The sequence below is a fragment of the [Empedobacter] haloabium genome (assembly GCA_008011715.2).
In the GTDB taxonomy this organism is placed as follows: Bacteria; Pseudomonadota; Gammaproteobacteria; order Burkholderiales; family Burkholderiaceae_D; genus Rugamonas; species Rugamonas haloabia.
In genome coordinates, this window is sequence record CP136508.1 from 115344 (window position 1) to 229474 (window position 114131).

At 66.7% G+C, this 114131-nt stretch carries 105 protein-coding genes and 2 pseudogenes (2 of these 107 cut by a window edge); 63 read left to right on the forward strand and 44 right to left on the reverse strand.

The window, feature by feature from the left end:
• The 6 genes in view from E7V67_000450 to E7V67_000475 are tightly spaced (at most 10 nt apart) and all read right to left on the reverse strand, a layout consistent with a single transcriptional unit that may run on beyond the window.
• Positions 1-1791, reverse strand: the 5' portion of a protein-coding gene (locus tag E7V67_000450; protein WUR13609.1) for an MFS transporter. 6 nt of this gene lie to the left of the window's left edge; only the first 1791 of its 1797 coding nucleotides appear in the window; it begins with the start codon at positions 1789-1791; its stop codon lies beyond the left edge, outside the window.
• 10 nt (positions 1792-1801) lie between these two features.
• Positions 1802-2881 (reverse strand): N-acetylglucosamine-6-phosphate deacetylase, encoded by a 1080-nt coding sequence (locus tag E7V67_000455; GenBank protein WUR13610.1) that lies wholly within the window; start codon positions 2879-2881, stop codon positions 1802-1804.
• A gap of 9 nt (positions 2882-2890) precedes the next feature.
• Positions 2891-3745, reverse strand: a complete 855-nt coding sequence (locus E7V67_000460; protein WUR13611.1) for a DeoR family transcriptional regulator — start codon at positions 3743-3745, stop codon at positions 2891-2893.
• The gene (locus E7V67_000465; protein WUR13612.1) at positions 3693-5009 is read right to left on the reverse strand and encodes a D-tagatose-bisphosphate aldolase, class II, non-catalytic subunit; all 1317 of its coding nucleotides are present in this window, start codon (positions 5007-5009) and stop codon (positions 3693-3695) included. Before E7V67_000465 ends, E7V67_000460 begins: the two co-directional genes overlap by 53 nt.
• A complete protein-coding gene (locus E7V67_000470; protein WUR13613.1) occupies positions 5006-5956 on the reverse strand; it encodes an ROK family protein in 951 nt (316 codons plus the stop codon). The genes E7V67_000465 and E7V67_000470 overlap by 4 nt, the downstream gene beginning before the upstream one ends.
• Positions 5953-7095 carry an SIS domain-containing protein gene (locus tag E7V67_000475; GenBank protein WUR13614.1) on the reverse strand — a complete coding sequence of 381 codons (1143 nt, stop codon included), beginning with the start codon at positions 7093-7095 and terminating at the stop codon, positions 5953-5955. The genes E7V67_000470 and E7V67_000475 overlap by 4 nt, the downstream gene beginning before the upstream one ends.
• 299 nt (positions 7096-7394) lie before the next feature.
• Here E7V67_000475 and E7V67_000480 point away from each other — a divergent pair, with 299 nt between their 5' ends.
• The 3 genes from E7V67_000480 to E7V67_000490 all read left to right on the forward strand — a co-directional run bounded on the left by E7V67_000480 (position 7395) and on the right by E7V67_000490 (position 15125).
• On the forward strand, positions 7395-10691 hold the full coding sequence (locus E7V67_000480; protein WUR13615.1) for a glycoside hydrolase family 31 protein: 3297 nt from the start codon (positions 7395-7397) through the stop codon (positions 10689-10691).
• Between the two features lie 76 nt (positions 10692-10767).
• A complete protein-coding gene (locus tag E7V67_000485) occupies positions 10768-13725 on the forward strand; it encodes a TonB-dependent receptor (protein WUR13616.1) in 2958 nt (985 codons plus the stop codon).
• A gap of 35 nt (positions 13726-13760) precedes the next feature.
• Positions 13761-15125 carry a Gfo/Idh/MocA family oxidoreductase gene (locus E7V67_000490; protein WUR13617.1) on the forward strand — a complete coding sequence of 455 codons (1365 nt, stop codon included), beginning with the start codon at positions 13761-13763 and terminating at the stop codon, positions 15123-15125.
• Between the two features lie 126 nt (positions 15126-15251).
• Here E7V67_000490 and E7V67_000495 read toward each other — a convergent pair whose 3' ends face one another.
• Both E7V67_000495 and E7V67_000500 read right to left on the reverse strand, forming a co-directional pair.
• Positions 15252-15497: a hypothetical protein gene (locus E7V67_000495; protein WUR13618.1), complete on the reverse strand. Its 246-nt coding sequence runs from the start codon at positions 15495-15497 to the stop codon at positions 15252-15254.
• A 201-nt stretch (positions 15498-15698) separates the two neighbouring features.
• Complete coding sequence (locus tag E7V67_000500) at positions 15699-16031, reverse strand: YkgJ family cysteine cluster protein (GenBank protein WUR13619.1); 333 nt, start codon at positions 16029-16031, stop codon at positions 15699-15701.
• A gap of 71 nt (positions 16032-16102) precedes the next feature.
• Between E7V67_000500 and E7V67_000505 the strand changes: the two genes are divergently transcribed.
• Entirely contained in the window at positions 16103-16339 is a 237-nt protein-coding gene (locus E7V67_000505) for a hypothetical protein (protein ID WUR13620.1), read from the forward strand.
• Positions 16340-16351: 12 nt separating this feature from the next.
• Here the strand turns inward: E7V67_000505 and E7V67_000510 are convergent, their stop codons facing one another.
• On the reverse strand, positions 16352-18517 hold the full coding sequence (locus tag E7V67_000510; GenBank protein ID WUR13621.1) for an FUSC family membrane protein: 2166 nt from the start codon (positions 18515-18517) through the stop codon (positions 16352-16354).
• A 34-nt stretch (positions 18518-18551) separates the two neighbouring features.
• Positions 18552-20228, reverse strand: coding sequence for a M14 family zinc carboxypeptidase (locus E7V67_000515; protein WUR13622.1), 1677 nt, complete (start codon positions 20226-20228; stop codon positions 18552-18554).
• Positions 20229-20435: 207 nt separating this feature from the next.
• On the opposite strand from E7V67_000515, the gene E7V67_000520 reads away from it, so the two are divergent.
• Positions 20436-21359 (forward strand): MBL fold metallo-hydrolase, encoded by a 924-nt coding sequence (locus E7V67_000520; GenBank protein WUR13623.1) that lies wholly within the window; start codon positions 20436-20438, stop codon positions 21357-21359.
• Positions 21360-21426: 67 nt separating this feature from the next.
• Positions 21427-21975: a glutathione peroxidase gene (locus tag E7V67_000525; protein WUR13624.1), complete on the forward strand. Its 549-nt coding sequence runs from the start codon at positions 21427-21429 to the stop codon at positions 21973-21975.
• Positions 21976-21980: 5 nt separating this feature from the next.
• On the opposite strand, the gene E7V67_000530 is transcribed toward E7V67_000525, so the two are convergent.
• Together E7V67_000530 and E7V67_000535 are read right to left on the reverse strand one after the other, a co-directional pair.
• Positions 21981-22550, reverse strand: a complete 570-nt coding sequence (locus E7V67_000530; GenBank protein ID WUR16199.1) for an NADPH-dependent FMN reductase — start codon at positions 22548-22550, stop codon at positions 21981-21983.
• Between the two features lie 81 nt (positions 22551-22631).
• A complete protein-coding gene (locus E7V67_000535; GenBank protein WUR13625.1) occupies positions 22632-23408 on the reverse strand; it encodes an NAD(P)H-dependent oxidoreductase in 777 nt (258 codons plus the stop codon).
• A 95-nt stretch (positions 23409-23503) separates the two neighbouring features.
• Here E7V67_000535 and E7V67_000540 point away from each other — a divergent pair, with 95 nt between their 5' ends.
• On the forward strand, positions 23504-24400 hold the full coding sequence (locus E7V67_000540; GenBank protein ID WUR13626.1) for a LysR family transcriptional regulator: 897 nt from the start codon (positions 23504-23506) through the stop codon (positions 24398-24400).
• 73 nt (positions 24401-24473) lie between these two features.
• Here the strand turns inward: E7V67_000540 and E7V67_000545 are convergent, their stop codons facing one another.
• Together E7V67_000545 and E7V67_000550 are read right to left on the reverse strand one after the other, a co-directional pair.
• Positions 24474-26630, reverse strand: a complete 2157-nt coding sequence (locus E7V67_000545; protein ID WUR13627.1) for a S46 family peptidase — start codon at positions 26628-26630, stop codon at positions 24474-24476.
• Between the two features lie 211 nt (positions 26631-26841).
• Positions 26842-27111, reverse strand: a complete 270-nt coding sequence (locus E7V67_000550) for a GlsB/YeaQ/YmgE family stress response membrane protein (GenBank protein WUR13628.1) — start codon at positions 27109-27111, stop codon at positions 26842-26844.
• Between the two features lie 272 nt (positions 27112-27383).
• On the opposite strand from E7V67_000550, the gene E7V67_000555 reads away from it, so the two are divergent.
• Positions 27384-28517, forward strand: a complete 1134-nt coding sequence (locus E7V67_000555) for a hypothetical protein (protein WUR13629.1) — start codon at positions 27384-27386, stop codon at positions 28515-28517.
• A 66-nt stretch (positions 28518-28583) separates the two neighbouring features.
• A complete protein-coding gene (locus E7V67_000560) occupies positions 28584-29333 on the forward strand; it encodes an SDR family NAD(P)-dependent oxidoreductase (protein WUR13630.1) in 750 nt (249 codons plus the stop codon).
• Here E7V67_000560 and E7V67_000565 read toward each other — a convergent pair.
• The 6 genes from E7V67_000565 to purB form a co-directional block, all read right to left on the reverse strand.
• Positions 29318-29830: a Clp protease N-terminal domain-containing protein gene (locus tag E7V67_000565; GenBank protein ID WUR13631.1), complete on the reverse strand. Its 513-nt coding sequence runs from the start codon at positions 29828-29830 to the stop codon at positions 29318-29320. The genes E7V67_000560 and E7V67_000565 overlap by 16 nt on opposite strands.
• A 10-nt stretch (positions 29831-29840) precedes the next feature.
• Positions 29841-30050 (reverse strand): helix-turn-helix domain-containing protein, encoded by a 210-nt coding sequence (locus tag E7V67_000570; protein WUR13632.1) that lies wholly within the window; start codon positions 30048-30050, stop codon positions 29841-29843.
• Positions 30051-30188: 138 nt separating this feature from the next.
• The gene (locus tag E7V67_000575) at positions 30189-30749 is read right to left on the reverse strand and encodes a YceI family protein (GenBank protein ID WUR13633.1); all 561 of its coding nucleotides are present in this window, start codon (positions 30747-30749) and stop codon (positions 30189-30191) included.
• A 10-nt stretch (positions 30750-30759) separates the two neighbouring features.
• A complete protein-coding gene (locus tag E7V67_000580) occupies positions 30760-31311 on the reverse strand; it encodes a YceI family protein (GenBank protein WUR13634.1) in 552 nt (183 codons plus the stop codon).
• Between the two features lie 28 nt (positions 31312-31339).
• Positions 31340-31879, reverse strand: a complete 540-nt coding sequence (locus E7V67_000585) for a cytochrome b (GenBank protein ID WUR13635.1) — start codon at positions 31877-31879, stop codon at positions 31340-31342.
• Positions 31880-32036: 157 nt separating this feature from the next.
• Positions 32037-33410, reverse strand: a complete 1374-nt coding sequence (gene purB / locus E7V67_000590; protein WUR13636.1) for an adenylosuccinate lyase — start codon at positions 33408-33410, stop codon at positions 32037-32039.
• A 162-nt stretch (positions 33411-33572) separates the two neighbouring features.
• On the opposite strand from purB, the gene E7V67_000595 reads away from it, so the two are divergent.
• Together E7V67_000595 and E7V67_000600 are read left to right on the forward strand one after the other, a co-directional pair.
• On the forward strand, positions 33573-34184 hold the full coding sequence (locus tag E7V67_000595) for a glutathione S-transferase N-terminal domain-containing protein (protein ID WUR13637.1): 612 nt from the start codon (positions 33573-33575) through the stop codon (positions 34182-34184).
• A gap of 135 nt (positions 34185-34319) precedes the next feature.
• Complete coding sequence (locus E7V67_000600; GenBank protein WUR13638.1) at positions 34320-35285, forward strand: PfkB family carbohydrate kinase; 966 nt, start codon at positions 34320-34322, stop codon at positions 35283-35285.
• Between the two features lie 34 nt (positions 35286-35319).
• Here E7V67_000600 and bfr read toward each other — a convergent pair whose 3' ends face one another.
• The gene (gene bfr, locus E7V67_000605) at positions 35320-35799 is read right to left on the reverse strand and encodes a bacterioferritin (protein ID WUR13639.1); all 480 of its coding nucleotides are present in this window, start codon (positions 35797-35799) and stop codon (positions 35320-35322) included.
• 140 nt (positions 35800-35939) lie between these two features.
• On the opposite strand from bfr, the gene E7V67_000610 reads away from it, so the two are divergent.
• Positions 35940-36620 carry a Fe2+-dependent dioxygenase gene (locus tag E7V67_000610; GenBank protein ID WUR13640.1) on the forward strand — a complete coding sequence of 227 codons (681 nt, stop codon included), beginning with the start codon at positions 35940-35942 and terminating at the stop codon, positions 36618-36620.
• A gap of 84 nt (positions 36621-36704) precedes the next feature.
• On the opposite strand, the gene E7V67_000615 is transcribed toward E7V67_000610, so the two are convergent.
• Entirely contained in the window at positions 36705-36926 is a 222-nt protein-coding gene (locus E7V67_000615; GenBank protein ID WUR13641.1) for a (2Fe-2S)-binding protein, read from the reverse strand.
• A gap of 213 nt (positions 36927-37139) precedes the next feature.
• Here E7V67_000615 and E7V67_000620 point away from each other — a divergent pair, with 213 nt between their 5' ends.
• Genes E7V67_000620 through E7V67_000630 form a run of 3 tightly spaced genes read left to right on the forward strand, consistent with a single transcriptional unit; the run spans position 37140 to position 39586 of the window.
• Positions 37140-37409: a FeoA domain-containing protein gene (locus E7V67_000620; protein ID WUR13642.1), complete on the forward strand. Its 270-nt coding sequence runs from the start codon at positions 37140-37142 to the stop codon at positions 37407-37409.
• 4 nt (positions 37410-37413) lie between these two features.
• Entirely contained in the window at positions 37414-39300 is a 1887-nt protein-coding gene (locus E7V67_000625) for a ferrous iron transporter B (GenBank protein ID WUR13643.1), read from the forward strand.
• A 10-nt stretch (positions 39301-39310) separates the two neighbouring features.
• A complete protein-coding gene (locus E7V67_000630; protein WUR13644.1) occupies positions 39311-39586 on the forward strand; it encodes a DUF6587 family protein in 276 nt (91 codons plus the stop codon).
• Positions 39587-39691: 105 nt separating this feature from the next.
• Here the strand turns inward: E7V67_000630 and E7V67_000635 are convergent, their stop codons facing one another.
• Both E7V67_000635 and E7V67_000640 read right to left on the reverse strand, forming a co-directional pair.
• A complete protein-coding gene (locus tag E7V67_000635) occupies positions 39692-40042 on the reverse strand; it encodes a hypothetical protein (protein ID WUR13645.1) in 351 nt (116 codons plus the stop codon).
• A gap of 85 nt (positions 40043-40127) precedes the next feature.
• A complete protein-coding gene (locus tag E7V67_000640) occupies positions 40128-42443 on the reverse strand; it encodes a catecholate siderophore receptor Fiu (GenBank protein WUR13646.1) in 2316 nt (771 codons plus the stop codon).
• Between the two features lie 172 nt (positions 42444-42615).
• Here E7V67_000640 and E7V67_000645 point away from each other — a divergent pair, with 172 nt between their 5' ends.
• The 3 genes from E7V67_000645 to E7V67_000655 are packed head-to-tail and all read left to right on the forward strand — an operon-like array spanning position 42616 to position 44600.
• On the forward strand, positions 42616-43299 hold the full coding sequence (locus E7V67_000645) for a glutathione S-transferase (protein WUR13647.1): 684 nt from the start codon (positions 42616-42618) through the stop codon (positions 43297-43299).
• A 58-nt stretch (positions 43300-43357) separates the two neighbouring features.
• Complete coding sequence (locus E7V67_000650; GenBank protein WUR13648.1) at positions 43358-44134, forward strand: 5'-3' exonuclease H3TH domain-containing protein; 777 nt, start codon at positions 43358-43360, stop codon at positions 44132-44134.
• 22 nt (positions 44135-44156) lie between these two features.
• A complete protein-coding gene (locus E7V67_000655) occupies positions 44157-44600 on the forward strand; it encodes a response regulator (GenBank protein WUR13649.1) in 444 nt (147 codons plus the stop codon).
• Here the strand turns inward: E7V67_000655 and mnmA are convergent.
• On the reverse strand, positions 44580-45695 hold the full coding sequence (mnmA, locus tag E7V67_000660; protein WUR13650.1) for a tRNA 2-thiouridine(34) synthase MnmA: 1116 nt from the start codon (positions 45693-45695) through the stop codon (positions 44580-44582). The genes E7V67_000655 and mnmA overlap by 21 nt on opposite strands.
• Positions 45696-45712: 17 nt before the next feature.
• Entirely contained in the window at positions 45713-46192 is a 480-nt protein-coding gene (locus tag E7V67_000665; protein WUR13651.1) for an NUDIX hydrolase, read from the reverse strand.
• A 254-nt stretch (positions 46193-46446) separates the two neighbouring features.
• Between E7V67_000665 and E7V67_000670 the strand changes: the two genes are divergently transcribed.
• From E7V67_000670 to E7V67_000725, 12 genes are all read left to right on the forward strand, one after another.
• The gene (locus tag E7V67_000670) at positions 46447-47559 is read left to right on the forward strand and encodes a Re/Si-specific NAD(P)(+) transhydrogenase subunit alpha (protein WUR13652.1); all 1113 of its coding nucleotides are present in this window, start codon (positions 46447-46449) and stop codon (positions 47557-47559) included.
• Between the two features lie 14 nt (positions 47560-47573).
• Positions 47574-47879, forward strand: coding sequence for a proton-translocating transhydrogenase family protein (locus E7V67_000675; protein WUR13653.1), 306 nt, complete (start codon positions 47574-47576; stop codon positions 47877-47879).
• Positions 47879-49333, forward strand: coding sequence for an NAD(P)(+) transhydrogenase (Re/Si-specific) subunit beta (locus E7V67_000680; protein WUR13654.1), 1455 nt, complete (start codon positions 47879-47881; stop codon positions 49331-49333). Before E7V67_000675 ends, E7V67_000680 begins: the two co-directional genes overlap by 1 nt.
• A gap of 115 nt (positions 49334-49448) precedes the next feature.
• The gene (locus E7V67_000685) at positions 49449-49916 is read left to right on the forward strand and encodes a helix-turn-helix domain-containing protein (protein WUR13655.1); all 468 of its coding nucleotides are present in this window, start codon (positions 49449-49451) and stop codon (positions 49914-49916) included.
• Entirely contained in the window at positions 49913-50488 is a 576-nt protein-coding gene (locus E7V67_000690) for a PIN domain-containing protein (GenBank protein WUR13656.1), read from the forward strand. The genes E7V67_000685 and E7V67_000690 overlap by 4 nt, the downstream gene beginning before the upstream one ends.
• A 195-nt stretch (positions 50489-50683) precedes the next feature.
• Positions 50684-51718 (forward strand): LacI family DNA-binding transcriptional regulator, encoded by a 1035-nt coding sequence (locus E7V67_000695; protein ID WUR13657.1) that lies wholly within the window; start codon positions 50684-50686, stop codon positions 51716-51718.
• Positions 51719-51803: 85 nt separating this feature from the next.
• Positions 51804-53099: a cellulase family glycosylhydrolase gene (locus E7V67_000700; GenBank protein WUR13658.1), complete on the forward strand. Its 1296-nt coding sequence runs from the start codon at positions 51804-51806 to the stop codon at positions 53097-53099.
• Entirely contained in the window at positions 53086-54450 is a 1365-nt protein-coding gene (locus tag E7V67_000705; protein WUR13659.1) for a GH1 family beta-glucosidase, read from the forward strand. Before E7V67_000700 ends, E7V67_000705 begins: the two co-directional genes overlap by 14 nt.
• A 47-nt stretch (positions 54451-54497) precedes the next feature.
• Positions 54498-56969: a glycoside hydrolase family 3 N-terminal domain-containing protein gene (locus tag E7V67_000710; GenBank protein WUR13660.1), complete on the forward strand. Its 2472-nt coding sequence runs from the start codon at positions 54498-54500 to the stop codon at positions 56967-56969.
• 12 nt (positions 56970-56981) lie between these two features.
• The gene (locus E7V67_000715) at positions 56982-58271 is read left to right on the forward strand and encodes a sugar MFS transporter (protein WUR13661.1); all 1290 of its coding nucleotides are present in this window, start codon (positions 56982-56984) and stop codon (positions 58269-58271) included.
• Between the two features lie 123 nt (positions 58272-58394).
• A complete protein-coding gene (locus E7V67_000720; protein ID WUR13662.1) occupies positions 58395-59294 on the forward strand; it encodes a sugar kinase in 900 nt (299 codons plus the stop codon).
• The gene (locus E7V67_000725; GenBank protein WUR13663.1) at positions 59291-61315 is read left to right on the forward strand and encodes a phospholipase C, phosphocholine-specific; all 2025 of its coding nucleotides are present in this window, start codon (positions 59291-59293) and stop codon (positions 61313-61315) included. The genes E7V67_000720 and E7V67_000725 overlap by 4 nt, the downstream gene beginning before the upstream one ends.
• An 85-nt stretch (positions 61316-61400) precedes the next feature.
• On the opposite strand, the gene E7V67_000730 is transcribed toward E7V67_000725, so the two are convergent.
• The 5 genes from E7V67_000730 to E7V67_000750 are packed head-to-tail and all read right to left on the reverse strand — an operon-like array spanning position 61401 to position 66114.
• A complete protein-coding gene (locus E7V67_000730) occupies positions 61401-61817 on the reverse strand; it encodes a secondary thiamine-phosphate synthase enzyme YjbQ (GenBank protein ID WUR13664.1) in 417 nt (138 codons plus the stop codon).
• An 11-nt stretch (positions 61818-61828) separates the two neighbouring features.
• Positions 61829-62953: an FAD-dependent monooxygenase gene (locus E7V67_000735; protein ID WUR13665.1), complete on the reverse strand. Its 1125-nt coding sequence runs from the start codon at positions 62951-62953 to the stop codon at positions 61829-61831.
• Positions 62950-64305, reverse strand: a complete 1356-nt coding sequence (pepP, locus tag E7V67_000740) for a Xaa-Pro aminopeptidase (protein ID WUR13666.1) — start codon at positions 64303-64305, stop codon at positions 62950-62952. Before pepP ends, E7V67_000735 begins: the two co-directional genes overlap by 4 nt.
• Positions 64302-65006: a nucleotidyltransferase family protein gene (locus tag E7V67_000745; protein WUR13667.1), complete on the reverse strand. Its 705-nt coding sequence runs from the start codon at positions 65004-65006 to the stop codon at positions 64302-64304. Before E7V67_000745 ends, pepP begins: the two co-directional genes overlap by 4 nt.
• A 10-nt stretch (positions 65007-65016) precedes the next feature.
• Complete coding sequence (locus E7V67_000750) at positions 65017-66114, reverse strand: phosphotransferase (protein ID WUR13668.1); 1098 nt, start codon at positions 66112-66114, stop codon at positions 65017-65019.
• Between the two features lie 102 nt (positions 66115-66216).
• On the opposite strand from E7V67_000750, the gene E7V67_000755 reads away from it, so the two are divergent.
• The 4 genes from E7V67_000755 to rsmA all read left to right on the forward strand — a co-directional run bounded on the left by E7V67_000755 (position 66217) and on the right by rsmA (position 71827).
• Positions 66217-68460 (forward strand): LPS-assembly protein LptD, encoded by a 2244-nt coding sequence (locus E7V67_000755; protein WUR13669.1) that lies wholly within the window; start codon positions 66217-66219, stop codon positions 68458-68460.
• 102 nt (positions 68461-68562) lie between these two features.
• Entirely contained in the window at positions 68563-69963 is a 1401-nt protein-coding gene (locus tag E7V67_000760; GenBank protein ID WUR13670.1) for a peptidylprolyl isomerase, read from the forward strand.
• A gap of 4 nt (positions 69964-69967) precedes the next feature.
• Positions 69968-71008, forward strand: a complete 1041-nt coding sequence (gene pdxA, locus E7V67_000765; GenBank protein WUR13671.1) for a 4-hydroxythreonine-4-phosphate dehydrogenase PdxA — start codon at positions 69968-69970, stop codon at positions 71006-71008.
• A gap of 45 nt (positions 71009-71053) precedes the next feature.
• On the forward strand, positions 71054-71827 hold the full coding sequence (rsmA, locus tag E7V67_000770) for a 16S rRNA (adenine(1518)-N(6)/adenine(1519)-N(6))-dimethyltransferase RsmA (GenBank protein WUR13672.1): 774 nt from the start codon (positions 71054-71056) through the stop codon (positions 71825-71827).
• A gap of 268 nt (positions 71828-72095) precedes the next feature.
• Here rsmA and E7V67_000775 read toward each other — a convergent pair whose 3' ends face one another.
• The 3 genes from E7V67_000775 to E7V67_000785 form a co-directional block, all read right to left on the reverse strand.
• Positions 72096-72686, reverse strand: a complete 591-nt coding sequence (locus E7V67_000775) for a hypothetical protein (GenBank protein ID WUR13673.1) — start codon at positions 72684-72686, stop codon at positions 72096-72098.
• Between the two features lie 56 nt (positions 72687-72742).
• A complete protein-coding gene (locus E7V67_000780; GenBank protein ID WUR13674.1) occupies positions 72743-73339 on the reverse strand; it encodes a hypothetical protein in 597 nt (198 codons plus the stop codon).
• Positions 73340-73478: 139 nt separating this feature from the next.
• Positions 73479-74876 (reverse strand): metallophosphoesterase, encoded by a 1398-nt coding sequence (locus tag E7V67_000785; protein WUR13675.1) that lies wholly within the window; start codon positions 74874-74876, stop codon positions 73479-73481.
• Between the two features lie 91 nt (positions 74877-74967).
• On the opposite strand from E7V67_000785, the gene E7V67_000790 reads away from it, so the two are divergent.
• A complete protein-coding gene (locus tag E7V67_000790) occupies positions 74968-75678 on the forward strand; it encodes an HAD family hydrolase (GenBank protein WUR13676.1) in 711 nt (236 codons plus the stop codon).
• A gap of 56 nt (positions 75679-75734) precedes the next feature.
• Positions 75735-76752, forward strand: a pseudogene (gene hrcA, locus E7V67_000795) (heat-inducible transcriptional repressor HrcA).
• Between the two features lie 117 nt (positions 76753-76869).
• Here hrcA and fur read toward each other — a convergent pair.
• Positions 76870-77298, reverse strand: a complete 429-nt coding sequence (gene fur / locus E7V67_000800; protein ID WUR13677.1) for a ferric iron uptake transcriptional regulator — start codon at positions 77296-77298, stop codon at positions 76870-76872.
• Between the two features lie 121 nt (positions 77299-77419).
• Here fur and E7V67_000805 point away from each other — a divergent pair, with 121 nt between their 5' ends.
• The 5 genes and pseudogenes from E7V67_000805 to E7V67_000825 all read left to right on the forward strand — a co-directional run bounded on the left by E7V67_000805 (position 77420) and on the right by E7V67_000825 (position 80302).
• Positions 77420-78043 (forward strand): outer membrane protein assembly factor BamE, encoded by a 624-nt coding sequence (locus E7V67_000805; protein WUR13678.1) that lies wholly within the window; start codon positions 77420-77422, stop codon positions 78041-78043.
• A 19-nt stretch (positions 78044-78062) separates the two neighbouring features.
• Positions 78063-78873: pseudogene (gene dapB / locus E7V67_000810) on the forward strand (4-hydroxy-tetrahydrodipicolinate reductase).
• Between the two features lie 320 nt (positions 78874-79193).
• Positions 79194-79535, forward strand: coding sequence for a MotA/TolQ/ExbB proton channel family protein (locus E7V67_000815; protein WUR16200.1), 342 nt, complete (start codon positions 79194-79196; stop codon positions 79533-79535).
• Positions 79536-79553: 18 nt separating this feature from the next.
• Positions 79554-79976, forward strand: coding sequence for a biopolymer transporter ExbD (locus E7V67_000820; protein WUR13679.1), 423 nt, complete (start codon positions 79554-79556; stop codon positions 79974-79976).
• Positions 79976-80302 carry a barstar family protein gene (locus tag E7V67_000825; GenBank protein WUR13680.1) on the forward strand — a complete coding sequence of 109 codons (327 nt, stop codon included), beginning with the start codon at positions 79976-79978 and terminating at the stop codon, positions 80300-80302. Before E7V67_000820 ends, E7V67_000825 begins: the two co-directional genes overlap by 1 nt.
• Positions 80303-80359: 57 nt before the next feature.
• On the opposite strand, the gene E7V67_000830 is transcribed toward E7V67_000825, so the two are convergent.
• The 6 genes from E7V67_000830 to E7V67_000855 all read right to left on the reverse strand — a co-directional run bounded on the left by E7V67_000830 (position 80360) and on the right by E7V67_000855 (position 84220).
• Positions 80360-80674: a hypothetical protein gene (locus E7V67_000830; GenBank protein WUR13681.1), complete on the reverse strand. Its 315-nt coding sequence runs from the start codon at positions 80672-80674 to the stop codon at positions 80360-80362.
• A 7-nt stretch (positions 80675-80681) separates the two neighbouring features.
• The gene (locus E7V67_000835; GenBank protein WUR13682.1) at positions 80682-81572 is read right to left on the reverse strand and encodes a hypothetical protein; all 891 of its coding nucleotides are present in this window, start codon (positions 81570-81572) and stop codon (positions 80682-80684) included.
• Between the two features lie 135 nt (positions 81573-81707).
• On the reverse strand, positions 81708-82496 hold the full coding sequence (gene map, locus E7V67_000840) for a type I methionyl aminopeptidase (GenBank protein WUR13683.1): 789 nt from the start codon (positions 82494-82496) through the stop codon (positions 81708-81710).
• Complete coding sequence (locus E7V67_000845; protein WUR13684.1) at positions 82489-82719, reverse strand: ParD-like family protein; 231 nt, start codon at positions 82717-82719, stop codon at positions 82489-82491. The genes map and E7V67_000845 overlap by 8 nt, the downstream gene beginning before the upstream one ends.
• 324 nt (positions 82720-83043) lie before the next feature.
• A complete protein-coding gene (locus tag E7V67_000850; GenBank protein WUR13685.1) occupies positions 83044-83409 on the reverse strand; it encodes a VOC family protein in 366 nt (121 codons plus the stop codon).
• 70 nt (positions 83410-83479) lie between these two features.
• Positions 83480-84220: a helix-turn-helix transcriptional regulator gene (locus tag E7V67_000855; protein WUR13686.1), complete on the reverse strand. Its 741-nt coding sequence runs from the start codon at positions 84218-84220 to the stop codon at positions 83480-83482.
• 66 nt (positions 84221-84286) lie between these two features.
• Here E7V67_000855 and leuS point away from each other — a divergent pair, with 66 nt between their 5' ends.
• The 11 genes from leuS to E7V67_000910 all read left to right on the forward strand — a co-directional run bounded on the left by leuS (position 84287) and on the right by E7V67_000910 (position 99720).
• Complete coding sequence (gene leuS / locus E7V67_000860; protein ID WUR13687.1) at positions 84287-86929, forward strand: leucine--tRNA ligase; 2643 nt, start codon at positions 84287-84289, stop codon at positions 86927-86929.
• A gap of 2 nt (positions 86930-86931) precedes the next feature.
• Entirely contained in the window at positions 86932-87540 is a 609-nt protein-coding gene (lptE, locus tag E7V67_000865) for an LPS assembly lipoprotein LptE (protein ID WUR13688.1), read from the forward strand.
• Between the two features lie 8 nt (positions 87541-87548).
• The gene (gene holA / locus E7V67_000870; GenBank protein ID WUR13689.1) at positions 87549-88565 is read left to right on the forward strand and encodes a DNA polymerase III subunit delta; all 1017 of its coding nucleotides are present in this window, start codon (positions 87549-87551) and stop codon (positions 88563-88565) included.
• Between the two features lie 14 nt (positions 88566-88579).
• Positions 88580-89857 (forward strand): glutamate-5-semialdehyde dehydrogenase, encoded by a 1278-nt coding sequence (locus E7V67_000875; protein WUR13690.1) that lies wholly within the window; start codon positions 88580-88582, stop codon positions 89855-89857.
• A gap of 9 nt (positions 89858-89866) precedes the next feature.
• Positions 89867-90295, forward strand: a complete 429-nt coding sequence (locus E7V67_000880; GenBank protein WUR13691.1) for a CopD family protein — start codon at positions 89867-89869, stop codon at positions 90293-90295.
• 10 nt (positions 90296-90305) lie between these two features.
• Positions 90306-90908 (forward strand): 2-hydroxychromene-2-carboxylate isomerase, encoded by a 603-nt coding sequence (locus E7V67_000885; protein ID WUR13692.1) that lies wholly within the window; start codon positions 90306-90308, stop codon positions 90906-90908.
• Positions 90909-91054: 146 nt separating this feature from the next.
• Positions 91055-92245, forward strand: coding sequence for a class I SAM-dependent RNA methyltransferase (locus E7V67_000890; protein ID WUR16201.1), 1191 nt, complete (start codon positions 91055-91057; stop codon positions 92243-92245).
• Between the two features lie 139 nt (positions 92246-92384).
• Positions 92385-93599 (forward strand): multidrug effflux MFS transporter, encoded by a 1215-nt coding sequence (locus E7V67_000895; GenBank protein WUR16202.1) that lies wholly within the window; start codon positions 92385-92387, stop codon positions 93597-93599.
• A gap of 198 nt (positions 93600-93797) precedes the next feature.
• Positions 93798-95936: an HDOD domain-containing protein gene (locus E7V67_000900; GenBank protein WUR13693.1), complete on the forward strand. Its 2139-nt coding sequence runs from the start codon at positions 93798-93800 to the stop codon at positions 95934-95936.
• Positions 95937-95950: 14 nt separating this feature from the next.
• Entirely contained in the window at positions 95951-98173 is a 2223-nt protein-coding gene (locus E7V67_000905) for an EAL domain-containing protein (protein WUR13694.1), read from the forward strand.
• Positions 98170-99720 (forward strand): tetratricopeptide repeat protein, encoded by a 1551-nt coding sequence (locus E7V67_000910; protein WUR13695.1) that lies wholly within the window; start codon positions 98170-98172, stop codon positions 99718-99720. Before E7V67_000905 ends, E7V67_000910 begins: the two co-directional genes overlap by 4 nt.
• A 1-nt stretch (position 99721) precedes the next feature.
• Here E7V67_000910 and E7V67_000915 read toward each other — a convergent pair whose 3' ends face one another.
• From E7V67_000915 to E7V67_000925, 3 genes are read right to left on the reverse strand one after another with little or no spacing between them, the layout of a single operon-like run.
• On the reverse strand, positions 99722-100396 hold the full coding sequence (locus E7V67_000915) for an ABC transporter ATP-binding protein (GenBank protein ID WUR13696.1): 675 nt from the start codon (positions 100394-100396) through the stop codon (positions 99722-99724).
• 24 nt (positions 100397-100420) lie between these two features.
• Entirely contained in the window at positions 100421-101698 is a 1278-nt protein-coding gene (locus tag E7V67_000920; GenBank protein WUR13697.1) for an efflux RND transporter periplasmic adaptor subunit, read from the reverse strand.
• Between the two features lie 12 nt (positions 101699-101710).
• Entirely contained in the window at positions 101711-102391 is a 681-nt protein-coding gene (locus tag E7V67_000925) for a thiol:disulfide interchange protein DsbA/DsbL (GenBank protein ID WUR13698.1), read from the reverse strand.
• Positions 102392-102647: 256 nt separating this feature from the next.
• Here E7V67_000925 and E7V67_000930 point away from each other — a divergent pair, with 256 nt between their 5' ends.
• From E7V67_000930 to E7V67_000980, 11 genes are all read left to right on the forward strand, one after another.
• Complete coding sequence (locus E7V67_000930; GenBank protein ID WUR13699.1) at positions 102648-102809, forward strand: thiopeptide-type bacteriocin; 162 nt, start codon at positions 102648-102650, stop codon at positions 102807-102809.
• 487 nt (positions 102810-103296) lie between these two features.
• Positions 103297-103458 (forward strand): thiopeptide-type bacteriocin, encoded by a 162-nt coding sequence (locus E7V67_000935; protein ID WUR13700.1) that lies wholly within the window; start codon positions 103297-103299, stop codon positions 103456-103458.
• Positions 103459-103776: 318 nt separating this feature from the next.
• The gene (locus tag E7V67_000940; protein WUR13701.1) at positions 103777-105144 is read left to right on the forward strand and encodes a hypothetical protein; all 1368 of its coding nucleotides are present in this window, start codon (positions 103777-103779) and stop codon (positions 105142-105144) included.
• Complete coding sequence (locus E7V67_000945; GenBank protein WUR13702.1) at positions 105141-106751, forward strand: YcaO-like family protein; 1611 nt, start codon at positions 105141-105143, stop codon at positions 106749-106751. The genes E7V67_000940 and E7V67_000945 overlap by 4 nt, the downstream gene beginning before the upstream one ends.
• Before the next feature lies 1 nt (position 106752).
• A complete protein-coding gene (locus tag E7V67_000950; protein ID WUR13703.1) occupies positions 106753-107961 on the forward strand; it encodes a hypothetical protein in 1209 nt (402 codons plus the stop codon).
• A complete protein-coding gene (locus E7V67_000955) occupies positions 107961-110414 on the forward strand; it encodes a lantibiotic dehydratase (GenBank protein ID WUR16203.1) in 2454 nt (817 codons plus the stop codon). Before E7V67_000950 ends, E7V67_000955 begins: the two co-directional genes overlap by 1 nt.
• Entirely contained in the window at positions 110411-111832 is a 1422-nt protein-coding gene (locus tag E7V67_000960) for an MATE family efflux transporter (protein WUR13704.1), read from the forward strand. The genes E7V67_000955 and E7V67_000960 overlap by 4 nt, the downstream gene beginning before the upstream one ends.
• Positions 111832-112950 carry a zinc-binding alcohol dehydrogenase family protein gene (locus tag E7V67_000965; protein WUR13705.1) on the forward strand — a complete coding sequence of 373 codons (1119 nt, stop codon included), beginning with the start codon at positions 111832-111834 and terminating at the stop codon, positions 112948-112950. The genes E7V67_000960 and E7V67_000965 overlap by 1 nt, the downstream gene beginning before the upstream one ends.
• Complete coding sequence (locus tag E7V67_000970) at positions 112947-113492, forward strand: hypothetical protein (GenBank protein ID WUR13706.1); 546 nt, start codon at positions 112947-112949, stop codon at positions 113490-113492. The genes E7V67_000965 and E7V67_000970 overlap by 4 nt, the downstream gene beginning before the upstream one ends.
• Positions 113489-114010 (forward strand): hypothetical protein, encoded by a 522-nt coding sequence (locus E7V67_000975; GenBank protein WUR13707.1) that lies wholly within the window; start codon positions 113489-113491, stop codon positions 114008-114010. Before E7V67_000970 ends, E7V67_000975 begins: the two co-directional genes overlap by 4 nt.
• 11 nt (positions 114011-114021) lie before the next feature.
• On the forward strand, positions 114022-114131 hold the 5' portion of the coding sequence (locus tag E7V67_000980; protein ID WUR13708.1) for an ABC transporter permease. It continues 2302 nt past the right edge of the window; only the first 110 of its 2412 coding nucleotides appear in the window; its start codon is at positions 114022-114024; its stop codon lies beyond the right edge, outside the window.

A 114131-nucleotide genomic window follows, 5' to 3' on the forward strand; every position in this document is an offset into this window, starting at 1 on the left:
GAAATGCCCCTCGATCTCCTCCAAGGTCTTCCCTTTCGTCTCCGGCAGCAGGAACGCCGCCGTCAGGAAGTACAGGACCGTACACCCCGCCCAGAAGAAGAACATGACCGCATAGCCATGCTGCCCCACCGTCGGCAGGAACACGGCGGCGATCACGGTCGAGACGAACTGGTTGACCAGCAGCGCCACGCTCATGCCGTTGGACCGGATGCGCGTCGGCATCAGCTCGGATAGCGCCAGCCACACGCACACGCCCGGCCCCACCGCGAAGCTGGCCACGAACAGGCAGATCGCCGCCGTCATGCGCCAGCCGTGCGAAGGCGGCGGCACCGCGCCCAGCTGGGCGCGTTCGATCCGCAGCGGCGCCGTGCGCGCGTCCGCCGGGTCGGCGAACGGATTCAGGTGCAGCTGGCGGAAGAAGGCGCCGATCACGCTGTCTTCCTGCACCGCGTCGGCGCGGCGGATGTGCAGCACCGGCAGGCCGGCGTCGTCGCTGCGGCGCGTCGCCACATTGGTGAACGGGCCGTAGCGATAAGCGACCGTCAGCAACTGCGGCGCTTCGCCGGCCTCGGCGCCGAGCGCCCGCAGCGTCGCATCGTCCAGGCGCAGCGTGACGCTGTCGTCCCGCACCTGGGCCGCGATGGCGGCACGCACGTCGCGTTGCCCGCTTTCGGCGTGGTGGAACAGCAGTCCTGCCGCCAGCAGCGCCAGCACGATGCCGCCGCTGCCCAGCATCAGCAGGAATTTGCGGCCCTTGCGGTCCACCAGCACGACGGCGACGACCGTCATCACGGCATTCAGTACCTTCAGCCCGACGTCGGCCGCATTGGCCGTGGCGCCTGGCAGGCCGGCCTGGTTCAGGATATTGACGACGTAGGCCAGCACCGAGTTGATGCCGGTGGCCTGGGTCAGCGCGAGGATCAGGCAGGCCAGCAGGAACGGCAGCACGTAGCGGCGGCTCAGCAGGCGATCGCTCGCGGCTGCCCCGCCGGTTGGGCCGGAACGCGCGGCAGCCTGCATGTCACGCAGCTCGGCGTCCGCCTCGGCCGGCGCGCGCGTGCGCAGCAGCGCACGGTGCGCAGCATCGGTGCGGCCGCGCCGCATCAGCCAGCGCGGCGACTCGGCCAGCAGCGCGCTGCCGAAGGTGAACACGAGACCGGGCGTGAGGCACATCCAGAAGATGCTGCGCCAGGCATGGTCGCGCGCCGCGAACAGCGCTTCCACCCGCGCCGCTTCCGACAGCGCCTGCGCCGCTGCGGCCGCCGCGTCCACCGTACGCGCCTGCAGCAGGCCGATCACGGCCGCCGCCACCAGGCCGATCGTCAGCAGCAGCTGGAACAGCGCAGCGCCGCGGCCGCGCTGGTCGGCGCGCAGGCACTCGGCCAGGTAGAGCGGCACGATGACGCCGATCAGCCCCCCACTGACGCCTTGCAGCAGACGCCCGAGCAGCAGCGGCAGGTAGCCGTCGGCCAGCGCGATCAAGGGAATGCTGGCGGTGAACAGCGCGCCGGACAGCACCATGGCCCAGCGTCGCCCGATGGCATCGGCGATGGCGCCGGCGAACAGCGAAGACAGCACGGAGCCGAGCAGCACGGCCGCGACGATAAAGCTCAGCTGCTGCGCGCTCAGGCGCCAGGCTTCCTTGGCGGTCGCTTCCAGGTAGGGCAGGGCGCCGGCGATGATGCCGACGTCGATCCCGTACAGCAGGCCGCCCATGCCGGCAATGAACAGCAGGTAGCGGATCGGCCAGGCGGGCGCGCTGACGGCGCCGGGCAGGGTAGCAGCATGCATCGACACTCCTTCACAGAATGGCTTCGCCTTCCACATGGACGGCGACCGGTTGCAGGTCCTGGTCGAGGACCACGATATCGGCCCAGGCGCCGGGCACCAGGCGACCGCGCTCGGTCTCGCCCAGGTAGTCGGCGGGGTACAGCGACAAGCGGTGCGACGCGTCGGCCAGGTCCAGGCCCATGCCGACCAGGTTGCGCAGCGCCTGGTCCATCGTCAGCACGCTGCCGGCCAGCGAGCCGGTCGCCAACCGCACGCAGCCCAGGCATTTGTAGACGCGCTGCGAGCCCAGTGCATATTCGCCGTCCGGCATGCCGGTGGCCGCGGTGGCGTCGGTGATGCCATAGGCGCGCGGGATCGCGCGCAGCGCGGCCAGGATGGCGCCCGGGTGCACATGCTGCAGGTCGGGAATGATCTCGGCATATTCGGCGTGGGCCAGCGCCGCGTCGACGATGCCGGGCTGGTAATGGTCCATGCCCGTCATGCCGTTGAACAGGTGGGTGAAGCCGGCCGCGCCGGCCCGCAGCGCCGCCACGCCGTCGTCGTAGCTGCCGTTCGAGTGGCCGACCTGCACGCGCATGCCCAGCGCCGCCAGCTGCGGGATCAGGGCCAGGTGGCCGGGCACCTCCGGCGCCATCGTCAGCACGCGGATCGGCGCGATGGCATCCAGGCTTTGCACCAGCTCCAGCGTGGCCGGCATCACGTGCGGCGGTTGCGCGCCCAGCCGGTGCGCGCTGATGAACGGGCCTTCCAGGTGCACGCCCAGCATGCGCGCGCCGCGCTCGGGGCGCTGCGCGATCACGCCGGCCAGCCCCGCCAGCGCATGCCGGATCGCCGGCTCGTGCGCCGTCATGGTGGTGCCCAGCAGGGAGGTGGTGCCATGGCGCGCATGTTCGCGCGCCACGACGGCGCCGGCATCGCCGCCGCGCATGATGTCCACGCCGGCGGCGCCGTGCACGTGCAGGTCGATGAAGCCAGGCAGGATGGTCAGTCCGGTATCGGCCGGCGCCGCCGCGATGCGGTCGATACGCTGGCCGAATTCGATGGTGCCGGTGACCCAGCCTTCCGGTGTAAGAATCCTGCCTGCCAGCATGGTGCCTCGCTAGTCGGTGATGATCAACTCGATACCAAGCTTCTGCAGGCCCTCGCGGTATTCCTGGCTGATGCCGGCATCGGTGATGATGGTGTGGACGCGTTCCAGCTGCACGATGCGGTGCAGGCTGACGCGGCCGAATTTGGACGCGTCGGTGACGACGATGATCTTCTTGGCCCGCTCCGCCATCTTGTGGTTCAGGCTGGCCTCGGCCTCATGGTGCGTGGTCACGCCGAACTGCAGGTCGAGGCCATCGACGCCGAGGAACAGCTTGTCGAAGTTGTAGGCCTGCAGGCAGGCTTCGGCCTGGGTGCCCTGGATCGACAGCGACTGCTTGCGCAGCAGGCCGCCCGTCAGGATCAGGTCCACGCCCGGCGCGTCGGCCAGCTCCCAGGCGATGTTCAGGCCATTGGTCATGACGGTGACGCCTTCGGCTTCGCGCAGGTGGCGCGCCAGCGAGATCGTCGTGGTGCCCGAATCGATGATGATGTTGTCGCCTGGCTGCACCAGCTGCGCCGCACGTGCGCCGATGCGTTCCTTCTGTTCCTGGTTGATGGCGTCCTTCTGGCGGATCGTCTGCTCGGTCGGCGGCGTGCGCGTCAGCGTGGCGCCGCCATGGCTGCGCGTGGCCAGGCCCTGCGCTTCCAGGGCACTGAGGTCGCTGCGGATCGTCACCGCCGACACGCCGAATGCCTCGACCAGGTCGGTAACCTGGACGGCGCCGTCGCGGACGAGCAGTTGCAGGATGGATTCGCGGCGTTGGCTGGTATTGCGCATGGTGGTTTCGCTGACGGTCAAAATCCACAGCTTATCAGAGCGCCGGCACCGGCAGCTCGGCCCGGTTGCGGCTGCAGGCCCGGGCATACTGGGCCAGCACGCGGCCGATCTTGTGCTGCACCAGCGCCTGTGCGCGCGTGCTCAACTGGCCCTGCAGCACGTCCAGGTACTGGTCCGGCAGGTGCTGGGACAGCAGTGGCAGCGGGATCTCGCGCGCATCGAGATTGAGGAACAGGCGCTGCACGGCGGCGGCCACCTCCGGCTCACCCCAGTAGTAGCGGCACCGGTCGGAGAGGCCATAGCGGCGCAGCACGCGCTGCTCGTCGCTGCTGCCGGCGTAGTGCGCGCGCCAGTGCTGCGGTTTGGCGAGCATGACATCCTCGAGCACCTGCATCAGGCGCGAGCGCTGCGCCGGCACCACCAGTTCGTCCTCGATCTGGCACAGCGCCAGCAGGGCCTCGCGCAGCGCGAACGTGGCCGCGGGCCCCACCTTCAGGATGGCAAAGTGGTCGCGCACCATCGCATGCAGGCTGGCCTCGCGCTGGTAGTCGGTGGAATGCGCTTCGAATACCAGGCCGGGATGGCCCGCCAGCCATTCCGACAGCGCCGCCGCCTGGCGTGGATCGTAATGCTGGATATGGCTGGCGTCGAAGTCCACGCCCGGCTGCACCACCAGCGCGACCACGCGGCGCCACGCGTCGCGCAGACCCGCTGCCGCGAAGGCCTGGCGGTGCACTTCCAGTGTGCGCGCGGCGGCACTCGGTGCCGTCGGCGCGCCGGCATCGGCCAGGGCCGCCTCGCCGCCGGGCACTGGCACTTCGGTGCCGATCACGTACACGGGCGGTGGCAGGCCGGCAGCGGCGGCCGCGGCTTCGGCGGCCTCGCACAGGCGGGCGGAGCGCAGGGCTACCGTCTCGTCGCTCAGGCGCTCCGGGTCGTCGGCGCAGCGCATGCTGCAGTCCAGGTGAATCTTGTGGAAGCCCGCGCCGGCATAGGCCGCGACCAGGGTTTCCGCATGGGCCATTGCCGTTGCCGCGTCCTGGCGCTGCCACGCGTTCGGACCGAGATGGTCGCCGCCCAGGATAAGGCGCTCGGCCGGGAAGGCCTGTTCGCGCGCCAGTTGCAGCAAGTGTTCGCGGAACTGTGCCGGCGTCATGCCCGTGTAGCCGCCGAACTGGTCGACCTGGTTCGACGTGGCCTCCACCAGCAGGGGCGTATCGTAGGCGAGCGCCACGCGCATCGCGGCGCGCAGCACCAAAGGGTGGCTGCAGCAGACGCTGTACAGGCCGACGGCCGCGCCGCGGCGATGCTGCTGCACGATGCGCTGGACGGGGGAGAAGGTCTGGTTCATGGCTGGGATCCGGCGGTTGAAGTGGCTTGACGGGCCAGCAGCGCGGCGCCGCGCGCACCGCCGGCGGCGCCGAAGCGCGGCGGCAGGATCGGCGGCACGCGCACGCCACGGAACAGGTGGCGCTGCACGGCGGCCGGCAGTTGCTGGTACAGGTGGGAGAGATTCGACAGCCCGCCGCCCAGCACGATGGCATGCGGATCGCAAGCGAGCACGATGCCGGCCAGCGCATGGCCCAGCAGGTCGAGGTGGACGCCCAGGGCCCGGGTCGCGGCCGCGTCGCCGGTGGCGTCGCGCGCCACGATAGCCAGCGGCTCGGCGCCGCTGCCGCCGTAGTGGGCATGCAGGCTGCTCATGCCAGGCCCGGACACGTAGCGCTCCAGGCAGCCCTGCTTGCCGCACGGGCACTCCAGCAGCGGCAGCGCATGGCGCGCCAGCAGCGGTGCCGGTATCGTCCAGTGGCCCCATTCGCCGGCAATGCCGTTGAAGCCGCGCTGCAGCCGCCCCTCGGCGCAATAGCCGCCGCCCGCGCCGGTGCCGACGATGGCGCCGAACATCGTCGGCAGGCCGTCAGCCGCGCCGCCTTGCGCTTCGGAGAGCGCGAAGCACTGGCAATCGTTGCCGATCGCGACCGGTCGCTCGAGCGCCTGCTGCAGCGTCGCCGCCACCTCGCGGCCGTTCAGCGCCGGCACGTTCGAGCTGACCTGGCGGCCGGTGGCCGTATCGATGATGCCCGGCAGGCCGATCCCGACCGGGGCGCGGCCACGCAGTGCCGCATCGCCGCGTGTCACCAGGCCGACGATGGCGGCGACAAACGCGGCAAAGTCGACGCCGGGCGTGGCGATCCGTTCGCGGAAGACTTCGGCAAAGGCGCCGTCGTACGCCACCAGTTCGATCTTGGTGCCGCCGATGTCGATGCCGTGCCAGCCGTGGCGCTCAGCGCTGCTCATGGTTGATCGTGACGGTGGATGGTCACGCCCTGGACGACGCGGTTGACGGTGCCGTCGGCGAAGGGATTGTCCGGCGTCAGCCCCAGCGCGGCCGACTGGTGCAGCGCATACTGCTGCGCCATCAGCAGCCACAGAGGCGCCAACCAGGCATCGGCCCAAGCCGGGACATCGGCGGCGAAATCGCCGTCGCGGCCGACCGTCACGCAGCCGCCGGCCACGCCATCGCGGCGCAGCTCGTCGAGCAGGTCCTGCTCATAGCGCTGCGCCAGCGTGGCGCTGCCGCGGAGCAGCACTACCAGCGTTTGCGCGTTCAGGGCCGACTTGGGACCATGGCGGAAACCCAGCGGCGTTTCGGCCAGGGCCAGCACGCGGCCGCCCGTCAGTTCCAGGATCTTCAGCGCCGACTCCTTCGCCAGCGCTTCCAGCGGGCCGCTGCCCAGGTAGACCACCCGCTGCACCGGCCGCGCGGCCAGCGCCGCTACCGGCGCGGCCCAGTCCCGCAGCGCCTGTTCGGCCAGCGCGGCCAGTTGCGGCAGCCGCTCCGCATACCGTTCCTTGCCCAGCACGGCCAATGCCGCCAGCAGCATGCAGGTAAAGCTGCTGGTCATCGCGAAGCCGCGGTCGCAGCTGGCCGGCGGCATCAGGAGGTTCAATACACGACCGCCTGGATGGTCCGCATGCTGCCGTGCCAGCGCGCCCTCGGCGTTGCAGGTGATGTTCAGGAAGCGCGCGTCGCGGACCACGTCGCGCACCAGCTCCACGGCGGCCAGGCTTTCCGGGCTGTTGCCGCTGCGGGCGAACGACACCAGCAATGTCGGCACGTCATGGCGCAGGTACAGGTCCGGGTGCGTCAGCAGGCTGGTGGTCGCCACCGCGCGCACCTGGGCAGGCCAGCAGCGATCCAGTTCGTCGGCCACGATGGCGCCCACGTAAGCCGAACTGCCGGCGCCGGTCAGGATCACGCGCTGGGCCGGATTGTTCAGGCGCTCGCCCAGGAAGGCCGCGATCGCCGGCTGTGCCGCACACAAGTCGTCGCGCAGCGCGCGCCAGACTGCCGGCTGCTGGGCGATCTCTTCGGCGGTGGCGAGGCCGTCGATGTCGCGCCAGGCTTGAGGATCGCGGTTCAGGAGATGGGTCATCGAAAATAAAAGAAAGTAGAAGTTTCATGAAGCGTAGTCTCGTCATTTCGAAAAGTCAATTAAGAAAGTGAAACGAAAGAAAATCCGCCATCATGTTTCGCGCTGGCGGTCATTCCCCTGCGTTGCCCGCGCTGAAATGTGGTCAAATCGCCACGATAAAGAAAGTTTGCGGCGCAGCATTGGGCTAAACCGAAAGATAAATCGGCCTAAAGAACAAAATTACTTTTCTTTTTATTGACGCTTACGTTTTTCGTTTCTAAAGTAGGCCTGTCAAAACCGCAATGCTTTCGGATCGTTCGATGAAAACACGTCTCGCAGCTGTCCTGTTCCTGGCCACAATGGCCGCCCACGCGGCGCCGGTTGGCAACCTGCGTACCCTGACGGCCGATGGCCCGCAGGGCTGGCGCATCGTTACCGACACGGGCGCCCGCCTGCGCGTCAGCCTGCCGCGCGTGGACGTGCTGCATGTGGAAGCCGCCGCGCCGGGGCTGGAGTTCACGGGGCCGGGCGACAAGGCGGCGGCCATCGTCGTCGGCCAGCCCGCGTCCGATGTGGCGCCGGTCCTGCGCGACGCGGGCGACCACGTGCTGATCGAGACCGCCGCCCTGGCGCTGCGCATCGATCGCAAGCCGCTGCGCTTGTCGCTGTACCGCGCCGGGAATCGCGACGCGCTGTGGCGCGAGGTGGAGCCGCTGGAACTGACCAAGGGCCAGAGTGTGCAAGTGCTGTCCAGCGACAAGGACGAGCGCTTCTTCGGCGGCGGCCAGCAGAACGGCCGTTTCGAATTCAAGGGGCGCCAGCTGGAGGTATCGTATTCGGGCGGCTGGGAGGAGGGCGACCGTCCCAGCCCGGCGCCATTTCTCATGAGCTCGCGCGGCTGGGGCATGCTGCGCAATACCTGGGCGGACGGCAGCTATGACCTGCGCGACGCCAACCAGGCGACCTTGCAGCACGCCGAGAGCCGCTTCGACGCGTACTACTTCGTCGGCAGGGATGTGCGCGACGTGCTGGCGCGGTACACCGAGTGGACCGGGCGTCCGCCCCTGCTGCCGCGCTGGGCGCTGGAATACGGCGATGCGGACTGCTACAACGACGGCGACAACGTGAAAAAGCCCGGCACCGTGCCGCCGGGGTGGAGCGACGGCCCCACCGGCACCACGCCGGACGTGGTCGAGAGCGTGGCAAAGCGCTACCGCGAGCACGACATGCCGGGCGGCTGGATCCTGCCGAACGACGGCTATGGCTGTGGCTACAAGGCGCTGCCGGAAACCGTGCAGGGCCTGGCGAAATACGGTTTCCGCACCGGCCTGTGGACCGAGAACGGCGTCGACAAGATCGCCTGGGAAGTGGGCCAGGCCGGCAGCCGCGTGCAGAAGCTGGACGTGGCATGGACCGGAAAAGGTTATCAATTCTCGCTGGACGCCAACAAGTCGGCCTATGACGGCATCGTGCACAACTCCGACAGCCGCCCCTTCATCTGGACCGTGATGGGCTGGGCCGGCACCCAGCGCTACGCCGTGGCGTGGACGGGCGACCAGAGCGCCAGCTGGGACTACATCCGCTGGCACGTGCCGACCTTGATCGGCTCCGGCCTGTCCGGCCAGGCCTATGCCACCGGCGACGTCGATGCCATCTTCGGCGGCAGCCCGGAAACCTACACGCGCGACCTGCAGTGGAAAGCCTTTACGCCGGTGTTGATGGGCATGTCCGGCTGGGCCGCCGCGGAGCGCAAGCATCCGTGGTGGTTCGATGAACCCTATCGCTCGATCAACCGGCGCTACCTGAAGCTCAAGATGCGCCTCACGCCCTACATGTACGGCCTGGCGCGCGAGGCCGAGACGACGGGGGCGCCGCTGGTGCGCGGCCTGATGTGGGACTACCCGGCCGATCCGGCCGCGTGGACCGAAGCCTACAAATACCAGTTCCTGCTGGGACGCGACCTGCTGGTGGCGCCGGTGTACCGCAGCCAGGCCGTGTCGCAGGGCTGGCGCAAGGGCATCCACCTGCCGCAGGGCCGCTGGATCGATTACTGGGACGGCCGCCAAGCCACGGCGGGTGCGGCGGGGCGCGACCTCGACGTGCAGGTCACGCTGGACAAGCTGCCGGTATTCGTGCGCGCCGGCGCGATCCTGCCGATGTATCCCGATATGCTATACGACGGCCACAAGCCGAAGGACGTGCTGACGCTCGACCTGTATCCGGAAGGCGACTCGAGCTACACCTTGTACGAGGACGACGGCAACACGCGCCAGTACCGGCAGGGCGCGTTCAGCACCCAACAACTTCGCATGCGCGCCGAGGGCGCGGACGTGCGCGTCGATATCGATCCGGTCGACGGCAGCTATGCCGGTCAGCTGGCGCAGCGCGGCTATGCCTTGCGCATGCTGGCGATGCGCCGTCCCGCGACCGTCGCGGCCAACGGTGTCGCGCTGACGGCGCATGCCAGCCGCGTCGACTTCGACGCCGCCATCACCGGCTGGTGGTTCGACGCGGCCGAGCGCCAGGGCACACTGCACGTCAAGACCGCCAGCCAGGACATCCGCCAGCCGCTGGCGTTCGACATCAAAGGCGCCCTCGGCCTGCGCGACGACGACCCGTTCCCGGCAGCGCCCGTGCCCGGCCGGGCGCTGCCGGCCGACGCGATGGTGGTGGTAAACCGTCCCGCCGAGGAAGCGGGGCACCCTCTGGAGAAGGCATTCGACGCCGATCCCGCCACCTGGTTCCGCACCGTGCGCAGCCAGGCCGTGCGCAGCGGCCCCCACGAATGGGTGATCGGTTTCACGGAGCGGCGCCTGATCGACGGGATCGAGCTGGCACCGCGCACCGACCAGCACTGGCGCCATGGCCAGATTCGCGACTACGAAATCTATGTGGCCGACAACAACGGCGACTGGGGCGGCCCGGTCCAGCGTGGCCGGCTGGTGCTGCGCGAAGGCACGCAGGCAATCGCCTTCCCGCCCACTGCGGGCCGTCTGCTGCGCTTCCGCGTGCTGAGCACGCAGAACCCGGAAGGCGACGGCGCGGCAGCAACCGATCCGATGGTCACGGCCGCGCAGGGCGATGCAGCGCGTGCCCACAACGCCACATTGCCGCAGGAGGTAGGGCCGATCACCTTGTCCACGTTCCGCGTCCTGGAACATCGCGCGCCAGAGACGGCGGAGCGCCAACTGTACCTGTCCGATCTGGCGCTGCCGCGCGGCGTGGCGCGCGACAAGCCGGCCGGCAAGGCGGGTGCCGAGGCGATGCGCATGAACGGCCTGCGCTTTCGCAAGGGCCTCGGCGTAGGCGCGAACAGCCGCATCGACGTGGCCCTGGCCGGCAACTGGACTTTGCTGCGCGCCGACCTGGGCGTGGACGACAGCTGCCGCGCCGCCGGGGGCCTGCAGTTCCAGGTATGGAGCGGCACACGCCTGCTGTACGACAGCGGCTTGGTCACGGCGCCGGCCGTCGTCAAGCCGGAAATCGACGTGCGCGGGCTCTCGAGCCTCAGCCTGCGCACGCTGGGCGCGCGTGGCGCCCGTCCGGCCCAGGTCTGCGCCAACTGGGCCAATGCCGTGTTGACCGGCAGCGCGGCTGCCTCGGCCACGCTGCGCTGAACCACGATCCTGTTACACCTCGAGTCCCCTCCTTGAGCGGGGAGGGACGCCTGCAACCTGAATGAAGGAGATGCACATGAAAATGACAACAATGGTGGCCGCGCTGGCGGCCGCGGGGCTCGCTTCCGGGGCACTGGCCGCTGGCCAGCAGGATGGCGCGGAAAAACTGGTCCGGGTCGAGGTGACCGGGTCGAGCCTGAAACGGATCAATGCCGAGACGGCGTCGCCGGTGCAGGTCATCGACGCCAAGCAGATCGAGAACATGGGCGCCCGCACGCTGCTGCAAGTGCTGGACAACCTGCCGGCCGCGCGCCCCGCCCAACAGGACTTCCGCTCGATGTTTACCGGCTCCGACGGCGGCTCCCAGGCCAACCTGCGCGGCCTTGGTGCCCAGGGCACGCTGGTGCTGCTGAACGGCCGGCGCCTGTCGTTCTACGGCGCACCGTCCGGCTTCCAGACCATGTTCGTCAATATCGATTCGATCCCGGCGGCGGCGATCGAACGCATGGAGGTGCTGACCGATGGCGCCTCCGCCGTCTACGGGTCGGACGCCGTGGCCGGCGTCATCAACGTCATCACGAAGAAGAACTACCAGGGCCTGGAGGCGCGCGCCAACGTGGACAAGTCGGCCGAAGTGTCGGCCTACGGCGAGCGCCAGGCCAGCGTGTTGTACGGCGCGGGCGACCTGGAAAGCGACGGGTGGAACGTCTACGGCTCCGTCAATGTCTACCAGCGCGACCGCATCGCCCTGGCCGATACCTACGACAAGCGGCCCGAGTACTTCTACGTCAACAATCCCAACTTCATTCCGAATTTTCGCATCGGCACCGGCAGCGAGCCGGGCGTGCCGAATCCCGGCACCTTCTTCGTGTTCGACCCGGCCCGCAACAATGCCCGCGTCCAGCGCGCCGTGGCAGGCTGCCCGACGGCCATCACCGAGGCCTCCGGCACGCGCTGCGTCTGGAACAACCTGCCGTACGCGCTCGATACCGGACCGACGTCCGACCGCGCCACCGCCTACCTGGCCGGCCGCGTCAAGCTGGGCGGCGAACTGGAAGGCTTTGCCGAGGCAGCCTACACCCGCATCAAGATGCGCGGCGAGAACGGCCCGCGCAGCTTCAACAGCGGCACCACCGCCAACTGGTTCTCGCGCAATACCGGCACCAAGCTCAATACCTTCGTCAATCCCTACCTGGGGCCGAACAACCTCTACCTGCGCGGCCGGCTCGATGCCGACATGGCGGCGAAAATGGGCGGCGCCGCGGGGCTGAACTACATCCTGCAGGACGCCGTCGGCCACTTCGGCCAGACCAACCGCGACGACAGCTATCGCGCCCTGGCCGGGCTGCGCGGCAGCCTGGCCGGCGGCTGGGACTTCGAGACGGCGCTGGCAGTGGCGGGCAGTCATTCGACCCTGTTCCAGACGACGAACATCAACACGCGCGGCTTCGAAAAAGCGTTCGGTCCCACCACCGTCGATCCGGTCACAGGACGCCCCTACATCGCCGACAACCCGGCCTACCGTTTCGGTGAGATCAGCGAAGCCAATGCCGCGCTGCTGCGCGAAGCCTTCCCGACCTTCGACATCCAGTCGTGGACGAAATTGATCACGTGGGACGGCAAGGTCGAGGGCACACTGGCGAAACTGGGCGAACGCGAGGTGCGCGCCGCCTTCGGCGCCAGCCTGATGCGCGAAAGTTTCGAGACGCCCGGCAACGCCGACGCGGCCAATGGGCTCATCACGCAGCAGGGCGGCTCCTGGTTCGACGGCCGCCGCACGATCGGTGCCCTGTTCGGCGAAGTGATCGTGCCCGTCACGGACACGCTGGAGCTGAACGCGGCCGCGCGGCTGGACAAGTACCCGCACTTCTCGGCCAACCTGGCGCCGAAGATCGGCGTGCAGTGGCGCGCGCGCCCCGACGTCATGGTGCGCGGCACCTACTCGGAAGGCTTCCGCGCGCCCAACCTGGCCGAGTCGGGCAGCGGCGGCGTGTTCGCCCAGGTGGGCGGCATCCGCGATACGGTGCGCTGCGACGAAACCAATGCCATCGCGCGCCTGCTGCAGAAGTCCGTCAGCGCCACCGACGTCGACCTGGGCAAGAACCTGCTGAACTCGAACTGCTCGACGACAGTGGGCGGGCTGACGCCGCCCAATCCCGACCTGCGCCCCGAGAAAGCCAAGATCTCGACCTTGGGACTGGTGCTGCAGCCGATGCGCAACGTCAGCGTCTCGCTCGATTACTGGTTCGTCTATCGCAAGAACGAGATCGTGCGGCAGGACTTCAACCAGCTGTTCACCCAGCTGGTCGAGCAGTACGGCCCCACCCTGGCCGGCACCGACCGCGCCATCCGCAACGCGCTGACCGATGCCGACCGCGCCAACATGGCGGCGGTGGCCACGATGTGCGCCAACGCTGCCAATGCCGCCGCCTGCGCGGGCGGCTTGCCGCGCTACTCGGTCGGCAACCTGGGAGGACTGATCAATTCGTACACCAACCGCGGCCGCACGCTGGTCGATGGCTTCGACATCGACGCGCGCGTGCGCGTTCCGCTGGGTGAATGGGGCAAGCTCAATACCGGCCTGGCGACGACGATCCGCAAGCGCGAGACCTACAACTATGAAGACGGCGGCGACCTCTCCGGCGACTATGTCGGCTACTACGACTCGCCGCGTGTGCGCGCCACGTTCAATGCCGACTGGTCCTGGCGCGATTTCGTCACCAGCGTCTTCGTCAACTACGCGGCCGGCACCAAGTGGGCCTACGGCCCGTACGACAAGGACAACACGCCGGAGAACTGCACGGCCGCGTCGCTGCCGCTGCCGGCGCACCAGTGCGACGGCACGCCGTCGTACACCACGGTCAACCTGGGCTTTACCTGGAAGCCGGTGCGGAATCTGGACGTGGGCCTGAACATCAAGAACGTGCTGGACAAGCGGCCCTACTACGATCCGAACGGCTGGGAGGGCTATAACCACGCGCAGAACCTGTTCGGGCGCCAGTTCGCCCTCTCTGTCGGCTACAAGTTCAAGTGAACCGCTACAATCAACCGCTATCCATTCGAGACACTATGAAACAGGCATTCAATCGACGTGGTTTCCTCCAGGCCGGCGCCGCGCTGGCCGGCAGCCTGCTGCTGCCGCAGGCACACGGCGCGGCCTCACGCCGGCGGCTGCGCATCGGCATGATCGGCACCGGCATGCGCGGCCAGGTACTGCTGCGCGAACTGCTCCGGCGCGACGACGTGGAGGTCGCGGCGCTGTGCGATATCGACCCCATCATGCTGGGCCGCGCGCTGGCGCTGGCCGACAAGCTGGGCAAACCGCGGCCACGCACCTTCGGCGACGATCGCGATCCGCAAGCCTATCAACGCATGCTGGACAGCCGCGCGCTCGACGGCGTCATCATCGCCACGCCGTGGGAATGGCACGCGCCGATGGCCATCGCGGCGATGCGGGCCAAGGTGGCGGTGGGCTGCGAAGTCGTGGCCGGTATCTCGCTGCAGGACCATTGGGATGTGCTGGACACGCAACTGGCCACCGGTACGCCGTACATGCTGCTGGAGAACGTGTGCTACCGGCGCGACGTGCTGGCGGTGCTGCGCATGGTGCGCGCCGGCGTGTTCGGCGAACTGGTGCACCTGCAGGGCGGCTACCAGCATGACCTGCGCGCCGTGAAGTTCAACAGCGGCGATCCGGCCAAGCCGTATGGCGGCGGCGTCGAATTCGGCGCCAAGGGCTTTTCCGAGGCGCGCTGGCGCACCGAGCACTCGGTGCGGCGCAACGGCGAGCTGTATCCCAGCCACGGCATCGGGCCGTGCGCGATGTACACCAATATCAATCGGGGTAACCGCTTCACCCGCATCAACAGCTTCGCCACCAAGGCGCGCGGGCTGCACGAATACATCGTCAAGGAAGGGGGGGCCGATCATCCGAACGCCAAGGCGCGCTTCAGCCTGGGCGATGTCGTCACGACCACCTTGGCGACGGCGAACGGCGAAACGATCCTGCTGCAGCACGACACGTCGCTGCCGCGGCCATATTCGCTGGGCTTCCGGGTGCAGGGCACGAAGGGGCTGTGGATGGATGTGAACCATGGCATCCACGTGGAAGGGCAGAGCAAGCCGCACCAGTGGGACGCGTTCCAGGCCTGGCAGGACAAATACGAGCATCCGCTGTGGCGCAAGTACGGGGCGCAGGCCGAGGGGGCCGGCCATGGCGGCATGGATTTCTTCGTCATCCACGCCTTTATCGAGGCACTGAAGGCCGAGGCGCCGATGCCGATCGATATCTACGATGCGGTGACGTGGAGCGCGATCACGCCGCTGTCGGAGGCGTCCATCGCGCAGGGCTACCAGACCTTGGACTTCCCTGATTTTACGCGCGGGGCTTGGCAGGGGCGCAAGCCGATCTTTGGGTTCGACGAGCGGTATTGAGGCTGCGCGCCGCTGGCCGTTTCCAGGGTCTGTCCCCCTGGGGACTGACCCTGAAGTTTACTGCGCACGCAGACGAAATCCCGTCCAAACTTCGGGGTCAGTCCCCGAGGGGACAGACCCCAGTAATCAGTCGCGGCCGGCGAGGTTGCGCAGCTCGGCAGCCTGGCTCGGCTGGAACTCCTCGAACTGCTGGGCGAAGCGCAGCAGGCCGGCGCGGTCGCGCGCCAGGCTGGCTTGCGACGTGCTGCCGTGCGAGGCGGCGGCGGTGACTGGCGCGGCGGCGAACAGGGCGCGCAGGAAATTCAGGGCGGCGCGGCCGACGTTGTCGAGATAGCCGCCGGTGGCTTGGGTGGTGACGATGGCGGTGGACATGGCTGACTCCTTATGAGACCCGATCCCGGGCGATTTCACGTTTTGACCTTTGATGCAGTGCAGTATAGGCCGGGGTCAGTCATAAAGAAAATTTTGATTTCTGATGTTCGGCATACACAAATCGCATTTCTCTGCGTTGCCTGGAAATTTCTAATAGGAAATTCCCATATCTGTCCATAAGCGAACGATATAAGACGGGCGTCAGGCCGGCACGCCGGCATCCAGCGGCGCCAGGCCATGGGCGGCACGCGCCTTGTCACACTCGGGCGTGCCCATCTCGAACTCCCGGCAGGTGGTCGAGCGCAACGGGTAAATGGTGCAGCCGACGCGACGGCCGATGTGGCCGTCGAGCGCGACGCAGCGCGCCGGGGCGCGTTCCGTGCCGCGCATGGCGCTGTGGTAGGGTGTGATGGGAATCGTCAGGTGCTGCGGCACGCTGCCGCCGGGGTGCGCATCGCTTTCGCCCCAGTAGAAGGAAACACGGAAATGCGCGCAGCAAGCGCCGCACGCCTGGCAGTGATCGGTCGCGGACACTTCTGGCCTCGGTACGTGGAAGCCCATTATGATAGCAGCGCGATAACGATTTGAGGAGCAGGATGGCGCCAATGACCCGTATCGGCCGCGTGCCGCGCGCGGCGGACTTCCCGCCCGGGACACGCTTCGTCATCAAGGACTTCGACGTGCCGCTGGCCTGCGTGCCGGGGCCGGGCGGGGTCGCGTGGGTCAACTGGTTCGGCGGCGTGGCGCGGCCCTACGACGCCGGCCGGCTCAGGGTGGACAACAACTGGCCGGCCGGCTCCTTCGACGAGTGGGCCGCGCTGGTCGCGGACTCGCTGGCGTAAGGCGCGGCCGCTCTACGCCTGCACCACGTTGCGCTCGATCGCCTCGCTATGCACGATGATCTTCTCGGCGTCGGCCTGCAGCAGGCGGATGCGCCGCTGCACGACGGGCCAGCCTGGCCAGGCTACGGAGCCCGCATCCGCTACGTGCGCCGGCGTGGCGCTGGCGGTCTCCGGCAGCGCGACCTTGACGCCATGCCGCGCCAGCGCGGCCGTCAGCGTGCGGCTGACCTGGGCATGGCTGGTTGCCAGCATCGCGTTGACCTCGCGTGCGGGAATATCCTTCACGTGGCGGCGCAGGATCGCCCGCAACGCCGCCACGTGCGCCACCAGCAGGTAGTTCTGCACGATGAACAGGTTGATGTCCTCCACCGCACGCTGCTTGCTGGTCGGCTCGTCCAGCATGCGCACCAGCGCGGCCGAGAGGCCGGCCAGGCTGTCCATCAGGCCCTTGCGCTGGATGCGGTAGGGGAAGTCGTTGCGGCACTTGCCCTGCAGCAGATCGAAGCTGGCCTCCATGTAGCGCAGGTTCGCGGCCAGCACCTGCTGGATCAGTTTCGGTAACGTCTGGTACTCCCAGCTGGCCAGCACGAAGCTGAACACCGTGGCGATAGCCGCGCCGATGAAAGTGTCGATCAGGCGCTCCGTGATGACGTTGTCGCTACCGCCGGCCGCCATGTGCATCTGCAGGAGGATCATGATCGACACCGCAATGGCCGTGTAGCGGTAGCGCAGGTAGACGAAGGTCGGCGTGGCGACCGTGGCGATGATCAGCGCCGTCAGGGTCACGGCCGGGTGATCGAACCATTTCAGAATGACGGCCGTGATGACGCAGCCGATCACGGTGCCGATGATGCGGTCGCCGCGGCGCTGCTTCGTCATCGAGAAGCTGGGCCGCAGGATGATCACGATCGTCAGGATGATCCAGTAACTGTGCGCCGCGTAAGGCAGCAGGGTGCCGATCGCCAGGCCCACGGCGATCGCCATCGCCACGCGCAGCGAGAAGCGGAAGATCGGCGAGTCCATGCGGAAGTGCGACAGCATCACCTGCAGCTCGTACTTCTGCTGCGACAGGAAGGGCTGCATGTCGGCGTCGATCCAGAACGGTGTGCTGTCGTAGGCCTTCTGGCTGGCCACGTGCAGCTCGCCAATCATGTTGATGATGGCGCGTACCTTGTTGCGCTGGGCGCGCAGCACGGCCAGCGCTTCCTGCCGCGGCTTGCCGGCGTCGATCTGACGCTGCAGGTTGACCAGCTCCGCCTCGATGGCCTCCAGCTCGGGCGCGTAGCTGATGGCGGCGTACGAGGGACGCTTGCGGTTGACGTCGAAGCCCACCGACTCGATGTCGCGCGCCGCCTTGAACGCCAGGTCGTGCAGCGACTTCAGGGCGGGCGAGTCGACCAGGTGCACGCGCAGCTGCGCATAGTCCGTGTGGGTGGAGAGGATCAATTCGTACAGGTCCAGCATGCACACGTGCACCTGCACGACGATGGCGTCCTTGCGGTTCTGGTGGGCGCGCAGGATCAGGTCGCGCGACGCCTGCTGGCGGTCCGCCAGCAGCGCCTGGTGGCGCACCAGCTTGTTGAACTGCTCCGTCAGGTTGTAGCGGGTGTCGTAGAAGTCGGCCTTGATGTCGATATACGCGGCCAGTTCGAACAGCGCCTCGGCCAGCACCTGCTGCTTGATGCGGTGGCGCAGCAGGTACGAGACGCCCATCGCATAGGCCAGGTAGGCCAGGCCGCCCAAGGTGAACAGCCCCACGTGCGTGAGCGCCTGCCAGGGCGTCAGGTGGTGTTCCATCGACATCGTCATGATGAACAGCGTCGCCAGCTGCAGCGGCATCGACTTCTTGCCGTAGACGACCATCATGCTGGCAAAAAAACTGAGCAGCACCAGCACCACGATCAGCAGCGGGAAGTAGGGCGCGCACAGGCTGACCAGCAAGGTGACGAAGCTGCACAGCAGCACCGAGGCCAGCATCTCGTTGAACTTGTGGCGCAGTGGGCTGGGCAAGTCCATCAGCGCGGTGCACAGCGCGCCGATGCCGACCGACATGGCCGTGGCCATGTCGGACACGGCCAGGGTCAGCCAGATGATGCCGATCAGGCCCGCGCCGAAGCGCAGGCCCAGGTGGAAGTAATGACTGTAAAAGAACGTGCGCGGGTTTAAGGCATAGTGCATCGGCTGATGCAGGTTGTCGCGTGACCCGGTCATCTCACGCGATCGCCAGGACCGGATAACGGCGCCACTCCGGCTCGGCGTGGCGGGCGCAGTGGTGCAGGATGAAGTGCAGCACGGCGTCCTGGTTGGACAGCTGGTCCGGGTTGGCGTCCTTCCAGGCGTCGAACTGTTCCTGCAGGCCCGGCTCGCTGCGCAGCAGCTCGACCGCCAGGTCCTCGAAGACATAATCGGAGATGGCTTCTTTCCGTTCCAGCACCGAATTGAAGAAGCCCCAGCGGAAGAAGCTGTCGTGGCCCTGCGGCTCCAAGGTCTCGATGGCGTAGCGGGCGTTGTCCTGGTCCAGCGGGATGTACCAGTCGCCGGCCGCCAGCGTGAACGTGCCGCTGCGCTTCTCGACCTGCACGTCGTCATGGAACATATGGCCTTCGTAGGCCGTGGCGCGCGTGGACAGCTCGCCGATCTGGTAGTACTGCGCCGTCACGGTGGTCGGCGCCTCGATGCGCGTCATCGCCACGCCGTTCCATTGCAGCCGCTCGACCACTTCGCGCCAGGCCTGCGGCACCACGTACGCCTTCGGCACGGTGACGACCGTATCGGCCATGAAGTTGCTGTAGTACGGGATGTCCTTTTCGTACGGCTGGCTGCGGTCGTACGACAGGCGCGTGTAGTTCCCCAGCACGCTCGGGTGGCGGCACGCCGCGTAGCCCTTGAAGCGGAACGTGGTGGGATTGGCTTCGTCCAGCTTCCAGGTGACGGCCCACTGCTTCTGGCGGCGCTGCTCGGCCTTGGCCTGGGCGCGCAGCGCGCGGATCTGCGCGCCGTGCGCGATCGTGAACTCGCGCGTCACGTCCAGCAGGGTGCGCATCGATTCGTAGCGGTCGCGGTAGGGCTTCAGCATGTGCGTCTCCGGCATGAAGCCGATGATGTTGTGCAGGGCCGTGAAGCCGGTCGAGAAGCGCGGCACTTCCAGGAACTCGACGATGCCGTCGTCCGGCGTCTCCTGGATCGGATTGACGTACGGGCAGGTCGGCCAGCCGCGCGCCGCCATCTCCTTGAAGATGTGCGGCAGCATGGTCGAGCGCAGGAAGGGGCCCAGGCCGCTGCCCAGCTTGTCCGCCTGCGTGTGGATCAGGGTCATCGTGTACGTGTAGTCGGCGCCGTTGGACGTGTGCGTGTCGACCATCACGTCCGGGTCCCAGGCCGTGATCAGCTGGTTGAAGAAGCGCGCGTTGAGGGTGTCGCACTTGACGAAGTCGCGGTTCAGGTCCAGGTGCCGGCTGTTGCCGCGGAAGCCGAACAGCTCGGGGCCATCCTGGTTCGGGCGCGACGTGCTGGCGCGGTTCAGGCAGCCGTCCACGTTGTAGACCGGGACGAACAGCAGCACCGTGTCGCCCAGCGCCGCCAGCCTGGCCGGGTCGAAGCACAGGTCGCGCACGATGGCCATGCAGGCGTCAATGCCTTCCGGCTCGCCCGGGTGGATGCCGTTGTTGTTGAAGAAGACCGTGCGGCCCGCGCGCTTGATCGCTTCGCGGTCGAACACACCGTCCGCGCTGACGATGCCCACGTGCAGAGGAATGCCGCCATCCGAGACACCGGCCTGCTCGAACTTCAATACGCTGGGGAAGCGCCGTGCCAGCGTTTCGTAAAAGGCGATGCAATCGGCCCACAGCGTGGTCTGGTTCTGGTTGCCCTGTTCATAGGGCGTGAGCATTGTTGGGTGCGCGTTTGGGTGCGAGTCTGGGTACATGAGCTGGATCTCAGGATCAAGGAAGGGGGACATCTCGCCGGGTAGGCGGTCAGGGCACGATTGTAGCATTGGAGCATCACCGGCCCGCGGGCCGAACCGTCCGGAAACGTGCTGCCGGCCGCGGCCGGCACGTGGTATTAGTGACGCTTTCCACGGTACGCGGGAGGCCAGATGAAACGCTTGATTTTCGTGATCAACACCGTGCTGGCGCTGGTCGTGGCGCCCTTGGCGCTGGCCCAGGCAGAGCAGGCGCCGCCGCGTCACACCCTGGCGCTGCCCACCGCGATCGCTCCGGCCACGGCGGAGGACTCGGTCCAGTTCATCGGCACCGCGACGGTGCTGATCCGCTGGCAGGGCCTGACCATCATGACGGACCCGAATTTCCTGCACAAGGGCGACCACGCGCACCTGGGCTATGGGCTGACATCGGAACGGCTGACCAATCCCGCCATCGAATTCGGCGCGCTGCCGCCGATCGACCTGGTGCTGCTGTCGCACCTGCACGACGACCATTTCGACCGCACCGTGCAGGAAAAGCTGAACCGCGACATCCCCATCGTCACCACCCCGACGGCGGCGCGCCAGCTGCGCAATATGGGCTTTCGCAAGGCGCTCGGCCTGGAAACGTGGGAAGCGCTGCAGGTGACAAAGGGCGCGGCCACGTTACGCGTGACGGCCATGCCGGGCCGGCATGGACCGCTGGCCGTGGTGCCGTTCCTGCCCACCGTGATGGGCACGATGCTCGACTTCGGCGGCAACGGGGCGCGCTACCGCATGTACGTCAGCGGCGACACGATGGTGTACGACGACATCGAGGACATCCCGCGCCGCTACCCGGGCATCGACCTGGCGCTGCTGCACCTGGGTGGCACGCGCCTGCTGGGCCTCGTGACCGTGACGATGGATGCGAGGGAAGGCGTGAAAATGCTGCGCCTGATCGCGCCGCAGCGCGCCATTCCCATCCACTACAACGACTACACGGTATTCAAGTCGCCGCTGTCGGACTTCCAGCAGGCCGTCGAGGAGGCGGGGTTGGCGGACAAGGTCAGTTACCTCAAGCATGGTGAGTCGTACCGCATCGAGCCGCGCAAGTAGCCGGCCTGCACGCGGCGGCAAAGGGGACTAAGATGGGCATCGTTATCATCCAACGCAAGGAGCCCTCATGAGCAATTCCATCCTCGACATCCCGCTGCAGCGCATCGACGGCAGTGCCGACACGCTGGCCAGTCACCGCGGCAAGGTGCTGCTGGTCGTCAACGTGGCGTCGAAGTGCGGCCTGACGCCGCAGTACGAAGGCCTGGAAAAACTGTACCGCGACAAGCGCGCGCAGGGCCTGGAAGTGCTGGGCTTCCCCGCCAATAACTTCAAGCAGCAGGAGCCGGGCACGGATGCGGAGATCAGCTCGTTCTGCTCGCTCAACTACGACGTCACGTTCCCGCTGTACTCGAAGATCTCGGTGGTGGGCGCGGACCAGCATCCGCTCTACACGGCGCTGACGGCCGCGCGTCCGGTGGCCGAAGGCGACGGCCCGTTCCGCGAGAAGCTGACGCAATACGGCATCCAGGCCGCCAAGCCGGACGACGTGCTGTGGAACTTCGAAAAATTCCTGATCGGGCGCGACGGCACCATCGCGGCCCGCTTCGCCCCGGACGTCACGGCGGACGATCCGCGGCTGGTTGCGGCGATCGACGCCGAGCTGGCCAAGCCGTAAAGGCTTCAGGTCGGTTTCGCGTTCGCCTGCACCCAGCGCTCGAAGGCGGCGCCAAAGGTCGTCAGCAGTTCCCTGGTCTGGTCGTTGTTGACGGTGCCGTCGTCGGCCAGCAGCTTGGCGGCGCCGCCGATGTACATTTCCGGTCCGGCCATCACGGGCGAGTTCAAGGCGACCATCGTCTGGCGCACGTGGTGGTTGGCGCCGAAGCCGCCGATGGCGCCGGGCGATTGCGACACGACAGCGGACGGTTTCTTGTCCCAGACGCTGTGGCCCCACGGGCGCGAGCCGACGTCGATGGCGTTCTTCAGCGCGCCGGGAATCGAGCGGTTGTATTCGGGCGTGACGAACAGCACGGCGTCGGCCGCGCGCAGCGTGTCGCGAAATGCCGTCCAGGCGGCGGGCGGGGTGCCGGCGTCGTCCAGGTCCTGGTTGTACAGCGGCAGCTCGCCCAGCTCGACGAATTCGCACTGCAGCGATGGCGGCAGCACCGCCGCGATGGCGTGGGCATATTTACGGGTCAGCGATTCCTTGCGCAGGCTGCCGATCAGGACAGCGACTTTCTTGGTCATGGAGATGCCTTTCAACGTGATTACAATGAAAAGCGCAATGTACTCCGTGCCGCCAAAGCATGCCGCACGCGGCGGCGCGGCATGCCGTTACCTGCGGTGGGCCGCGAACCCGGTCACGCCGGGCGCCACCGCTTCTTTCAGGGTCAGCGCCGGAATCGCGTAGTCGCCGCCGTTCTGGCGGCGAAACGGAATCGGCGGCGTGGTCCACAGCTGGTCGAGGCGACCGCCCAGCTCGGCGCAGATGGCGCCGTAGCGCGCCTCGTCGACGCGGCCGGTGCGGTGCACCACGAAGGGCGGCAGCACGTCGAAGCCGGGGTAGAACAGGATGCCGTGCTGGATCGGGAACAGCAGGTCGTCCAGCGGGCCATTGATGCCGCGCTCGCTGTAGTGCGATGCCCAGCCGCCGGTAGTCACCATCAGCATGGCACGCTTGCCGGCCAGCGTGCCCTCGCCATAGCGCTCGCCCCAGCGCTGGTCCGAGTGCTCGCCCACGCCATAGGCAAAGCCGTAGGCGTAGACCCGCTCGACCCAGCCTTTCAGGATGGCCGGCAGCGAGAACCACCACAGCGGGAACTGCAGGATGACGGCGTCGGCCCAGCGCAGCTTGTCCTGCTCGCGCGCGATGTCCGGGCTCTGGCGGCCGCCCTGGTAGGCGCGTCGCGAGTCGTCGGACGGGTCGAAACGAGCGCCGGCCGCGCCATCGAGGCTGTCGGCCGCGTCCAGCTGGGCTTTCCAACCCATCGCGTACAGGTCGGAGACCTGCACGGCATGGCCGGCCGCCTGCAAGTGGCGCACGGCGAAGTTTTTCAAAGAGCCGTTCAGCGAACGGGGCTCGGGGTGGGCGTAGACGATCAATACGTTCATGGTGGACTCCCGGTTGAGATGTCCACACGATAGGTGCAGATGGACTATATTGGAAATGAATAGTCCACATACAAGCCATTAGGATTCGCAATGCCATGACCGACCTGCGCCGTCTCGACCTGAACCTCCTGCTGACCTTGGACGTGCTGCTGGACGAGCTGAACGTGACGCGCGCCGCCGGGCGCCTGCACTATTCGCAGCCCGCCGTCAGCATTCACCTGGCGCGCCTGCGCGAGACCTTCGGCGATCCCCTGCTGCTGCCCGGGCCGCGCGGCATGCGGCCGACGGCGCGCGCCGAGGCCCTGCGCGAGCCCTTGCGCCTGGCGCTGGCGGCGTTGCAGCAGGCGGTGGCGCCGTCGGCACCGTTCGATCCTGCCGCCGCCAGCAATGCCTGGACGGTGGCGGCCACGGACTACAGCGAAACGACGGTACTGTTGCCGGCGCTGGCGGCATTGCGCGCCCAGGCGCCCGGCACGCGACTGGCCGTCGTCGAACTCAATCCCGGCCGCATCGCCCGGCAGGCCGAAGAGGGCACCATCGACCTGGCTTTTCACACGACCGAAGGCGCGCCGCCCGGCATGCGCCGGCGTGCGTTGTTCACGGAGCGCTACGTGCTGGCCGGCCGCGGCGGTCATCCGCGCCTGCGCCGCAAGCCGTCCCTGGCGCAGTTCTGCGCGCTGGAACACGTGATCGTGTCGCCCGACGGCGGCGGTTTTCATGGCGTGACGGACGAGGTGCTGGGGCAGGCCGGGCTGACGCGGCGTGTGGTGCTGTCGGTGCCGCATTTCCTGTTCGTGCGGGGCGTGTTGGAGACGACCGACCTGGTTGCGATGCTGCCCGAGCGGCTGCTGCGCGGCAGCGGTTTGCACACGGTGGCGCCACCGGTGGCAGTGCCGGGCTACGAGATGTCGATGCTGTGGGACGAGCGGGTGCACCGGGAGCCGGCGCATGCTTGGTTGCGGGAAGTGGTGGTGCGAGCCTTGAGCCAGTAGAACCCCGCAGGGACGGGCACCGACCGTCGCGTCGACGACGCCAAGGTCGGTGCCCGTCCCCGGGAGGGCTGCCTTATTCGGCGCCCATTTCCTTCAGCAGGTTGTCAGCCTTGTCGATGTGCTTCATGTTCCACAGGATGTAACGCAGGTCGACCTGGATGTCGCGCGTGTTGGCCTTGTTGAAGTCCCAGTCGGAGATGATCGAATCGAGCGTGCCGTCGAAGGCCAGGCCGATCAGTTCACCCTTGGCGTTCAGCGCGGCCGAACCCGAGTTGCCGCCGGTGATGTCCAGCGTGGCCAGGAAGTTGACCGGCACGGTCTTCAGCTTCGGATCGACGAACTTGCCGAAGTCCTTCGACTTGATGGCGGCCAGTTGCGCTTGCGGCGCGTTGAACTCGCCCTTGCCGGTGGCCTTGGCGGCGATGCCGTTGACGGTCGTGAAGGCAGTCCAGGTGGTGCCGTCGGCACCGGTCGGGCGGCCGGCGACATTGCCGTAGGTGACGCGCAGCGTGCTGTTGGCGTCCGGGTAGACGGCCTGGCCACGGCTCTTCATGAAGGCGATCTTGGCTTTCATGTAGCTGCCGTAGGCTTGCTGCAGCTTGCCGCCCAGTTCTTCCTCTTCCGCCTCGTCCTTCATGAAGCTGTCGAAGGTGGCGACGGCGGCCTTGATGAAGGCGTCGTTGCTGGCCTGGAAGTCGGCCGGCTTCTTGTCCAGCCATGCGTTGCGGTCGGCGTCGTTACCCAGCTTGCTGCCGGCGTACAGCTTGTCCAGCGCGGCGGACAGTTCGGCGTCGCTCATGCCCGACTTGATGCCCAGCGCGGCGTTGAAGGCCGGCTTCTGCTCGGCCGCTGGCTGCGCCAGGTAGTTCTTCAGGTGGTGCATGACGAGCGCCTTGTCCACCTTGGCGTCGTAGGTGCGTACCAGCGAGGCCACCCGCGCCTTGATGCGCGGCAGGTCGCGGGTCTGGTAGCCGGCCTTGCGCTCGGCGTCCGGCTTCTGCGACTCGACGGACAGGCGGTACAGCATGGCGGCGGTCGACAGCAGCTTCGGCTGGGCATAGCCGAAGTTGAAGTTGGCCTTGGTGGCGGTGTCGCGCTCGGCGATCAGGTGCTCGACCTTGGCGATGTCGGCGGCGTATTCAGCCTTGCGTTTGGCGTCGCCGTTGACCCAGGCCTTCAGCTCTTCATGCTGGGCCGTCTTGCGGGCCAGGAAGTCGCTGCCGGCATACGAGTCCAGCATGCCCTGGCGGTTCTTGTAGTAGTTGTTGATGCTGGCGACCTGGCCGGCGTACTTCAGTGCCGTGTCCTTGTTGTCCTTGGTTTCGCGGTCGATGATGGCCAGCGTTTCGCCCGAAGCCTTGACGAAGGCCGGGTACAGCCAGTCGAACGTGAACTGCACTTCCGATGGCAGGCGGTGGCGGTTGGTGCGGCCGGGATAGCCCATGGCCATGACGAAGTCGCCGTCCTTGACGCCTTCCTTGGCCAGCTTCAGGAAGTGCTGCGGCACGTAGGGTACGTTGTCCTTGCTGAAATCGGCGGCCTTGCCGTCCTTGCTGACGTAGGCACGATAGAAGCCATAGTCGCCGGTGTGGCGCGGCCACATCCAGTTGTCGGTGTCGCCACCGAACTTGCCCACGCCCGATGGCGGCGCGTGTACCAGGCGCACGTCGCGGATTTCCAGCTGCTTGATCTGGTAGAACTCCAGGCCGCCGTAGAACGACGGCACGGTGCAGCGGTGGCCGGCATCCTTCTCGCATGCGGCGATCAGCGCTTTCTGGTTCTTCTCGATGGCGTCGCTGCGGGCCTTGCCGGACAGCTTGGCCACTTCCGGCGTGACCACCTTGTCCGTCACATTCAGCACTTCCTTGGTGACGAAGATGCGCGAGCCCGGCGCGGCCGGCAGTTCCTCGCCCAGCGCGTGCGCCACGAAGCCGTTGGCCAGCAGGTCGCGCTCCGGCGTGGAGTTCTGCGCCACGCTGTCGTACACGCAGTGGTGGTTCGTCACGACCAGGCCTTGCGGCGACACGAACGAGGCCGAGCAGCCGCCCAGGCTGACGATGGCGCCGGCGGGGAATTCGGTCAGCTTCGTCAGGCTGGCCGGGTCCAGCTTCAGGCCGGCGGCCTTGAGTTGCTTGGCGATCTGGGGCAATTGCTGGGGCATCCACATGCCTTCGTCCGCGTAGGCGGAAGTGGCGGAGAGGACGGCGAGCGCGAGAAGTGATTTTTTCATGCGGTTGTCATAGTAGTGGAGTAGGCGGCCGACGCGGACGCGGGCGCTCCGAAGTATCCGCACGACGTGCCACTTCGTCAATCTCAAAATAGTGGCTGGAAACAGAAGGAAATTCGGTGGCGGCATGATGCACCGCACCATCGGCAGGCATGAAAAAAGCCAACGCCGCAGCGCTGGCTTTTTTGATAAAGCTGGGTCGCAGGGTAATTGCTTAGCGCGCTCGTCCGCGGAACACCAGATTGACGATGGCCAGCAGGATCACCGCGCCAAGGAAGGAAACGAGCAATGACATCGGGCTGAAGTCATCGCTATTGATGGTGCCCGTGCCGAACAGAGGCGAGAGCAACCAGCCGCCGAGCAGTGCGCCGACGATACCGACAACCACATTCAGGAACATCCCTTGTTGGGCGTCCGTTTTCATCACCAGGCTGGCCAGCCAGCCAATAATGCCACCGATCACAATCCAGATAATAAAGTTCATGCTCATTCCCCTTATATCGTTGACTAGAAAGACCGGGCATTCAGCCCTGCCGTACGAAAAAGTGTAGGCGTCGTGACAAGGCCGGTCCGTGCGCCAGCGAACGAACCGGCGAAGTTGCGCCGGCGTTGTAAAAACGCACGTATGTGCTTGATTCCACAGGTAAATGATGCCGAGTTGGAAGAGCTGCGCCTGGGTGCGCAAACGAACAGAAGGACCGTGTTGCAGGGGGTATCGTGGCGTTGCATTTACAGCCACCTAGAAAGGAACACCATATGAATAACGAGACGAAGAATTCCCGCCTGGTTACCGGCCTGTTCAACGATCGCGAAAGCGCCGAGCGTGCATACCAGCACGTCACCTCGCGCGGCTACGGTAAAGACGACGTCAACGTGCTGATGTCGGACGAAACGCGCAAACGCCACTTCGCCAGCGATGGCACGGAAACTGAACTGGGCAGCAAGGCTGCCGAAGGCGCTGGCATCGGTGCCGGCGTGGGCGGGGCGATCGGCGCCGCGCTGGCCGCCGTGGCGGCCGTGGGCACGACGCTGGTCCTGCCGGGCCTGGGCGTCGTGGTGGCCGGTCCCCTGGCGGCGGCACTGGCCGGCGCCGGTGCCGGCGGCGTGACGGGCGGACTGCTGGGCGCCCTGATCGGTGCGGGCATTCCGGAAGAGCGTGTCAAGCACTACGAGGAAGGCCTGAAAAACGGCGGCATCGTGATGGGCGTGAACGCCCGTTCCGACGAAGACGCGGCCCATATCGAATCGAGCTGGAAGGACAGCGCCGGCCAGCACGTGATCGGCACCGGTGTCGGCGCGGCCGGTGGTGCGATGGCGGGCATGGCGGCTGGTACGCCAGGCGGTCCGGTGGGGATGGCGGCCGGTGCGGTCGTGGGCGGCATCGCCGGCGGCCTGGCCGGCAAGGGCGCGGCCGAAGTGGTCAACCCGAAGAGCGGTGACGACCTGTCCGACCACCACATGGCGACTGGCGTCGGTGCCGGCGGCGGCGCGATGGCCGGCATGGCATTGGGCGCGGCTGGCGGCCCTGTTGGCATGGCGGCGGGCGGCGCGATCGGCGCGCTGGCTGGCGGCATGGCCGGCAAGGGCGTCGGTGGCCTGATCAACCCGGCCGACGAAAAAGTCTACTGGGAGAACAACTTCCGCAACGAGTCGTATTACAACCCTGCCTATCAGTACGACGACTACGACCCAGCCTACTCGCTGGGCTACAACAGCCGCGCCACCTACCGCGGCAATTGGGATGCCAACGAGTCGTCCCTGCGCAACGACTGGGAACGCACCAAGGGCAATTCCCGCTTGAGCTGGGAAGAAGCCAAGCACGCCTCCCGTTCCGCCTGGGACAAGGTGGAGCGCGCGCTGCCAGGTGACTGGGACCGCGACGGCAAGTAATCAGGTTTCGTTCTTCTTTATCTGCCTTGAGCCCGCGAATGCGGGCTCTTTTTTCTGGAGGCCGGCATGGATTTCGATCGACAAGTCGCCCTGGTCACGGGCGCGGCAGCGGGTATCGGTGAACAGATCGCACGGCGCCTGTACGCCGGCGGCGCTGCGGTAACGTTGGTGGGGCACGACAGGGCGGCGCTGGAGCGACTGTGCCGCGAACTGGATCCGGACGCCAGCCGGACCCTCGCCGTGGAGGCGGACGTGCGCGACGAGGCAGCGATGCGCGATGCGGTCGGGCGCGCGGTCGACAAGTTCGGCGCGCTGCACCTGGCCGTCAACAACGCCGGCCTGACCGGCCCGCACGACACGCCGCTGGAAGCCCTGTCGCTGGAGGACTGGAACACCGTCATCGGCACCGACCTGACCGGCATGTTCCTCAGCCTGAAGGCCGAGCTGCCGGCCATCGTGGCGGCCGGTGGCGGCGCCATCGTCAACCTGTCGTCCGGGAACGGCATCGTCGGCGTGGCCGGCATCGCCGCCTACACGGCGGCCAAGCACGGCGTGCTGGGGCTGACCCGCGCGGTGGCGCTGGAGTATGCGGACAAGAAGGTGCGCGTCAACGCGATCGGGCCGGGCTACGTGGCCACGCCGCGCATGCTGGAGATGCCCCAGGACGCGCTCGATGCGCTGGCCCAGGCGCATCCGCTGGGCCGCCTGGCCACGCGCGAAGAAGTGGCGGAGTTCGCCGCGTTCCTGCTGTCGTCGCGCGCCTCGTTCTGTACTGGCGGCTTCTATCCCATCGACGGCGGCTATACGGCGCGGTAGCCGGCAATCTCGGCGCGCGCCGCCGCGCCGACCCGCTCACCGTCCAGGCCCAGCGCGCGCAGGGTGCGCGCGGCAGTGCCCTGGGCGGACGACGCAATCACCGCCAGCACATGCGCGCCCGTCAGCGGTTCGGTGGGCGTGGCACGCGGCCATGCGGCCAGCTGCTGCATCACGCCTTGCATCGAGCCCTTGGCGCGATACACGCCGCTGGCCGGCGGCAATGGTGCGGCGTCCGTCAGCAAGGCCGGGTCGGCACCGGCGGACGCCAGCGCCGCGCCGTGCTGCGCCGCGATGGCTTTCCCGATGCCGGCCGGATCGACGCCCAGCCGGGCAAAGGCGCGCCGCGCCAGCCCGTCGGGCAGGTCGAAGGCGGCCAGCAGAAAATGTTCCGGTCCCGGCTCACGCTCGCCGGCCGCGTTGGCGTGGCGCTCGGCTGCTTCCGCCAGCGCCTTGATAGTGCGCATATCGTCCAGTTTACGTTTGATTTGCTGCAGCATGGGGTCTCCTTCAAGGGTTGATGAGGGGGGCCAGGCGCTTGTGGGCGGCCTGCTTCGACACGCCCAGCGCGTCGGCCACCTGGCTCCAGGACCAGCCTTGCGCGATGGCCGCGGCCACCGCCTTGCGTTCGAGCTGGTCGGCGGCCAGGCGCAGCGCGACCACGGCGGCCAGGGCCTCGGCCGGGTCGTCGGGATGGGGGAGGGAGTGGAGTTCGAGCATGCGTCAATCTTAGTTGACGATGCGAGGTTCGTCAACCAAAGATGACGCTAAAAGCACCGGGGTCAGGCACCTTTCTCTGGGCCTTGACGGCCCTGAGAAAGGTGCCTGACCCCTCGGGTCTTGCCAGCGGGGCGCAAACTACTGCGCCGCGATCGCCTCGACCTGGATCGCCAGCTTGACCTCCGGCGCGAAGGCCGGGATGCCGTAGTTCAGGCCGAAGTCGGTGCGCTTGAATTCGGCGCTGGCGTCGGCACCGCAGACCTCGCGTTTCAGGCGCGCGTCCTGCACGCATTTGAAGCGGTTGACCTTCAGTTGCAGCGGCTTCGTCACGCCCAGCAGGGTCAGTTCGCCATCGACGGCCACCAGCTTGTCGCCGTCGAACGTGAACGACTTGCCGCGGTAGATCGCGGTGGGGTATTTGGCGACGTTGAAGATGTCCTCGCCCATCGCATGCGCGTTCATCTTGTCGTGGCCGAAGTCGATCGACGCCGTGTCGATGATGATTTCCATGCTGCCCGACTTGCCGGCACGGTCCATCGAGATGTTGCCGCTGGTCTTGTTGAACTTGCCGCGCCACAGCGACAGGCCCTTGTGGTCGGCCTCGAAGCTGGGATAGGTGTGGCTCGGATCGATGTTGTAGCCGGTGGCATTGGCGGCGCCGGCCAGGGCCAGCAGGGCGATCAGCAGAGTGGATTTCATGGATTCTCCTTTACTGGCTCACGACGTGGAACTTGATGGTGACTTCGTCGGCCACCATGCCCGTGTCCTTCCATTCGCCTTCGCCGATATTGAAGGCCAGGCGCTTGATCGGCAGGGCGCCGTCGAATACCTGCTTGCCGCCTTCGGTCTTGACGGTGACGGGGAAGGCCACGTCGGCGGCCTTGCCCTTGATGGTCAGCTTGCCGGCGACCGTCAGCTTGCCCGCGCCGGCGCTCTTGATCGAGGACGACACGAACGTCGCTTTCGGGAACTGGGCGGAATTGAACCACTCCTTCTTAGCCACTTCCTTGTTGTACTCCGGGTCGCCCATGTCCAGGCTGGCCGTGTCCACTTCCACGCTGGCCTTCGAGCTGTCGATGGCCTGGGCGTTGTAGTCGATGGTGACGCGGTACTTGGTGAACTTCGATTCGACCGGCACGTTCATCTGCTTGAACACGGCCGAGACGCTGGTCTTGGCGGGATCGGTCTTGAGCACGGCGGCGCCGGCGGCGAGGGATGCGCCCAGCAGGGAGGCAAGTAAGACGCGTTGCGTGATTTTCATGTGGCGACGAACTCCAGTGGAAAGTGAATCAAAGGCGGGGAAGCATGCGTTTCAGGACATCGTCGCGGTCGACGAAGTGGTGTTTCAAGGCGCCGGCCACGTGCAGCAGCACCAGCGCGGCCAGCACCATGTTGAGCCAGTAGTGCACGGGTTTCAGCAGCGCCTTCAGGGCCGGGTCGGCGGCAAAGGCCGCGGGAATCTGGAACAGGCCGAAGTAGACGACCGGCACGCCGGCGGCCGTCGTGTACAGGTAGCCGGACAGCGGCACGGCGAACATCAGCACGTACAGCAGCACGTGGGTGACGTCGGCGGCGCGCACCTGCCAGGCGGGCATGCCGGCCGGATGCGGCGGCGGGCGGTTGGCACGGCGCCATAGCAGGCGCAGCGCGGCCAGCAGCAGCACGGTCACGCCGGCCCACTTGTGCCACGAGTAGTATTTGAGTTTGGTGGGCGTGAAGCCGGGGATGTCCGTCATCACCAGGCCCATCGTGAAGGCGCCGATGATCAGCACGGCGATCAACCAGTGCAGCAGCATGGCCGTGCGGGTGTAGCGGGGCGATGTCGACATCGGCGTCCTCTTGAAAATTAGTACGTGTTAGGACTAAATATAGCAAAGAAACGCAATGCACGCAGACAAGGCCCAAATGCATTACGGCAGCCCCTACCTTAAATGATATGAGGCTGCCGCAATAGTGCCCGAAGTTAGAACGGGCTTAACTCGGGACTTAAATCGCCTTGGCCAGCTGGCTGGCGATACCCGTGTAGTTCGCCGGTGTCATGGCCAGCAGCAGGTCCTTGGCGTCCTGCGGGATGGCCAGCTTGCCGATGAACTCCTGCAGCGCTTCCTTGGTGATGCCCTTGCCGCGCGTCAGTTCCTTCAGCTGCTCGTACGGATTCTCGATGCCGTAGCGGCGCATCACCGTTTGCACCGGTTCGGCCAGCACTTCCCAGCTGGCGTCCAGGTCGGCGGCCAGGCGGGCCGGGTTCACTTCCAGCTTGTTCAGGCCGCGCAGGCAGCTGTCGTAGGCCAGCAGTGCATAGCCGAGGCCCACGCCGATATTGCGCAGCACGGTCGAATCGGTCAGGTCGCGCTGCATGCGCGAGACCGGCAGTTTTTCCGACAGGTGCTTGAGCACCGCGTTGGCCAGGCCCAGGTTGCCTTCCGAGTTTTCGAAGTCGATCGGGTTGACCTTGTGCGGCATCGTCGAGGAGCCGATCTCGCCGGCCTTCAGCTTCTGCTTGAAGTAGCCCAGCGAGACATAGGTCCAGATGTCGCGGTTCAGGTCGAGCAGGATCGTGTTGGCGCGGGCGAAGGCGTCGAACAGTTCGGCCATGTAGTCGTGCGGCTCGATCTGGATCGTGTACGGATTGAACACCAGGCCCAGGCGCTGCTCGATGACGGCCTTCGAGAAGGCCGGCCAGTCGAACGACGGGTAGGCCGACAGGTGCGCGTTGTAGTTGCCGACGGCGCCGTTCATCTTGCCCAGGATCTCGACCTGGCCGATGCGGGCGACGGCGCGCTGCAGGCGCGCGACGACGTTGGCGAATTCCTTGCCCAGGGTGGTCGGGCTGGCCGTCTGGCCGTGCGTGCGCGACAGCATCGGCACGTCCGCGTTGGCGTGGGCGATCTCGGTCAGCTTGGCGACCAGGCCCTGCAGGGCCGGCAGCATGACGCCGTCACGCGCGGCCTTGAGCATCATGCCGTGCGAGGTATTGTTGATGTCCTCGGACGTGCAGGCGAAGTGGATGAACTCCGAGGCGGCGACCAGCTCCGGCACGTCCTTCACCTTTTCCTTCAGCCAGTACTCGACGGCCTTGACGTCGTGGTTGGTGACGGCTTCGATTTCCTTGATGCGGGCGGCATCGCTTTCCGTGAAGTCGTTGGCCAGCTTGTCCAGCAGCGCGGTCGCGTCGGCGGAGAACGGCTTGATCTCGGCAAAGCCGGCCTGCGACAGCGCCTGCAGCCAGGCGATCTCGACTTTTACGCGGTGGTGCATGAAGCCGGCTTCGGACAGGATCGGGCGCAGCTTGTCGGTCTTGGCGGCATAACGGCCGTCCAGCGGGGACAGGGCCGACAACGTGGAGTAAGGAGTCGTCATAGTGGGAAAGGACCAGAAGGGAGGCAGGAAAAGGACAGATTTTACCATCGCGCGCAAGCGTCAAACGTGGCAGGGCGCGGGCGGGGGCCGTGGCCGCCCGCGCCCGCCTGCGCCGCGGTCCCGGATGCTATACTGGACCCCAATCCCTCACCGCCATTTCCTATGAAACTTATCGGTTCGCTTGCCAGTCCTTACGTGCGCAAGGTGCGTGTCGTGCTCGCGGAGAAGAAGCTCGATTACCAGATCGAGCTGGAGAACGTGTGGGTGCCGGAAACCACGATTCACGAACTCAATCCGCTGGGCAAGGTGCCGTGCCTCGTCATGGAGGACGGCTATGTGATGTATGACTCGCGCGTCATCGTCGAATACCTCGACACGCTGACGCCTGTCTGCAAGCTGCTGCCGCCGAACGGGCGCGAGCGTGTCGACATCAAGAATTGGGAGGCGCTGGCCGATGGCGTCATCGACGCGGCCGTGGTGGTGCGCCTGGAGCGCACCCAGCGCCCGCCCGAGCTGCAGAGCGATGCCGTGTGCGAGCGCCAGATGATGAAGGTGACGCGCGGGCTGGCCTCGATGTCGGCCCGGCTGGGTGAATCGAACTGGTGCGTGGGCAATCATTATTCGTTGGCGGACGTGGCCGCTGGCTGCGCGCTGGGCTGGCTGACGTTCCGCTTCCCCGAGATCGACTGGCGCGGCGCGCATCCCAACCTGGGCCGCCTGCTGGACAAGCTGATGGAGCGGCCGTCGTTCCGGGACAGCGTGCCGCAGGCGTGAAACCCATGGGGACGGGCACCGATCTCAAGGTCTGCGACCTTGAGATCGGTGCCCGTCCCCGGTGTTCGTCTACGGTGCCTGCGCCGTGAATTAGTTCGAGTACACTAATCCGTACCAACATCGAACGGGGCGGCCATGGAACACGCGGTAACGGTATTCGGCGAAGCACTGGTGGACGACTTCAGCACGCGCCAGGTCGTCGGCGGCGCGCCGTTCAACCTGGCCCGCCACCTGGCCGGCTTCGGCCTGCCGGTGACGATGATCACCCGCATCGGCGACGATGCCAACGGCCGCCTGATCCGCGACGAATTCGCCCGCTTCGGCGTGCGCGAAGGCGGCTTGCAGATCGGCGCCGGCGAGGCCACCGGCAGCGTCCACGTCGAGGTCGGCGCCGACGGCAGCCACCGTTTCACGATCGTGCCCGACCAGGCCTACGACCATATCGACGGCGCCCAGGCGCTGGCCGCCTGCCAGGCGACCCAACCGTCCATCTTCTGCTTCGGTACGCTGGCCCAGCGCGATCCCCGGTCGCGCGCCGCGCTGCACGCGCTGCTGGAGCAGACCCAGGCCGTACGCTTCCTCGACCTGAACCTGCGCGCCGGCTTCGTCGACGAGGCGATCGTGTTCGACTCGCTGCAGCAGGCCGATATCGTCAAGGTCAACGAGGACGAGCTGCAGCAGCTGTTCAAGTGGTACTGCCATACCTGTCCGGACACGGTCAACATGGAGTGCATCTCCGTCGACACGGAATGCCGCGCGATGATGCACAATTTTTCGCTGTCCGCGCTGGTGGTGACGATGGGCGCGCGCGGCGCGCTGTACCTGTCGGCCGACGGGGCGCACGTGGCCGATCACGGCACCGGCATGCAGGGTACGTTCGTCGATTCGGTAGGGGCGGGCGACGCGTTCAACGCCGTGTTCCTGCTGGGACGGCTGCGCGGCTGGACGATGGAGCAGACACTGGCGCGAGCCAACGCGTTTGCCGCGTCCACCTGCGCTCACGCGGGCGCGGTGCCGCAGGACTTGTCGTGCTATGGGCGCTGGCTGGAGACGTGGCGCCAGTCGGCCACGACCGACGAGTTGTTCGGCGCCCCCGGCTGAAACAAAAAAGGCCGCGCAGTGGCGGCCTTGGCGATCAGTCGTGATCGGTGGACATCTGCGATTGCAGGTAGTTCTGGATGCCGATCTTGCCGATCAGGTCCAGCTGGGTTTCCAGCCAGTCGATGTGTTCCTCGGTGTCCTCCAGGATTTCCAGCAGCAGGTCGCGCGACACGTAGTCGCCCACCTTTTCCGCCTGCGCGATGCCTTCCTTGATCGTCACGTGCGCGCCGCGCTCGAGCTTCAGGTCCGCTTCCAGCATTTCCGGCGTGTTCTCGCCGATCAGCAGCTTGTGCAGGGCCTGCAGGTTGGGCAGGCCGTCCAGCATCAGGATGCGGTCGATCAGCTTGTCGGCATGCTTCATCTCGCCGATCGATTCCTCGTATTCCTTCTTCGCGATCTTGTCGAAGCCCCAGTGGCGGTACATGCGCGCGTGCAGGAAATACTGGTTGATCGCGGTCAGTTCGTTCGTCAGCTGTGCATTCAGCAGACGGATGACGTCTTTATCGCCCTTCATGGCTTACCTTTTTGTTCGTTGTGGTGAGAAGTTCCGCCATTCTGCCACGTCATGTCCCGCAGCAGAAGGGACGCACTGTCGATTGATACTACGAATGAATACCATTATCATTTGTGTCCTTCTTAAAGCAGGTTACGACCATGATGCTGCATATTCCCGGCGTGTTGACGCCAGACCAGGTTCGCCAACTGCGCTCCCGCATGACACCGGAGGCGTGGATCGACGGTCGTGCCAGCGTCGGCACGCAAGGCGCGCAGGTCAAGCGCAACCGCCAGCTGGCCGAAGGCACGCCGCTGGCGCAGGAGCTGGGCAGCGTCATCGTGCGCGCGCTGACGGCCAATCCGCTGTTCTTCGCCGCCGCACTGCCGCTGCGCATCCTGCCGCCGTACTTCAACAGCTATGCCGGCGGTGAGCACTACGGCCTGCACATCGACGGTGCCATCCGCACACCGGCCAACGGTGGTCAGACCCTGCGTGCGGATGTGTCGACCACGGTGTTCCTGAGCGATCCGGAAGAGTACGAGGGCGGCGAGCTGGTGGTGATGGACGCGTACGGCGCGCACGAGGTGAAGCTGCCGGCCGGCGATGCGATCGTGTATCCGTCGTCCAGCGTACACCGTGTCAATCCGGTGACGGCTGGCGAGCGGGTCGCGTCGTTCCTGTGGACCCAGAGCATGGTGCGCGACGACGGACAACGCACGATGTTGTTCGACCTGGACCAGAACATCCAGAAGTTGCGTGCCCAGGTGGGCGACAACGAGGCCACCGTCGGCCTGACGGGGCATTATCACAACCTGCTGCGGATGTGGGCGGAAACGTAAAACGTAAAAAATCCGGGATTGTCCCGGATTTTTCTTACGCAGGCGCATAAAAAAAACCGGTGACTGTCACCGGTTTTTATTTGTTCAGTTCGTCATGGTAGGGCGCCTCAGCACCGTTTCGGTGAGTGGCGCGTCGGCCTTGGCAGCAACGTGCTCGTCCAGCACTTCTACTGCATAGCTCAGGCAATTGCCACAGCAGGTGGCAACGCCCAGCGCTTCGCGCAGCTCGTCCATGGAGCCGATGCCCAGGTCGATGGCCTGGCGGATTTCGCGGTCGGAGATGTTGTTGCAAACGCAAACGATCATGGTGCCATCCTCTGGACAGAAGCGATCTCATCAAGACAGCCGCGTTATCCCGACTGGCCATTCTGCCAATCTTAACGCTTTCTTAATGAGAATCATTATCATTACGGTTCCTATTCTGCCCCAACAAGGCGTACAATGCAAGCGTCTCATGCAAATACAAACCATTCGCATTGCCTTTATAATGAACAGATTGATTTTCCTCAGAGAACTGCCATGACCATCGCCCCTTCCCTGATCAATCTCGACGCACTGGCGGCCGGGAAAAGCGGCACGGTGGTGCATGTGGCACCCGCAGGCGGTGACGGGTCGGACAGCGCCGACCTGGCGCGCCGGCTGATGGAGCTGGGCTTCGTGCCGGGCGAGAAGATTCGCATGCTCAAGCGCGGCATGCCGGGCGGAGAGCCGCTTGCCATCAAGGTCGGCAACGCCACCTTCGCGCTGCGCCGCTATGAGGCGGCGCTGGTCGCGGTCCAGCCGGAATAACGTCATGGGAGTTACGGAAAAAGTGGCGCAGGCCGTCGCGCATGCGCCCATGATCGCCCTGCTGGGCAATCCCAATTGCGGCAAGACCGCGCTGTTCAACCGCCTGACGGGTTCGCGCCAGAAGGTCGCCAACTACGCCGGCGTCACCATCGAGCGCAAGGAAGGCCATTTCACGTCGCCGCAGGGGCACCCGTACCGGGTGCTGGACCTGCCGGGCGCGTACAGCCTGTCGGCGCACACGCCGGACGAGGCGATCACGCGCGATGTCGTCGGCGGCCTGCGCGCCAACGACGGCTCGCCGGACGTCGTCGTCTGCGTGGTCGACGCCACCAACCTGCGCCTGAACCTGCGCCTGGTGCTGGAAATCCAGCGCCTGGGCCTGCCGATGGTGCTGTGCCTGAACATGGTCGACGTGGCGAAAAAGCGCGGCATCGAGATCGACACGGCCAAGCTGGCGCAGGAGCTGCACATGACCGTTGTCGAGACGGTGGCCGTGCAATCGGGCGGTGAGAAGGGCCTGCTGCGCGCGCTGGACGAGATGTGGCCGATCGTGCCGGTCAAGCCGCAACCGCTGGCGGCCATCGACACCGTCTCCGTCGAGGACACGCAGCGCGAAGTGCGCCGCATCCTGGCGGCTGTGACGAAGAATTACCACAACACCGACGAGCTGACGGAGAAGATCGACAACGTCGTGCTGCATCCGGTCGTGGGTCCGGTGATCCTGGCCGTGCTGATGTTCCTGATCTTCCAGGCCGTGTTTACGTGGGCCGCGGTACCGATGGACATGATCTCGGCCGGGGTCGAGGGCGTGGGCCAGATGCTCAGCACCCATATGGCCGAAGGCGTTCTGCGCAGCCTGCTGGTGGAAGGCATCATCGGCGGTGTCGGCATGGTGCTGGTGTTCCTGCCGCAGATCCTGATCCTGTTCTTCTTCATCCTGATCCTGGAAGACTGCGGCTACCTGCCGCGCGCGGCCTTCCTGCTCGACCGGCTGATGGGCGGTGTCGGCTTGTCCGGCCGCGCCTTCATTCCGCTGCTGTCCAGCTTTGCCTGCGCGATTCCCGGCGTGATGGCCGCGCGCACGATCCAGAACCCGCGCGACCGCCTGGTGACGATCATGATCGCGCCGCTGATGACGTGCTCGGCGCGCCTGCCCGTGTATGCGCTGGTGATCGCCGCCTTCATTCCGGAGCGCGAGGTGTGGGGTGTCAGCCTGCAGGGTCTGATCCTGTTCTGCCTGTACTTTGCCGGCATCATCTCGGCGATGGGCGTGGCATGGTTCATGAAGCGCACCACGGGCTCGAAAGCCAAGCAGGCGCTGATGATGGAGCTGCCCAGCTATCACTTCCCGAACCTGCGCAACCTGGCCATCGGCCTGTGGGAGCGCGCCAAGATCTTCCTGATGCGGGTCGGTACGCTGATCCTGACGTTGATGGTGCTGCTGTGGGCCCTGTCCAGCTTCCCCGGCGCCCCGGCCAACGCCACGCATCCGCCGATCTACTACAGCATCGCCGGCATGCTGGGGCGCGCGCTGGAAGTCATCTTCGCGCCGATCGGTTTCGGCTGGGAGATCTGCATCGCCCTGGTACCGGGCATGGCCGCGCGCGAAGTGGCCGTGGGCGCGCTGGGCACCGTGTATGCGCTGTCGCAGACCGGCGACGAGCTGGCCACGTCGCTGACGCCGGTGCTGGCGTCGTCGTGGTCGCTGGCGACGGCGCTGTCGCTGCTGGCCTGGTACGTGTTCGCGCCGCAGTGCCTGTCGACCTTGTCGGTGGTGCGCCGCGAAACCGGCCATGCCAGGTACGCGTTCATGATGGCCGGCTACATGTTCGCGCTGGCCTACGCCGCCTCGTTCATCACGTATCACGTCGCCCGCTCGCTCGGGGCTTGAGGAGTACGCCATGTGGCAGGAAGTGATCGTCGGAGTCATCGTCGCAGCCTGCGCCTTCCACGCAGCCACGAAATACCTGCCGGCCGCGTGGCGGCGCCAGATTGTCTACACGCTGTCGAAGCGCGGCTTCGACCAGGACAAGCTGGCCAGGCTGTTCAAGACCCAGGCCAGCTGCGGCGACGGTTGCGGCAGCTGCGGCTCCTGCGAGACGCCGGCGGCCGCGCCGGATGCGCCGAAGGATACCGGGGTGACGCGGCGGGTGATTACGTTGCGCGTGCAGCGCTAACGACCGGATCCGCCAAGGACTCCACGCCAGGGACAGGCACCGATGTTCGAGCGCTGGCGCTCGAACATCGGTGCCTGTCCCTTTGGGTTTCAATGAACGCAGGTACTACGTCACCAACCCCTCCACCGCCAGCGCCACCATCATCACGCCCGCCATCCACGCGGCAGCCGACGGCACGACGACCCACGCCAGCATCAACAGCAAGCCCACGACGATTGAGCCCTTCAGCAAGCTGACCGTGCGCACGCCGAACAGGCGGTCCTGTTCCGGGAGCCCGGCAAAGCGCCAGTCGAACAGCAACATGCCGACGCTGGTCGTCAGGTGCAGCAGCAGCGCGCCAATTGACAGTTCCAATGGTTTTACGCCTGGCCAAGCGGCCAGTGCGGCCATCAGCATGACGACGAGCAGCAGCTCGCCGCCGTACAGCGCCAGCCGGTTGCGGGTTCGTGTTTTCATCCGGCCATGATACAAAAAAAACGCCACCGCAAGCGGTGGCGCAAACTGAAGGAGACTTGCGTCTCTGGGAGGGTTTGTTACTCGTTTAGAAGCGGAAGGTCGCCGTCACGCTGGCCGAGCGGGGCTGGCCCGGCGTGTAGCGGTAGCCGCTCTTGTTGATCGCTGCGACGTAGTCCTTGTCCGCCAGGTTGTAGACGTTCAGGCGCAGGTCGATGTTCTTGTTGATCGCGTATTCGGCCATTGCGTCGGCGACCCAGTAGCCTTCGGCGTAGGCCGGGGTGCCCACCGCGCCGTCGGAACCGCGCAGCAGCTTGCCCTGGTAGCGCGCGCCGCCGCCGATCTTCAGGCCGAACGGCAGCGTGTACGACGTCCAGCTGGTGAACGCGTCCTTCGGCGTGTACGACAGCTGGTTGATACCCGATGCCGTAACGACCTTGCCGTTCTCGACTTCGGTCTTCATATGCGTGTAGCCCGCGCTGACCAGCCAGTTCTTCGCCACTTCGCCCGTCACGCTGATCTCGACGCCTTTGACGTTCTTCTTGCCGGTCTGGTAGTACTTGGTGCTGTCGGTCGGGTCCTGCTCGATCTCGTTACGCACCGTGGTGTCGTAGATTGCGCCATTGACGGCCAGCTTGCCCTTCATGAACTCCCACTTGGTGCCGATTTCCTTGGTGGTCGTCTTCTGCGGGTCGTAGCTCGGGTTCTGCGCGCTGTTGGCCGAGGCGGACAGGCTGAACGCGTTGCCACCCGGCGGCTGCTGCGACGTGGCCACGGTGGCGTAGACGCTGCTGTCCGGCGTCGGCTTGAACAGCAGCGACAGCTTGCCGTTGACCAGCGTGTCCTTCGACGTCAGCGACGTCGGGTTCAAGCTCGTCGTGGTCTTGCCGTCCTTCGTGGTGGTGACCAGCGTGGTGCCGAAGTAGTCCGTGTTGTAGTGGTCCGCGCGCACGCCGGCGTGCACCATCCAGCGCTCGTCCAGCTTGATCGTATCGAACACGTACAGCGCCTGCGTGTCGGTCGAGCCGCTGCTGCCGGCACCGCTGCGCACCGGGTTCAGGTCGCCCGGCAGGATGGCTGGATTCGGGTAGTACAGCTGCGTCTTGGCGAGGGTGCCCAGGTTCGCGTAGCCGACCGTCGTCTGCTTTTCGTTGATGAATTCCAGGCCGGCCACCATCGTGTGCTTCAGCGTGCCGGTATCGAATTCGGCCGTCAGCACCGTCTGGTTGGTCAGGATCTTGTTGTCCTGGTCCTTGACCGTGCGGTTGGTGCGGTTCAGCGTCCACGTGGCCGGATCGGCCGGGTTCGGCGTGTCCAAGTTCGCGGCCGAGCCCATGAAGGCGGTCAGCAGGTAGTCCTGCTTCGTCTTGCCGTAGCGGGCCGTGTTCTGCAGCTTCAGGGTCGGCGAGAAATCATGCTCGATGCGCACGGTGGCCATGTCGGCCGTCACGTCGTCGTGATCGGTCAGCACGCCGTAGAAACCGCGTGGGTCGACCATCGGCGCGTTGTTCAGGAACTCGCGGCGCTTGGCCGGGTCCTTTTCCGTGCTGCTCGGGCTCGTGTAGCCCGGCAGGCCGATGGTCGGCACGCCGCCATCGGGAATATTGTTCTGCTTGACGTGCAGGTAGGACAGGTGCAGACGGGTCTTGCCGTTCAGGCCGAAGGCCAAGGTCGGCGCCACGCCCCAACGCTTGTTCTCGACCACGTCACGGGCCGGGTTGCCGTTGTCCTGGGCGACCAGGTTCAGGCGGAAGGCCGTGCCGCTTTCTTCGTTCAACACGCGGTTCAGGTCCGCGGTGGCGCGCTTCTGGCGGCCGCTGCCGAACTTGACGCTGGCCGACTGCGCGTCGCGCAGTTGCGCCTGCTTGGACATCATGTTGACCGAGCCGGTCGGGTTGCCACGGCCGCTGTCGGTGCCGGCCGGGCCTTTCAGCACGTCGATCTGCTCAACGTTGAAGACGTCGCGCGAGATCGAACCCATGTCGCGCACGCCGTCCACGTAGATGCTGGACGACGAGTCGAAGCCGCGCATGAAGATGGCGTCGCCGGTGTTGGTATTGCCGTTCTCGCCCAGGAAGAAGGCGCCCACGCCAGGGGTGTTGCGCAGTGCTTCGGTCAGCGTCTGCGCGCCTTGCTGCTCGATCAATTCCTTGGTGATGACGGTGATCGTCTGCGGCGTGTTGACCAGCACTTCGGTGTACTTCATCGAGCCGGCACGGTCGGCCTTGAACTCGTTGCCCTTGGTGCCACCCACCACCACCTCCTGGATCGGTGGCGCGGTCGTATCATCGGCCGCCGGGGTGCCGTCGCCTGCCTGTGCCGCGACGGGCAGCAGCAGGGTTGCCAGCACGGTGCTCATCTGCAGACGGGACGGGGCCAGCTTGCGGCTCTTGATATGTGCCATTCTCTTGCTCTCTTCCAAGGTAAATTTTTGTAAAGACGCCGATCATAGCAATCTGCAACCTTAAAGTAAATAAGAATTGTTATCATTTGCATTCGCTGTGATGAGCTTGCGACACCGGACATAGGGGTGGGAATGTTAAGCTTGGGTTTTACCGACTCGCCAAGGAGCGTGCATGATCGTCGTCCACCACCTGAACAACTCCCGTTCGCAGCGGGTCTTATGGCTGCTGGAAGAACTGGGCCTGCCCTACGAGGTCGTGCGTTACCAGCGCGACGCGAAAACCATGCTGGCGCCGCCCGCGTTGCGCGCGGTGCACCCGCTCGGCAAGTCGCCCGTGATCGTGGACGGCGACTGCACCGTGGCGGAATCCGGCGCGATCATCGAATACTTGCTGGACAAGTACGACGGCCAGGATGGCCGCGCGCCACTGGTGCCGCCACGTGGCACGCCGGAAAAGCGCCGCTGGACGTATTTCCTGCATTACGCGGAAGGCTCGATGATGGCGCCGCTGCTGATGAAGCTGATTTTCGACCGGGTCGAGAATGGCCCGGCGCCGTTCTTCGTCAAGCCGATCGCACGCGGTATCGCGCAGAAGGTCAAGGGCAGCTATATCGAACCGCAGATCAACCAGCACCTGGCCTACCTGGAAAAGGAACTGGGCCAGCACCAGTGGTTTGCCGGCGACAGTTTCAGCGCGGCCGATATCCAGATGAGCTTCCCGCTGGAGGCAGCCGCCGCCCGTGGCGGGCTCGATACGCGCTTCCCGAAACTGAAGGCCTTCCTCGACCGCATCCACGCGCGGCCTGCCTACCAGCGCGCGCTGGAGCAGGGCGGCCCCTACGAGTTGCTTCGATGAAATAGGGCAGGCGGGGCCGCTGCGGTAGAATGGCGGCCATCAACCACCACCGTTTGTCATGGGTAGACTGCTTGCCATCGACGGCCTGAACATCGTGCGGCGCGTGTACGAGGCCAGCCCCGAGCCCGATTCCGACCTGAAGGCGGAGATCGCGCTGCGTCACGCGCTGAACTCCTTCCGCACGCTGATCAACGGCCACGAGCCCACGCACGTGCTGCCCGCCTTCGATTTCGGCGGCAGCACTTGGCGCCATGCGCTGTATGGCGGCTACCGCGAAGGCAGGGCGCCGATGCCGGCGCCGCTGCGCGCCGCGCTGCCCGGCTTTTACGGTACGCTGGAGAAGCTCGGGCTGCGGCCGGTCTCGCTGCCCGAGGTGGAGGCCGATGACGTCATCGGTACCGTCGTCATGCGCTGGCTGAACGAGAACCGGGGCGAGGCGGTGGTCGCCAGCACCGACAAGGATCTGCATTGCCTGATCGCCCATGGCGCGCGGGTGTGGGATCACTTCAAGAGCGAATGGCATGACCACGCCTGGGTCGAGAACAAGTGGGGCGTGCCGCCGGCGCAGCTGCCGGACCTGCTGGCGCTGATGGGCGACGCGACCGACAGCGTGCCGGGCGTGTCGAAGGTCGGCTTGAAGACGGCGGCGAAGCTGCTGCGCACCTACGGCACGCTGGACGGCATCATGGCCGGCGCCGGCATCCTCAAGGACACGGTCGGCGAGGCGCTACGCAAGGAGCGGGAGATGTTGTATCTTTCCCGTCAGCTGGTGCAGCTGAAAACCGACGTGCGGGTGGGCGTCAGCTGGAATATGCTGGTGTGGGACCGGGGCTGACCGAACAACAGGAACTGAACAAATGCTCAAGGCAGTGATTATCGACAGCAGCGCGGTGGCGCGCGGCCTGCTCCAAACGGTGCTGCAGGACGGCAGCTACGACGTGGTGGGCCAGGCGCACACGTGTGCCTCGGCCGCCGTCCTGCTGCTCAAGCACAATCCACAGCTCATCTGCATTGCGCGCGACGTGCTGGAAGCGGACGTCAAGGGCGCCGAGGAGATGCGCCGCAATTATCCGAAGTCGCTGATGTTCATGGTGTCCAGCGAATTCGACGCGGCAACCGTGCAGAAGGCCCATGCGATGGGCATCAACGGCTTCATCGTCAAGCCGTTCAATGCGGACACGGTGCTGAAAACCATCCGCAACACCGTCATCGCCATGGTGAACCGGCAGAGGAAAGCCCTGGCGGACGCGCAGGCGGCGCAGAATCCCCCTGCGGCGCCGTCAGCCGGCGACGAAGCCTGAGCCGGCGATGATGCCGCCGCCCAGGCACACGTCGCCGTCGTACAGCACGGCCGACTGGCCTGGCGTGACCGCCCACTGGGCCTCCACGAAATCGAGCGCGAAGTCTTTCTCGCCCTGCGGCGCCACGTCGCAGGGCACGTCGGCCTGGCGGTAGCGCGTCTTGGCCGCGATGCGGCCGGCCTCCGGCGGCACGCCGGCGATCCAGCTGGCCTGGTCGGCCGCCAGCGTGGACGACAGCAGCCACGGATGGTCGTGGCCCTGCACCACCCACAGCGTATTGTTGGCCACGTCCTTGCGCGCCACGTACCAGGCGTCGCTGCTGCCGTCGGCGTTCTGGTAGGTTTTTACCCCGCCGATACCGATGCCCTTGCGCTGGCCCAGCGTATAGAACGACAGGCCCACGTGTTCGCCCACCACCTTGCCGTCCGGCGTCTTCATCGGGCCCGGTTTATAGGACAGGTAGCGGTTCAGGAATTCGCGGAACGGCCGCTCGCCGATGAAGCAGATGCCGGTGGAGTCCTTCTTGGCCGCATTCGGCAGCTTCAGCTGCTCGGCGATGCGGCGCACTTCCGTCTTCGGGATCTCGCCCAGCGGGAACAGCGTCTTCGACAACTGCGCCTGGTTCAGGCGGTGCAGGAAGTAGCTCTGGTCCTTGGTGTGGTCGAGCGCCTTGAGCAGCTCGAAGCGGCCGTTGGCCTCGTTCTGGCGCACGCGCGCGTAGTGGCCCGTCGCGATCAGGTCCGCGCCCAGGTGCATCGCGTGGTCCAGGAAGGCCTTGAACTTGATCTCGGCGTTGCACAGCACGTCCGGATTGGGGGTGCGGCCGGCCTGGTACTCGCGCAGGAACTCGGCGAACACGCGGTCCTTGTATTCGGCGGCGAAGTTGACGGCTTCGATGTCCACGCCGATGACGTCCGCCACGCTGGCCGCGTCGATCCAGTCCTGCCGGGTGGAGCAGTATTCGGAATCGTCGTCGTCTTCCCAGTTTTTCATGAACAGGCCGATGACTTCATAGCCCTGTTCCTTCAACAGCCATGCCGAGACCGAGGAGTCCACGCCGCCGGACATGCCGATCACGACTTTTTTCTTGCTCATTTCAATTCCAGTAAAGACTAAAGTTCCTCGTACACGGAGGAATGGGTGTGCAGGATTTCCAGCGGCGCGCGCTTGCCGGCCAGGTATTCGTCGACGCAGGTCAGCAGCAAAGGGCTGCGATGACGCTCGCGGCACGCGGCGATTTCGTCGCGTGTAAGCCACAGTGTGCGCAGGATGCCTTCGTCCAGTGGGCGGTCCAGTTCGCGGCCGACGGTGCCGCAGAACGCGAAACGCAGGTACGTGACCAGCTCGCCGGTACGCGCGGAGCGGTAGCGCGACATGTACATGCCCACCAGCGCCGTCGGCGTGAACTCGTGCGCCGTTTCCTCCAGCGTCTCGCGGATCACCGCTTCCTCCAGCGATTCGTGCGGGTCGAGGTGCCCGGCGGGCTGGTTCAGGCGGATGCCGTCGCTGGTTTCTTCTTCGATCAGCAGGAACTTGCCGTCGCGCTCGATGACGGCGGCAACGGTCACATTGGGTTTCCAGGTACGCGGCATGTAGTCATCCTTGAAAGAGCCGGTATTTTAGCGTGTTCCGCGTTTCAACATGTGACCGGTCCGTGACGCCGGGAGTGCCTAGTGGAAACCCCCTAGAAGTTGTCATCCCAAAAAGATTAACAGCAAACTATTCCGTGTTAGATTGCTGAGAGGGAGCGCCGCATCACCGCAACGAGCGGCATTACCCATGGCAGCAGCCATGGCGCTTGCAGCGTCTGCGGGTTCCACCAGTTTTTCACCAATCTGGAGGCACCATGAGAATAGGCATTCCGGCCGAGACACGGCCGGGGGAGACCCGGGTGGCAGCAACGCCCGAGACCGTCAAGAAGCTCGCAGCAAAACACCAGATCCTCGTGCAAAGCGGGGCGGGGTCACAAGCCTCGATTACCGATGAAGCGTTTCAAGCAGCCGGCGCGACCATCGTCGGCGCCACCGAAGCGCTGTGTGCGGACATCGTATTGAAAGTCAGGGCGCCGAACGACGCCGAACGTGCGCAGATGCGCCAGGGAGCTGTCCTGATCGGCATGCTCAATCCATTCGACGCCGACAATATCGCGCGCATGGCCGCCAGCGGCCTGTCCGCCTTTGCGCTGGAGGCGGTGCCGCGCATTACGCGCGCCCAATCGATGGACGTGCTGTCGTCGCAGGCCAATATCGCGGGCTACAAGGCCGTGATGGTGGCCGCCAATACCTATCAGCGCTTCATGCCGATGCTGATGACGGCTGCCGGCACGGTGAAAGCCGCGCGCGTGCTGATCATGGGTGTCGGCGTGGCCGGCCTGCAGGCCATCGCCACGGCCAAGCGCCTGGGCGCCGTGATCGAGGCGTCCGACGTGCGTCCGCCCGTCAAGGAACAAGTCGAGTCGCTCGGCGCCAAGTTCATCGACGTGCCGTTCCTGACCGACGAGGAAAAGGAAATCGCCCAGGGCGTGGGCGGCTACGCGCGGCCGATGCCAGCCGACTGGATGCGCCGCCAGGCCGAACTGGTGCACGAGCGTGCCAAGCTGGCCGACATCGTCATCACCACCGCGCTGATTCCGGGCCGCCCGGCGCCGGTGCTGATCGGCGAAGAGACGGTGAAGGCGATGAAGCCCGGCTCCGTCATCGTCGACCTGGCGGTGGAGCAGGGCGGCAACTGCCCGCTGTCCGAGCTGGGCAAGACCGTGGTGAAGCACGGCGTGCACATCGTCGGCGAACCGAACCTGGCCTGCCAGGTGGCGGCGGACGCCTCCGCGCTGTATGCCCGCAACGTGCTCGATTTCCTCAAGCTGATCATCGACAAGGAAGACCAGCTGAAGATCGACCGCGAGGACGAGATCCTCAAGGCCACCCTCGTCAGCCACGCCGGCGACGTGCTGCGCAAATAAGGAGACCGCACAAAATGGAAGTCAGCCACACCATCATCAACCTGATCATCTTTGTCCTGGCAATCTACGTGGGCTACCACGTGGTCTGGAACGTCACGCCGGCGCTGCACACACCGCTGATGGCCGTCACCAATGCCGTCTCCGCCATCATCATCGTCGGCGCCATGCTGGCGGCCGGGCTGACGGAAGGCGTCATCGGCCAGGTCGCCGGCACCGTCGCCGTCGCGCTGGCGGCCGTGAATGTCTTCGGCGGATTCCTCGTCACGCAGCGCATGCTCGAGATGTTCCGCAAGAAGGACAAGAAAGAGGGAGGCAAATAATGGCCTTCATCTCCATGAACCTGGTGACGATGCTGTACCTGGTCGCCTCGGTGTGCTTCATCCAGGCGCTGAAAGGCCTGTCGTCGCCCGCCACGGCACGCCGTGGCAATGCGTTCGGCATGACCGGCATGGCCATCGCCTTCGTCACCACCCTCGCGCTGATCCTGAAGCTGAAGGCGGAAGCGACCGGCATGGGCATCGGCCTGGGGCTGGTGGCGCTGGGCGTCGTGGTCGGTGGCGCCATCGGCGCGTATCTCGCCAAGACCGTCGAGATGACGAAGATGCCGGAGCTGGTCGCGGCGATGCACTCGCTGATCGGTCTCGCGGCCGTCTGCATCGCGGTCGCCGCCGTGTCCGAGCCGCACGCGTTCAACATCGCCGCGCCCGGCGAGCCGCTGCCGCTGGGGAATCGCATCGAGCTGTTCATCGGTACCTTCGTCGGCGCCATCACGTTCAGCGGCTCCGTCATCGCGTTCGGCAAGCTGGCCGGCAAATACAAGTTCCGCCTGTTCCAGGGCGCGCCCGTCGTGTTCCAGGGCCAGCACATGCTGAACCTGGTGCTGGCGCTGGTCATGATCGGCCTTGGGCTGGCATTCGTGTTTGCCGGCGGTGTCGAGCCGGCCTGGACGCCCTTTGTCCTGATGACGGCCATCGCCTTCGTGCTGGGGGTCCTGATCATCATCCCGATCGGCGGCGCCGACATGCCGGTGGTCGTCTCGATGCTGAACAGCTATTCGGGCTGGGCCGCGGCAGGCATCGGCTTTTCGCTGAACAACTCGATGCTGATCATCGCCGGCTCGCTGGTGGGCTCCTCCGGCGCGATCCTGTCGTACATCATGTGCAAGGCGATGAACCGCTCGTTCTTCAACGTCATCCTGGGCGGCTTCGGCGGCGACGCGGCAGCGGCCAGCACGGGTGGCGCGGCGCCGCAGCGGCCTGTGAAATCCGGTTCGGCGGACGATGCCGCTTTCCTGATGAGCAACGCGGAAACCGTCATCATCGTGCCGGGCTACGGCCTGGCGGTGGCGCGGGCGCAGCATGCGCTCAAGGAGCTGGTCGAGAAGCTGACGGAGCACGGCGTCACCGTCAAGTATGCGATCCACCCGGTGGCGGGGCGCATGCCGGGCCATATGAACGTGCTGCTGGCCGAAGCCGAGGTGCCCTATGACCAGGTGTTCGAAATGGAGGACGTCAACGGCGACTTCGGCCAGGCCGACGTGGCGCTGATTCTGGGCGCCAACGACGTCGTCAACCCGGCCGCCAAGGACCCGAAATCGCCAATCGCCGGCATGCCGATCCTGGAGGCGTACAAGGCCAAGACAGTGATCGTGAACAAGCGCTCGATGGCGTCCGGCTATGCCGGCCTGGACAATGAGCTGTTCTACATGGACAAGACCATGATGGTGTTTGGCGACGCCAAGAAGATCATCGAGGAGATGGTCAAGGCGGTGTAACGTGTCGCAAGCAAGCTGCCTGGCACGGCTGGGCAGCTTGTTTGTTTTGTTTGTTTATTTGTTGTGCATTTCGATTGTTTCGATTAGCATGGGTCTATCTGCCAGAGGAGGTCCCATGTCCACCACCGTAGATTTCACTTTGGAATTGCCGGCCGCGGCGGAAATCCAGGCCGCGCTGCAGGGCCAGCGCGTGCTTGCCGCGCACTTGGCGACGACCCATCCTACCCAATCGATTCAGATCGTCGATAGCGCCGGGCAGCCGCATCAAGTCGAGCTTCCCACGAGCGCCTTGCGCCTGCTGGGCGACGTGCTGGCGGAACTGGCGGCCGGCAATGCCGTCCGGGTGGTGCCGGTGCACGCCGAGCTGACCACGCAGGATGCGGCCGACCTGCTCAACGTATCGCGCCCGCACCTCGTCAAGCTGCTGGAGGAGGGCGCATTGCCGTTTCATCGAGCGGGCAAGCACCGGAGAGTTCGGTTCGCCGACCTGATGCAGTTCAAGGCTGCGCGCGAAGCGGCAAGCCATCATGCGATGAAAGCGCTGGCGGAACAGGCGCTGGAACTCAAACTTGGCTATGAATGAGAATCTCCCCCTTCACCGTGGTCTACGACGCTTGCGTGCTGTATCCGGCACCGCTGCGCGACTTCCTGATGTGGCTGGCACTGTCCGGCTGCTTCAGGGCGCGCTGGAGCGAACGTATTCATGGTGAATGGAAGCGCAACCTGCTGAAGAACCGCCCCGACCTGATGCAGGCCCAGCTCGATCGCACGTCCGCGCTGATGGATGCTGCGGTACCGGACTGCCTGGTGCGCGGCTACGAGAAGTTGATGCCGGGTCTTACCCTGCCCGACCCGGACGACCGCCACGTGCTGGCGGCGGCGATTCGCTGCGGCGCCAGCGTCATCGTCACCTTCAATGTGCGCGATTTCCCGGCCGAGGCGCTGCGCGAATTTGCCATCGAGGCACAGCATCCGGACGAATTCACCGAAAACCTGTTCGACCTCGATCGCGAGGCCGTGCTGGCCGCGGCACGCCACCAGCGCGTTCAGCTGAGCAATCCCGCGATTGGCATCGAACGCTACCTCGACATCCTGCGCCGCCAGGGGCTACCCCGCACCGTGGACGCCTTGGCGGTGTACCGCTGCCTGCTCTGAGCGCAAATTTCTGCTGTCGGGGCAGGCTCTTTCCTGTATAGTTCACCCGCAAATGGTAACGTTTCCATCCATGGGACGGCAGGGCCTCCGCCCGTCGCCGGCCCAACGGTCGGCGGGACGGACGACGGCGGAACGAACGGCGCATGCAGTATGCTTGCCGTTTTCGGCCGATACAGACTTACAGGACAGGCAGCAGTGGCAACCATCAAAGACGTAGCCCGGCTCGCGGGCGTTGGACTGGGCACGGCGTCGCGCGTCGTCAGCGGCAAGGGCGCGGTCTCTCCCGCCACGCTGGCGAAGGTGCGCAAGGCGATCGAGGAGCTGGACTTCCGGCCGTCGCACGCGGCGCGCGCGCTGCTGTCCGGCTATTCGAAGATGATCGGCGTGTACATCCCGGTCCTGAAGGGCACGTTCTACACGCCGATCCTGCAGTTGATCGACATGGAGCTGCGCGCCAGCGGCCTGCACATGGTGGTCGCGTTCGGGGTCGGGCAAAGCGATGCGCGACGCCAGGCGGTCGAGGGCATCGAGTTCCTGATGGAGCGCGGCTGCGACGGCATCATCACGATCAGCAATGCGCTGCAGGACGAGGACATCGAGGCCTTCGGCACCCGCGGCTCGAACTTCGTCGTCGTCAACCAGGCGTTCAGCGGACTGGCCGAGCAATGCTTTGTCGTCGATCACCGCGTGGGCGGGCAACTGGCGGCGCAGGCGCTGCTGGCGCACGGCCATCGGCAGATCGCCGTCATCGCCGGTCCCTCCACAGCGCCCGACAACGTCGAGCGGATCGACGGCTTCATGGCCGAGCTGCGGCGCCAGGGCGTCGACACCGGTGGCCTGTGGGTGGCCGAAAGCGATTTCTCGCCCGAGGGCGGGTGGGCGTGCACGCGCGAGTTGCTGGCGTCGGATTATCCGTTTACCGCGCTGTTCTGCGCGAACGACGAGATGGCCATCGGCGCGCTGTCGCAGTGCCAGGAGGCCGGCATCGCCGTGCCGCGCGACGTCTCCGTGCTGGGCTACGACGACACGCCCAGCGCCCAATTTTCCGCGCCGCGCCTGACCTCCGTGCACGTGCCATGGCGCGACGTGGCGCTGGCTGGCCTCAACGCGCTGCTGAATCGCTGCTATGGCGGCGACAGGCCTGTGACGCGCGACTACCCCGTCAGCATCACGCAGCGCGCCTCGCTGGGCCCGGCGCCGGAAGGCGGAGGGCGCAGGCGCCGCGCTTAGCGCTGGCGGCAACCGGTAGCGCGTCGCTGACGCGCTTTTTCTTGACTGTGCGTGGAAAGCTTTCCAAATGGAAGGGAGAAATGCGATGTTGAAGCGCTTGCTTGCGCTGCTGGCGGTGTCCGGTAGCGCGGCCGTCGTGGCCGGTGGCGCCGCGGCGGCGCCGCTGCCGATGCTGCACACGGCGGGTACGCAATGGCTCGATCCGGCTGGCCGGCCCGTGATCCTGCGCGGCACCAACCTGGGCAACTGGCTGATCAACGAGTTCTGGATGATGGACCTGGGCGGCGACCAGGACGACCAGTGCACGCTGGAGGCCACGCTGGAACGGCGCTTCGGCCACGCCGAGCGGGAGCGCCTGATGCGCCTGTTCCGCGACAACTGGATCACCGCGCGCGACTGGGACCTGATGCGGCGGCACGGCCTGAACGTGGTACGCCTGCCGTTCATCCACAGCGTGATCGAGGACGAGCGCCGGCCGCGCCAGCTGCGCGCCGACGCCTGGCGCTACCTGGACGACGCCATCCGCCAGGCCGAGGCGCGCGGCATGTACGTGATCCTGGACCTGCATGGCGCCGTCGGCAGCCAGGGCTGGGAGCACCACAGCGGCTGCGCCGGCAAGAACCGGTTCTGGAGCGTGCCCGAGTACCAGGCCCGCACCGAATGGCTGTGGCAGCAGATCGCGGCACGCTACAAGGACAACGGCACGGTGGCCGGCTACAGCGTGCTCAACGAGCCATGGGGCACGACGCCGCAGAACATGGCGGCGGTGGTCGGCAAGCTGTACAGGGCGATTCGCGCGGTCGATCCGAACCACGTGATCATCCTGCCGGGCCACAGCCAGGGCATCGATGCCTACGGCAAGCCGGCCGACAAGGGCATGCGCAACGTGGCGTTCGAGATGCATCCGTATCCGGGCCACTTCGGCTGGGGCGCGCCAGGGCTGGCCGTGCACCGAGAATGGCTGACGTGCGGGCCGGACGGCAAGGGCGGCGTGTGCGAGTGGGATGCCCGGCTGCGCCGCCTCGACACGGCGTTCTACCTGGGCGAGATCCAGCCCTGGGCGCTGCTGGGCCAGGAGCTGGGCGGCCAGGTAGCACGCGCGTCGTTCGATACGTATGCCAAGTACGGCTGGGCCGCCACCGCGTGGTCGTGGAAGGTCGTCACCCGCACGGGCGGCCATGGTACCGGCAAGTGGGGCTTCGTCACCAACGCGCCCGGTGCCGGCGTGCCGGCGCTGGACTTCCAGACCGCCACGCTGGCCGAGATCGAACGGCTGTTCCGTTCTTTCGGCACGCAACCCTATGAACTTCATCAACCGCTGCTGCACTGGCTGACCATCGACAAGGCACGCGGCATCCAGGACATCCATGACAGCAAATGACTTTTCGGCCGCCCTGCCGGCCCTCCGACGCAGCGATTTCCCGGCCGCCTTCCGCTGGGGCACGTCCACCTCCTCGTACCAGATCGAAGGCGCCACGCGGGAAGGCGGGAGGGTCGAATCGATCTGGGACCGCTTCTGCGCCACACCCGGCGCCATCCGCGACGGCAGCAGCGGTGCCGACGCCTGCGACCACTACCGCCGCTGGCCGCAGGACCTCGACCTGGCACGCGACTTGGGCACCAACGCCTATCGCTTTTCCATCGCCTGGCCGCGCATCTGGACGCAGGACGGCGCCCCCAACGCACAGGGCCTGGACTTCTACGAGCGCCTTGTCGACGGCATGCTGGCGCGTGGCCTGGAACCTTGGGCCACGCTGTACCACTGGGATCTGCCGCAGGCGCTGCAGGAGCGGGGCGGCTGGGCGGCGCGCGACACGGTGCACGCCTACACCGCCTACGTCGATGCCGTCACGCGCCGGCTGGGTGACCGGGTCAACCACTGGATCACGCACAACGAGCCGTGGTGCACGGCCATGCACGGCCACTGGGACGGCATGCATGCGCCAGGAATCCGGGACCTCGGCACGGCGCTGCAGGTGTGCCACCACGTGCTGCTGTCGCACGGACTGGCCGTGCCGCTGGTGCGCGCCAATGCCGCCGGCGCGCAAGTCGGCATCGCCCTCAGCCTGCATCCGGTGCGCGCCGCATCGACGAGCGACGACGACATGGCCGCCGCGCGCCGTCACGACGGCCTGCGCAATCGCTGGTTCCTCGATCCACTGGCGGGGCGCGGCTATCCGGAGGACGTGCTGGCGCTGCTGGGCGCCGCGGCGCCGCGCATCGAAGCGCGCGACCTGGAAACCATCGCGCTGCCGACCGACTTCATGGGACTGAACTATTATTTTCCCGAGACGATCGCCCACGCCCCCGGCCGCGCACCCCTGCAGACCGCGGTGGTCACCCCGCCGGACGTCGAGCGCACCGCCTTCGGCTGGGAGGTCGAGCCGGCCGGGCTGACGGAACTGCTGCTGCGCCTGCACCGGGAGTACACGGTCCCGGCGCTCCACGTGACCGAAAACGGCTCGTGCTACGACGACGAGGTGATCGACGGCGCCGTGCACGACGAAGCCCGCAGGCGTTACCTGGTGCGCCACCTGGCGGCCTTGCGCGACGCGCTCGCGCAGGGCGTGCCGGTGCAAGGCTATTTTGCCTGGAGCCTGCTCGACAACTTCGAGTGGGCCGAGGGCTATACGCGGCGTTTCGGCCTGACCCACGTGGATTTCGCCACCCAGCAGCGGCTGCTGAAGCGCAGCGGCCAGTGGTACCGCGACTTCCTGCGGACCGGCACGTAGACAAGACAAGAGCGACAATACCCATCAGCTTCCTCCAGGAGACCCCCATGACCGCACGCACCACCCGCCTCACCGTTCTTGCCGCCGCGCTGCTGGCCGGCGCCGCCCACGCCGCGCCGGTCGCCGACTGGCCCGCCATCCGCAGCGCCATCGCGCCGGACGCGCAGCTGGAAGCGCGCATCCGCGCCATCGTGGCCGGCATGACGCTGGAGCAGAAGGTGGGCCAGATGACGCAGGGCGAGATCAAGACCGTCACGCCGGACGACGTGCGCAAGTACTACCTCGGCTCGGTGCTGAACGGCGGCGGCAGCTGGCCGCAGGGGAACAAGTACGCCACCCCGGCCGACTGGCTGGCGCTGGCGGACGCCTACTACGACGCCTCGATGGCCACCGACATGGCAACGAAGATTCCCGTCATCTGGGGCATCGACGCCATGCACGGCAACGGCAACGTCGCCGGCGCCACGCTGTTCCCGCACAATATCGGGCTGGGCGCGGCGCGCGACCGCGCGGGCGTGAAAGCGATGGCGCAGGCCGTCGGCAAGGCGGTGCGCGCCACCGGCATCAACTGGGTGTTCGCGCCCACGCTGGCCGTGGTGCGCGACGACCGCTGGGGCCGGACTTATGAAAGCTTTTCGGAAGATCCGCGCCTGGTGCGTGACTACGCGGCCGGCTACGTGGAGGGTTTGCAGGGCGACTTCCGCGACGACGCCAACGTCGTCGCCACCGCCAAGCATTTCATCGGCGACGGCGGTACCGACCAGGGCAAGGACCGCGGCGTGAACCGCGCCAGCCAGCGCGACATGATCGATATCCACGGCGCCGGCTACGTGACGGCGTTGCAGGCTGGTGCCCAGACGGTGATGGCCTCGTTTAACAGCTGGCACGATGGCACCACGGATCATGGCAAGATGCACGGCAGCGCCGAGCTGCTGACCGGGGTGCTGAAGCAGAAGATGGGCTTCGACGGGTTCGTCGTCAGCGACTGGAACGGCATCGGCGAGGTGCCGGGCTGCGCCAACGACAGCTGCGCGCAGGCGATCAATGCCGGCATCGACATGATGATGGTGCCGGACGACTGGAAGAAATTCATCGCCAACACGATCGCGCAGGTCAAAAGCGGCCAGATTCCGATGGCGCGCATCGACGATGCCGTCACGCGCATCCTGCGCGTCAAGCTGCGCGCCAACCTGAAAAAGCCGTCCGCCTCCGTCCACGCCGGCAAGCCCGAGGCATTGCAGGCGCGCACCCTGGCGCGCAAGCTGGTGCAAGAGTCTTTGGTTCTGCTGAAAAATGACGGCGCTACCCTGCCGCTGGCGCGCAACAAGAAGCTGCTGGTGGTCGGCAAGAGCGCCGACAGCGTCGCCAACCAGTCCGGCGGCTGGACGCTGACCTGGCAGGGCACCGACAACAAGAACAGCGACTTCCCTCATGCCGACTCGATCCTGGCCGGGCTGCGCGCCGCGGCCGGCGACCAGGTCGCGTTCAGCGCGGACGGGCAGGGCGTCGACGTGGCCGACTACGACGCCGTCATCGCCGTCATCGGCGAGACGCCGTATGCCGAGGGCGATGGCGATATCGGCCCGGCCGCCAACCTGCGCCACAGCGCGCGCTACCCGGAAGACCTGGCCGTGCTGAAGGCGGTGGCCGGCAAGGGCCGGCCGGTGGTGACCGTGTTCCTGTCCGGCCGGCCGCTGTACGTCAACGACCTCCTGAACCTGTCGGACAGCTTTGTCGCCGCCTGGCTGCCCGGCTCCGAAGGCAAGGGCGTGGCGGACGTGCTGCTGCGCCGCGCCGACGGCAAGGTCGACGCGCCGTTCACCGGCAAGCTGTCGTTCTCCTGGCCGAAAGGCCCCTGCCAGACGCCGCTGAACGTGGGCGACAAACATTACGCACCGCTGTTCGCCTACGGCTATGGCCTGCGCTATGGCAGTACCCGCCGCGTGGGCAGGCTGGCCGACGATAGCGTTACCGCTGGCTGCGGCAAAACCAATGCCTTCCCCGTCTTCAACCAGTCCGACCGGGCCACGTTCCCCCTCTACATGCAGAGCGGCGGCGAGCGGGTCGCGCTGGGCGCCGACCTGAACGCCACCTACAAGCTGGCCACGCTGACGGTGGAGACGGCGCAGGTCAATACACAGCAGGATGCGAAAAAAGTAACGTGGACCGGCCCCGGTTTCATCGAGGCCCGCGCCGCGCAGCCGCGCGCGTTGCCGGCGTGGGCGACCGAGCGCGGCGCCCTCACTTTCGACACGCTGGTCAGCGCGGCGCCACAGGGCCAGGTGCTGGTCGGCATGGGCGACAAGGCGGTCGACCTGACGGCCGAATTCACCCGTTTGGCCGGCCAAGGCAAGCGAACTGTAAAGATACCGCTATCGTGCTTTGTGGGCCTGGACGCGTCAAAGGTGGATAATGCGTTCCGCGTCACCGCACAAGGCAGCTTTGTTGCAGCCTTCACCAATGTCCAGGTTGTGGGTGGCGCGGCGGCGGAAAGCGATGCGTTCCGCTGCGCACTTTGACAGGAGAGCTTCATGGAAACACCTACTAGCACGGCCGCGCTGGCGCCGGACGCGGTCGCGCACGACGGTCGCGGCAACACGGCGCCGCTGATCATCGTTACGATTCTGTTCTTCATGTGGGGGCTGTTGACGTCGCTGAACGACGTCCTGATCCCGCACCTGAAGGCGATTTACACACTGAGCTACGTCCAGGCGATGCTGGTGCAGTTCTGCTTCTTCGGCGCCTACCTGATCGTGTCGCTGCCGGCGGGGATGCTGATCCGTCGCATCGGCTACCAGCGCGGCGCGGTTGCCGGCCTGGTCGTCGCCGCGGCCGGTTGCGCGCTGTTCTACCCGGCGGCGAACGGCGGCTATGGCCTGTTCCTGTTCGCCTTCTTCGTGCTGGCGGGCGGTATCACGGTGCTGCAGGTCGCGGCGAACCCCTACGTGACGGTGCTGGGCGACCCGCGCACCGCCTCGAGCCGCCTGACCTTGACGCAGGCGTTCAACTCGCTGGGCACCACGGTGGCGCCGGCGCTGGGCGGGATGCTGATCCTGTCCGGCAGCGTGCTGGGGGCGGAAGAGCTGGCGCGCCTGCCGGCCGTCGAGCAGGTCGCCTATCGCGCGCAGCAGGCCGCTGCCGTACAGGGACCGTACCTGGCGCTGGCGGCCGCGTTGTTGCTGCTGGCCGTGCTGTTCGCACTGGCCCGCCTGCCGAAACTGGTCGACGCGGCCGGCGACGCGCCGGCCGGGCGTTTCACCGACCTGTTCGTGCACAAGCACCTGGTGCTGGGCACGATCGGCATCTTCCTGTACGTGGGCGGTGAAGTATCGATCGGCAGCTTCCTGATCAACTACATCGGCGAGCCGCATATCGCCGGCCTGGCGCCGGCCGACGCGGCGCATTACGTCAGCCTGTACTGGGGCGGCGCGATGGTAGGCCGCTTCATCGGCTTCGCCGTCATGCGCACGGTCAGCCCGGGCAAGGCGCTGGCGTTCAATGCCGTCTGCAGCATGCTGCTGATCCTGGTGGCGATCTTCGGCAGCGGCCAGCTCGCCATGTGGGCCATCCTGGCCGTGGGCCTGTGCAATTCGATCATGTTCCCGACCATCTTCAGCATGGCGCTGCACGGCCTGGGCCGCCAGACCGGCCAGGCCTCCGGCCTGCTGTGCATGGCGATCGTGGGCGGCGCATTGGTACCGTTCGCGCAGGGCGCGCTGGCCGACGCCAGCGGCATCCAGGTGTCGTTCTTCGTGCCCCTGGCCTGCTACGCGTTCATCCTGTACTTCGGTGCGCGCTACGTGAACCTGCACCGCCAATAAACCGGTAGCAGCGGGGACAGGCACATGTGCCTGTCCCCATGGGTTTCTCATCCCTTGTAGTAATCCCGCAGCAAATTCATGCTAATGTCGCTCCCGTTCAGTTACGAAAGGGCAGCGGTGAGTATGACGGCAAGGACGGGCGAGGCGGCAGCCTTCGACCTGATCGGCATCGGAGAGTGCATGGTCGAGTTCCACGCGACCGCGCCGCTCGCGCAGGCCACCCAATTCCACAAATCCCATGGTGGCGACGTGCTGAACGCACTGGTCGCCGCGGCCCGCATTGGCAGCCGCACAGCGTTCGTCAGCCGCGTGGGCGACGATCCGTTCGGCCCTGGCCTGCTGGCCGCCTGGCGCGCCGAAGGCATCGATACCAGCCGCGCGCCGCTGGTCCCGGGCGAAAACGGCGTCTACTTCATTTCCGTCGACGCCGCCGGCGAGCGCTCGTTCACGTACCGCCGTGCCGGCAGCGCCGCTTCCGGCATGACGGCCGACGTCGACGAAACCTTCCTCGCGTCGGCCCGTTGCCTGCTGCTGTCCGGGATCACGCAAGCCATCTCGCCGGCCGCCCGTGCCGCCACGCTGGCCGCCGCGCGCACCGCCCGCGCGCACGGCGTCACCGTCGCCTACGATCCGAACTACCGTCCGCGCCTGTGGACGGATGCGGCAGCGGCCCGCGCCGCCTGCATCGAACTGCTGCCCTATGTCGACATCCTGCTCCCCAGCCTGCCGGCGGACGCGGACATGCTGCCTGGTCCCGCGCTGACGCTGGCGCCGCATGTGGCGGCGAAGCTGGGTGAGGAAGGCTGCGAAATCTGGCTGGACGGCGAACGCACCGTAGTGCCGGCCGCGCCGGCGCAGGTGGTGGACACGACCGGTGCCGGCGACTGCTGGAACGGCACCTACCTGGCGCTGCTGTTGCAGGGTGCGAGTGCCGCGCAGGCCGCCGCGCAGGCCAACGCCGCCGCCGCGGCCAAGCTGGCGCATCGCGGCGCCATTCCGCCACGGACCGGAGGTGCACGATGAGCGCGAATTCCCGCCGCCGCTTCCTGGGCGGTACGGCCGCCGCCGGCATCCTGAGCGCGATGCCGCCGCTGCTGCGCGAAGCGCTGGCCGTCCCGGCGCGCAAGGGTACCGGCACCATCGGCGACGTGCGCCATGTCGTCATCCTGATGCAGGAAAACCGCTCCTTCGACCATTATTTCGGCACGCTGGCCGGCGTACGGGGTTTTGGCGACCGCCTGACGATTCCGTTGCCGGACGGCCGCACCGTCTGGCAGCAGCACAACGGCCACCGCATCGTCATGCCGTACCGCCTGGACCAGACGGTGGGCAACGCGCAGCCGCGCATGGACCTGCCGCACACCTGGCCGGACGCGCAGGCGGCGTGGGACGAAGGCCGCATGGCCTCCTGGCCGCGTTCGAAGACCGATGCGTCGATGGCCTACTACACGCGCGCCGAGCTGCCGATCCAGTTCGCGCTGGCGGAAGCGTTCACCTTGTGCGACGCCTACCACTGCTCGCTGCAGGGCGGCACCAATCCGAACCGCCTGTTCATGCTGACCGGGACGAACAACCCGACCGGCGTCGGCGGCGGTCCCCTGATCGACAACCGCATGGAAGGCCTGGGCCCGCCGGAGCAAGGCTTCAACTGGGTGACGTATGCCGAGCGGCTGGAGGCGGCCGGCGTCAGCTGGAAGGTCTACCAGGACATGGACGACAATTTCGGCTGCAACCTGCTGCAGGTGTTCCGGCGCTATCGCGAGGCGTTCGCGAACCGTCCCAATCCGCTGGCCGACAAGGCGCTCAGCACGACCTTGTGGAACGCCACGCTGGATGGGCTGCGCGATGACGTGGTGGCCGGCAAGCTGCCGCAGGTCAGCTGGGTGATCCCGCCGCAGTTGTACAGCGAGCATCCCAGCCCGTCCACGCCGGTCCAGGGCGGCGCCTATACGCTGCAGGTGCTGGAAGCCCTGCTGGCCGATCCGGACGTGTGGGCCGGCACGGTGCTGCTGCAGATGTACGACGAGAACGACGCCTTCTTCGACCACATGCCGCCGCCGGCGGCGCCGTCGTGGCAGCCGGACGGCAGCCGCGCCGGCAAGTCCACGGTGGATTTTACGGCCGAGTGTCATACGGACAGCCGGCTGTACGGCCTGGGGCCGCGCGTGCCGATGCTGGTCATGTCGCCCTGGAGCAAAGGCGGCTGGGTCAATTCGCAGGTGTTCGACCACACGTCGATCCTGCGCTTCCTGGAGCGCCGCTTCGGCATCGCCGAGCCGAACATCGCGCCGTGGCGCCGCACCGTGTGCGGCGACCTGACCAGCTGCTTCGATTTTGCCGCGCCGGACGCGCGCAAGCCGGCCGTGCCGGTGCGCGACATCGCCTGGGCCGACGCGGTACGGGCGAGCCAGCGCGCCACGCCGCCGATCGAGGTGCCGCCCGAAGGCTCGCAGTCGGTGCCGCGCCAAGAAGGCGGCACGCGGCCGTCGCGCGGCCTGCCGTACCGGCTGGAAGTGACGGCACAGGTCGACGCGACCGGCGTTACGCTCTCGTTCGACAACAACGGTGGCGTCGGTGCCGTGCTGCACGTGTACGACCGCCGCCGGCTCGAGCTGGGGCCGCGCCGCTACACGCTGGAGGCGGACCGGGGCCTGAGCGACCGCTGGACCGTGGCCCCGGCCGATGGGCTGTACGACCTGTGGGTGCTGGGACCGAACGGCTTCCACCGCCACGTCAGCGGCCGCGCCGGCTACGCGGCGCTGAACGTGAGCGCGGCGCAGGACCGCGACCGCCTGGTGCTGACCCTGCACAATCCGGCCACGGTGGAGAAGCAAGTGACGGTGACGCCACTGGCCTATGGTGCCAGCGTACCGGTTACGCACCGGATTCCTCCGGACGGTGTGCTGCGCCTGCCGGTAACGGGGCCGTGGTACGACATCGGCGTGCGGGACGGGGAGTCGGCCTGGCGCTTTGCGGGGCGCATCGAGACGGGGGCTCACAGCGTCAGCGATCCGGCGTTCGGGTTGGCGCCGGCGGCTTGGTAGACGCGAGGGAGACCCGTGGTGACAGGCTCCTATCTCAGGGTCTGCGACCCTGAGATAGGAGCCTGTCACCGTGGGCTTACGCGGATCAGCCGCCCAGGATCGTGACGACCACCTTGCGCCGCTGCGGCGCCGTGCGGTGCTCCCACAGGAAAATGCCCTGCCAGGTACCCAGCAGCAGGCGCCCGCCACCAACCGGCACCGTCAGGCCGGTATCGGTCAGCACGCTGCGGGCGTGCGCGGCCATGTCGTCCGGGCCTTCGGTATCGTGGCGGTAGGCCGGGTCGCCGTCCGGCGCCAGCCTGGCCGCGATGGTTTCCAAGTCGCGCCGCACGTCCGGATCGGCGTTTTCCGTGATCGTCAGCGAGCAGCTGGTGTGCTGCACGAACACGTGCGCCAGGCCGCACTGCACACCCGATTGCGCCACCGCCTTGGCCACCGCGTCCGTGATATTGCGGGTGCCGCGGCCGGCATTGGAAAACTCGAGGATGGTCTGGTACGCCATGCGCACTCGCCCTATCTGCGGCCGTACATCATCAATTGCGCCAGCAGGCTGCGCGCCGGCGTGAACACGTCGATGGCGGCCAGCGACACGCCCAGCAGCGCCTGTACCGGCGAGTCGTTGGCGAACACCCGTGCCATCGTGTCCGTCAGGCGCACCGTCAGGTCGCGGTCCTGGCGGCGCAGGTCGGCGTATTGCGCCAGCATGTCCGGCGTGGCGCCTTGTGCCAGCAGGCGCGCCAGCACGGCGGCGTCGCGCAGGCCCAGGTTCAGCCCCTGGCCCGCCACCGGGTGCAGGGTCTGCGCGGCGTTGCCGATGGCGGCCGTGCGCGCGCTGCCGGCCATGCCGGCGTTCAGTCCCAGCGGGAAGGCCAGGCGGCGCGTGGCGCTGGTGAAGCGGCCGAGGCGTTCGCCGAAGGTGTCGCCCAGCTTCTTCAGGAAGGCCTCGTCGCCCATCGCCAGCAGCGTCTGCGCCGTGTCCGGCCGCACGCACCAGACCAGCGAGTAGCCGTCGTCCTGCGGCAGCAGCGCCAGCGGGCCTTCGCCGGTAAAACGCTCGTAGGCGCGCTGCGCTACCGGCGCGCTGGTCGTGACCTGGGCGATGATGGCGGTCTGGCCGTAGTCGCGCTTTGTCGCCTTGTCGTCCTGTTCGCCGAACAGGCCGCCCTCGGCCTGCACGACGATGGCGGCGCTGACGCTGCCGCCGTCGGCCAGGACCAGCCGCACGTGATCCGCCGACTCCTCGATGGCGGTGACGCGGACCGGGCGCAGCGAGCGCACGCCGAGCCGTTCGCACACGCCGCCCAGCACCGTGACGATGTCGCCATATCTCGTCACGTAGCCCAGCGCCGGCACGTGGTGCTCCGTGCGCGTGATCATGCTGCGGCCGAACTGGCCCTTGCGCGACACGTGGATTTCATGGATTTCCGTGGCTGGCACCGGCCAGGCGCCGATCTGCTCGAGAATCTGGCGGCTGCCCCACGACAGCGCCAGGGTGCGCGGGTCGGTGCTGGCCACGTCGAGCGGCTTGGCGTCGACCAGCACGATGCTGCCTGGGGCCACGCCGCGCCGCACCAGCAGCGCGGCCAGCGCCATGCCGGCCGGGCCGGCGCCGCAGATGGCGATATCGTAGTTGTTCATGCAGCACCCTTCATCAGTGCCTCGATCTCCGCCACCGTCTTCGGTGCGGAACCGGTCAGCAGCGTGTGGCCACCGGGGGCGACGATGACGTCGTCCTCGATGCGGATGCCGATGTTCCAGAACTGTTCCGGCACCCCTTCGGCCGGGCGCACGTAGATGCCCGGCTCGATCGTCAGCACCATGCCTTCCCGCAGTGGGCGCGACGGCTTTTCCTGGCCGGGCGCCTCGGCGCCCGTGGGCAGGCGGTAGGCACCGGCGTCGTGCACGTCCATGCCGAGCCAGTGACTGGTGCCGTGCATGTAGAACGGCAGATAGGCCTTGTTGGCGATGACGTCGTCGACACTTCCATGCTGGTCGCGCTTCAGCAGCCCGACGTCGAGCATGCCCTGCGCCAGCACGCGAACGGCCGCCTCGTGCACCGAGTGGAAGGTGCGGCCCGGCTGCACGGCGTCGAACGCCGCCTGTTGCGCCGCCAGCACCAGCTCGTACAGGCTGCGCTGGGGCGCGTTGAAGCGGCCGTTGACGGGGAAGGTGCGGGTGATGTCGGAAGCGTAGCCATCCAGTTCGCAGCCGGCGTCGATCAGTACCAGCTCGCCGTCGGCGATCCGGCGGTCGTTGCTGTTGTAGTGCAGGATGCAGCTGTTGGCGCCCGATGCCACGATCGGCGTGTAGGCCGGGAACTGGGCGCCGTTGCGGCGGAATTCGTACAGCAGCTCCGCTTCCAGTTGATATTCGAAGACGCCGGGGCGCGCCGCGCGCATGGCGCGCACGTGGGCGGCGCCGGAAATCTCGCCGGCACGCAGCATGACGGCCTGTTCGAACGCGTCCTTGACGACGCGCATCTCGTCCAGCAGCGGCGTGACATCGCGCAGCGCCGGCGGCGCCTGGATGCCGCTGCGGCCCTGGCGGCGCACGCTGTCGAGCCAGCGGCGCAATTGCGCGTCGAGCCGCTCGTCGCGTGCCAGCTTGCAGTAGAGCGCCGGCACGTCGGCCAGCAAGGCCGCCATGTGCGCATCGAGCGCATCTACGGGAAAGGCCGCATCGAAGCCGAACGCCTCGCACGCCGCCTCGGGCCCGTAGCGCAGGCCATCCCAGATCTCGCGCTCGGGATTTTTCTCGCGGCAGAACAGGATGGCTTGCGCCGCCTGCGCGCCCCGTGTCGCGACCAGGACCAGCACCGCCTCCGGCTCCGTGAAACCGGTCAGGTAATAAAAGGCGCTGTCGTGGCGGTAGGGATAGTCGCTGTCGGCATTGCGCGCCACCTCGGGGCTGGTGGCCAGCACCGCCACGCTGCCCGGCTCCAGCTGGGCCATCAGGCGGGCGCGCCGCTCGGCGTAGGGCGCAGTGTTCATGGCCGCTTGCCGTTGAGCTCTTCGAGCTGCTGGGGCGTGCCGACGTTGTCCCAGTCGCCTTCGTAGAGTTCACCGCCCACCAGCCCGCGGTCGGCGTACTCGCGCAGCAGCTTGCCCAGGCCCGCGTGCTGGCCCGGCGCGATACCGTCGAACATCGACATGCGGTAGACGCCCAGGTTGGCGAAAGTGTACGTCGGCGCGCCCGTGTTCGAGACCGTGTACAGGTTCAGCGCGAAGTCGCCCTTCGGGTGGAACGACGGGTTCTTCACCAGCCAGATCCAGGCGATGTCGCGCTTCTCGATCGGGTAGGCATTGCCCCACATGTCCTTGTCGTGCAGGACGTCCTTGGCCTCGGCGAAGTCGAAGTGGGGGCAGTAGATGTCGCCCGAGACGGCGAAGAAGGGCTCCTCGCCCAGCAGGTGACGGGCGTTGGCGATGCCGCCGGCGGTCTCCAGCGCTTCCTTTTCGGCCGAGTAGCGGATCGTGGCGCCGTAGCGGCTGCCGTCGCCCAGGTACTCCTCGATCATGTGACCCAGGTGGGCGTGGTTGATGACGATTTCCGGCATGCCGGCGCGCACCAGGTTCAGCACGTGCCATTCGATCAGCGGGCGGCCGCGCACCTTCAGCAGGGGCTTGGGGCAGGTGTCGGTCAGGGGACGCATCCGTTCGCCGCGCCCGGCGGCGAAGATCATGGCTTTCATCGATGCGTCCTCAGAAGGTGTAGCGCACGTCCGGCGCGCGGTTCTCCAGCGCGTCGAGCAGCTTGAGCAGGGGTTTCAGCTCGCGGTAGCGGCCGGCCGTGCGGCGCACGTATTCCATCACCGTCGGCAGGTCGCCCAGGTACAGCGGCTTGCCGTCGCGGTAGTTCAGGCGGCAGAACAGGCCGAGGATCTTCAGGTGGCGCTGCAGCGCCATGAATTCGAAGTCCTTGTAGAACTTGTCGAAGTCCTTGGAGACGGGCAGGCCGGCGGCGCGCGCGTGCTGCCAGTAGCGGATCACCCAGTCCAGCACCAGTTCCTCGTCCCACGACACGTAGGCGTCGCGCAGCAGCGAGGCGGCGTCGTAGGTGATCGGGCCGTAGACGGCGTCCTGGAAGTCCAGGATGCCGGGGTTGTTCTCGTCCATCCACATCAGGTTGCGCGAGTGGTAGTCGCGGTGCATAGTCACCTGCGGCTGCGCCAGGCAGTTGGCGATGATCGTGTCGAACACCTTCTGCAGCTCGGCGCTCTGCGTCTCCGTCAGCGTGGCGTTCAGGTGCTTGCCGATGTACCACTCGGGGAAGATGTTCATCTCGCGCAGCATGAAGGCCCGGTCGAATTCGGGCAGCACGCCGGGCTGGCTGGCCTGCTGGATCTTGACCAGCGCGGACAGCGCTTCGGCGTACAGGGTGGCGGCATTGTCGTGGTCCAGCACCTGCAAGTAGGTGGACGTGCCCAGGTCGGACAGCAGCAGGAAGCCCTGTTCCAGGTCCTGCGCCACGATGGCTGGCACCGAGACACCGGCATCGGCCAGCAGCGCGGCGACCTTGACGAAGGCGGCGCTGTTTTCGCGCTCCGGCGGCGCGTCCATCGCCACCAGCGTGGCGCCATGCGCGTCCCGTGCGGCCGGCAGCACGTCGAAGCGGAAGTAGCGGCGGAAGCTGGCATCGGCGGACGCGGGACGGCAGGACTCGACCTGCACGAGGTCCAGGCCTTGCAGCCATGCCCGCAGCCGGACGAGGCGATCGTCAGGTTGAGTCGCGGCGGCGCCGGCAGTTCCAGGCTCGCCAGCGGGAGCGAATTTTGGTGATACTTTATACAATAAAGACATGAAAACAGCCTGTCGAATCCGGGCGATGGTGAAGATTCCCATATAATAAGGGATTCAAATCAAAAAATCGCCTGTCATGGTGCTACGCGTAACGTTCCTTTCATGAGCTGGTTTTTGGCCCCCCCATCCAAGCAACGCTGGGCGTTTGCCCTGACTGCCCTGGTCGCCGCATCGGCGGTTCCCACCCATGCACAGCCCGTAGCGGCCGCGGCAAAGGGCACGCCGCGCGTGGAAGATCCGGACGCGCCCGTGACGGTGCGGGCCGAGGAAATCACCGGGCGGCCGGAACGCGAACTCGTGCTCGAACGCGACGTGGAGATCGTGCGCGAGAAGATGCGCGTCACCGCCGATTCGGCCTGCTACCGCCAGGTGGAGGCGGAGCTGGAAGCGAAGAACAATATCCGCGTCTGGCGCTTCGGCGACTACTACACGGCCGATGAATTCCGCATCAACACCGATACCGGCGTCGGCACCATGCTGCACCCGACCTACAAGCTGGAGATGAACAACGGCCAGGGCAAGGCGCGCCGCATCGACTTCCTGAATCCGGACGAAGCGGTCGTCGTGGACGGCACCTACAGCACCTGCGAGGGGCCGAATCCGGATTGGTATCTGAAGGCCAGCACGCTCAAACTGGACATGGGCCGCGAGACCGGTGTCGCGCGCAATACGGTGGTCTACTTCAAGGACGTACCCTTGATCGGCACACCCGCGCTGTCGTTCTCGCTGTCGGGCGAGCGGCGCTCGGGCTGGCTGCCGGCGCTGCCGAGCTACAGCTCGCGCGGTTCCGCCGAGCTGACCTTGCCGTACTATTTCAACATCGCGCCCAACCGCGACCTGACGCTGTACCCGCACTATATCTCGCGCCGCGGGCTGCAGATCGGCGCCGTCGGCCGCTACATCGGCGAGACGGACGCGGGCTCGTACGAAGGCCGCACGCTGGTCGAATATCTGCCGCACGACAAGGAAGCGGGCATCGACCGCTGGCAGGTGGTGTCCAGCCATTCGCAGGCGCTGGCCAAGGACTGGTCGTTCGGCTGGAATGTGCGCGCGGCCTCGGATGACAACTATCCGAACGATTTCTCCAAAACGGTGGCCGGCAGCGCGGAACGCCAGCTGCTGCGCGAACTGCGCACCGACTACCGTGGCGAATACTGGAGCCTGACGGCGCGCGTGCAGAAGTACCAGGTGCTGCAGGACCCGGACCTGACCACGCCGACGCCGCACCCGTATGACCGCCTGCCGGCGATTAACTTCCATGCGGCGCGCTACGACATCGGTGGCTTCGACTGGCAGGTCGACAGCGAGATCACGCGCTTCCAGCATCCCACCCTGATCAACGGCAACCGCATGGTCGTGGTGCCGCAGGTGAGCTATCCGATCATCAGCCCGAGCTACTTCATCACGCCGAAGCTGATGTTGAATGCCAGCGCCTACCAGCTGGACGACTGGAAGAACACGGGCACCGGCCGGCTGGAGCAAAGCCGCTCGGAGACGCGCACGATCCCCACGTTCTCGCTGGACTCGGGCCTGGAATTCGAGCGGCAGACGAAGCTGTTCGGCCGCGCCGTCACGCAGACGCTGGAACCGCGTCTGTTCTACGTCTACACGCCGTACCGCGACCAGACCAGCATCCCGAACTTCGACACGGCGGACGCCACCTTCAACTTCTCGCAGATCTTCAGCGAGAACCGCTTCGTCGGCTCGGACCGCATCAGCGATGCGAACCAGGTGACGGCGGCCGTGGTGTCGCGCTTCCTGGAGGAGTCGGGCGCCGAGCGACTGCGCCTGTCGTTCGGCCAGCGCTTCTATTTCCACGAGCCGCGCGTGACCCTGGACGGTTCGACCACGGCCGCGGGCAGCCGCTCGGACCTGCTGCTGGCCGCGGCCGGCCGCATCTCCGACACCTGGGGCGTGGACAGCGCCGTGCAGTACAACCCGGACGACAAGAAGGTGGTCAGCTCCAGCCTGAACATGCAGTTCCAGCCGGGCGCCAAGAAGGTCGTCAACGCCGGCTACCGCTACCTGCGCGACAGCTTCAAGAACGTCGACTTCTCGACCCAGTGGCCGATCTCGCAGAAATGGTATGGCGTGGGTCGCCTGAGCTACTCGATGAAGGACCACCGCATCCTGGAAAGCCTGATCGGCGTCGAGTACAACTGCGACTGCTGGGTGTTCCGCGCGGGCGCGCAGCGCTTCGTGACGACAGCGAACAAGACCTCCACGCAGTTCTTCTTCCAGCTCGAACTGACCGGCCTGTCCAAGCTGGGCATCGGCAGCCCGCTGGAAGTCATGAAGAACAGCATTCCGGGTTATCAGCGCATCAACGACGTGACGCGCCGTTGAACGGGGACGGCGCTTACGTTTGCTTACCTTCGCCGATTGCCGATTCCCGCGCCATACCTGTTATTCTTCTCGTTTTAATCGACTTCAATGAGCGTTTCCGATATGCGTAAGTCCAGTAAGCACCCGATCACCCTCGCGGCAGTCCTGCTGTGCGCAATGGCCGCCGGCACCAGCGCCGTGGCGCAGAACGCCAAGCCGGCCGCGGCAGCAGCGGCTGCGGTCCAGAAGGGCTTCACGCCGCCGGGACAATCGAAGAACACGGAGATCGACTCGATCGCCGTGATCGTCAACGACGAGGTGATCACCCGGCGCGAGCTGGCCCAGGAAGTGAACACGATCGTGCAGCGCATGAAGGCGCAGAACGCGCAGCTGCCGTCGGCGGCCGACCTGCAGCGCCAGATCGTCGAGCACATGATCGTGCAGCGCGCGCAGCTGCAGATGGCGCGCGAGATGGGCGTGCGGGTGGACGATGCGATGCTGGACCGCGCCATGGTGCGCGTGGCCGCCGAGCAGAAGATGACGGTGCAGCAGCTGCGCGACCAGATCGAGAAGCAGGGCGGCTCGTATGCCGCCTTCCGCGAGGACATCCGCAACGAGATCATCATGACGCGCCTGCGCGAGCACGAGGTGGACCAGAAGATCCAGGTGTCGGAAGCGGAAGTGGACAGCTTCCTGGCCGCGCAGGAAGCGGCAGCGGCCGAGCAGTTCGAGGTGAACATCTCGCAGATCCTGGTGCGCATCCCGGAAAACGCCTCGCCGGACGTGATCGCCCAGCGCCAGAAGCGCGCCGAGGAAGTCATGCGCCAGCTGCGCACCGGCGCCGACTTCGCCAAGATGGCGGCGACGTATTCGGACGCCAGCGACGCCCTGCAGGGCGGCGTGGTCGGCTGGCGCCAGACCGACCGCATTCCGCCGGTGTTCGCCGAGGCATTGGTGAAACTGAACCCGGGCCAGGTCACGCCGATCATCAAGAGCGTGGGCGGCTTCCATATCCTGAAGCTTTCGGACAAGCGCAGCGTGGCGCAGGCGCAGGCCGAAGCGGCCGTGCAGCAGACCCACGCCCGCCACATCCTGCTGAAGGTCACGCCAACCTTGAGCGCGGCGGACGCCAAGCGCCGCCTGGCCGAGATCAAGCAGCGCCTGGACAGCAAGAGCGCCACCTTCGAGGAACTGGCGCGCCTGTACTCGAACGACGAATCGGCCAAGAAGGGCGGCGACCTGGGCTGGCTGGTGCCGGGCGACGCGCTGCCGGAATTCGAGCAGGCGATGAACGCGCTGAAGCCGGGCGAAGTCAGCGGCCCGGTCGAGACCAGCTTCGGCTACCACCTGATCCAGGTGGTCGAGCGCAAGTCGGAAGACGAGTCGAAGGAGAAGAAGCGCAACGAGGCGCGCATGGCGCTGCGCGAGCGCAAGATGGTCGAGGCGGCCGAGGACTTCCAGCGCGAGGTGCGCGACCGCGCCTACGTCGAGTTCCGCGCCGAAGACCTGAAGGAAGCGAAGTAAGCACATGCCAGCGCCGCGGCCGACGATCTGCATCACCACGGGCGAACCGGCCGGGATCGGGCCGGAGATCGCGCTGCGTGCCGCCTGGGCCCTGCGCGAGCAGGTCAACTGCGTGCTGCTGGGCGATGCGGCGTTCCTGGCGATGACGGCGCAGGCGCTCGATCCGGCCATCCGGGTCAGCGCGCTGTCGCTGCAGGCCGTGCGCAACGGCGGCGTGCCGCATTTCGGCGCCGATCGCCTGTGCGCGATCGACGTGCCGCTGGCCGCGCACGTGGTGCCTGGCACGCTGGACAAGGAAAACGGCCGCGCCGTGCTGGCCGTGCTGGACGCGGCCATCGAAGGCGTGCAGGCCGGCTGGTTCGCGGCGATCGTCACGGCACCGCTGCAAAAGAGCACCATCAACGATGCCGGCGTGCCGTTCTCCGGCCATACCGAATATTTCGCCGAGCGCACCGGAACGCCGCAGGTGGTCATGATGCTGGCCGGGGCGCCTGCCGGCGTCGAGGGCGTGCCGCAACTGCGCGTGGCGCTGGCCACCACGCACCTGCCGCTGAAGGACGTGGCGGGCGCGCTGACCCGTGAGGGCCTGGGCCGCACGCTCGACATCATCCACCACGACCTGCGCACCAAGTTCGGCCTGGCCGCGCCGCGCATCCTCGTCACCGGCCTGAACCCGCACGCCGGCGAAAACGGCTACCTGGGGCGCGAGGAGATCGACACGATCACGCCGGCCCTCGAAGCGGCACGTGCGCGCGGCATCGATGCGCGCGGGCCGTATCCGGCCGACACGCTGTTCCAGCCGAAGTACCTGCAGGACGCCGACTGCGTGCTGGCCATGTACCACGACCAGGGCCTGCCGGTGCTGAAGTTCGCCACCTTCGGCCGTGGCGTCAACATCACGCTGGGCCTGCCGCTGATCCGTACCTCGGTCGATCACGGCACCGCGCTCGACCTGGCGGCCAAGGGCCTGGGCCATGCCGACTGCGGCAGTATGGAGCAGGCGATCGCGGCGGCGCTGGCGATGGTGCGCGCCAGCCGCGCCTGACATAACCTCGGGCGGCCGATCGGCCGCCTTTTACCTAGAAGACACATGAAACACATTGCCCGCAAGCGCTTCGGCCAGAACTTCCTGCAGGACGACCGCGTCCTGGGCGACATCATCGACGCGATCGCGCCGGCGCCGGACGACACGATGGTCGAAATCGGCCCCGGCCTGGCGGCCATGACGGATTTGCTGCTGAAATCGCTGAACCACATGCACGTGGTGGAGCTGGACCGCGACCTGGTGGCGCGTCTCGAAAAGCGTTTTCCACGCGAGAAGCTGACGATCCACTCGGGCGACGCGCTGAAATTCGATTTCGGCACGATTCCCGTGCCGCAGGGCCGCAAGTTGCGCGTCGTCGGCAACCTGCCGTACAACATCTCCAGCCCGCTGCTGTTCCACCTGGCCGACTACGCGCCGATGGTGGAAGACCAGCATTTCATGCTGCAGAAGGAAGTGGTGGAGCGCATGGTGGCCGAGCCCGGCACGAAGGCCTATGGCCGCCTGTCCGTGATGCTGCAGTGGCGCTACCGCATGGCGCTGATGTTCATCGTGCCGCCGGAGGCGTTCGATCCGCCACCCAAGGTCGATTCGGCCATCGTGCGCATGATTCCGATCGCCGATCCGCTGCCTTGCGACCAGGCGACCCTGGAAGCGGTCGTGCAGAAGGCGTTCTCGCAGCGCCGCAAGGTGATACGCAACTGCCTGGCGGGGATGTTTACGGAGCAGCAGATCATCGACGCCGGCATCGACCCGGGCGCGCGGCCGGAGGCGGTGGCGATGGAGGCTTATGTGGCGTTGGCCAACAGCCTGAAGCCGTAAGCTGGAGCGCCACGTCGACTGCTTTCACCCCAAGGCGCAGAGCTGGGGTCAGACCCGCCGGGTCTGACCCCGGATTCCGGTCTTCGGCTAATAATAGTCAGCGGCCCTCATGCCATGTCACCAGCGCGCAGGCAAAAAAAAAGCCGGCTCAGAGAGCCGGCTAAATCCAATTCTTAGAAAGAAGTGGAGGAGACGGGAGTGATTATGATGCGTTGCCGCATATTGATCCACTTTATTTTACGAATGCCTATCATTCCACTTGTGAATATCACTTCGGTACGCAGGTAATCGCGATATTGGTCACGTCGGCGTCGCCCATCCTGCCCGTGCCGTTGGTGATCGCGCAATTGCGGCCGGTCGGCTGCTTCAGTACCACCAAGCCATACGACGCCTGCGACGCGATCGCGTCCGGGTACTTGAATGACGTGCTGGCCTTGGGAACCGTGAATTCCGAGCCGTTACCGTTGATGATGACCAGACCGTCCACGTCCAGGCCGCTCACCGTGCCGGTCAGCTGATAGGTGTTGACCGAGCAAACGATTGCCACATTGATCGTCTGCGTATAGCCCGCCGAGCCCTTCAATGCGCCCGTGATGGCCGGGCCGCAGCTCTGGTGCGCCGGGTTCTTGATGGCGATCTCGTACTCGTCGCCGTAGTCGATCGAGTTCGGGAACTGGAACGTGACATCGGACGTGCCGTCCGGCGCAGGGTTGACCGCGATCTTGTCGCCACCGTTGGTCAGTTCCATGCCACTGAATTTCAGGCCGCTGACGGTGCCGTTGATCGTAAACGATTCCTTGCCGCCGCAGCCGGCCAGTGCCAGGGCCAGCGCGATCGGGCCCAGATACATTGCTTTCATTGCATTCTCCAAAAAGAAGCGCGCCGCGTGGGCGCGCCGGTACCGGTGTCGCGCGCTCAGGCCTTGGTGCAGGTGACAACGATGTTGTTGACGGGGCCCGATGGCATCGTGCCGGCATTGTTGGCTACGCTGCAGACCTGGCCGGTCGGGTTTTGCAGGACGGTGATGCCATAGTTGGCGCCGTCATCGACTTCCGTGTCGAACGTGAAGCTCGTGCTGCCCGCGGGGACTGCCTTCTGCACGGCGCCGTTGTTCAGGATCAGGCCATCCGCGGTCAGCCCGCTGACGGTGCCGCCCAGCTTGTAGCTGAACGTCTTGCACGTGACTTCCACTTGGCGGGCGGTGTAGTAGTTGGCTTTCAGGCCGATGGTCTTCGCCACCACGTCGCACTTGGCGGCGGTCGGCTGCGTTTGAATCTGCACGTCGATCGTGCTGTCTTCCTCGATCAGGTTGGGGAAGGTGACATATTGCGACACCGCTGCGGAAGGACCGACACTGACGGTCTGGCTGCCGCTCTTGAGCACGAGGCCGGGCTTGGTCAGGGTGTGGACGGTGACCTGCAGCACCAGGCTGCCATTATCGCTGCCGCCGCAACCCGCCAGCAGTGCCGCGCACAGCGCGCCCGCGCTCGCGCGCACATACATACTCTTCATATCAAAAATCTCTCCAAAATCAATAAGCTGGAATGCTGTGCCGCGGCGCGGAGCATGAGTCGGCGCTTATTTTAGTGCATTTAACAACGCCAAGCTCGACAAATCCTTGTAACGACTTGTGTCGGCCAGAACCGCACTGCTAGCGGATCTGCGCCGTTTCGCAGCGCGCTTGCCGGTCCGTCAGCGTGCAGCGGTTCCTGACCGCGCCATGGCGGTCGTGCACCTCGACCCGCCAGCTGCCCGGCCCGGTGCGCTCCATCGTCATGAAGCCGAAGCCGCCTACCCAGGAGCTGAAAGCGCCGATGACGGCGCCCGGCGCCGGCTGCACGGCCATCGGATCGTCCGGCAGCGGCACGGTGGCTTCGGCCGTGCCGGAAAAGCCCGTGACGAACTGGGTTGGATGGGGGCTGGCGAAACTGACCTGCTGCCACAGGTGCACGTGGCCGGACAGCAGCGCCTGCACGTTGGCCGGCAGCAGCAAGGGGTTGATGGAACCGAAGCTGTCCTGCAGGCCCTTGTCGCCCAGTTGCAGGTAGCGCTGGCCGTGCTTGTCCAGGTCGGCGCCGAAGCCCAGGATCGGATGGTGGTTCGCCAGCAGGTTGTATGGCGTGCGCTGCGCCAGCGCCGCCACTTTCGTGTACGCGTCGCGATAGCGCTCGTAGCCGGTGTCGCCCGGCTTCAGGCCCTTCCACGTGGTGGCGGCCGTGTCCACCACCAGCAATTGCGTGTCCGGCGCCAGCGGTATGGCGTAGGGATCGCTGTAGTCGCCCAGTTGATCGTCGGCGGCCAGGTTGCAGTCGCGCCCCGGTGCCAGCGGACGCGGGTCGAGGAAGCGCCACCAGCCCTGGCCGCCGCGCACGCAGGTTTCATGGTTGCCGCGCGCGACTACCCAGGGCGCGGCCCGCAGCAGCGGCTCGGCGGGACGGAAGAAATCCTCGCGCCAGGTGTCCCAGCCGTAACCCCACGGGCTGCCGGCGCAGCCGGCATTGCCGTCGGGGCAGGGATTCTCGCGATAATGATAGTCGCCCACGTGGATGACCAGGTCCGGGCCCCAGGCAGCCGCGGCGGCCGCGACGGTGCCGAACGGCGCCTGCTCGGGATCGTTGCAGGCCTGATAAGCGTTGTCGGCCTTCTTGAGGCGGCAACCGGTGTCGCCGATGACGACGATCCTGCGTGCTTCGGACCGGGGCAGCGGCAGCGGCTGGCCCGCCACGCTGGCGGCGCGTGTGCCCGCTGGCAGCGGCAATTCGCACGTGAGCACAGGAAAGGCGGAGGGCTTCGAATCGGTGCTGCTGGAGGCGGTGGGGCGCTGCGCGATGGTCGCGGCAGGCGAGCGCAGCCGCATCGGCTGGACGCTGCCGTCGAGTTCAATGGCGGGGCATTCGCTTGCACTGCTGAGCACACGTGCCGTGGCGCTGCCCTGTTCGCCCAGCACCACGTACGCCGACAGCATGGAACTGGTGGGCTGAACGCTGGCGCAGCCCGCCAGCAGGGCCGCGGGCAGCAGCCGCAGGAACACCGGGTTACTCGTCAGCACGGGATCTCCTGGAAAAATTGCGTCTTTCGCATTCTACCTGTGCCGCTCTGCTGGACGTGGCAAGCATTTCAGGGCATGCGACAATGGTGTCATGAACGCATTCCACCGCCCCCGCGCCGTCCTGTTCGACCTGGACGATACGCTCTGGCCCATCGCGCCCGTCATTGCCGAAGCGGAGCTCACGCTGCACGCGTGGCTGGCCGCGCACGCGCCCAAGGTGGCGCAGGCCTTTTCGATCGAGGAACTGCGCGCACGCCGGATGGCGCTGCTCGCGGCCGAGCCGGAGTACCACCTGGACCTGGCCAGGCTGCGCCGCGCCGCGTTGCACGCGGCGTTCGAACACGTGGGCGAGAACGTCCAGCATCTCGACGGGGCCATGCAGCATTTCCTCGCGGCACGCAACGCTGTCAAACCCTATGACGACGTGCTGCCGGGCCTGCTGCACCTGGCCGACCGCGTCACCCTGGGCGCCGTCACGAACGGTAACGCGGACCTTGAAGTCATCGGTATCGCCCACCATTTCAAGGTGGCGCTGGCCGCCAGCCGTTTCGGCAAGGCCAAGCCCGACCCGGCGATCTTCCTGGCCGCATGCGAAGCGCTGGGGGTGGCGCCGGCCGAAACGGTGTACGTGGGTGACGACCTGCGCCTGGACGTCGAGGGGGCGCAGAAAGCCGGCCTGCGCGCCGTGTGGATGAACCGCACGGGCAGTACCGCTCACCTGGAGGCGGGGATCGTGCCCGATGCGATCTGCAGCAGTCTGGAGGAGTTGATTGCGTGGCTGGAACAACAGTTGGGCGATTGAATTTCCTGTGCTGTCGCCAGCCGTGCATAATAGTGTGTACGCCTGAAGATTGAACTATGCAACTCGATAACCGTGCCCAAACCCTGCTCAAAGCCCTGGTAGAGCGCTATATCGCCGATGGCCAGCCGGCTCGGCTCGCGCGCGCTGTCGAAGATTTCCGGCCTTGACCTGTCCCCGGCCACGATCCGCAACATCATGGCCGACCTGGAAGAGCTCGGCTATGTCGCCAGTCCCCACACGTCGGCCGGCCGCGTGCCCACGCCGCGTGGCTACCGCATCTTCGTCGATACCCTGCTGACCGTGCAGCCGATCGACGAAAGCGCCGTCGAGGCGCGCCTGTGTCCGCAGGCGCAGCCGCCGCAGAAGCTGATCGCCAACGCGGCGCAGATGTTGTCGTCGTTGTCCCAGTTTGCCGGCGTCGTGCTGAGCCCGCGCCATGAATCGGTGTTCCAGCAAATCGAGTTCCTGCGCCTGGGCGAGAAGCGCATCCTGCTCGTCATCGTCACCCCGGGTGGCGACGTGCAGAATCGCCTGCTGCTGACCGACGTCGACTACACGCCGGCGCAGTTGCAGCAGTCGGCCAATTTCATCAACCAGCACTACAGCGGCCTGGCATTCGACCAGGTGCGCACGCGCATGCAGGGCGAGCTGCGCCAGCTGCGCGACGACATGGGCCGGCTGATGCAGGCCGCTGTCGAAGCGGGCAGCGAGGCGATGGCCGACAGCGCGGAAGACATGGTGATCGCGGGCGAACGCAATCTCCTCTCGGTCAGCGACCTGTCGTCGAACATGTCGTCGCTGCGCCAGATGTTCGACATGTTCGAGCAGAAAACCGGGCTGATGCAATTGCTGGACGTGTCGTCGAAAGCGTCCGGCGTGCAGATCTTCATCGGCGGCGAATCGAACCTGGTGCCGATGGACGAGATGAGCGTCGTCACCGCGCCCTACGAAGCGAACGGCCGCATCGTCGGCACGCTGGGTGTGATCGGCCCCACCCGCATGGCCTACGAGCGCGTGATTCCCATCGTGGACATCACGTCAAGGCTGCTGTCGAACGCGCTGAGCCACAACTGAAAACCCGGGACAGTCCCCTGTTTCCAAGAAATCTTGCCTGAAAAATGGGGACAGACCCCATTTTTCAGGCAATAAAAAACGGCCCTCGCGAGGGCCGTTTTCATTTGCCGCGGCGGTTCAGTGCCGGTGCGGGCAGTTCGTTTTGGTGCAGTTGCCGTAGATCGCCAGCGCATGCTCGGCGATCTTGAAGCCGCGCTCGTCCGCGATGCGGTGCTGGCGCTGCTCGATTTCCTCGTCGACGAATTCTTCCACGCGGCCGCAGTCGAGGCAGACGAGGTGGTCGTGGTGGGTGCCCTGGTTCAGTTCGAAAATGGCTTTACCGCTTTCGAAGTGATTGCGGTGCAGCAGACCCGCCTGCTCGAACTGCGTGAGCACGCGGTAGACGGTTGCCAGGCCGACGTCCATATTGTCGGCCAGCAGAATCTTGTAGACGTCTTCGGCCGTCAGGTGGCGCACCGCGCTGTTCTGGAAAATGTCCAGGATTTTCAGGCGCGGCAGGGTGGCCTTCAGGCCGCTGGCCTTCAGGTCGGTGGGGTTGTTACTCATGTTTGGTAGTCGGTTTTGGCTGGAGTGCTTTATGATATAGCGTTTTGGCACTTCCGCTCAATCTGAATTGAGGTCACCTATGCGCTTCACCCCGGCCGTTTTGCATCGCACGCCCCCTTCCATGTTGCACAGTTTGAAACGCCGCCTGCCTTTGTTCGCGGCCGTGGCCGGCGTCGCGCTCGCGCTGGGGGGCTGTGCCGGCCGTTCCGTGCTGGGCCCGCAGGAAGGTGGCCGCGCCGCGCGCGAACCGGAAGTGCAGGTCGACCCGAAGCAGGGCGCCCAGACGATCACGATCTCGAAGGCGCAGAAATTCATGTGGTTCTTCTCGCCTTACCGTCCGGATATCCAGCAGGGTAACTTCGTGTCGAAGGAAATGCTGGCGCAACTGAAGACAGGCATGACGCGCGACCAGGTGCGCTTCGTGCTGGGTACGCCGCTGCTGAACGACATCTTCCACGCCGACCGCTGGGATTACCCGTTCCGCCTGGCGCGCGGCAACGGCGAACTGACCACCAGCGCCGTCGTCGTCTACTTCGACAAGGAAGGCAAGGTCGAACGCTTCGAGGGCGGCGAGCTGCCGACCGAGCAGGAATACATCGCCCGCATCGCCGGCCCGATCAAGAAGTTCCAGAAGGACCAGAAGCGCGACAGCGAAAACCAGCCGGCTGCCACGCGTGCGCCGCTGCCGGGCGGCCAGGAGTCGGGCAACCGCAATCCGGTCGAAGTCAACGTCAAGCAGAACTGAGGAAGCGATGAGTCAACTCATGGGTCAACTGAATATCGCCGTGGCCGGCGCCGGCGGCCGCATGGGCCGCATGCTGGTGGAAGCGGTGCAGGACGCCGACGACCTGCGCCTGTCCGGCGCACTGGGCATCGCCGGCAGCGACGGCCTGGGCCAGGACGCCGCCGCGTTCCTGGGCAAGCCGGCCGGCGTGCTGGTGACGTCCGACCTGGCCGAAGGCCTGAAGGGCGCGGATGTGCTGATCGACTTCACCCGTCCCGAAGGCACGCTGAAGCATCTGGAATACTGCGCGGCGCACGGCGTCAAGCTGGTGATCGGCACGACGGGCTTCGACGACGCCGGCAGGGCCGCCATCGCAGCCGCCGCCGAGAAGACCGCGATCGTGTTCGCACCGAACATGAGCGTGGGCGTCAACGTCACCCTGAAGCTGCTGGAGCTGGCTGCGAAAAGCCTGGCTACCGGCTACGACATCGAAATCATCGAAGCGCACCACCGCCACAAGGTCGATGCGCCGTCCGGCACCGCGTTGAAGATGGGCGAAGTGATCGCCGACGCGCTGGGCCGCGACCTGAAGGAATGCGCCGTCTATGGCCGCGAAGGCGTGACGGGCGAACGCGATCCGTCCACCATCGGTTTTGCCACGGTGCGCGGCGGCGACATCATCGGCGACCATACCGTGCTGTTCGCCGGTACCGGCGAGCGCATCGAGATCAGCCACAAGTCCAGCAGCCGCGCCGGTTACGCGCAAGGCCTCGCTGCGTGCCGCGCGCTTCCTGGCCAGCCACAAGACGGGCCTGTTCGACATGTTCGACGTGCTGGCGCTGAACGGCTGACGACAGCCATGGAGCATTTCAGCTTCGCGACGTACTGGGAGCGCGGCGACGCGATCAGCCACGCCGTCGCCTGGCTGCTGCTGGCGATGTCGCTGACGAGCTGGTTCTTCATCCTGTCCAAGGGCCTGATGGCCTGGCGCGTGCGCCGCAGCGCCGGCGTGGTGCGGCGCTTCTGGGATGCCCCGACTTTGCAGGATGGCGTGGCCGTCGTCGCCGCCGGCGACCCGGAAGGCATCTATCTTGCCCTGGCCAGCCAGGGCACCGTGCGCGTGGCGCCGGGTCCGGCTTCGCTGGGCAGCGCCGTTAGCCCGGCCGAACAGATGACGCGCCTCTTGCGCGACGCCATCCACCGCTCCACCGTGCGCCTGGAAAGCGGCCTGACCCTGCTGGCGTCGATCGCTTCCACCGCGCCGTTCGTCGGGCTGCTGGGCACCGTCTGGGGCATCTACCATGCGCTGGCAGCCGTGTCGTCCACCGGCCCGGTGCAGATCGACCGCATCGCCGGTCCTGTCGGCGAAGCGCTGATCATGACGGGCGTGGGCCTGATGGTGGCGATTCCCGCCGTGCTGGCGTATAACGGTTTCAACCGCGTGAACCGCCTGACCTTGTCCGAGCTGGACGCGTTCGCGCACGACCTGCACGCCTACTTGACCAAGAACTGAGCAAAGACTGGGGCCGCGATGGCATTCGGCGCATTCAACCACCACCGCCAGAAGGAAGCGATGGCCGACATCAACGTCACCCCGATGGTGGACGTGATGCTGGTGCTGCTGGTGATCTTCATCCTGTCCGCGCCGATGTTCACCAATGCCGTCAGCCTGGACCTGCCGAAGGCCAAGGCCGCGGCGGTGCAGCAGGGCGCGGCAAACGTCACGGTGGCGATCGACGCTGGCGGCACCGTCTACTGGAACGAACAGGCGCTGAAGGGCGACGAGCTGGCGCAGCGCCTGGCCGCCGCCGCCCGGCGCGACCCCCAACCCGAACTGCAACTGCGCGCCGACCGCGCCACCCGCTATGAAGCGGTGGCCCAGCTGATGGCGGCCGCGCAGGCGCAGGGCCTGACGAAGCTGGTCTTCGTCACCGACCCGAAGGAAGCGAAATAATGGCCAGTGTAACCCTGGACGGCGCGGCGATCCGCGATGAAGCCTCGTTCCACGCCGCCAGCCGCGCGGCGCTGGGACTGCCCGATTACTATGGCGACACGATGGACTCGTGGGTCGACGCACTCTCCTACCTGCGCGACGACGAAGGCATGACGAAGTTCCGCCTGAAGCCGAACGAGCTGCTGCAGATCGTCATCGACAACGCGCACGCGATGCGCACGGCCGTGCCCGAACTGCTGGAGGAGATCGAATACTGCGTGGGCGGCATCAACGAACGCTACGAAGACTACGGCGAGAAGCCGGCACTGCAGCTGGTGCTGCGCTGACGCGATCATGGATGCCGGCGCCGCTCCCGCCCTGCGGCCGGCCCGGCGGGTGCCGGCTTAACGCGTCCCGGACTGCCGCGGCTGCGTCAGCTCTTCCAGCGGCCGCTTGGACTCAGGCCTGCCCGGCGGGCACATGGTGCCCTGGCATGGGCCACCCTTGGGCTTGGGGACCCTGACAAAGTTGCAGTCTTCGCTCTTCAGGTTGCCACAGTGGCCCCGCTTGTTCTGCTTGTCGTGCGGGCGAGCGGTCATGCCCTCGGCTGGATCTGCCCGGGCCGCCGGCTTGGGGGCGGATTGGTCCTGTGCTGCGACGAGCCCCGCCTGCGAACCCAGCATCAGCAGAAATAACACGCTTCTTGCGACATTGTTCATGATGGCCTCACATGACACAGTTGAAGACAAACCTGCCGGGGTGGCGGGCGTTGCGCAACGCACGGCGCAGCGCGCCGGATCGCACGTCGATCGCGGCACGGCAAGACTGTTCGATGCCGGTGGGACCCTGTACCTGTTCGGTCTTCCAGAGCACCTTCAGTTCCAGCGTACCTGCCCGCTCCAGATGCCGGACCACCTGGCCCCAGTTGAGCTGATCGGGATGGCTGGCAAACAGGACTTCGCGATACTGGTGCGTGCCGGCGGCGATCTCGAAGGTCTGCGCTGTCGCCAACGGATCGGCGGAAAGCCAGGAGCCGCCTTGGCCTGGCACGTGACGCACGAAATACAGCCAGGGCAGCGTGACCGTGTGGGTACCGGCCGTCAATCGCAGCACCGCGCCACGCACCGCCGCGGGATGGGCTTCGTTGAAACGGGAAGTGGCGACCACATCCACAGGGACCGTCACGGCCACCGCGGCCGCTGCCTGCAGGCGCGGGTCGCCTGGTGGTTCCATGCTGCGGATATCGAACAGTGCGAGTTTGCCGATATTGATGTCGGCCGCCACGCGCCGCTCCAGCGACCCTACGCTTGCCGGCAATGTGAACCAGACGAGGGCAAAAATCGCGCTGGCCCCGGCGGCCCGGACAGTCCAGCCGGGCACCCTGCCTTCGAATTCAAGCAGGCCAGCCAGCGATGCCATTAGCACGGCAAAGGCCAGCGCCATCAGCGCCTTCAGGTAGGTCTGGGAGTTGGCCGACAGCACGGGATCGGTCCAGCATAGCCACAGCAGGATAGCGACCACGACGGTGGACAGAACGAGCCGGACGACGCGTTCGGCATGATCGAGAATCGTGCCGAAGTTGCCCGGGCGGCGGCGATGCGGGTGCCTGAGTGCCATAGGTCCTCGCAGAGGAAAGGTGCAAGCGGGCGCGGCAGGGAGAACAGGGACATGCGATTTCTCTGCAACCGACATCGCAGGTTAGCACTACAGACATTGAAAGAAAACCTGGACAATGACAACGCGGTCCTGGCCTCAGATCTTCTCGCCCGGCCCCAAGGTCAGCACATCGAATCCCGTTTCCGTCACCGTCACCATATGCTCCCACTGCGCGGACAGCGATCGGTCCGCCGTCACGACCGTCCAGCCGTCCGGCAGCGCTCGGGTCTGGTGCTTGCCGGCGTTGATCATCGGCTCGATCGTGAAGATCATCCCCGGTTGCAGCACCATGCCGGTGCCGGGGCGGCCGTAGTGCAGCACCTGCACGCTTTCGTGGTAGACCATGCCGATGCCGTGGCCGCAGTAGTCGCGCACCACGGAGAAGCCGGCGTTCTCGGCCACCGTCTGGATCGCATGGCCGACGTCGCCCAGGGTGGCGCCCGGCTTCACGGCGCGGATGCCGGCCCACATGGCGTCGTAGGTGACGTCGCACAGCTTGCGCGCGGCTTTCGACGGGTTGCCGACGTAGTACATGCGGCTGGTGTCGCCGAACCAGCCATCCTTGATGACGGCCACGTCGATGTTGATGATGTCGCCGTCCTTCAGGATCTTCTTCGGCGACGGAATGCCGTGGCAGACGACCTCGTTGACGGACGTGCACAGCGTCTTGGTGAAGCCGGCGTAGCCGACGTTGGCCGGGATGACCTTCAGTTCCTTGACGATGTAGTCATGGCACAGCTGGTCCAGGTACTCGGTCGATACGCCTGGTTTCACGTACGGGCCGATCATCGTCAGCACGTCGGCGGCCAGCTGGCCGGCGGCGCGCGACAGCTCGACCTGTTCCGGCGACTTGATCAAGATTTCGTTGCTGTTTTTCTTACGCATTGAGCGCCTCCCGGTCCAGTGGCGCCAGCCGCAGCGGTCCGCCGCCCGTGTCGCCGCGCAGCAGCAGTTGGCACAGCTCGCTGTAATTCAGGTCGGGATTGGTTTCGGCCAGGAGGCCGATGCGCAGCCAGTGCTCGGCCTGCGCGTTGATCGAGCGGCTCAGGGCGCCGCTGGCGATGCGCAGGTTCTCATGCATCTGGTCGGAGATCTTGACGATGCCCATGGTGGTGCCTTTATACGGTTTATATACGAACCGTATATTAGCATACCCGCAGGAATCGGGGACAGCCTCCCAATGGGACGCAAGTTGCTCGGTGAAATCGAAGGCTGTCCCTAATGCCGCCAAGTTAAGGAAAATTATCAGCCAGCCGCGGACGTCTTTGCGCCCAAAAGCGGAGAGCCGGGGTCGGCCCCGGCGGGTCTGACCCCGGTTTTGGGTCTGGGGTTGAGGGATATGCCTGCGGCCCAGCGAGTCTTGCATCCTTAACTTAGCGGCATTAGAGGCTGTCCCCCGAATCTGCCGAATTTGCGATCACTGCTTGCACGCTCAGCGTACCTGCTTCGGATCGAAATGCGGGTTCTGGATCAGTCCCAGCACATTGCCGAACGGATCGGCCAGCTCGGCGGTGCGGATGCCTTCGCCCACGTCCTGCACGGCGGAGTGAACGCTTGCACCCAGCGCGACGATACGCGCGACTTCGGCCTCGACGTCATCCACGCCCCAGTACACCTGGGTGCCGGCCGTGCCGGGCGTGCCGTCCGGGATCAGGCCCAGCTCGAAGCCGCCGATACTGAAGCCGACGTAGAACGGCTGGTCGAAATACGGCTCCGCGCCGAATACCTGGGCATACCACGCTTTGGCGGCGGCCAGGTCGGGGGCGGGGTAAATGGCGGTACGCAGTCCTTTGATCATGGGGAGTCTCCTGTTGTCGATGGCGCCATCTTGCCATGATGGCAGCAGGGGCGATTGGAAAAATGGAAGATCAGCGCCGCCATGCGGCCGGCGTGGTGCCGGCGAAATCGTGGAAGTCGCGGATCAGGTGCGACTGGTCGAAGTAGCCGCAGTCGAGTGCCACCTGCGCGAGCTCGCCAGCGCCGCCGTCGCGCAGGGCCGCGCTGGCGCGGCGAAAGCGACAGATTCTTGCGAACAGCTTGGGCGTCAGCCCGACCTGCTGGCGGAACTGCAGGGACAGGTGCTGGCGCGAGACGTGCAGGGCGTCCGCCAGCGCTTCCAGGCGCAGCGTGCCATGTGACGCTTCGATGGCCGCCACCGCGCGCTGGCCCAGCGTCGGCGCCGGGGCTGCACAGGCCAGGCGGGCGAGCAGTGCCTCCTCGATCCGGCGCAGCCGCGTGGCGGTCGTGAGTGCTGGCTGCCACAGCGCGTCCTGCAGCCGCAGCGCGTCGGCGCGCCCCCACAGGTCGGCCAGGTCGGCGCGGGTATCCGTCAGCACGTGCAAGGGGGCGCCCAGGAACAGGGTGGCGGCACCGGGCCGGAAACGCACGGCCACGGTCCGCACGGGCTGCCGCGCCGGCACCCAGATGGGGGTGCTCATCATGCCGACCGCAAAGGCGCCGGCGCCGGTGTCCTGCCACAGGATGTCGATGCAGTTGTCCGGCAGCACCCGATGGGGCGCTGCCGCATCGGTGTGCGCCGCCCACAGGCAGTCCACGTAAGGCCGCAACGCCGGGCAGGGCGCGAACTCGGTGTAGAACGTCAGCGCCATGCTGCGCTGCCGCGCACGGCTAAGAAGTATAATGTTCGGTTCATATTCACTAATTGTGCATCCATCATGCAAGACAAATATAGTCCCGCCGACGTCGAAAAAGCTGCCCAATCCCACTGGAAGGCGATCGACGCCTATAAAGCCGTCGAAAACGACCCGCGTTTCCCGAAGGGGAAATACTACGCGTGCTCGATGCTGCCGTACCCGTCCGGCAAGCTGCACATGGGCCACGTGCGCAACTATACGATCAATGATGTGATGTACCGCTACCTGCGGATGAATGGCTACAACGTGCTGATGCCGATGGGCTGGGATGCCTTCGGCATGCCGGCCGAGAACGCGGCCATGCAGAACAATGTGCCGCCGGCGCAGTGGACTTACTCCAACATCGCCCACATGCGCGCGCAGATGGAGATGATGGGCCTGGCCATCGACTGGTCGCGCGAAATGACGGCCTGCAAGCCGGAATACTACAAGTGGAACCAGTGGATGTTCCTGAAGATGCTCGAGAAGGGCATCATCTACAAGAAGACCGGCACCGTGAACTGGGACCCGGTCGACCAGACCGTGCTGGCCAACGAGCAGGTGGTCGACGGCCGCGGCTGGCGTTCGGGCGCGCTGATCGAGAAGCGCGAGATCCCGATGTACTACGCCCGCATCACCGATTACGCGGAAGAGCTGCTGGACTTCGTCGACAACAAGCTGCCCGGCTGGCCCGAGCGCGTGCGCATCATGCAGTCGAACTGGATCGGCAAATCGACCGGCGTGCGCTTCGCGTTCCCGCACCAGATCAAGGGCGACGACGACCAGCTGATCGGCGATGGCAAACTGTACGTCTTCACGACGCGCCCGGACACGATCATGGGCGTGACCTTCTGCGCCGTCGCGGCCGAGCATCCGCTGGCAACCCACGCCGCCAAGAACAACCCTGAGCTGCAGGCCTTCATCGCCGAGTGCAAGATGGGCTCCGTCATCGAGGCCGACATGGCCACGATGGAAAAGAAGGGCATGCCGACCGGCCTGTTCGTCACCCACCCATTGACCAACGAGCAGGTCGAAGTCTGGGTCGGCAACTACGTCTTGATCACCTACGGCGACGGCGCCGTGATGGGCGTGCCGGCGCACGACGAGCGCGATTTCGCCTTCGCGAAAAAATACAACCTGCCGATCAAGCAGGTGATCACGGCCGAAGGCAAGGAATACTCGCTGGACGCCTGGCAGGAATGGTATGGCGACAAGGAAGTCTCCATCGTCGCCAACTCCGGCAAGTACGACGGCCTGCGCTACAAGGAAGCCGTGGACGCGGTGGCCGCCGACCTGGCGACCCTGGGCCTGGGCGAGAAGAAGGTCACGTTCCGCCTGCGCGACTGGGGCATTTCGCGCCAGCGCTACTGGGGCACGCCGATCCCGATGATCAACTGCGCCGACTGCGGCGCCGTGCCGGTGCCGGAAAAAGACCTGCCGGTCGTGCTGCCGGAAGACTGCGTGCCGGACGGCACGGGCAACCCGCTCAACAAGCATGAAGCCTTCCTGGCCTGCGACTGCCCGCAATGCGGCAAGCCGGCCCGCCGCGAGACGGACACGATGGACACGTTCGTCGATTCGTCCTGGTACTACATGCGCTATACGTGCCCTGGCTCGAACGACGCGATGGTCGACAGCCGCAACGACTACTGGATGCCGATGGACCAGTACATCGGCGGCATCGAGCACGCGGTACTGCACCTGCTGTATGCGCGCTTCTGGACCAAGGTGATGCGCGACTTCGGCTTGGTCAAGTTCGACGAGCCGTTCGTCAACCTGCTGACCCAGGGCATGGTGCTGAACGAAACCTACTATCGCGAGGAAGAAAACGGCAAGAAGACGTGGTTCAACCCGGCCGACGTCGAGCTGACCACGGACGACAAGGGCCGCCCCGTTTCCGCGCTGCTGAAGGCCGATGGCCAGCCGGTGCAGATCGGCGGTACCGAGAAGATGTCGAAGTCGAAGAACAACGGCATCGACCCGCAGGCGCAGATCGAGCAGTACGGCGCCGACACCGCGCGCCTGTTCACGATGTTCGCCTCGCCGCCGGAGCAGACGCTGGAATGGTCGGGCAGCGGCGTGGAAGGTGCCAACCGCTTCCTGCGTCGCGTGTGGGCCTACGGCTACGCGCAAAAGGACCGCATCGCCGCCGCCGGCGCCGCCGTCACGGCGACCGCCACCACGGACGCCGGCAAGACGCTGCGTCGTGAACTGCACAAGGTGCTGCAGCAGGCCGACTATGACCTGAAGCGCATCCAGTACAACACGGTCGTCTCGGCCTGCATGAAGATGCTGAACACGCTGGAATCGGCAAAGCTGGACGATTCCGCCGAATCCTCGGCCGTGATCGCCGAAGGCTTCTCGATCTTCCTGCGCTTGTTGAACCCCGTGGCGCCGCACATCACGCACGCGCTGTGGACGGAACTGGGCTACGCCGCCGCGCACAAGGACATCCTGGACACGGCCTGGCCGCAGGTCGATCCGGCCGCGCTGGAGCAGTCGGAAATCGAGATGATGATCCAGGTGAACGGCAAGCTGCGCGGCTCGGTAAAAGTTGCGAAAGGCCTGGACAAGGCCGCGATCGAGGCGGCCGCGCTGGCCGAGGAGAGCGTGCAGAAGTTCATCGAAGGCACGCCGAAGAAGGTCATCGTGGTGCCGGGCAAGCTGATTAACATCGTGGTGTGACGATGGCGACGACGACTTTGATGACGCTGGCCCGCAATGCCGTGCTGGTGGCCGCGCTGGCCGCCGGCGTGTCGGCCTGCGGCTTCCATTTGCGCGGTTCCGGCGGCAACTACACGCTGCCGTTCCGCACCATGTACGTCGGCCTGCCGGAGTCGTCGCCGCTGGCGATCGACCTGAAACGCAATATCCGCGTCAACGGCAACACGGTGATCGTCAACGATCCGAAGGCGGCCGATGGCGTTATCGAGGTCATCACCGATCCGGAAAAGACCCGGTCGAAGACGATCCTGTCGCTGAACAGCGCGGGCCGCGTGGGCGAGTACCTGCTGAGCTATAACATCGTGTTCCGGGTCAAGGACGGCAAGGGCGCCGAGCTGCTGGGCCCCACCCAGATCACCCTGTCGCGCCCGATCACGTTCAACGAAACGCAGCTGCTGGCGAAGGAGCAGGAAGAAGCGCTGCTGTACCGCGACATGCAGTCCGACCTGGTGCAGCAGATGATGCGCCGCATGGCGGCCATCAAGCCGGGCACGCCGACGCCGGGCAGTTCCGTGCCAGGTCCCGGCAGCATCCTGACGATGCCGGCGACCGAGCCGGCCCCGCAGCAGTAAAGGGCACCATGCAACTGCGCCCTGATGCGCTGGACGGCCACCTGGCCAAACCCCTGGCGCCGCTGTACGTGATCACCAGCGACGAGCACCTGCTCGCGCTGGAAGCGGCCGACAAGATCCGCCGCGCCGCGCGCGCCCAGGGTTACTCCGAGCGCGACGTGCTGACGGTCGAGCGCAGCTTCAAGTGGGGCGAGCTGCTGGCTGCCAACCAGGCGCTGTCCCTGTTCGGCGACAAGAAGCTGATCGAGCTGCGCATCCCGACCGGCAAGCCCGGCAAGGACGGCGGCGCGGCGCTGCAGGCCTACGCCAAGGACCTCAGCCCGGACAACCTCACCTTGATCACGCTGCCCAAGCTGGACTGGCAGACGGCCAAGGCGGCCTGGGTGACGGCGCTGCAGCAGGCGGCCGTGTATATCGAGATTCCCAACGTCGAGCGCGCGCAGCTGCCCAACTGGATCTCGCAGCGCCTGGCGCTGCAGAACCAGAGCGCGGACCGGCAAAGCCTGGACTTCATCGCCGACCGCGTCGAAGGCAACCTGCTGGCGGCGCACCAGGAAATCCAGAAACTGGGCCTGCTGCACGAGCCGGGCAAGCTGACCTACGAGCAGGTGCACGACGCCGTGCTGAACGTGGCGCGCTACGACGTGTTCAAGCTGTCCGAAGCGATGCTGGCAGGCGATCCGGCCCGGCTGGTGCGCATGCTGGAAGGGCTGAAGGGCGAGGGCGAGGCGCTGCCGCTGGTGCTTTGGGCGGTGTCGGAGGAAATCCGCACGCTGCTAAAATTGAAGGCAGGGATGGCGCAGGGCCGGCCGCTGGGCGCCCTGCTGAAGGAATACCGCATCTGGGGGCCGCGCGAGCGCATGATGGAGCCGGCGCTGCGGCGCGTGTCGCTGGCCACGCTGGAAGGCGCGCTGCGCGAGGCCGCCCAGGTCGACAAGATGGTCAAGGGGTTGCGCGGCAAGACGTTCGCCGGCGACCAGTGGGACGCCATGCTGCAACTGGCGCTGAAGGTGGCAAAAGCTTAGTGATGGATACAGTGATGGATACCGCGATTTCGGACTACATGGAACAACTGGGCCGGCGCGCCCGCGCCGCCTCGCGCGCGATGGCCCGGGCCGACACGGCCACGCGCAACCGCGCCCTGGCCTTGATCGCCGCCGCGATCGAACGCGAGGCGCCGGCGCTGCGCGCGGCCAACGCGCAGGATATGGAAGCGGCACGCGCCAATGGCCTGGCGCCGGCGATGCTGGACCGCCTGGCGCTGTCCGACAAGGCGATTGCCACGATGGTCGAGGGTCTGCGCCAGATCGTCGCACTGCCCGACCCGGTGGGCGAGATCTCGAACCTGAAGGTGCGCCCGACCGGCATCCAGGTCGGCCAGATGCGCGTGCCGCTGGGCGTGATCGGCATCATCTATGAAGCGCGCCCGAACGTGACGGTGGACGCGGCCGGCCTGTGCATCAAGAGCGGCAACGCGACGATCCTGCGCGGCGGCTCGGAAGCGATCCACTGCAATCGCGCGCTGGCGCGCATCGTCAAGGCTGGGCTGGAAGAAGCTGGCTTGCCGGCCGATGGCGTGCAGGTGGTCGACACAACCGACCGTGCCGCCGTGGGCGCCTTGATCACGATGCCGCAATACGTGGACGTGATCGTGCCGCGCGGCGGCAAGGGCCTGATCGCGCGCCTGATGGCCGAAGCCACGGTACCGATGATCAAGCACCTCGATGGCATCTGCCACGTCTATATCGACGCCAAGGCCGACCTGCAAAAGGCCCTGGACATCGGCTTCAACGCCAAGTGCCACCGCTACGGCACCTGCAACACGATGGAGACGCTGCTGGTCGAGCGCAGCATCGCGCCGACGGTGCTGCCGCAACTGGCGCAGCGCTACCTGGCCGAGTCGGTCGAGCTGCGCGCGGATGCCGAGAGCCACGCGATCCTGGCCGGCGCCGGCTACCCGCACCTGGCCCAGGCCACCGAAGAGGACTGGGCCACCGAGTACCTCGCGCCGATCCTGGCGGTGAAGATCGTCGATGGCATCGACGCGGCGATGGACCACATCAACACCTGGTCGTCGAAGCACACCGAGGCCATCGTCACGGAGGACTACAGCGCGGCGATGCGCTTCCTGCGCGAAGTCGATTCCGCCTCCGTGATGGTGAACGCGTCGACGCGTTTCGCCGACGGCTTCGAGTACGGCCTGGGCGCCGAGATCGGCATCTCGAACGACAAGCTGCACGCGCGCGGCCCGGTGGGCCTGGAAGGCCTGACATCGCTGAAGTACGTCGTGTTCGGTCACGGCGAAACTCGTCAATAAAGGAACCCCATGCTCTGGATCAAAGCGCTGCACATCGTCTTCGTCACATCGTGGTTCGCCGGCCTGTTCTACCTGCCGCGCATTTTTGTGAACCTGGCCATGGAAACGCCGGGATCGACGACGGAACGGCTGCTGCTGATGGCGCGCAAGCTGTACCGCTTCACGACGATGCTGGCCGTGCCGGCCGTCGTGTTCGGCCTGATCCTGGCGTGGATGCAGTACAGCGGTCCGGAAGGGATGAAGCTGCCGGGCTGGCTGCATGCGAAGCTGCTGTTCGTCGTGCTGGTGCTGGGTTATCACCACGCCTGCGGCTCGCTGCTGAAGAAATTCGAGCGCGGCGCCAACCGGCGCGGCCACGTGTTCTACCGGTATTTCAACGAGGTGCCCGTGCTGCTGCTGCTGGTGATCGTCATCCTCGTCGTCGTCAAGCCGTTCTGACGGGAGCGCCATGAGCAAGAGCTGCCAGTACTATTTCGCACCGCATTCGCCCTGGGCCTACCTGGGTCATGAACGTTTCGTCGCGCTGTGCCGCCGGCATGGCGTGGCGATCGACTTGCGTCCGCTCGACCTGGGCAAGGTGTTCGCCACCTCGGGTGGCCTGCCGCTGGCCAAGCGCGCCCCGCAACGCCAGGCCTACCGCCTGACGGAACTGACGCGCTGGTCGGCTTACCTGGGCGTGCCGTTGAACCCGCAGCCGACGTACTTTCCGGTGTCGCCGGACGCGGCGGCGAAACTGATCGTCGCCGCCCGGCTGGGCCATGGCGTCGAGCAGGCGCTGGCACTGGCCGGCGCGATCATGCGCGGCCTGTGGGCCGAGGACCGCAATATCGGCGACGACGCCACCTTGATCGCCATCGCCAACGACGGCGGCTTCGATGGCGCGCAGCTGCTGAAGTCGTCGCAGACGGCCAGCGTGCAGGCCGAGTACGACCGCAACACCGATGAGGGCATGGCCGCCAGCGTATTCGGCTCGCCCTGGTACGTGTACGAGGGTGAAAGCTTCTGGGGCCAGGACCGGCTGGACTTCCTCGAGCGGACGATGGCTCGCTAAACATTGCTCGGAAAATGGGGACAGACCCCATTTTCTAAGCAACATTGCCGGAAAAATGGGGTCTGTCCCCATTTTAGGTGCAACATTTTTCACAACGGATAAAGGGTACCCCCATGACTTCCTATTTCTGCCCATGCCCACGCGGCATGGAAGCCGCGCTGGCCGAGGAGCTGGCCGAGATCGCGCAAACCACCGCCAGCCCTACGCTGAAGGTGCACAACCAGGTGCCGGGCGGCGTGCACTGCTCCGGTGACCTGTACGACGCTTACCGCATCAACCTGCACTCGCGCATCGCCTCGCGCGTGCTGATGCGCATGGGCGTGTGCCATTACCAGAACGAGAACGACATCTACGACCTGGTGCTGGCGCAGCCGTGGGAAGAGTGGTTCGGCATCGACCATACGATCCGCGTCGACGTCACCGCCATCAAGTCGCCGTTGAAGAGCATCGAATTCACGACGCTGAAGATCAAGGACGCCGTGTGCGACCGTTTCCGCGACATGTACGGCAAGCGCCCGTCGGTCGACACGCGCGAGCCGGACATGCGCATCGCCGGCTTCCTCGACCAGCGCCAGTTCATCGTCTATCTGGACACCTCGGGCGAGGCGCTGTTCAAGCGCGGCTGGCGCACCGAGACGGGCGACGCGCCCCTGCGCGAGAACCTGGCCGCGGGCCTGCTGCGCGTGGCCGGCTGGAAGCCCGGCATCCCGCTGTTCGACCCGATGTGCGGCTCCGGCACGATCCTGTGCGAGGCCGCGCAGATGGTGCAGGGCGTGCCGCCTGGCGCGCGCCGCCGCTTCGCCTTCGAGAAGTTCCATGACTTCGACCCGGCCCCTTGGCAGGAGATGAAGGCGGCAATCAAACCGAACCCGCTGCCGACCGAACCCACGATCTTCGGCTCCGACATCTCCGGCGACATGGTCGCAATGACGCGCCACAACCTGAAGAATGCCGGTATCCTGTTCGACGTACCGCTCAAGCAGATCGAGGCACAACAGGTGCAGGCGCCGACGGCGCAACCGGGCATCCTGCTGACCAATCCGCCATACGGCGAGCGGATCGGCGTGCGCGGCGACAGCACCTTGCCGGAAGACGACCTGGCGAAATCGTTCTACGCCGATTTCAGCAAGACCTTGAAGCAGCGCTTCGCCGGCTGGACGGCCTACCTGTTCACGGCCGACCTGGGCCTGCCCAAGCTGCTGCGCTTGAAGGAATCGCGCAAGACGCCGTTCTTCAACGGCGCGCTGGAGTGCCGGCTGTTCCGCTTCGACATGGTGGCGGGCTTCAACCGCCGCGAGGAAGCGCTGCCGAAGGAAGGGCCGCAGCAGGGCGATTGACCCGGTGCGGCAGCCGGCGTGACGCTAGTCGCGGGACGCCGGATTCGATTGATTAACGATAGAGCGCATGCTGCCAGACACCACTTCCGACATCCCGCCCGATCCCGTGCCGCCGGTGCCGCCGCGCACCAAGCCTCATATGCGGCCGCTGGGCCGCGGCGCCCTGGCGATCGTGCTGGCATGTCTGTCGATGCTGGGGCCTTTTTCCATCGATGCCTACCTGCCCGCCTTCCCCAACATCCAGGCATCGCTGGGCGCATCGAGCCTGGAGGTACAGCAAAGCCTGACGGCCTACATGCTGTCGTTCGCGGCGATGGTGCTGTGGCACGGCGCGCTGTCGGACGCGTTCGGCCGCCGCAACGTCATCCTGGTTTCCCTGGTGCTGTTCGCCATCGGCACGGTCGGCTGCGCCGCCGCGCACAGCGTGCACTACCTGTGGTTCTTCCGTGTGCTGCAGGGCGTGTCGGCGGGAGCCGGCGTCGTCGTCGGCCGCGCCATCATCCGCGACCTGTACCACGATGCCGAGGCGGCCCGGCTGCTGTCGCTGGTGACGATGATCTTCTCGATCGCGCCCGCGGTGGCGCCGATCATGGGCGGTGTCATCGTCAAGTACACCGACTGGCGCACGATTTTCCTGACGCTGTTCGCGTTTGCCGTCGGCCTGTTCGTCGTCTGCTGGCGGCGTCTGCCGGAGACGCTGCCGCTGCACAAGCGCCAGCCGTTCAACCCGCGCTTCCTGGTCCACAATTACCGCGAGATCCTGGGCTCGCCGCTGTTTCACCTGAAGTCGGGCGTTGTCGCGCTCAACTTCGCCGGCCTGTTCGTCTACATCACGGCCGCACCCGTCATGCTGCCCACCCAGCTCCATCTGGGCCCCGACCAGTTCGGGTGGCTGTTCATTCCGGCGGTGAGCGGCATCTTCACCGGCGCGCTGGCGGCGAACCGCATCGCCGGCAAGATGACGTTCTCGCGCCAGATCGGCATCGGCTTCTGCTTCCTGCTGGCGGCCGCCGGCTGCAACGTGCTGTATCACCTGTTCATGCCGCCGTCGGTTCCGTGGAGCCTGGTGCCGCTGTTCTTCTATACCTTCGGCATGTCCGTCGTCGCGCCGGCCGCCACCCTGCTGGCGCTGGACCTGTTCCCGCACATCCGTGGCACCGTCGCGTCGTGCCAATCGTTCGAGACGACGCTGGTCGGCGCCATCGTCGCCGGCGTCGTCGCGCCGGCCCTGGCCGGCTCGGTACTGTGGCTCGCCACAGGCCAACTGGTCGCCACGTCGGCCGCATTGATATTGTGGCTGGTGGCGCGCGGCTACCGCCAGCGGCTGTCGCTCGATACCGTCAAACAACAGTGAGCCCGGATTGGGAAAAAAATTTCGCCAAGAAATTTGCCTTCCCGCTAAGGACAGGTATATTTATGCTACCATGAATGTTTAGTTGCTTCGTGTAAATACTTTGGCAACAAAGATTCGCACTTCAACAAGCAGGGTGGCATGCCGCAGCAGGGCAGGACCGCCTTTTTCTCGAAGACGTCCGCTGGCGCCAGTGAAACGATGCATCAACCAGACCACGATATCCGCAATCGGCTGCTGATCGCCCGGCTGCCGGCCATGCCGCAGATCCTGATCAAGCTGATCGAATTGCTGCAGACCGACGATGCCGGCATGCCGGAGCTCGCGGACCTGATCGCCAAGGATGCGGGCATGACGGGCAAGATCCTGGCCGTCGCCAACAGTTCCGCCTACCAGCGCGGCAACCGCAGCGTGGGCCTGGAGCAGTCGCTCGTCTCGCTGGGCACGGACATGATCAAGACGCTCGTCATCAGCGAGTCCGTGTTCCAGACCTTTAACAGCTTCCCGCACTCGGGCGGTACCGACCTGCGCGCGTTCTGGAAGCACGCGCTGGGCGCGGCCGTGGTGGCACGCGACGCCGCGCGCCTGATGGAGTACCCGCACGTCGAGGAAGCCTACCTGGCGGGCCTGCTGCACAACGTGGGCCGCCTGGCCCTGCTGGCCACCGCGCCGCGCGAATACGCCACCAACTTCCTCGCGCGCGACGACGCCGACCTGTGCGCCATCGAGCAGCGCACCTTGCAGATCACCCACACGGAAGCCGGCGCCTGGCTGATCGAGCGCTGGAACCTGGACTCCTTCCTGGCCGACAGCGTGCTGTATCACCACGAGCCGGTCGCGCGGCTGGAGTCGGCCCATCCCTTGATCCGCATCGTGCGCCTGGCCCATCTGCTGGTCCACCATGCCGACCAGCCGGAGCTGGCCGCCGAGGCGGCCGCCCTGTGCGGCATCGGCGAGCAGGCGCTGGACGGCATCATGCAGGCCGCCGCGCGCCAGGTGCGCCAGTCGGCCGACTACCTCGGCATCGACCTGACGGGGGCCGACGAGATCGTGGCGCCGCCGGCCACCATGCCACCGCCGGCCGATCCGGTGCAGCAGCGCCTGCAGGAAGAGGTGCGCAACATGATGCTGGTGTCCGAGATGGGCCAGTCGATCGCGCGCCAGCAGGGCGAGACCAATATGCTGGAAGCGATGACACGCTCGGCGCGCGTGCTGTTCGATTTCGGCACGGCCGTGATCCTGCTGGAGAACCCCACCGGCCAGGCCCTGGTGGGCGTGGCGGCGGGCGAACACCAGCAGCGCCTGGCGCAATTCGCCATCGCGCTGGACCGGCCGGGCATCATCGCCAGCGCCGCCGCCGAACGTCGTGTGATGCTGGCCACGCGCGGTGCCCAGCCGCTTGGCATCGCCGAGGAGCAGCTGTTCCGCATCCTGGGCACCGAATCGATCGCCTGCGTGCCGCTGCTGGCCGGCCAGCGCTGCCTCGGCGTGCTGATCGGCGGCGTGGATGCGTGGCGTCTGCCGGACCTGCACAAGCGCGAACGCTTCCTGCAGGCGTTCGGCAACCAGGCGGCCAGCGCGCTGGAGACGGCGTTGTCCGAGCGCGGCCACGCCAGGCGCCAGATCGCCCACGTGGCGGACGAGTACCGCGACGCCACCCGCCGCGTGCTGCACGAGGTGAACAACCCGCTGTCGATCATCAAGAACTACCTGTCGGTGCTGGACGCGAAACTGGCACGGCGCGAGCCGGTGGTCTCCGAGATGTCGATCCTGAACGAGGAAATCGACCGCGTGGGCCAGCTGATCGGCGGCCTGGCCGACCTGCAGCCGAGCGACGCGGGCCGCGTGACCAATATCGCCCGCGTCGTCGACGACGTGCTGCGCCTGTTCCGCGCCACCGATTTCCTGCCCGCCTCGGTGCAGGTGCTGGTGCGCATGCTGGACGAGCCGAACGAGGTGGCCGGCGACGCCGACCTGCTCAAGCAGATCCTCGTCAACCTGGTCAAGAACTCGGTCGAGGCGATGCCGCAGGGCGGCCGCATCGAGATCGCCAATCGCGGCCACGTCAACCGCGAGCGGCGGCTGTACGTGGAGCTGGTCGTCAGCGATTCCGGCCCCGGCCTGGCGCCGGACGTGCTGGCCAACCTGTTCGGCGCCGTGCAGAGCCGCAAGGAAGGCAAGCACCATGGCCTTGGCCTGTCGATCGTGCATGGCCTGGTGCGCAAGCTCGATGGCCTGATCACGTGCCGCAGCGGCAAGGGCGGCACCAGCTTTGAAATTCTCCTGCCCGCGCGCACCGACAAGGTCGGCGCCGGCGTTCCTGCGCGTTTGACGGATTGAAGTGTAAGGCAAAGATGAACGAGCATATTCCAGGTAACGACCACCACGGCGCCACGCCACCGGACTTCTTCCCGCGCCTTTTGCTGGTGGACGACGAACCGCGCCTGCTGTCGTCGCTGTACGAACTGCTGCGCGACCGCCAGTACCACCTGGTGACGGCGACCTGCGGCAGCGAGGCGCTGGCCCAGCTGAACCGCCTGCAGTTCGACCTGGTGCTGCTGGACCTGCGACTGCCGGACATGAGCGGCCACGAGATCATGGACTACATCAACGCGCGCGGCATCGACTGCGACGTGATCGTCATGAGTGGCGACGTCGGCATCGAAGCCGCCATCGGCGCGTTGAAGCGCGGCGCCTACGACTACCTGCGCAAGCCGTACAGCCGCGAGGAGCTGCTGAAGACGGTGGAGAACGCGCTGCAGAAGCGCCGCCTGGCCGTCGACAACCAGAGCATCGCCCAGCGCCTGGAGAACTCCGAGCGCATGTACCGCTACCTGGTGGACAGCTCGCCGGACATCATCTACACGCTGAACCACGAAGGCCACTTCACGTTCATCAACGACCGCGCCTACCAGCTCCTGGGCTATACGCGCGAGGAACTGATCGGCAAGCACTACTCGATCGTCGTGCACGACGAGGACTTGGAGCGCGCCAAATACGTGTTCAGCGACCGCCGGCTGGACGACCGCGCCTCGCGCAGCGTCGAGCTGCGCCTGAAGTGCAACACGGGCAACGGCAGCGCCGAGCGCACCTTCAGCAACACGCTGATGGCGATCTCGCTGAACGCCCTGGGCATGCACATTCCCGATGGGGAGGGTGGCCGCAAGCCGGGCCTGCCCGGCATCTACGGGGTGGCGCGCGACATCACGGACCGTAAGCGCGCCGAGGAGATGATCTCCTACCAGGCCTACCACGACATCCTGACCGACCTGCCCAACCGCATGCTGTTCAAGGACCGCCTGGGGCTGGCCGTGATCCAGGCCAAGCGCAAGCAGACCGAGCTTGCCGTGATGTTCGTCGACCTGGACCGCTTCAAGCTGGTCAACGACACCCTGGGCCACGTCAAGGGCGACGAGCTGCTGCAGCAGGCCGCGCTGCGCCTGAAGGAATGCCTGCGCAAGGGCGATACGCTGGCGCGCCAGGGCGGCGACGAGTTCACCATCGTGCTGCCGGAGCTGCGCGACCGCGCCGACGCCAAGGCGGTGGCGGACAAGTTCCTCGAATGCCTGCAAAAGCCGTTCGACCTGGACGGCCACGTCGTCCACATCTCGGCCTCGATCGGCATCGCCATCTACCCGAACGACGGCGAGACGATCGACGAGCTGCTGCGCCATGCGGACATCGCCATGTACCAGGTCAAGGCGCTGGGCAAGAACGGCCACGCCTTCTACCACGACTCGATGTTGGACGTGTCGCACCAGAAGATCGCGCTGGAGCAGGCACTGCGCCTGGCGCTGGAAAACAACGAGCTGGAGATGTACTACCAGCCGCAGATCGACATGGCGACTGGCCGTATCATCGGCGCCGAAGGCTTGATGCGCTGGAACCATCCGCAGCGCGGCCTGCTCTCGGCCGGCGAGTTCCTGCCGTTCGCCGAGGAGAACGGCCTGATGCTGCCGATCTCGGACTGGATGCTGGGCGCGCTGTGCCGCGACCTGCTGCTGTGGAACGAGGCCGGTGGTGACACGATCCGCCTGTCGCTCAACCTTTCGCCGCAGTACCTGGACCGGGGCGATTTTTTCGAGAAGATGCGCGGCGCGCTGACGCGCTATGGCATCTCGCCGGCGCAGATCGAGGTGGAGATCACGGAAAACATCTGCATCCGCAATCCGCACTATGCGATCGAGCAACTCAATAAACTGTGCCAGCTCGGCGTGTCGGTCGCCATCGACGATTTCGGCACCGGCTATTCGTCGCTGGCCTACCTGCACCGCTTCCCGATCCACACGATCAAGATCGACCAGAGCTTCGTCAAGGAGATCCATGACGAGAACGGCCACTACCCGGTGATTCTCGCCATCATCTCGATCGCGCGCGGCCTCGGGCTGCACCTGGTGGCCGAGGGCGTCGAGACGGAAGTGCAGGCGCGCTACCTGCAGGCCAACGGTTGCACCACGATGCAGGGCTACCTGTACTACCGGCCCATGTCGCTGACGTCGTTCATCCACGTGTTGCACGCGCAGGACCAGAGCCGCGTGCCGGACGAGCCGGCGCCCCTGCTCGCCATCCAGGCATGAAGGCCTGCACGCCCGCCACCGAGTTCTTGCGGATCAAGACCCTGGCCGAACAGGGCGTGCCGCAGGCCCAGCACAGCCTGGGCTTCATGTACTTCAACGGCGACGGCGTGCCGCAAAGCCACGAGCTGGCGATGGCCTGGTATCGCCAGGCCGCCAACGCCGGGCTGGCGCATGCCCAGTACAACCTGGGCGTGATGTACCAGAAGGGGCAGGGCGTCGAAGCGGATTTCGCGGAGGCGGCGCGCTGGTACCGGCTGGCGGCGGAGCAGGGCTACGCGGCGGCCCAGTACAACCTGGGCTGGCTGTACGCCAAGGGCCATGGCCTGCCGCAGGACACGGAGCAGGCGCGCCACTGGTTCGGCGAGGCGGCCGAGCAGGGCGATCCCGGCGCGCAGAACAACCTGGGCATGATGTACGAGACGGGCAAGGGCGTGCCGCAGGATGCCGCGCTGGCCGTGCACTGGTACCGCAAGGCGGCCGTGCAGGGTTATGCCCGCGCGCAGTTCAACCTGGCGCTGCGCTTCGACAAGGGCGACGGCGTCGAGCAGGACAGCGCCCAGGCCATCGACTGGCTGCGCCAGGCGGCCGCGCAGGGGCACGCGCCGGCCCAGTTCAACCTGGCACTGCGCCATGACAAGGGCGACGGTGTGCCGCAGGACAGCGTGCAGGCCATTCGCTGGTATCGCGCGGCGGCGGAGCAGGGCCACGTCAGCTCACAGTTCAACCTCGGCCTCATCTACGACAATGGTCACGGCGTGCCGCGCGACGAGCGCGAGGCGCTGGAATGGTACCTGCGCGCGGCCGCGCAAGGCCATGCGGCGGCCCAGAACAACGTGGGCCAGCGCCACGAGCATGGCCAGGGCGTGCCGCGCGATCCTGCGGCGGCGGCCGAGTGGTATCGCAAGGCGGCGTTGCAGGGCTTCCCCTCCGCGCAATACAACCTGGGCCTGTTGTACGACAGCGGCAACGGCGTGGCGCGCGACGAGCGCATCGCCATCGACTGGTACCGCCAGGCCGCCGAGCAGGGCCACCTGCGCGCCCGCTTCGAGCTGGCGCTGCGCTACGAGACGGGCCGCGGCGTGGCGCAGGACCTGCGCGCCGCGCTGGCGTGGTACCAGCGCGCGGCCGAACAGGATTACGCACCGGCGCAATACAACCTGGGCCTGCTGCACGACCGCGACGATGGTCCCGCCCCCAGCGTGGAGCTGGCCAACGGCTGGTACCGCAAGGCGGCCGAGCAGGGCCACGCGCTGGCCCAGTTCACGCTGGCGCTGCGTCATGACAATGGCCAGGGCGTGCCGCGCGATTTCACCCAGGCGTTCGCCTGGTATCGCAAGGCGGCCCAGCAGGGTCACGCGCGCGCCCAGTTGAACGTGGGCCTGATGTACTTCGCCGGCCAGGGCACGGCGCCGGACATGGCGCAGGCCAGCCATTGGTTCATGCTGGCCGAACGCAATGGCGAGGCGGCCGCGGGCCGTTACCTGCGCGAGGCCAACGCCCGGCAGGGGGGCGCGCTGGTGCCGTTGGCGGGCGCGCCGGTCGCCTGAATCAATTCAACGGTCCCGGCTGGATGCGGCCGTCGTGCAGCCGCACGGTGCGGCGCGCCCGCGCCGCGTGTTCCGGCGAGTGCGTCACCATCACGATCGTCGTGCCCTCGGCATTGATGCGGTCCAGGATCTGCATGACTTCCTCGCCGTGCGCCGAGTCCAGGTTCCCGGTCGGTTCGTCCGCCAGCAGCAGGCTCGGTTCGGCCACCAGCGCGCGCGCGATCGCCACGCGTTGCTGCTGGCCGCCGGAGAGCTGGGACGGCCGGTGGTTGCGCCGATGCAGCACGCCCAGCTTGTCCAGCACGGCCTCGATGCGCTGGCGTCGCTCGTGCAACGGTTTGCCCGAGTACTTCAGCGCCAGCTCGATATTCTCGTAGACGGTCAGCTCGTCGATCAGGTTGAAGTTCTGGAAAATGAAGCCGACGCCGCCGCGGCGCATGGCGTTCAGCTGCGCTTCCGGCAGGCCGGCCACGTTGCTGCCCTTGAACCAGTACTCGCCCGCATCGGGCACGTCGAGAAAACCCAGCAGGCTCAGTAAGGTGGACTTGCCGCAGCCCGAGGGCCCGGTGATGGCGACGAAGTCGCCTTTTTCGATCGACAGGTCGATGTCGCACAGCGCGGTCGTCAGCACCTCGTCGGTGGCGTAGACCTTGCTCAGGCGGGACAATCTGATCATATGCGCTCCTGCAAAAATGAGAGTTCAGTGCTCGAGCCGCAGCCGTTCGGCCTGGCCGTACGGCGCATACGCGGACACGATGACGCGCTCGCCCGCGGCCAGCCCGCCCAGCACTTCGACCTGGCTGGCATTGCGGCGGCCCGTCTGCACGGCGCGGCGACTGGCCACGCGGCCGTCGGCCGCCAATGCGTACACCCACGCGCCGCCGCTGTCGTTCAGGTAGGCCCCGGCGGGCAGCACGAGAGCCTGCCGTGGCTCGCCCAACGTCAGGCGTACGTCCACGCTCATGCCCGGCTGCAGTGCGGGCGGCTGGCGCTCGAACAGCAGCTCGGCGCCGAAGCGGCGCTCCTTGACCTGGCGGTAGACGCGGCTGACCACCACCGGGTAGTCGCGCCCATCGATCGTCGCCACGCCGCGCCGGCCCGGCGCCACCCGGTTCAGGTAGTACTCGTCGATCTGCGCCATCAGCTTGAACTGGGCGTCGTCGATGCGGCCCACGCGCTGGTCGGCCCGTACCGCCTGGCCCACCTGCAGGTCGAAGTCGGCCAGGCGGCCGCTGGCCGGCGCGCGCATCGCCAGGCCGTCGATCGTCGCGTGGGCCAGCTGCATGCCCGATTCGAGCCGGCGGATGGCGCCGGCCATCGTGTTCATCGCCTGTGCGCGCACGGCGAATTCCGAGGTGCCGCCGCGCTGCTGCGTGCGCAATTTCTGGCGCGCCTGTTCCAGCTTGTCGGCCGATTCGTCCAGGGCGACCGCCGAGATGAAGCCCCTGGCGGCCAGTTCGCGGTTGCGCCGGTACAGCTTGTCGGCCTGGGTCACGTCGAAGCGCAGGTCGTCGACCCGGTCGTCGTGCTGGTTGCGCGCCACCTGGAACGTCACCTGCAGGTTGGCCAGGTTGGATAACTGCTGCGCCTGTTCCGACTCGCGCTGCAGCAGCTCCATGCGGCGCTGCGCATTCGACAGCCGGAACAGCAGGTCGCCCTTGCGCACCTGGGCGCCGTCGCGTACGTAGACTTCCTCCACGCGGCCGCTTTCGACGGCATCGAGCAGCACCTGGTTCAGCGCCTCGGCGTTGGCGCGCACGACCACGTCGTCCGTCAACACGCCACGCTGCACGGTCGCCACGCGCACGCTGTCGGCCGCCACGCGCATGCCGCGTGGTGCCAGGCTCCAACCCAGCGCCAGCAACAGGGCGCAGGCGGCGGCCGCAGCACCCCAGGGGCGCCAGCGGTGGTGCGGGCGCGCCCGCGGCACATCCATGCCGGCGCCGGTAATGTCGATGGATTCGCGCGGTGCGTTCATGGCGTGCTCCCGTCATTGCGTGGCGCTGTCCTGGCGCGCCCGGGCCAGCAGCGTATCCATCGTCCTGATCGTCGCCGCGTGACCCATCGCGGCGGTCTGGCCCCACATCGGCATCGTCGCGCTCAGCATCGCCGGCGACGTGAGATAACGCCCGCCGATCACGACAGCCGGCACGCTGGCGACCTTCATCTGCGTGTGCAGGCGCGTGGCGGCGTCCACTTGCCGCTGTACCGCGGTGGAACGCCAGGCCGCATGAAAGCGCTCCGGGGCGATGCCGCCATCCAGCGCGAAGCCGGCCAGCGTGACTTCCGTGTCGAGCGCTTGTCCTCCCTCATGGATCTGGCGGAACAGCCGCTGGTTGGCCGGTTCGCCCATCTCCAGCGCCTGCATCACGTAGAACATGCGCTGCTGCGGCAACTGCTGCGCGCGCATGCCGACAGGCACGCGGCGGAACACGATGCCGTCGCCCTGGCGTGCCACCCAGTCGCGCAGCGCGGGCTCGAAGTGGTAGCAGTGGGGGCAGCTGTACCAGAAAAACTCGATGACCTCGACCGGCCCTTGCGCCGCCGCCGGGGCGTCCAGCACCACGTAGGGACGTGCTTGCTCCGACGGCGCACTGGCCACGTTCAAGAGTACAGCCGTGGCGACGATGGCGCCGGCCATCAGCAGAAAGCGCGTTTTAGAAAGTTGCATGGTAATTCCAGTCATCCCGATCGAACCGTCAACGCAATCGGAGCGCTTCAATAAGCAGCCTCATCCTTATTTGCCGCGATCCTTGCGATATATCCAAAAACTGTTTTAGGTCGTCAGGCTAGCACCATCGTGTTCATCGAATTTAAGTGGATTTGTCTGAGTTTTGCATATTCCATTTGCGCATCAAAAAACACGTACTACGCTTTCTTTGCACAACCCAGTGCAAATCCGTAACGCCACCTTCAAGGAGATTGAAATGCAAAACGTTGACACAACCGTAGGTCCGGGCACCGAATTCGACTTCGAAATCCTGGAAACCAGTGAAGCCACTGCCATGGAAGAAATGGGCGCATCCTCGACCATTGCGGCCGGTTCCACCTGCAGTAGGCAGCCTGTATTGCCAGAACGGCTGCCCTGATTAGCCGTACAGGTTTTCGGCTACGGATGAAGCCGCCCGATGTCGAATGCCGAAAAATGGGCGCCGCACTCGCCTGGCGGGGCGGCGCCCCGCATCTTTAACTGGCCCTCGCGTAAATCGTGTAGGCAGTTTTTTTTGGACGCAAAGTCAACACTATACGGACCATCCGGACATCCGGACGCCCTGGTACTGCCGTGCCCGCGTTGCTGCACAGTACATTCATCAACGAAATCAGCGTGTTATCTGGTCAGTTTCTTCCTCGAATGAATAGGATGGTCGGATTGAGGCGGCTTCAGCCTTGATATGAAAATTTGTCGAAAAACTGTTGGCCCAATGTTATGGATCGTCAGGCTACACCCAGATGTTCACGAAATTCCAGATGTTTGTATGAGTTTTGCATATTCGCTTGGCGCATTAAAAAATGAGGATTACGCTTTCCCTGCACTTACCAGTGCTTCATCTGAAACTTATCCTCAAGGAGACTCACATGCAAAACGTTGACACCACCGTCGACCTGGACATCGACTTCGATTTCGAAATCCTGGAAACGACTGAAGCCACCGCCATGGAAGAAATGGGCGCTTCCTCGACCATTTGCGCAGGTTCGACCTGCAGCAAGCAGGCAGCCCTGCTGGCACGCGGCTGCTGATCGCCGGGTGCGCTTTCCGGTGCCGCATGTGAGGCGCCAGATGCCGCGTGCCGGAATGCGAGCGCTGTTCCCGCCTGGCGGGAGCAGCGCCCCAGCGATCGTGTGTATTCACTTATGGAGCAGAAAATGTCGCATATCGAACCAAGGCCGGACGATATCTATTCGATTCGTCCTGACATTTTCCTGCGTAATGCGGAAGAGCGCATGCATATTCAGCACGCCGGCAATAATTTTATTATTCGCCTGCGCAATGACTGTATTCAGCATGTCTATCGATTCTGCGACATGTTGGATGGCGCCCGGCCCCTGGGTGACGTGATGGAACAGATTCCCGCCGCGCACCGTGGCTACATCCTGAAATTCCTGGAATTCCTGCTGGCGAAATCCGTCGCGTTCCGGAGCGCTGCGCCGGCAGCCGACGCGGACCTGCAACCGGTCCGTGAGTCGCTGCTGTACCTGCGCGCTTTTGTCGACGACAGCGCCGGCGCGTTCCGCCGCTTCGCTGCCGAACGCATCCTGCTGGCGGCGGGCGGTTATGCGCTGCACAGCGCGCTCAAGACACTGGCCTGCCTTGGCGCGCGCCGCGTGGGCGTACTGCAAACGGGCGAGATGTGGCAGCCGCACGAGCTGCGGACCGCCTTCGCCGAACTGGCGCGCTGGCCCGATGCCGGCCTCGATATCGTCGCCGCCCCGGACAGCACCTATACCTATGTGGTGCAAGTGGCCGACGACGCGGCCGCGCCGTTCGAAACGCTGCTGGCCGCGCTGCCCGCTGCGCGCCACCTTGTCGCCTTTGCCGCCGACGGCCAGCTGTGCGCGCTGAGCGGCGGCGACCTGGGGGCGCTGCCCTTGCGTCATGGCGTGGCGCCGCTGGCGCCGCCCGATGGCCTGTGCGCCGGCGCCACGGCGGCGATGATCTGCTTCGACGACCTGTGCGGCGTGCGACCGCTGCAGCAGCGCCGCTACCTGCATTTCGGGCTCGATGGCGACGTGCCGATGAACAGCGCCGGCCTGTATCCGCTGCTGCCGTTCGACACCGGCAGAGCCGGCGCGGCAGGCGCCATCGCGGTGGCTGCGCGCGTCGAGGAGCTGGCATCGACACCGCTGTCGCCGCTGCGTGCGCCCGTCGAGTGCACGGTGGAGGGCAGCTACCTGAAGCTGTACACGCTCGACGCCTACCTGCCGGGCCAGCCCGGGCCGGTCGCCTTAGTTGGTGCCGGCATGACGCGCGCCCAGTGCCTGAGCGGAGCGCTGCTGCAACTGGTGGCGGGCCAACGCCACTGGTTCGACCATGCCAGCGCGGACGAACGCGCTGCCGTCGGCGCCTACCTGGCGCGGCTCGATGCCGCCCGCCGCGCCGTCGCGCCGCTGCGTGCGGTGGCGCCGGCGTTCGGTTTCGACCAGGCGCTGTCCGCCCGCGAGCAGTACATGGTCTTCTGTATCAATGCCACACATGGCGTACCCGTGCAGTGGGCCGACGCGGCGCTGGACGCGGCGGCGTGGCCGCGCTGCACGGTCCTGCGCGCCGGTACCGCGGTGCTCTACCTGCCCCACACCGGCACGCTGGACGCCGCACAGCGGGAGGCCGGCCTGCTGGCGCTGTATGGCGCGTTGTGGCAGGGCCATCATGGCGGCCGTGACATCGTGCTGGCGGACGAACCGCTGCACCCAGGAGCACCGGCATGAGCGACCTGGCACAGCTGACGAGTTTCACGCGCCGCGCGGTGGCTGCGCGTTCTGTCAGCGTGCTGGCCACGCCGGCGATGCTGGCACTGCTGCCAGCGCCGGGCGAGCGTGCGCAGCTGGTTGCCTTTGCCGGCGAGTTCGCCGCATTCCCCGCGTTTCACCGCAAGTGGCGCTGGAATGCGATGCTGCAAGCGCAATTGATGGCGCTGCTGGCGCGCCTGGCCGTGCAGGAAGCGGAACCGGGCTGCGTTTACCTGTACTTGCAGGGCACCTTCAGCAAACGCTATTTCCCCAGCGTGCGCGCCGCGCTGCCGTCTTCCGCCGCGGCACCGGGTTGCCGGGCCGGCACGGCCGATCTGGACGGCGTGGTGCGCGCCTTCGGCAACGCGTCGGTACAAGGCCTGGTGCTGCAGGCCGGTCCGGCCGGAGAGCATTACCACTGCTATCAGCCGGCGACCGGACTGCTCGGCATCGGCCGCGGCGGCACGGATCTGCAGCGCATGCGCGGCGCCGTGCTGGAATACTGCGAGCGTTGGGCGGCCAGCATCGTGCCGGCCGGCGCATGCCGCGCCCGTTACGTGGACCTGGGCCCGGCGGCGTGGCGGCCCGACCAGGTCGCGGCCGTGCCCCCCGGGCAGGCGGCAACGCTGTTCCCCGGCTTCGATCCCTGCCGGCCCATGCACTGGCTGCCCTGCCGGCTCGTGCAGGCAGGCGCGCGGCGCTTGCTGCCGCTGCAGATGATCAACTACCTGGTGCGCCCTGGCGAAGCGTTCAGCCACTGCCAGAACAGCAATGGCTGCGCGCTGGGCAGTTCGGCCACGGAGGCGGCACTGTTCGGCGCCCTGGAATTGATCGAGCGCGACGCGCTGCTGCTGGCGTGGTACACCCGCTCGACGCCACCGCGCTTCATCGCGGCCAGCATCGACAGCGCGCCGCTGCGGCAGCTGCATGGCTTGCTGGAGCTAGCCGGCTACACTGTCTGCTGCTTCGACATCACGACGGAGTTCGCGCTGCCGACCGTGCTGGTGCTGCTGCTGGGCCAAAGCGACGAGCGCCTGGGTGCCTTCGTGACGGCCGCGTGCCACCCCGATCCGCGCGAGGCGCTGGCCGCCGCGCTGGGCGAAGCCCATTCGTTGGCCGGCATCACGGAGCGCAACCTGGCGCGCCAGCGGCAACGCCATGGCGCGGGCCACCTGGAACACCTGCGCGACAGTGCCCAGGCGCAGTACTACGGGCAGCACAGCCAGCGCCGCCATTTCGACTTCCTTGCCGATGCGGTGCCCACGCTGGCCTGGGGCGATTTCGTCGCCAGGCATGCCGGCAGCGCGAGCACGGCGTTGCGCGGTCCCGCCGCCGCGTGGGACTTGCTGTGCGCACGCTCCGCGCAGGCCGGCTATGAGGTGATCGTGGCGGACGTCACTCCGGCCGGTCTGCCGGCGCTGGGCCTGTACGCGGCCCGCGTCTTCCTGCCCGGCACCTTGCCGCTGACGTTTGGCGACAAGCCGCTCTGCCTGCCGCCTGGGCGGCTGGCCCGGGCCGCACGGCATTGCGGCTGGGTCGACGCGAACGCCGACCTGTCCCGCCCCCTCCTGCATCCGCTGGGCTGACATGGACCACGTTGCGACAGGTCGCTGCGCGATCGACGAATTCAGCTTCCGCTACCTGGCACCGGCGCAGGCATCGACAGCAGCGCGCGAGCTCGATGCCTACGAGCGCGCGTTCCAGGCCACCCCGGCAGGCGACGACGCCACGACGGTCGACCTGGCGCCGCTGTTCCGCGCCCTCGTGACAGGCGCGGCACCGGCTGGCGATGCGCGCGAGCGCTTGCTGGCGCTGCTGCTGCAAGTGCACCAGCCAATGACGGTGACGCCGTGTGCGGGCTACGGCGTGCATGCCAGCTACCCGTCGCCGCGCGCGTACTACCCGCTGCGCTTCACGCTGCTGGACCAGGGCCAACGCTGGCAGCTCGACATGCGCCAGCTGCGGCTGCGGCCCGACGGCGCATCGGCCGGCGCCAGGCTGGCGCTGAAGCTGCGCGCCGACTTTACTTTGTACGCGCCGTTGTACAACCTGTTCCGCAAATCGCTGTTCGCCCTGGAGGCCGGTCACTTCCTGGCCGAGCTGGCGGCACTGGCGCCGCATGCCGGTTTGCGCATCGAAACCGTGGCGAAGCCACGGTCGCTGCGGCTGGAGGTGCATGACGACGGCACGCCGGCCAACTGGCAGGCCGCGCTGGCGGCGCACCGCGCCTATGCGCGTGAACGCAGCAGCGGGCGCTTCCACGGCGGTTTCTACCCGGCGCCGCATACCTTCGACGTGCCAGCCGTGGAGGCGCTGCATGGGGCCCTGGCCGCCGGGCAGGCCGCGCTGGCGCACATCCTGCCGGGTGCTCCGCCTATCGGCGCGCGCCTGTGCCTGCGTCCCGGCCATGGCGTCGACCCCGGCGTATATCGGGTGACCGGCAGCGCACCGGCCTGCGTCGACCCGCGCGATCCCGTCGATGCCTGCGGCCGCGCCTACAACTACGACAACTTCAATTTCCGCACCGTTCCCGCCGTGCTGTTCCTGTGCGTGGACGAACTGGCCTTCCACTGTAACGACGCAACCTTCACGGAGATGAACATGGCCCTCGGTTACCTGAACCAACAACTGATACGCCACCTGAGCGGGCATGGCCTGGTGGGGCGCCCTTTCCGCAGCTACGACCAGCTGGCCATCGACAATCTGCTCCAGACAGCGGCCGACGGCCAGCGCGCCTATTACGGCCTGCTGGTGGCGCGCAATCGCTGCCGCGAGGCGTGGGGAGTGCTGCGGTGATGGTCCCGTATGCCGTGGTGCGCGCCAACAACCTGCCGCTCGACGCGCTGGATGCGCTGACGGGGTCCGCGCCCGTCGAGCCGGCGGCGGCGGCCCTGGGAAGGCAGGAGGCGGCGCTGGCCCGGCTGGCCCAGGCCGCGTGCGACCGGTTGCACGCGCTGGCGGCGAGTGACGCGGAACGCTACCGCCGCTATATCGAGCTGCGCCGGGCCATCCACAACGGCAAGGCGCTGGCCGACGTGGTGCGCCGCCATGGCGACCTGCTCGATGGCGATGCGCTGCTGCGCCAGTGGCGCGAGCAGGCCAGCACGGTGCAGGCGGGGGAGGCGGCCCTGGCGCTACTGTTCCAGCGCCAGTTGGCGGCGGCCCGCGCCAGCGCACAGGAACTGGTGGGCGAGCCGTCGTTCCTGCAGGCGATGGCGATGACGCGCGCCCAGCTGCACGATATGGCGCTGGCCTACGCCAAGGCGACTGACTTCAGCGACAAGAAAGCGCTGAACGACGAGGAAACGGTGCACCGCTACCTGACGCGCGCGCTGGTCAAGGTCAGCCCGTTCTCCACGTTCACGTCGGTCGGCTTCGCGCCACTGGGCGATGCGCCAGGCGGCTCGCTGCTGGGCGGGCGCGCGACAGGCGGCCGGTATAGCCTGGACCGGGCCGGCTTCTTCAAGCTGTACGACCGCTTCGTGCTGCGCCACCGCGAGCATTGCCGCTTCCGCCTGACGGCCAATCGCGCCAGTCGTGCGGACGGCCAGTACGCCTACCTGTTCGCCGACCAGCCGGCCTACTACGCCCACCGCACCACGTTCTCCACCGCGCGGCTGAAGTCGACGGCGATGTTGACGGAGGGCGCCGATGCGCAGGGCTGGTTGCCGTGGTCGACGTTGGCGCAGCGCCTGCCGGCCGGCGCCGACGCCGTCGCACTGCTGGAAAAGTGGCTGACGTCAGGGCTGCTGCAGGCGGCGCCGGCGCTGGACGACGAGGGCGGCGACTTGCTCGACCAGTTCCGCGTGATCGCCCGGCGCGTGGCCGGCGACGAGCCGGCCGCGCGGCAAGTGGTCCAGGTGCTGGACGACATGGCGGCCGTCGTCGCCAGCCTGGACGGCCTGGCGGGCGCAGCGCTGCTGGCCGCGCTGGCCCGTGTGCACGCCGGCATGGCGCGGCTTGGGCAACTGCTGGACTGCCCGCTGGTCAAGACCGCGGGGCTCGTGTACCACGACAGCAGCCTGCCCGACCTGGCGCCGCTGGACGGCGCGGAGCTGGCCCGCTATGCCGGCCAGGTCGGCGAGTTCGTCGCGCACTACCTGGGCGTGAACTTCCACAGCGGCTTCGACGACGCCCAACTGGCCGCGCTGCGCAGCGCGCTGCCGCCCGATACCGCCGTGGACGTGTTCGCGTTCCACGAATTGATGCAAGGTTGCCAGCCCGGCGCGCACGAGCCGTCCCGTGCCGCACTGCCGATCCTGGCGCTGTACCGCCAGATCTGGGCACGGCGCGGCGAACCCGAGATCGTACTGGAACCGGTAGCGGCGGCGCCGGCGGGCCCCCTTGCCGCCTACGGGCACCTGTGCGGTGACTGCTTCGTGCTGAACAACATCGACAGCGGCTATCTGCGCTGCTTCTCGCGCTTCTTCACATTCGCGGGCGGCGATGCCGTGTTGGCAGCCTGCCGCGCCAGCTACGGCAAGGCGCTGGCGGAATCGTACGATTTCTACGACACGTTCGGCTTCAACACGGCGCAGCGCCCGCGCCTGTGCGGCCGCCGCATCCACACAGGCGCGGCCGGAGTGCCCCGGCCGGACGACCTGGCGCTGGCCGACCTGGCCGTGGACTGGCCAGCGGATGCGGCGTATCCGCGCGTGCTGAATCGCCATACCGGCGCGGTGCTGGCCTTGCGCCAGAGCGGCTTGTTCACGCGCGAGCTGTATCCGAAGCTGCTGGAGCAGCTGCTGCAGCTGGGCATGGCGCACGCGCCGCGCTATTTCGCCTTCCGCTTCGGCGTGCACCAGATCGTCAGCGATGCCGCCATCACCGACGTGACGCGCATCGCGCGGGTGCGCTACCGCGACCTCGTGCTGTCGCGCGAGCAGTGGTGGGTGCCGAAGGCGCGGCTGCCGGTGCGCGCGGCCGGCGAGGAGGCCTTCGCCTGGTTCCGCCGCCTCGACGCGTGGCGCCGTGGCCATGGCATCCCCCAGCGCGCATTCGTGCGCCGCCACGATGCGGCACTGGTGCTCGAGCGCGACGTCAGCAACGCCAAGAAGCCGCTGTTCGTGGATTTCAGCGCGCCGCTGATGGCACGCATGATCGGGCGCATCTTCAACACCGCCTTCGCCATGCTGTCGATCGAGGAGATGCTGCCCGATGCGACCGACGAGCGCGCCCGGCACGATGGCCGGCGCTATGCCCATGAAGTACTTTTCGAATCGACCGACCAACCAGGGGATATGCCATGACGAACATCGACTTCACCGCGGACGACGTCCGCAAATCCCTGTTCAGTTTTTCCGTGCCGATGATGTTGCTGTCGGTGCTCGACTATGCCGGCATGTTCGTCGCGCTGGGCTGGTTGCTGGCGATGACGGAGCTGCAGCAGTTGCCGGCCACCTTCCGTATCGCGGTCGCCTCCGTGTCGCTGCTGGAGGCGTTGTTCAGCGGCCTGCTGGCCGCCGTCTATGTGTATGCCAACCAGGCATTCGGTCGCAAGGACCATGAGCAGTGCAAGTACCTGCTCAACTTCGGCTTCGGCGTGAGCGTCGTCATCGCCCTCGTCATCGCCGTCACCGGGCGCTTCTGCACGCAGTACCTGATCTCCGTGTTCGGTGTCGACCCGCTGGTGAAACAGCAGGTACTGTCCTACCTGGACGTCTACTGGTACGGCTACCTGTTCGTCATCGTCCACATCTACGGCGGGCTGCTGGCGCGCATGGCCGGCGCCGTGTCCGTGATCCGCCGCTTCAAGATCGTCACGTTCGTCAGCAGCGTGGCGTTGTGCCCCGTCTTCATCTGGCTGGGCACGCGCGCCGGCTTCGGCGCGCTGGAAGCCGCGGCGGCCGCGCTGATGGCGTCGCGCGTGGCGGGGCTGCTGGTGCTGCGTCATGACATGGGGCGCCACAAGGTGTTCCCGTTCCGCCTCGGCATCGATTTCGTGCCGCGCCGGCTGTTTACCCAGTGGGGCGAACTGGTACGGCTGGGCGGCGCCGAGACGCTCAACTCGTTCTCCCTGAGCCTGTCCTTCTACCTGCTGTTCCTGCTGTTCTCGTTCTACGAGCCGGGCACCCTGGAGGCGGTCACGGTGACCCAATACGTGACGGGCTTCTTCCAGACGATCCTGATGAGTGCCATCGTCACGATGATCCCGTTCACGGCGCAGAACGCGGGCGGGCGCAAGCTCGCCAATATCCGCGTCGGCGTGCGCTGGATGGCCAGCGCCACGTTCGTGCTGGCGGCGCTGCCGATGATTCCGTTCATCCTGCTGGCGCCGCATTTCATCCACTTCTTCGTCACCGATCCGGACATCGCGGCGCGGGCGGTCAGCTACGTGCGCATCACGTCCATTCCCTGGGCCGTACTGATGGCGTCCTTCCCCTTCCTGTTCGCCATCATCGGCCTGGGCGACACGCGCGGCACGCTGCTGCTGACCATCTGGTCCATGTACCTGTGCAACCTGGTGCCGGTGATCGTCATCCGCCTGGCCTTTGGCGGCAGCCTGACCCTGGCCGCGTACGCGGAGTCGGTGTCGGATGTGCTGATCTTCGTCGGCTTCTACCTGTACTACCTGCGCAAGGAGAAGGGCCTGGAGCGCGAGTGGGCCGGACAGCAGGCCGCCGAAGGATCGGGCGGCGGCAAGCTTGCGGCGTCGGGAGCGCTGTGATGAAGGCCCTTATCGCAATGGGCGAGCGGACCGCGCGGCAGGTCGCCGCGCTGGAAACCTGCAACGCCACCCTGCATGGCACCACGGTGCATTTCGCCCTGGTCGAGCGTCCCGATATCGACCTGGACCCGGCCGACCCGGACCATGCGCACGACGTTCTGGTACGGGTGCACGCCTTTTCCTGCAACTACCGCGAAAAAGGCCGGCTGTTGCAGGCGGCCCGCCGCGAGGCCGGTGGCTACCTGGTGCTGGGCTCCGAATTCGCCGGCACCGTCGTCAAGGTCGGCGCCGCGGTGGACGACCTGCGCCCTGGCGACCGGGTGTTCGGCAATGGCGCGGTCGACGTGACGGACGCTCATCCTGGCCTGACGACGCAGCGCGCTTCGCAGCAGTTGCAGGTGCTGCCGCGCGCGAAGCTGCTGCGTTTTCCCGCCGCGATGCCGTTCGCCACGGCGGCCGCGTTCAGCGTGGGCGCCCAGACGGCCTACGCGCTGGTACGCCGTCTGCGGCCCGCGCGCGGCGCCCAGGTCGCCGTCACGGCCGCGTCGTCGAACACGGCGCTGTTCGCCATCGCGGCGCTGGTGGCGCGCGGCCACGACGTGCATGCGCTGACGACATCGGCCGACAGCGTGCCGGCGTTGCGCGCGCTGGGCGTGCGCGACTGCTGCGTGCTGGCGCGCGAGCAGCCGGCCGAGCCGCTGCTGCAGGCCTACCTGGCCGCGCACGGCCTGGCGCAGTTCGACGCCGTGATCGATCCCTTCATGGATATCTACCTGCGCAAGCTGGTGCGTCACCTGCGGCGCGGCGGCACCTATATCACCTGCGGGGTTTACCAGCAGTTCAGCGAGGACGTGCCGGACGCGTTCATGGAACAGGGCCTGCCGCTGGACGAGGTGTTCAGCCTGATCATCCGCAAGAACCTCGGCCTGATCGGCAACAACCTGGGCACGACGGGCGACCTGGAGGAGGCGCTGGCCGATTACACGGCTGGCCGCCTGCCGGTACCGCTGGACACGGTCGTCGGTGGCGGCGCGCTGGCACATTTCGTGGAGCGCACGTACCTGGCCCGTGCCCGCGGCGGCAAGGTGGTGTTCACCTATTCGCAGGAGGACGCATGATGACCAGGTGGCTGATCTGTTCCGCGCTGGCGGGCGGCGCGACGGCGCAGGCATCATCCGCGGCGCCGCAGGTGATCCGCATCGATGCCGGCGGCGTCGAATTGGAACTGGTGGACGAGCCGATGGCCGAGCCGTTCGAACTGAGCTGGCGGGCGCAAGGCAGGTGCCAGCCCGAGGTGGCAATCGCCCGCGACGGCGCCGTCACCACCGCGCGCCACGTGCGCAGCTGCCATGGCGCCGGCGATCACGAAGGAACGATCTTCACGCTGCGCATGTCGGCGCGTACATCGTTCGAGCTGGCGCTGACGGCCGGCGGTGTCACGCTGACGGGGATGGGGCTGGACAACTACCGCGACCTGCGTTTCGCCACGCGCGTGGGCGGCATCAGCGGCGGCCGACCCGACCTGCCCTGGCACAAGCAGCGCAAGTGGCTGGTGGGCGCCGAAGCGGCCGCCGTGCGCGACAGCGGTTGCTGCACGATGGCGATCCACGTCACCTACGGCGGCATCGTGGTGGCCGATCCAACACGAGGAGAACGATGATGAAACTCGTCCCGCACGCCGCCGCGATGGCCGGCCTGCTGTCCGCCGTCCTGCCGGGCAGCGCGCCGGCCGTGACCTTCGAATTGGGGCGCGGCCACTTCGTCATCCACATGGACGACACGATCGATACCTTCCGCCTCGTCGCGCTCGACGCGCCCGGCAACTGCACGCCGCCGCTGACGACCGTGGCAAGGGGCGACGGCACGTTCGAGATCCAGTCTGGTGCACCGCAATGCGATGGCGAGCCGCATGGCGAATTGCGGCTCAATCCTGCCTGGAGCCGCAGCTTGAACATCAACATGGCCGCCGGCCAGATCGATTTCGCGGGGTCGGCGGTGCGCCGGCTGGCGACGATCCACGCCCGCGTCCGGGCTGGCGACATCTTCGGCCTGCCGGGCGTGCAGCGCCGCTGGCTGTTCGGCGCCGAACTGGATGCGCGCCTGCGCGCCGACGGCGTCACGCTGCGCACGGCGCTGGGCGCCGGCCAGATCTCGCTGTACGCGGACGCACCGCAATGAAAGGATGAATCATGCCACTCTCGGATTTCCGCATCGGCTGGCGCTTGCTGGGCAAAGACCGGCTGTGGTCCGGCAGCGCCATCGCCGGCCTGGCCGTCGGCTTTGCCGCCTGCTTCCTGCT

Coding starts and splice junctions, on each gene's coding strand:
- E7V67_000455 (WUR13610.1), bottom strand. CDS start 2,881: ATGCTGGCAGGCAGGATTCTTACACCGGAAGGCTGGGTCACCGGCACC.
- E7V67_000460 (WUR13611.1), bottom strand. CDS start 3,745: ATGCCCGGGCCTGCAGCCGCAACCGGGCCGAGCTGCCGGTGCCGGCGC.
- E7V67_000465 (WUR13612.1), bottom strand. CDS start 5,009: ATGAACCAGACCTTCTCCCCCGTCCAGCGCATCGTGCAGCAGCATCGC.
- E7V67_000470 (WUR13613.1), bottom strand. CDS start 5,956: ATGAGCAGCGCTGAGCGCCACGGCTGGCACGGCATCGACATCGGCGGC.
- E7V67_000475 (WUR13614.1), bottom strand. CDS start 7,095: ATGACCCATCTCCTGAACCGCGATCCTCAAGCCTGGCGCGACATCGAC.
- E7V67_000480 (WUR13615.1), top strand. CDS start 7,395: ATGAAAACACGTCTCGCAGCTGTCCTGTTCCTGGCCACAATGGCCGCC.
- E7V67_000485 (WUR13616.1), top strand. CDS start 10,768: ATGAAAATGACAACAATGGTGGCCGCGCTGGCGGCCGCGGGGCTCGCT.
- E7V67_000490 (WUR13617.1), top strand. CDS start 13,761: ATGAAACAGGCATTCAATCGACGTGGTTTCCTCCAGGCCGGCGCCGCG.
- E7V67_000495 (WUR13618.1), bottom strand. CDS start 15,497: ATGTCCACCGCCATCGTCACCACCCAAGCCACCGGCGGCTATCTCGAC.
- E7V67_000505 (WUR13620.1), top strand. CDS start 16,103: ATGACCCGTATCGGCCGCGTGCCGCGCGCGGCGGACTTCCCGCCCGGG.
- E7V67_000510 (WUR13621.1), bottom strand. CDS start 18,517: ATGCACTATGCCTTAAACCCGCGCACGTTCTTTTACAGTCATTACTTC.
- E7V67_000515 (WUR13622.1), bottom strand. CDS start 20,228: ATGCTCACGCCCTATGAACAGGGCAACCAGAACCAGACCACGCTGTGG.
- E7V67_000520 (WUR13623.1), top strand. CDS start 20,436: ATGAAACGCTTGATTTTCGTGATCAACACCGTGCTGGCGCTGGTCGTG.
- E7V67_000525 (WUR13624.1), top strand. CDS start 21,427: ATGAGCAATTCCATCCTCGACATCCCGCTGCAGCGCATCGACGGCAGT.
- E7V67_000535 (WUR13625.1), bottom strand. CDS start 23,408: ATGAACGTATTGATCGTCTACGCCCACCCCGAGCCCCGTTCGCTGAAC.
- E7V67_000540 (WUR13626.1), top strand. CDS start 23,504: ATGACCGACCTGCGCCGTCTCGACCTGAACCTCCTGCTGACCTTGGAC.
- E7V67_000545 (WUR13627.1), bottom strand. CDS start 26,630: ATGAAAAAATCACTTCTCGCGCTCGCCGTCCTCTCCGCCACTTCCGCC.
- E7V67_000550 (WUR13628.1), bottom strand. CDS start 27,111: ATGAACTTTATTATCTGGATTGTGATCGGTGGCATTATTGGCTGGCTG.
- E7V67_000555 (WUR13629.1), top strand. CDS start 27,384: ATGAATAACGAGACGAAGAATTCCCGCCTGGTTACCGGCCTGTTCAAC.
- E7V67_000560 (WUR13630.1), top strand. CDS start 28,584: ATGGATTTCGATCGACAAGTCGCCCTGGTCACGGGCGCGGCAGCGGGT.
- E7V67_000565 (WUR13631.1), bottom strand. CDS start 29,830: ATGCTGCAGCAAATCAAACGTAAACTGGACGATATGCGCACTATCAAG.
- E7V67_000570 (WUR13632.1), bottom strand. CDS start 30,050: ATGCTCGAACTCCACTCCCTCCCCCATCCCGACGACCCGGCCGAGGCC.
- E7V67_000575 (WUR13633.1), bottom strand. CDS start 30,749: ATGAAATCCACTCTGCTGATCGCCCTGCTGGCCCTGGCCGGCGCCGCC.
- E7V67_000580 (WUR13634.1), bottom strand. CDS start 31,311: ATGAAAATCACGCAACGCGTCTTACTTGCCTCCCTGCTGGGCGCATCC.
- E7V67_000585 (WUR13635.1), bottom strand. CDS start 31,879: ATGTCGACATCGCCCCGCTACACCCGCACGGCCATGCTGCTGCACTGG.
- purB (WUR13636.1), bottom strand. CDS start 33,410: ATGACGACTCCTTACTCCACGTTGTCGGCCCTGTCCCCGCTGGACGGC.
- E7V67_000595 (WUR13637.1), top strand. CDS start 33,573: ATGAAACTTATCGGTTCGCTTGCCAGTCCTTACGTGCGCAAGGTGCGT.
- E7V67_000600 (WUR13638.1), top strand. CDS start 34,320: ATGGAACACGCGGTAACGGTATTCGGCGAAGCACTGGTGGACGACTTC.
- bfr (WUR13639.1), bottom strand. CDS start 35,799: ATGAAGGGCGATAAAGACGTCATCCGTCTGCTGAATGCACAGCTGACG.
- E7V67_000610 (WUR13640.1), top strand. CDS start 35,940: ATGATGCTGCATATTCCCGGCGTGTTGACGCCAGACCAGGTTCGCCAA.
- E7V67_000615 (WUR13641.1), bottom strand. CDS start 36,926: ATGATCGTTTGCGTTTGCAACAACATCTCCGACCGCGAAATCCGCCAG.
- E7V67_000620 (WUR13642.1), top strand. CDS start 37,140: ATGACCATCGCCCCTTCCCTGATCAATCTCGACGCACTGGCGGCCGGG.
- E7V67_000625 (WUR13643.1), top strand. CDS start 37,414: ATGGGAGTTACGGAAAAAGTGGCGCAGGCCGTCGCGCATGCGCCCATG.
- E7V67_000630 (WUR13644.1), top strand. CDS start 39,311: ATGTGGCAGGAAGTGATCGTCGGAGTCATCGTCGCAGCCTGCGCCTTC.
- E7V67_000635 (WUR13645.1), bottom strand. CDS start 40,042: ATGAAAACACGAACCCGCAACCGGCTGGCGCTGTACGGCGGCGAGCTG.
- E7V67_000640 (WUR13646.1), bottom strand. CDS start 42,443: ATGGCACATATCAAGAGCCGCAAGCTGGCCCCGTCCCGTCTGCAGATG.
- E7V67_000645 (WUR13647.1), top strand. CDS start 42,616: ATGATCGTCGTCCACCACCTGAACAACTCCCGTTCGCAGCGGGTCTTA.
- E7V67_000650 (WUR13648.1), top strand. CDS start 43,358: ATGGGTAGACTGCTTGCCATCGACGGCCTGAACATCGTGCGGCGCGTG.
- E7V67_000655 (WUR13649.1), top strand. CDS start 44,157: ATGCTCAAGGCAGTGATTATCGACAGCAGCGCGGTGGCGCGCGGCCTG.
- mnmA (WUR13650.1), bottom strand. CDS start 45,695: ATGAGCAAGAAAAAAGTCGTGATCGGCATGTCCGGCGGCGTGGACTCC.
- E7V67_000665 (WUR13651.1), bottom strand. CDS start 46,192: ATGCCGCGTACCTGGAAACCCAATGTGACCGTTGCCGCCGTCATCGAG.
- E7V67_000670 (WUR13652.1), top strand. CDS start 46,447: ATGAGAATAGGCATTCCGGCCGAGACACGGCCGGGGGAGACCCGGGTG.
- E7V67_000675 (WUR13653.1), top strand. CDS start 47,574: ATGGAAGTCAGCCACACCATCATCAACCTGATCATCTTTGTCCTGGCA.
- E7V67_000680 (WUR13654.1), top strand. CDS start 47,879: ATGGCCTTCATCTCCATGAACCTGGTGACGATGCTGTACCTGGTCGCC.
- E7V67_000685 (WUR13655.1), top strand. CDS start 49,449: ATGTCCACCACCGTAGATTTCACTTTGGAATTGCCGGCCGCGGCGGAA.
- E7V67_000690 (WUR13656.1), top strand. CDS start 49,913: ATGAGAATCTCCCCCTTCACCGTGGTCTACGACGCTTGCGTGCTGTAT.
- E7V67_000700 (WUR13658.1), top strand. CDS start 51,804: ATGTTGAAGCGCTTGCTTGCGCTGCTGGCGGTGTCCGGTAGCGCGGCC.
- E7V67_000705 (WUR13659.1), top strand. CDS start 53,086: ATGACAGCAAATGACTTTTCGGCCGCCCTGCCGGCCCTCCGACGCAGC.
- E7V67_000710 (WUR13660.1), top strand. CDS start 54,498: ATGACCGCACGCACCACCCGCCTCACCGTTCTTGCCGCCGCGCTGCTG.
- E7V67_000715 (WUR13661.1), top strand. CDS start 56,982: ATGGAAACACCTACTAGCACGGCCGCGCTGGCGCCGGACGCGGTCGCG.
- E7V67_000720 (WUR13662.1), top strand. CDS start 58,395: ATGACGGCAAGGACGGGCGAGGCGGCAGCCTTCGACCTGATCGGCATC.
- E7V67_000725 (WUR13663.1), top strand. CDS start 59,291: ATGAGCGCGAATTCCCGCCGCCGCTTCCTGGGCGGTACGGCCGCCGCC.
- E7V67_000730 (WUR13664.1), bottom strand. CDS start 61,817: ATGGCGTACCAGACCATCCTCGAGTTTTCCAATGCCGGCCGCGGCACC.
- E7V67_000735 (WUR13665.1), bottom strand. CDS start 62,953: ATGAACAACTACGATATCGCCATCTGCGGCGCCGGCCCGGCCGGCATG.
- pepP (WUR13666.1), bottom strand. CDS start 64,305: ATGAACACTGCGCCCTACGCCGAGCGGCGCGCCCGCCTGATGGCCCAG.
- E7V67_000745 (WUR13667.1), bottom strand. CDS start 65,006: ATGAAAGCCATGATCTTCGCCGCCGGGCGCGGCGAACGGATGCGTCCC.
- E7V67_000750 (WUR13668.1), bottom strand. CDS start 66,114: ATGTCTTTATTGTATAAAGTATCACCAAAATTCGCTCCCGCTGGCGAG.
- E7V67_000755 (WUR13669.1), top strand. CDS start 66,217: ATGAGCTGGTTTTTGGCCCCCCCATCCAAGCAACGCTGGGCGTTTGCC.
- E7V67_000760 (WUR13670.1), top strand. CDS start 68,563: ATGCGTAAGTCCAGTAAGCACCCGATCACCCTCGCGGCAGTCCTGCTG.
- pdxA (WUR13671.1), top strand. CDS start 69,968: ATGCCAGCGCCGCGGCCGACGATCTGCATCACCACGGGCGAACCGGCC.
- rsmA (WUR13672.1), top strand. CDS start 71,054: ATGAAACACATTGCCCGCAAGCGCTTCGGCCAGAACTTCCTGCAGGAC.
- E7V67_000775 (WUR13673.1), bottom strand. CDS start 72,686: ATGAAAGCAATGTATCTGGGCCCGATCGCGCTGGCCCTGGCACTGGCC.
- E7V67_000780 (WUR13674.1), bottom strand. CDS start 73,339: ATGAAGAGTATGTATGTGCGCGCGAGCGCGGGCGCGCTGTGCGCGGCA.
- E7V67_000790 (WUR13676.1), top strand. CDS start 74,968: ATGAACGCATTCCACCGCCCCCGCGCCGTCCTGTTCGACCTGGACGAT.
- fur (WUR13677.1), bottom strand. CDS start 77,298: ATGAGTAACAACCCCACCGACCTGAAGGCCAGCGGCCTGAAGGCCACC.
- E7V67_000805 (WUR13678.1), top strand. CDS start 77,420: ATGTTGCACAGTTTGAAACGCCGCCTGCCTTTGTTCGCGGCCGTGGCC.
- E7V67_000815 (WUR16200.1), top strand. CDS start 79,194: ATGACGCGCCTCTTGCGCGACGCCATCCACCGCTCCACCGTGCGCCTG.
- E7V67_000820 (WUR13679.1), top strand. CDS start 79,554: ATGGCATTCGGCGCATTCAACCACCACCGCCAGAAGGAAGCGATGGCC.
- E7V67_000825 (WUR13680.1), top strand. CDS start 79,976: ATGGCCAGTGTAACCCTGGACGGCGCGGCGATCCGCGATGAAGCCTCG.
- E7V67_000830 (WUR13681.1), bottom strand. CDS start 80,674: ATGAACAATGTCGCAAGAAGCGTGTTATTTCTGCTGATGCTGGGTTCG.
- E7V67_000835 (WUR13682.1), bottom strand. CDS start 81,572: ATGGCACTCAGGCACCCGCATCGCCGCCGCCCGGGCAACTTCGGCACG.
- map (WUR13683.1), bottom strand. CDS start 82,496: ATGCGTAAGAAAAACAGCAACGAAATCTTGATCAAGTCGCCGGAACAG.
- E7V67_000845 (WUR13684.1), bottom strand. CDS start 82,719: ATGGGCATCGTCAAGATCTCCGACCAGATGCATGAGAACCTGCGCATC.
- E7V67_000850 (WUR13685.1), bottom strand. CDS start 83,409: ATGATCAAAGGACTGCGTACCGCCATTTACCCCGCCCCCGACCTGGCC.
- E7V67_000855 (WUR13686.1), bottom strand. CDS start 84,220: ATGGCGCTGACGTTCTACACCGAGTTCGCGCCCTGCCCGGCGTTGCGG.
- leuS (WUR13687.1), top strand. CDS start 84,287: ATGCAAGACAAATATAGTCCCGCCGACGTCGAAAAAGCTGCCCAATCC.
- lptE (WUR13688.1), top strand. CDS start 86,932: ATGGCGACGACGACTTTGATGACGCTGGCCCGCAATGCCGTGCTGGTG.
- holA (WUR13689.1), top strand. CDS start 87,549: ATGCAACTGCGCCCTGATGCGCTGGACGGCCACCTGGCCAAACCCCTG.
- E7V67_000875 (WUR13690.1), top strand. CDS start 88,580: ATGGATACCGCGATTTCGGACTACATGGAACAACTGGGCCGGCGCGCC.
- E7V67_000880 (WUR13691.1), top strand. CDS start 89,867: ATGCTCTGGATCAAAGCGCTGCACATCGTCTTCGTCACATCGTGGTTC.
- E7V67_000885 (WUR13692.1), top strand. CDS start 90,306: ATGAGCAAGAGCTGCCAGTACTATTTCGCACCGCATTCGCCCTGGGCC.
- E7V67_000890 (WUR16201.1), top strand. CDS start 91,055: ATGGAAGCCGCGCTGGCCGAGGAGCTGGCCGAGATCGCGCAAACCACC.
- E7V67_000895 (WUR16202.1), top strand. CDS start 92,385: ATGCGGCCGCTGGGCCGCGGCGCCCTGGCGATCGTGCTGGCATGTCTG.
- E7V67_000900 (WUR13693.1), top strand. CDS start 93,798: ATGCATCAACCAGACCACGATATCCGCAATCGGCTGCTGATCGCCCGG.
- E7V67_000905 (WUR13694.1), top strand. CDS start 95,951: ATGAACGAGCATATTCCAGGTAACGACCACCACGGCGCCACGCCACCG.
- E7V67_000910 (WUR13695.1), top strand. CDS start 98,170: ATGAAGGCCTGCACGCCCGCCACCGAGTTCTTGCGGATCAAGACCCTG.
- E7V67_000915 (WUR13696.1), bottom strand. CDS start 100,396: ATGATCAGATTGTCCCGCCTGAGCAAGGTCTACGCCACCGACGAGGTG.
- E7V67_000920 (WUR13697.1), bottom strand. CDS start 101,698: ATGAACGCACCGCGCGAATCCATCGACATTACCGGCGCCGGCATGGAT.
- E7V67_000925 (WUR13698.1), bottom strand. CDS start 102,391: ATGCAACTTTCTAAAACGCGCTTTCTGCTGATGGCCGGCGCCATCGTC.
- E7V67_000930 (WUR13699.1), top strand. CDS start 102,648: ATGCAAAACGTTGACACAACCGTAGGTCCGGGCACCGAATTCGACTTC.
- E7V67_000935 (WUR13700.1), top strand. CDS start 103,297: ATGCAAAACGTTGACACCACCGTCGACCTGGACATCGACTTCGATTTC.
- E7V67_000940 (WUR13701.1), top strand. CDS start 103,777: ATGGAACAGATTCCCGCCGCGCACCGTGGCTACATCCTGAAATTCCTG.
- E7V67_000945 (WUR13702.1), top strand. CDS start 105,141: ATGAGCGACCTGGCACAGCTGACGAGTTTCACGCGCCGCGCGGTGGCT.
- E7V67_000950 (WUR13703.1), top strand. CDS start 106,753: ATGGACCACGTTGCGACAGGTCGCTGCGCGATCGACGAATTCAGCTTC.
- E7V67_000955 (WUR16203.1), top strand. CDS start 107,961: ATGGTCCCGTATGCCGTGGTGCGCGCCAACAACCTGCCGCTCGACGCG.
- E7V67_000960 (WUR13704.1), top strand. CDS start 110,411: ATGACGAACATCGACTTCACCGCGGACGACGTCCGCAAATCCCTGTTC.
- E7V67_000965 (WUR13705.1), top strand. CDS start 111,832: ATGAAGGCCCTTATCGCAATGGGCGAGCGGACCGCGCGGCAGGTCGCC.
- E7V67_000970 (WUR13706.1), top strand. CDS start 112,947: ATGATGACCAGGTGGCTGATCTGTTCCGCGCTGGCGGGCGGCGCGACG.
- E7V67_000975 (WUR13707.1), top strand. CDS start 113,489: ATGATGAAACTCGTCCCGCACGCCGCCGCGATGGCCGGCCTGCTGTCC.